Raw genomic sequence first — 114,271 nt, 5'->3', positions numbered from 1 at the left:
GGCTGCAGTGAAGCATCGGGGAACTGGCTGACGCGGCGCGTCACCCCCATCAGGCCCATGATATACAACGGCGTGAAGGCGACCCAGAAACCGATCAGCCAGCACCAGAAGGACACCTTGCCCCAGAAGTCGTTGAGTTTGAAACCAAACATCTTCGGGAACCAGAACACGATACCGGCGAAGATGCCGAACACCACACCGCCAATGATGGTGTTGTGGAAGTGCGCAACCAGGAACAGCGTGTTGTGCAACACGAAGTCAGCCGCAGGAATGGCCAACATGACGCCCGTCATGCCACCGATGACGAAGGTAAACATGAAGCCCAGCGTCCAGTACATCGGCACTTCGAACTTGATGCGGCCGCGGTACATGGTGAACAACCAGTTGAACACCTTGGCGCCCGTAGGAATCGAGATGATCATGGTCGCAATGCCAAAGAAGGCATTGACATTCGCCCCCGCACCCATGGTGAAGAAGTGGTGCAGCCAAACCAGATATGACAGCACCGTGATCGCCATCGTCGCGAACACCATCGACTTGTAGCCAAACAGGCGCTTCTTCGTAAAGACGGGCACGATTTCCGAAAAGATTCCGAAGGCAGGCAGAACCAGGATGTAGACCTCGGGGTGACCCCAGATCCAGATCAGGTTCACGTACATCATCGGGTTGCCCCCGAGCTGGTTCGTGAAGAAGTTCGTACCCAGATAGCGATCAAGGGTCAGCAGAATCAGCGTAGCCGTCAGGATCGGGAACGTCGCGACAATCAGCATGTTGGCGCCAAAGGCCGTCCATGTGAACACCGGCAGGCGCATCCAGGTCATGCCGGGCGCGCGCATGCGGATGATGGTCACCAACATGTTGATGCCCGACAACGTCGTGCCCACGCCGGCGATGTTGAGCGCCCAGAGGTAATAGTCAACCCCTGTGCCCGGGCTATAGTCAATCCCCGAAAGCGGCGGATACGCCAGCCAACCGGTCTGCGCAAACTCCCCGACAAAGAGGGAGATCATCACCAGCACCGCGCCAGCCGTAGTCATCCAGAAGCTGAAGTTGTTCAGGAACGGGAATGCCACATCTCGCGCACCGATCTGCAGCGGCACCAGATAGTTGAAGAAGGCCGTCACGAACGGCATCGCTACGAAGAAGATCATGATGACCGCGTGCACGGTAAACACCTGATCGTAGTGGTGGGCGTTCAGATAGCCCTCACTGCCGCCGGAAGCCATCGCCTGCTGCAGGCGCATCATCAGCGCGTCGGCAAAGCCACGCAGCAGCATGACCAGCCCCAGGACGCCGTACATGATGCCGATCTTCTTATGGTCAATGGTTGTGAACCATTCTCTCCACAGGTAACCCCAGAGCTTGTACTTGGTCAGCAGACCAACAAACACCAAGGCACCGAGCATGACGGCAATGAAAGTCACCATGATCACCGGCTCCTTGAGCATCGGGAAGGTGACATGATCAAACGTGAAGCGCCCGAGCACTGGGTGCACGGCGTCGTTGAAAAATGCTGCAGACATCTTGTTGTATTCCTGAAATTACAGTGCGAGAGGCGCAGCCGTATCCGCACTGCTGACACGTTGCGGGGCAACCTCTTGCAGGCGCTGCACATCATCTCGTAGCGTGACGCGCGCCGGCGTAGTCAAATCGCGCGCGACCGTCTCGGTCGTGCAGAGATCTCCTGGAATGATGCCGGAGTACTTCACCAGATCCAGCTGCGTCTGCATGGAACGACGGCTGTCGTAACGCAGGCGTTTGTAGTTATCGAGGCTGTCGATGCCACCACCTCCGGCCACGTCGATATGCATCATCTCATCCATGCACATCATGCCGGGACGAGTGCAACGATTGAGAATGGCATGAAAGAGGTCAGGCTCAACACTGGCGTAGTAGCGCGTGCCGAAGTACTCCATGAAGCCGCGCTCATTCGGCTGATCGGGCTGATCGAGCTCCACAAACGTGGCGCGATCAAGCGTCTGGGACGCACTGCGCACGCCGTTGATCCACTCTTCGAACCCGGCGTCGGTCAACGCCTTGAACTCGAAGTGCATCTGGCTAAACCCCCAGCCTGTGTAGTTGGCAGAGAAGCCACGATACGTGCCGGGCTCATTGATAACCGCATGCAGCTGCGTCTGCATGCCCGGCATCGCATAAATCTGCCCAGCAAGCGCTGGCACGGAGAAGGAGTTCATCGTCGACACCGACGTCAGGCGAAACTCGATTGGCACATTCACCGGCGCAGCCAGCTCATTGATCGTCGCGATGCCGTAATCGGGATAGATGAACAGCCACTTCCAGTCCAGCGCCGCCACTTCCACACGCAGCGGCTTGACATCCACTGCCTGCGCGTCATCGGCACGATCAGGATCGAGCACAACAGCGGTCAAGCGCTTGACCGCGCCCAGATTCTCTTCGACGCCAGCAATGCGCGTATCGCTGTCGATGCGCGTCAAAGGACGATAAGGATCCAGCAAATGCGAGGACCCCCATGTCACCGTGGCCAGCACGATGATGATGGCCACGGGCGCGCCCCAAATCAGCAACTCCAGCTTGTTGGAGTGATGGAAGTCAGGGTCATACTCGGCATTCGCACTTTCCCGATACTTCCATGCGTAGTAGAAGGTGGCACAAATCACCGGCACGATGATCAGCAGCATGATTGCCACCGAAAAAATCACCAGACGACTCTGCTGACTGGCCACGTAGCCGGACGGATTGATCACTGTCCAGTCACACCCTGTCAGCAGCAAGGATGCCATCACCGTCAGGGCAAAGGGGGTCGCTTTTCTCATGCACACCTCAATGAATTGAACCCGAAGCGCCGCGCACTACGGTTGCTCCGCCTTTTCATGACGCCAAATCCGGCGCGATACCGCAGCAGCGCCATCGACGCGCGCAGCCCAGATTGACCATTGAAAAATCAACGCGCATTCTATCCCTTTTTGGGTGCGCGCCTTGTAGCGTAACTGCCGCCAGGGCTTCCCGCGGGGCGAATCGCCGCCGCGCGCCCTCCGACTGCCACGCGCGTTCAAGTTCAGACCTGCCGCCGCACAAGCTATCAAGGGAAACGCCGGCGCAAACAAGCGGCGTCCGAGGCACACGCGTATGCGCCCAACATCGCATCCATGACGGCTTGCTATCAACGGGACAGACGATATACCCCCTGGGGAGGCCTGTGACTCGCGCCCCAGTTAAACCGACCTAAAGCCTGCCGCCGCGCCGCGCAATGGCAGCGAGACCGACAGCGTGACGGGCACAGACAACCTTTGCAGCCACACACTGTCGTAACTGACCGGGTCGCCGCTGAACGATTCATCTCCGCGCCTGCGGGGAACGCCCAGCATGACAGACACACAACAACCCGAGGTGCGGTTCATCCCCGCGCCTGCGGGGAACGCGGGCCGGTCTGGCTTCTGAATCGCCGTTCCGTACTTTCCTGGAATGCCTCGCCCAGCTGGCGCATCAGCGGTGCGGTCTGGCCTTCAATGGCCAGGCGCTGCAGGGCCTCGCGCGCCTCGCGGTCGTCGATGACGATGCCGGCCTTGAGCTGGATGTTGCTGCCTGCCATTGCGGTTTGCCCTTTGCGATGTCAAAATTGCCACAGTTCATCGGGTGAGAAGGCCGCGCCAGGTCCACCGACCCTACACCCGGAATGACCCCGCATGTGGCGCCGTGCGGGGTCTTCGTTTGTCTACTCTTCGCTTGCTCTGCGGTACAGGCGCACGCCCACGCGCCAGCTATCCGGCGACTGATCAGCTGCCCTGAAGGCGGTCACACCCACCCAGCCGCTGGGGCCACGCTCAAACACCAGCAACACCGGCGCATCTTCCCCATCAATGATGTAACGCGCCACATAGCGCCTGCGCACTTCTGCACGCGCGGCGGATTCAATCCATTCAATGCGTACCCAGATTTCGTCAGGGTCTTGCAGGGCCTCTGCCAGCAATGGCAGGTAACGCTCACGGCCACGCTTGCGTACCGGTTCATCCCCGCGCCTGCGGGGAACGCTGCTCGATCCACTGCGGCAGATTGTTGGCGCGCGGTTCATCCCCGCGCCTGCGGGGAACGCCACACGGCATCAGGCCCATACCTGTCCCCGCGCGGTTCATCCCCGCGCCTGCGGGGAACGCTTCGCGCAGCTGATTACCGGCTCACGCCCGGGCGGTTCATCCCCGCGCCTGCGGGGAACGCATGAAAAAACCCGCCGAAGCGGGTTTGGCTGCCGGTTCATCCCCGCGCCTGCGGGGAACGCAGCAGCGGCCACGCCGACCGCACCTGGGCGTGCGGTTCATCCCCGCGCCTGCGGGGAACGCTCCGCCGGTGCGCGGGCGGGCGGTGCGGCGCTCGGCGTTCATCCCCGCGCCTGCGGGGAACGCGCGCAAGAGCGCGCAGGAAAAAATCCTGTGGCCGGTTCATCCCCGCGCCTGCGGGGAACGCCGCGGATTTTCGCAAGGTGCAAAAAACCACGACGGTTCATCCCCGCGCCTGCGGGGAACGCGAACAGCTCAGCCTGCACAATGCCCGTCAATGCGGTTCATCCCCGCGCCTGCGGGGAACGCAGCTGTGTCATGGTTGTGATCGGGTTTTACGGCGGTTCATCCCCGCGCCTGCGGGGAACGCTATTCGGCCACGTCCACGCCATGGCGGGTGAGCGGTTCATCCCCGCGCCTGCGGGGAACGCGCCGGTCCGGTTGTGATGGGGCTGTGCCCCATCGGTTCATCCCCGCGCCTGCGGGGAACGCAGTGCCAGCGGCAATGCAATACGTGCTCCGGTCGGTTCATCCCCGCGCCTGCGGGGAACGCGTCCAGCCGGTCAGACAGCAGGCTTTGCATCTGCGGTTCATCCCCGCGCCTGCGGGGAACGCGTGGGCAGAGCATCAACGATTTCCTGCGTGCGCGGTTCATCCCCGCGCCTGCGGGGAACGCCACGAGGAGCTCCACGCCCTCGTGACACGCGCCGGTTCATCCCCGCGCCTGCGGGGAACGCTTGGAGAAGACCTCAACGCCCTGCACAACGCGCGGTTCATCCCCGCGCCTGCGGGGAACGCGCATCCTCCAAGGGTGTTCGTGGTGAAGCAGCCGGTTCATCCCCGCGCCTGCGGGGAACGCTCGTAAAACGGGTGCCACGTCTGCTCCTCCATCGGTTCATCCCCGCGCCTGCGGGGAACGCGTCCTCGTCGGCCTTCGTCCTGCGCCTCCTGGCGGTTCATCCCCGCGCCTGCGGGGAACGCCTGCTTCGCCTGCTGGCGGTTGTGGAGGATGACGGTTCATCCCCGCGCCTGCGGGGAACGCGGAAGTGGGATATCGAGAGCTGGAAACGTCTACGGTTCATCCCCGCGCCTGCGGGGAACGCTGGAATGGCCCGTACTTCGGTATCGACTGGGGCGGTTCATCCCCGCGCCTGCGGGGAACGCTTGACCGAATTTGCGAACGCTGCAGGCCAGTCCGGTTCATCCCCGCGCCTGCGGGGAACGCCTGGATGAACGTCAAGCCGCTCTGCCAAGCGGCGGTTCATCCCCGCGCCTGCGGGGAACGCTTTTGGGCGTCAGTTTGCGCCATTGGATCTGTGCGGTTCATCCCCGCGCCTGCGGGGAACGCGGTGTCTGCCGGGAAGATGGACATCTTGATACGCGGTTCATCCCCGCGCCTGCGGGGAACGCTGGCAATAGGGTTCTCACGCTCCCACTGCCTCTGGTTCATCCCCGCGCCTGCGGGGAACGCGCGTCCATTTCCTCGGCCTCGCGTGGTGTCAGCGGTTCATCCCCGCGCCTGCGGGGAACGCGGCTTTTTTGCGCCCTACCACTACAGAGCGAACGGTTCATCCCCGCGCCTGCGGGGAACGCGTCATGGACACCGGCCAGGCGCTTACTCGGTTCGGTTCATCCCCGCGCCTGCGGGGAACGCGAGCTGCGGGGCCGGGATGCAGATATTGCGATCGGTTCATCCCCGCGCCTGCGGGGAACGCCAGCGCCAGCAGCTTGGGAATATCGCGGTCGGCGGTTCATCCCCGCGCCTGCGGGGAACGCTGCGTCCATGACAGCGGCGAACAGCGCCACGACTGGTTCATCCCCGCGCCTGCGGGGAACGCTTTGGCAGCACGGCCTAAAGCTACAAGCATGCCGGTTCATCCCCGCGCCTGCGGGGAACGCGACAAAAGGGGTTAGCACATGAGCGCTAACCCCGGTTCATCCCCGCGCCTGCGGGGAACGCGTTCCACGGCCATCCCTTGAGTCGGTAAAGCTCGGTTCATCCCCGCGCCTGCGGGGAACGCTACGCGGTATGACGGGAGGGTGTAATCAAGGCCGGTTCATCCCCGCGCCTGCGGGGAACGCGTGACGATGATGCGTCTCGATGGGCGGTGTTTCGGTTCATCCCCGCGCCTGCGGGGAACGCTCATCAACTCATCGATAGTTATGCCGCGCTCTCGGTTCATCCCCGCGCCTGCGGGGAACGCTGTGGCAAAGCCCTAAACCATCCAGCCGTGACCGGTTCATCCCCGCGCCTGCGGGGAACGCCGCTGATACCGGCCCTCGAAATGCAGCGCAAACGGTTCATCCCCGCGCCTGCGGGGAACGCGGCGTTGACCGCATTGAGGTTACCGGCGAGCGCGGTTCATCCCCGCGCCTGCGGGGAACGCGCGGTCATCGCAAGCTCGCGCAGAAGCACGGACGGTTCATCCCCGCGCCTGCGGGGAACGCATTTGCCCACCTGCAAACGGTGAGAGTCCGGTACGGTTCATCCCCGCGCCTGCGGGGAACGCCCCGGTGAGCCGATTTGATCCTGGCAATGAGCGCGGTTCATCCCCGCGCCTGCGGGGAACGCTCGCCCTCGCTGTAGCGCGTCTCGCCGCTGTACGGTTCATCCCCGCGCCTGCGGGGAACGCGCGCGCCAGCAACACAGCCACCCAAGCGGTGGCGGTTCATCCCCGCGCCTGCGGGGAACGCATCAGGTCGTGACCGGCGCGCCTGAGAACTACCGGTTCATCCCCGCGCCTGCGGGGAACGCGGCGGGATGTACCACAGCCGATACCATCCGGCCGGTTCATCCCCGCGCCTGCGGGGAACGCCCCTCTTGGCGGTTCGTCGGTGCAAAGTCGATCGGTTCATCCCCGCGCCTGCGGGGAACGCCAACGCCGGAAAAAACTGACCGCCGCCGATGTCGGTTCATCCCCGCGCCTGCGGGGAACGCCACCAATGGTCCAGAGAGGAAGAAGCGGCAAACGGTTCATCCCCGCGCCTGCGGGGAACGCGCGCGCACCGTGGAAGCCGATGTGTACGCGCTCGGTTCATCCCCGCGCCTGCGGGGAACGCGACCTCTACGACGCGCTGGATTCATGCGTTGCCGGTTCATCCCCGCGCCTGCGGGGAACGCCACCAATGGTCCAGAGAGGAAGAAGCGGCAAACGGTTCATCCCCGCGCCTGCGGGGAACGCGCGCGCACCGTGGAAGCCGATGTGTACGCGCTCGGTTCATCCCCGCGCCTGCGGGGAACGCGACCTCTACGACGCGCTGGATTCATGCGTTGCCGGTTCATCCCCGCGCCTGCGGGGAACGCTCGAAACGCTGGCAGAAAGCGGCGTGATCCGGCGGTTCATCCCCGCGCCTGCGGGGAACGCTACTGGCACCGTTGAGCATCAATGCAGAAGGTCGGTTCATCCCCGCGCCTGCGGGGAACGCAAGTGCCGCGCACCGGCACGCGGTTGGTTGAACGGTTCATCCCCGCGCCTGCGGGGAACGCCGGGGTAGTAGTCCCGCAACAGGTATTCATCGCGGTTCATCCCCGCGCCTGCGGGGAACGCGAACTCCTTCTCCAGCTGGCCTTCGCGTCTGGTCGGTTCATCCCCGCGCCTGCGGGGAACGCCATGCGCTTGTCCTTGCGGCGGCCGCCATAGGCGGTTCATCCCCGCGCCTGCGGGGAACGCGCACGCCCTGCACATGCATTTAAAATCAATGACGGTTCATCCCCGCGCCTGCGGGGAACGCGCGCAGCTCCCAGCTACAACAACATCGAGGCGCGGTTCATCCCCGCGCCTGCGGGGAACGCCTGCGGATTGCGGCTAAGCATCACCGTGAACGCGGTTCATCCCCGCGCCTGCGGGGAACGCGGCAGCCGTTTGGGACGCGCTCGCGCCAATCACGGTTCATCCCCGCGCCTGCGGGGAACGCTGATGGCACGGTGCCCGCTATTGGCGCACCAGCGGTTCATCCCCGCGCCTGCGGGGAACGCCTCTGCATCTGGCTCTGGCACCTGCACGGAGGCGGTTCATCCCCGCGCCTGCGGGGAACGCGACGTTGGTCTCCAGCTGCTGCAGCGCCTGGGCGGTTCATCCCCGCGCCTGCGGGGAACGCAGGCGGCAGTACATCAGGCCATTGCGATATGGCGGTTCATCCCCGCGCCTGCGGGGAACGCCTCTGCATCTGGCTCTGGCACCTGCACGGAGGCGGTTCATCCCCGCGCCTGCGGGGAACGCCATGCGCTTGTCCTTGCGGCGGCCGCCATAGGCGGTTCATCCCCGCGCCTGCGGGGAACGCGGACATGGGTGCGTTCCTTTCATGTGCTGGGTTCGGTTCATCCCCGCGCCTGCGGGGAACGCGAGCGCATCCGCTGCAATTGCGGTGCTGGATGCGGTTCATCCCCGCGCCTGCGGGGAACGCCACGCCTGGCGCGGGGCCTGCCAGCTGCGGCCCGGTTCATCCCCGCGCCTGCGGGGAACGCCGCACCTGCTCGCGCTGGCTGATCGACATCTCCGGTTCATCCCCGCGCCTGCGGGGAACGCTGCAGGTTTTCAGCGCGCTCGACCAGCACGTCCGGTTCATCCCCGCGCCTGCGGGGAACGCATCGAACCGCGCGAACTTGTGGCGCAGGTAGTCGGTTCATCCCCGCGCCTGCGGGGAACGCTGATGCCGGTGTAGGTCAGCATGGGTTGCTACCGGTTCATCCCCGCGCCTGCGGGGAACGCCATTACGCTGCCTCCTGCGCGTCAGCCCAGCGCGGTTCATCCCCGCGCCTGCGGGGAACGCCCTGGTTGAAGGTGCTCAACAACCAATACCGGCGGTTCATCCCCGCGCCTGCGGGGAACGCGGGCTGCAATCGTGTCGCTCCGCTCCCCTGCACGGTTCATCCCCGCGCCTGCGGGGAACGCGCCCGCCGGCTCTCGCTGGCCGCAGCGCACGTCGGTTCATCCCCGCGCCTGCGGGGAACGCAGCTATGCGGGAGTGGTGAGGATGAGCGAAGGCGGTTCATCCCCGCGCCTGCGGGGAACGCTCCTCCAGCACGCCCTCGACCGTCGCGCCCTTCGGTTCATCCCCGCGCCTGCGGGGAACGCTCTTGCTCAGCGGCACCGGCAGGGCCTGGCAACTTCGGTCCAAGGACCTTGTTGATGAGCATGGCGCCGCCGAGGAACAGCGCACCGTTGATCGCGCCAACTGCCAGCGCAGTGCCGGTTGCGCCCAACGCCGCCGCGCCATTGATCCCGATCAGCGATGATCCGATAGACCCGGCTCCGAACGTGAAATAGCTCAACGCCGCGATAGCAACGAGCTGCAGCACTTGCCGCTGCACCACGGCGCGTACGGCGATCAGCGTGCCGTGCTTGGGATACACCCGCACCCACATCTCGCGCGGAATCTGCACGCCGCCGATGTAGACGGACCATGCGCCAGAGTCGATGCTGTCAACGTGACGGCGCAGGAAGGCGTGCAGGCTCTCGCCCGGCAGCAGATCAGCGGGGACGTTGGTCTGCCCCTCCAGCGTCAGCGCGTGCGGCGTGATGACCAGGCGCCCGGCAGCATCGAGCACGTCAGCCGGTTGCCCGCCCACGGTTGCTGTCAGTCGATCCATCGGTAAAACCCCTCAACACGGATGCCGTAGCGCGGCAATTCATCAAGCCGGGTCAGCCCGGCATATCCCATGGCCAGCGATGTGTGCAGCACATGCGGCGAGTAATTGACGTGCAGCCATGTGCCCACATGCCCAGCGATCTCGCAGCCCTTGAGGGCCATCAGCACCAGGTCGCCGTCCTGCGGCTCGGCTACAGGCCGGGCCAGCTCGCCCATGGCGCGCAGCAGCGCCGTGGCCTGGCTGCGCGTGCCCTGCGGGCGCGGGCGGGCCGATGGCAGCACAATCTCGCGGCCAAACAGCTCGCGTGCGGCATCCATGGCAAGGTCGGCGCAGTCGTACTGCGGGCCATGGGCGCGGCCCACCAGCGCATCGAGTTTGCGGATGTCCACACTCATGCGAATATCCCCGGCGAGGTGGCTGGGTCATGCCGCAGCAGCACGGCAGAGCGGCGCAGCAGGTAGTCGAGGCCGATCGAGCAGGTCACGGTTGCTGCGTCTGCACTGACGACGTTGAGCGGCTCCGTGATCGTGATCTCGTGCACGTCTGGGGATGAGCGGTCGGTCACGATGAGCTTGCACATGATGGGCTCACCGGGCTGCCACGACTCCAACTCGGCGAGCATGTCGCCGCCAAGGTTGTCGATGACGATGCGGGCCTGTGGCGTCTCGCCCTGCGCATCGTTGGGCAACTGGACCTCGAACGGGTAGCCGACGTACGTAATGCCGCGGCTGACCCAGTTTTGCGTGTCATTGGCCAGCCGCAGCGGCTCCGAAAACTGCGGGTGCGTGATCTCGACGAGCACAAGCACGCCGGACGTGTCGGTAACGCGCTGGCGGTTGGCGCGGAATGTCGTCGATAGCGTCATGCGTAGAACTCCATCGTCACGTCGCGCTGGCTCATGAAAAACCGCCCCACGTGCGGCACCAGCGTGCCAATGTCACCGCCGACAAATCGCGCTTGAACGGTCTGCCCCGTGCGCGGGTACACCCAGCCGAAATAGCCGATGCGCTTGATATCGTTGAGATACCAGTCCTCAAACGCATTGGCGTCATCGCGCGTGCGGAAGAAAAGCGTGGCCTGAAGTTCGTGGCGCACTTGGCTGTTGAGCAGCGTTTGCTTGGCCGGGCCGCGCGCCATTTCCGTGCGCTGCACAGACGGGTCAATGCGGTCGCCAAACCCGGCGAGCAGCACAGTCACGTAATCAGGGAGGGTTGCCATAGCTCACAAACAAAGAAGCCCCGGCGAAAGGCCGAGGCTTGGTGAAAACCGAAACTTTTTCAGTCAGCGAACAAATAATCTATTGTGTATTCTTGTGTAGTGTGTATAATTACACACATGGACAGCAAGGCACTCATCAAACAAATCAAGGCGGACGGTTGGTATCTCGTCCACACTGTTGGCTCACACCATCAGTTCAAGCACCCAACCAAGCCCGGCAAGGTCACAGTGCCCCATCCCAAAAAGGATTTGCCATTGCAAACAGTCCGCAGCATTCTCAAACAAGCAGGCCTCCGCTAAGGCGGGGCCTTTTTAAAGGAGGCGATATGCTCTACCCCGTTTACGTTCATAAAGATCAGGAGAGCGCCTACGGCGCGATCTTCCCCGACATCCCCGGCTGCTTTGCTGCAGCGGATACGCTCGATGATCTACCCCGTGCCGCCCAAGAGGCATTCGAGGCGCACTTCGGAGCAGATGACGACCCTATTCCCGCGCCGTCGTCACCCGAGCGTTGGCGCAATGCCCCCGACTACCAGGGCGGGTTTTGGCTACTCGTTGATCTCGACCCCAGCAAGATCCGTTCTCGTGCGGTGCGTCTCAACATCAGCCTGCCCGAGAATCTCGTGGCTCGCATTGATGCAACTGCGCGCGAGTTGGGCCAGTCCCGCTCTGCGTTTCTCGCGCAGGCGGCTGAAAAGGCGATCCAGCAACGTATTTGACTATCTGCGCGGCTGCATCGCATAGCGGCTGTTGAGCGCCTGGTGCGGTCCGCCCTGGCCCGACGCAATGGAGTTGGTCACGGCAGCGACTGCGCGTTGCGTGGCCTGCTCGACCACCACGCGCAGCACCTGCCCCATCCCGTCTGTTTCCAACCTGGCGCTGGTGGCTTGCAGCGGCTGGCCCATGTTCTCGATGACTACCCGCACATCGCTAGCGCCAGACCATCCACCACCACCGCCAGACGACCCACGGCCCATCGCAGTCACATTGCCAGACTGATTACCCATCAGCAGGTACTGCCTCCCTGATACGTTCAACACCTCCGGCTGACCCCTCTCATTGACGCGGTACAACTTGTTGGCCCCCACAGGCCCACCGTTTGCTCTACCTGGAGCCGGAGGGAGGTTGGTAGTGGTGATACTCCCCCCTGCAATTCCCGTTGTGACTGCACCAGATGTTTGGACGCCTGCAGCCTGCCATCCGCCTGCAAAGCTGCCAAAGATGTTTCCGATCAGCCCGGTAATCATTTGCTTGGCCGCGATACGCGCTAGATCTGCAATGATGCTGTTCGCCAAATCCCTGAAGCTGAGCTTGCCGGTCTGCACAAAATTCACCAGTGCGTCTTCCGTGCCCTGCAGCCAGTTGGACATTGCGTTGTCAGCTTGTGATGCTGCATTCTGGGATTGCTCGACGTAGTTTTCCCACGCCCTCTTTGCGCCGGTTGACCAGTCAGTGTCTGCCTCACGCTTGCGCTGGATGTATTCGTCATACGCAGCCAGCGACTTCCCTTGATAGTCCTGCTCGATCTTGAGCACATCGTCGTACATCTTGCGGATGCGCTCATGCTCGGATTCGTCGGCCTGGGCCAGTGCCTGCCTGCGCTGATCCTCGATCTGCTGCATTCGCTGGGCAAACTGCTGCTGCAGTTGCAGGCGCGCTTCCATGTCCGCTCTAGCTTGGTCGCCCATGCTCATTCCGGCAATATCGGCGTCGTAGCCTGCTATTTCGGACATGAGTTGGCGTTGGGCCGATAGCTCTGCGTTCAGTATGTTGAGAACATCAGCTTCCGCTTTGCGTGATTTCTCCCGCTCATCCAAAACCCTCGCCAATTCTCTTGCTTGTTCAAGCTCTTTGGCTGTCAATGTCATAGTGCCTGCGGCAATGTCGTAGTACAGGCGCTCACTGTGCGAGAGTTTGTCAACTTCTCCGACACGCTCTTGCAAATTCAGAAGATAGCTGGCTCCTGCTTTTGCAAGCTGCTCTTGCAATCGGATTGTCTCGCGCAGCTCTTTGTTTGCCGGGCTATTTTTCGGATTTCTGGGCTTTCCTGGCGCCTCTGCCGATACGATTCGCGGGGCCGTGGGATTACTGGGTACTGTCGACGGAGCAGCAGAGCTCCTGGGAGCATAGGCAGCAGCTATTTCACGTGTCGCTCTTTGATTGCTGAGGTTTTTGTCCAGCCTGCGTTGCAGCTCCTCTCGATCCAAAGCAAATGAGTACCAGGAATTAAGGCGTTTGCGTAGTACACGCTCTTCCTCTTCGAGACGCACGATATCGCCAATTGCAGCGCCGTGCAAACGTGCTGCCAGCTCCTCACCAAACCATTTAGCAATCCTGACGGTATTCCGCATCCCCTTGATGATGGTATTCAGCGCGGTGACGATGCCATTCGCCATGTCCACTGCAGCATTGATCGTCGCCGGGTCTTGCAGAGTGCGCGCCATCTCACCAACTGTCTCCGTGAAGATGTTTGATGCGCCACTGGCCTCGTTCACCTTGCCTGCAAAGACCGTCAACGCATTGCGCATCTGCACTGTTGCATCGCGCGTGGACACGCTCATGGCATCCGCTGCGGCCTTGTTTTCCGCCAGTGATTGGCGAAGCCCTTCGTTCAGAGCCTCAATCGACAGCTTGCCTTCTGCGCCTAGCCGCTGGATTTCAAGCGTCGTCCTTCCGGTAGCATTTGCAACGCTTTGGATGATCGAATCTGACGCAGCAATGATTGATGCCCATGCATCCGCGTCGATTTTCCCCTTCGCCAATGCCTTTGAATAGGCATCCATGGCGCTCGTGGCCTGATCTGCTCTAGCTGCATCTCGCACAAACGCATAACTCAGAGAGTCGGAAATATCTAGGACCTCGTCCAGCGAGTACCCAAGGTCTTGCAGCACTCGGCTTGTGGACAGGAATACTTCTTGAGCTTCTGCCAGTGACCGATATGTTCCGTTCGCGGTCTGCAGCAGCCTCGCTTGGACTTTTTCGTAATCTTCGGTGTTTTTCGTTGCGTTGCGGATCCGATCTGCGTTCTGCCCGTACACATCGGCAAGCTCTGCAAGGTAAGACAGAGTACGCATCGACAAGTATGCCGCAACCACTTTGGAAAAGGTAGACCACGCCTTTGATGCCTGATCCGCGCCAATTGCAACCTCACGCGCAGCTTTGGCGGTTTCGCGCATGCGCATTGACGCCTTCGAGGACGCCTTATCTGTCTTGCCAAGTGTCTTGTTCAAGTCATCCAAAGACGCATCGACTTTCTTAGATCCAGACAACAGTTTTTCGGTGTCTGCCTCCACCGTGTAGTAGATCGCGCCGACTTGCTCCGACATTACAGCCTCCAGAAACAACAATACCCACATAAGCGGGCAAAAAAAACCGCCAAATGGCGGATTGAAAGAGCTATTTATTTTCTATTGGCTGAGTAGCACTCCATGAATATTTCATTCTGAAAGTCTCGTACAACCTCGTCCACCATTGATTCAGGGAATCTTGGCATCTTGTACGCTCTTTCAACGAGCAAGTTGTGTATTTCCTCAACGGGAGAGCCTCCGTCGCCAAGCACTTCATTCATCAAAGCCCCCATTTGCCGAAGCTCCATCACGCTGGCGGCAATGTCCGAAACTGCCGCGCACTTCTCTCTGTTCTCATCAGAAACAGAAGCATTTGCATGATTGATCTGGCAAACCAGCAGAAAGGCGAGAGATGAAATTGACAGGAGCTTATACACGCGATTCACTTTGACCATTCATACCCTCGCTTCTTCATAGTTTCGTAGGCTTTCAATGCCCTCTTTTGTATGCTTGGGACGATGGGTTTCCCAAGCTCATCGACCATCACTTCCGTGATACTGCACTTGCAGCCTTTGATGTTCTCCGGGTCTGACCAGAACTCACGAACCTCGGCTGCTGTGAACAGCTGCCCGTGCCTATCTGCGTGTGACTTTCGAGTGGTTGGCGACAGTGCCGATAGGTGCATGTACTTTACCCTTAAACCTTCGGCCCTCAGTTTAGACATACGCGAGTGATGGCGACGAATGTCGAGATCATCAGTCATGCCCGCCTCCAAGTACAACCTGCAGGCTAATTGTCACACATTGCCGCCTCGCATAGCCTCCACCTGCTCAAACCACGCCATGGTCTGCTCGTGTTCCTCCAGCGTAGGCGCCCGGGAGCCAGGATTGGTCTTGGCATCTGGCGGGAATTTCGACCGGAACGCACCCACTAGCTCGGTCATGGTCGACTGCCACGCCTCTTGGCTGGACAGCCCAAGGTGCGCCATTGCCGCCGCTACCATCGCTCTGGCGTCAAATTCGTCGGAGTATTCGGCGTCGGCGGCCTTTGGCAATTGTTTGAGTGCGCCAGTGACGCCGTGCTTGAGCAGGCATCTGGCGATGGCCACAACATCCTCAGCCGGAGCCAGTCCTGGCTGGTATTCCAGCTTGCCATCCTTGTCCACCACGCAGCCAAAAGCCCGGCTCACATCCGCAACAGTGCAGGCATTGATGACGCCAATGCAGTCGATCAGCCGCGGGCCTGCATCCATGACAGCGGCGTACAGCGCCACGATTTCCTTCGGGCTGCCCAGCTGCGTCATGGCATAGAGGGATGGACGCAGGATGTGCGTCTGCCCATCTATGTGCACGCCGATCTCGCCGATCTCCGTCAGGATCATGGCTCAGTGACAGTTACGCTCACAGTTGCGGTCACATTTGGCGCCGTAGCACTGCGCACGGTGATCGTCGTGGTTCCTGCAGCAACGCCCGTCACAACCCCTGCCGCGCTGACTGTCGCAACAGCATTACTCGCGCTGGTGTAGGTTACCGCCTGCGGTGCGCCAGCAGGGCCAACGGTCGCCGTGAGGGCTTGCGTGGCACCTTCGGTGATGCTCACCGTTGCGGGCGTGACGGTCACAGACGTTGGTGTGACAACGGACGGGGTGTCCTCGACGATCAAGCCGTAGTCCGAAGCGGTGGCAGATGCCTCGAACGAGTAGGTCACTACGTCGTCGAATGGCGCGCTGCGGCTCAGGTTGGAGAGGATGGCAAAGAACGTGAACGTCAGGTCTGGGAACGTCATGCGCACCCACACGACCGGCTGTCCGCCCGTTGCGATTGGATTGGCGACGTGCTTGGTCAGCTCAATCAGGTTTGCCGCTCCAGCGCCGCTTGCCTTGAGCGTGCCGTCCCCTGATACGCTCAGAGTCTGGAATGTGGCCAGGTTCTCGCGCAATGCGCCGATGGAATCATCTGCAGTGGCGTCGGTGGTTTCCCATTCCAGGGTGAATTCCGGTTCATCCCCGCGCCTGCGGGGAACGCGACCCCAACGAAGCGGCCGCCATCGAAGTGGCCGGTTCATCCCCGCGCCTGCGGGGAACGCGTGCTGGGCGCCGCATTGATCGGCGGTGCATTCGGTTCATCCCCGCGCCTGCGGGGAACGCGATAGAGAGGCTCACACGATAACAGTTGTCAACGGTTCATCCCCGCGCCTGCGGGGAACGCTGCCGCGCAGGAGGTGCTGCTGTGATTACTGTCGGTTCATCCCCGCGCCTGCGGGGAACGCGTGCCATTGAGCTGCACAGCTACTGCGGGCAGGCGGTTCATCCCCGCGCCTGCGGGGAACGCGTCGACAGTGAAATCTCTAGTGGAATCAATGGCGGTTCATCCCCGCGCCTGCGGGGAACGCTTCCACGGTCTGAGATTCAATGATCCGGTCGGCGGTTCATCCCCGCGCCTGCGGGGAACGCTGCCTACCGATGTTCAGCCCAAGCAGGAACCGCGGTTCATCCCCGCGCCTGCGGGGAACGCGATGCTGAGCCACCGGATGACGAATACGCGGACGGTTCATCCCCGCGCCTGCGGGGAACGCAGTACCGGATTGAGCAACCCGACGAAATGTTGCGGTTCATCCCCGCGCCTGCGGGGAACGCTAGACCCGTACATGGCATGTGGCAGATTCTTACGGTTCATCCCCGCGCCTGCGGGGAACGCGGCAATGACAACAGCGGAACACCAAGATCGGACGGTTCATCCCCGCGCCTGCGGGGAACGCATCGACGAGGCCATCAGCAACCTGGAGGCGCAGGGTTCATCCCCGCGCCTGCGGGGAACGCAGTGGGCATGACCGGGCGCTCGGGCTCTGGCTCGGTTCATCCCCGCGCCTGCGGGGAACGCGGCTGCCTGCGGCTCGCGGTAGATCTCGCCTTCGGTTCATCCCCGCGCCTGCGGGGAACGCGCCACCTGTTCTCCGTATGTTGGCAGTGCCGACGGTTCATCCCCGCGCCTGCGGGGAACGCGATGCTGAGCCACCGGATGACGAATACGCGGACGGTTCATCCCCGCGCCTGCGGGGAACGCGTGAAGCTGGCAGGTCGCATTGCCAACATTGACGGTTCATCCCCGCGCCTGCGGGGAACGCTTACGGCGGCATGACACTGCGGGATGCGATGGCGGTTCATCCCCGCGCCTGCGGGGAACGCGTCCCGGTAAACGAAGGAGAATTTATCGGTGCCGGTTCATCCCCGCGCCTGCGGGGAACGCGAAGGGGCATTGGTCCACACCGCGTGGAATCCGCGGTTCATCCCCGCGCCTGCGGGGAACGCGAGGTCGGGGGCGTGCGCATGGACGAAGAGTTCGGTTCATCCCCGCGCCTGCGGGGAACGCAAGAGCAATGACCTGATAACCGGCGAGTGCGACGGTTCATCCCCGCGCCTGCGGGGAACGCGCATTGGCCGTCATCAGGAAACTGGCATGGTGCGGTTCATCCCCGCGCCTGCGGGGAACGCTCATCAGGCAGGTGCCGGACAGCAGCCGCAAACGGTTCATCCCCGCGCCTGCGGGGAACGCGACGTTGGTCTCCAGCTGCTGCAGCGCCTGGGCGGTTCATCCCCGCGCCTGCGGGGAACGCGGTCATGTTGTCGCTCCAGCCTGCGCCGAACACGGTTCATCCCCGCGCCTGCGGGGAACGCGGGATGCGCTGGATGCGTTCAGACGCTGGTGGCGGTTCATCCCCGCGCCTGCGGGGAACGCCTCTGTGAGTTTGTCAGTCGCCTCGGCGTAGGCGGTTCATCCCCGCGCCTGCGGGGAACGCGGTCATGTTGTCGCTCCAGCCTGCGCCGAACACGGTTCATCCCCGCGCCTGCGGGGAACGCAGCGATGCTAACAGTGGGAGCGTTTAGCATGGCGGTTCATCCCCGCGCCTGCGGGGAACGCGCCCTGGCCGCCATCAAAAGTGAGGTAAATGCCGGTTCATCCCCGCGCCTGCGGGGAACGCAGGCTATAGGCCGGGGCGGTGCTGCGGGGGTGCGGTTCATCCCCGCGCCTGCGGGGAACGCGGGATGCGCTGGATGCGTTCAGACGCTGGTGGCGGTTCATCCCCGCGCCTGCGGGGAACGCCGCCTGCGCAGGCCGCGCGCGTGTTTGCGCAACGGTTCATCCCCGCGCCTGCGGGGAACGCGCAGCACCCGGCGCGACCATCCAGAAGCCCGCCGGTTCATCCCCGCGCCTGCGGGGAACGCTCGGCCAGCTCCCCTTTGACGGGGAACGTGACCGGTTCATCCCCGCGCCTGCGGGGAACGCGCCCTGGCCGCCTTCAAACGTGAGGTAAATGCCGGTTCATCCCCGCGCCTGCGGGGAACGCACGGTCTCCCATGTCTCAACCATCCCGCCAGTCGGTTCATCCCCGCGCCTGCGGGGAACGCGCCCTGGCGGTGGCCGTCAACTGCCACCGCAACGGTTCATCCCCGCGCCTGCGGGGAACGCGCAGCACTGCACCTAGGCGATTCAGTACGCCTCCGGTTCATCCCCGCGCCTGCGGGGAACGCTGCTTGAAAGTGGCTTCGGTGTCGTTAGCGCGCGGTTCATCCCCGCGCCTGCGGGGAACGCAGAAAAGCCCACGCACACATGCAATCGAGGTCCGGTTCATCCCCGCGCCTGCGGGGAACGCCGCAGGCAGACGTTGCGATCCTGCAAGAGCAGCGGTTCATCCCCGCGCCTGCGGGGAACGCCTTGACCGCCAGTCGCAGCGCATCGGCGTCGTCGGTTCATCCCCGCGCCTGCGGGGAACGCCTGCTCCAGCCCTAGCCGGTATCGATGAAGTGCGGTTCATCCCCGCGCCTGCGGGGAACGCGATTGAGATCACCTTCGCAAGGTCCACCACGCCGGTTCATCCCCGCGCCTGCGGGGAACGCCTACGCCGAGGCCGTCCACGACGCGCCGGGAACCGGTTCATCCCCGCGCCTGCGGGGAACGCGCCCTGGCGGTGGCCGTCAACTGCCACCGCAACGGTTCATCCCCGCGCCTGCGGGGAACGCGCCTTGGTTTTCTGCACCAGAAAGGCCCACTCCGGTTCATCCCCGCGCCTGCGGGGAACGCAATGTGTCGGGGTCGCGCTCGATGCCGGTGGCCGGTTCATCCCCGCGCCTGCGGGGAACGCTTTATGGCGTGGCCCGCAATGATGCCAACATCCGGTTCATCCCCGCGCCTGCGGGGAACGCAGGCAGGCGCCGACAAGGCAGCCATGGCAGACCGGTTCATCCCCGCGCCTGCGGGGAACGCTGCGCCTGCTGCTGCAGCTGCTGCAATTGCGCCGGTTCATCCCCGCGCCTGCGGGGAACGCGCGTGCGCGCCGCGCAGGCCGAGGGGATGAAACGGTTCATCCCCGCGCCTGCGGGGAACGCAACTGATATTCCGCCGGCCCACGGTCGGCGCGCGGTTCATCCCCGCGCCTGCGGGGAACGCAGTGCGGTCACGTCCGGCACGTTGTCCAGGCGCGGTTCATCCCCGCGCCTGCGGGGAACGCCGCACGCGTTTCCAAGTGTCGAGATTGAATCCCGGTTCATCCCCGCGCCTGCGGGGAACGCGGCCTCGCGGATCAGCTCCCGCGCGATTGGCACGGTTCATCCCCGCGCCTGCGGGGAACGCATCCTGAGAAGTATGAAGACGGCGTCTCGAAACGGTTCATCCCCGCGCCTGCGGGGAACGCCGCCCCGCTCCCACTGCTGCCATGCGCGGCGACGGTTCATCCCCGCGCCTGCGGGGAACGCATCGAGGGGTCTCGCAACCGGCAGCCGATGAGCGGTTCATCCCCGCGCCTGCGGGGAACGCTAGTGTTGTACAAAGCACAACATTCGGATGGGCGGTTCATCCCCGCGCCTGCGGGGAACGCCGTTGCGCAGCGACTGCAGTATGACATTGCTGCGGTTCATCCCCGCGCCTGCGGGGAACGCCCGCATGTTTCGCCGGAGGTTGGTGCTGGGGACGGTTCATCCCCGCGCCTGCGGGGAACGCTCGCGAACAGCCCACAGTGCTACGCCCAAAACCGGTTCATCCCCGCGCCTGCGGGGAACGCGCATTTGCTGGTGTTGCTCCCAAAACTGTTTCGCGGTTCATCCCCGCGCCTGCGGGGAACGCACTTCCTGTATGTCATTGATTTACCAATGAAAACAGAGAGTCCGTGATTCTACCGAATGGATAGGTTGTTAAAGAGGCTCATTTCCAAGTGGCTGAAAAGCCACCAATCGAAGCCCATCGAACTCGACGGGCACCCGCCGGTTCTTGCCTAGCGTTTGAAACTCGTAGCCGGACTCATGGCTGCTCGCCCAGGCCATGACGACGTTACCGTCTTCATGGCCTTCCTGCAATTGTTGCCAGATCATTTCCCGGGTGCGACGCGAGACATCACCGATGTACACGCCTGCTCGCACTTCCAGCAACCAGATTGCCATGCGCCCACGCAAGCGCAGTGGCACGTTTTCGGTGACGACAACCAGAAAACTCACGGTGCATCTCCTCACCCTATTATTGCGTGCGATGTCCGGCGTCACCGATGCTTTCCGCATTCGGTATCGCTGGCGGTACCGACTCGGGCGGCGCTTCTGGCGGCTGTATTTCTCCAGCGGCCAATATCTCTTCAATGGTTGGAATGATGCGCCCAAGCAACTTGCTGCTGCGAAACAGGTCGCGGCACGCTACACGTACTTCGCGTTCGGGTTGCGGTGGCGATTTTGCAGCGACACGAAACGCAAGCGGCACCACGGTCTCAAACTTGAACAGGTCCGCGATGTCGTAAACGAACGACAACGGTTTGCCGGTGTGAATGAAGCCAACGGCTGGTGCATATCCAGCCGCCAGCACGGCCGCTTCGGTGATGCCGTAGAGGCACGACGTGGCAGCCGACAAGCAGCGGTTGGGGATATCGGCCGCATCCCACTGATGCCGGTCGTAATTGCGCGCGCGCCAGTTCACCTTGTATTGCTGGGCCAGCAGTTTGTAGGTCTCACGCACCCGCACGCCTTCAATACCGCGCAACTGCTCCACACTACGACGTTGGGGAGCAGGCTCGCCAAAGCGGAATTCATACATTTTCCGCACGACCTTCAGCCGCAAGTCGTCATCCAGTGCCAACTTGGCCTGATACAGCAAGCGATCCGCCCGTGCTCCGCCTGGCTGGCCGCTGGCATACAAGCGCACGCCCGACTCTCCAACCCACACCAACAGGGTTCCTACAGTGGAAGCCAGGTGCACGGCCGCATGCGAGACACGCGTGCCCGGCTCCAGCATGATGCATGCCACCGACCCCACAGGAATGTGCATGCGCACGCCGTTCTGGTCGATCACGACAAAGGCGCCATCCTGTACATCAATCTGACCGTACTGGATGAACACCATCGAAACACGGTCTTTCATCGGCAGAGGTTTGATGGGTGGGAGCATGGTGTAGGCGCCCCTATCTTCCCAACCGAGCCAAGCTCAACAAGCCGCAGCCAAATGCCTTTCCGGGACCAATCCCGTTCTGGATGGCATTGGCAAACGATGCGACATCGGTCGCGACGAGGTTGCCTTCATAACAAGCGCGTTGCAGGCTGATCACGTGTGTTTGCTTGCGCGCCTTGAGAACATCACTGGCGATCACCACGGCAGACTCGATCGAGAAGCCCTGTCGCTGACCCTGTTTACTCAGCCATTCCAGTTGCGCCTCTTGGGAAGCGATGCCATAGCGCTTTCTTTCACGCGCGACGGTTGGATTGGCCAACAACCGGAACCGGTAACGCTGCTGCGGCAGCAGCCAAGCGTGCAAGGTGAATGCCTTTTCCTCCGGCTCTCTTTTCAGATAGTTGGGCACGGCCTTCAAATGGCTCCAGTCCGCCGCCTCGCTGGATTGCACCAACAGCACCGGCAGTGCCTGCCAGTTGATCTGGGGTTCAAGGCGCCACAGGAAGCGTGGAGGTGTTTGCTCCTCGTTTTGCACAAAGGCGCGCACCAGGCTGCGATGCATGTCATAGGGATTCGCAAGATCACGCCGAACCTGCGCATTGCGGGGATCAAGCGTCAGCCGGGTCAGGTACATGCTTGACCTCCACAGTCAAAGTCACGGATTTCACAAAGCGGGGGCCAAAGCGGCGTTGCGCAAACGGTGCAACTGGCTGATCCAGCCGCACGGCCCCTTCGGTCGGGTGCTCAAGCACTACACGCAGAGTCACGGTGAGCGCATTTGCCTTTGGGTCAACCAGCAAGGGCCACTGCGCCAGAGCTTGCTCCAGTGGTGCTTGCACGACGGCATCGGGCAAATGCACGGGCAGCGACGGAACAAAACTTTTGCGGCCCAGCGCCAGGGGCCAGCACGGTTGCCTCAATGCGGTGTGAATGCGTTCGAGCAAGGCTTGCTCACCCTCTAAGCCGACAAGAAAAACCGCGTCAGACAGGTAAAAGCGCGGGCTGACTATCGGGTCCTTACGGAAGTCTCCACTCGCCGTGCGAACGGCTTGTCTCTGCCTCTTTAGATCTCGATCTCCGCCAATGGTCTGATAATCCCGCATCGGCACGCCTTCCCGGTCCACGCGCACGCCCATACGCAATGCGGCCAGATCATCTACGGGCTCGGCGCGATCACGCCCCAAGGCCGCGCAGACAAGGCCAAGTACACCGGATTTGGAAGGCTCCAGCTGGGTGTCGCGCTCATCGAAGCGACTGGTCGTGCCCCAGGCCTGCATGGGCCCTTGCAGGCGCAGCAGCAATGTGGCCATGCCTTATTCCCCCAGCTGCTGGTCGATCCGTTGACGCACCTTTTGTGTCAACTCCGCCAAGCTCGCGGCCTTGTCGCCCTTGTCATTCGGCCACTGTCCGGTGAGATCCAGATACAGCCATTGGTCGGCAGCGTCGGCATAGACGCTGGCCAGCTTGGTTTCGTAGGCGGCAAGCGCGGCCACTGATTGCTCGGTCAGTGCCTGGTCCTGCCTTGCGAAAACAGGCTTTTCGAACGCATTGGCCAGATTCAACGGCGTGGCATGTCGCACACTGACGCCAATGAACGCAGGCGGATTGTGTGCGGCGAAGCTGTTTTGTTTACCCGTTGGAATCGCCCGTGCCATGGCCTGGGTAAACGCAGCCACGGCGGAGAGTGCCAGCTCGCGGTCACCTTGCAGATTGCTGCGCAGCTTGTTCACGTCCAGCACGGCATAGCGGTAAAAAGTGGCGGAGTTGAATTCAACCTGGCCAATCATGCCGGCGCCGGTTTCGTCTTCATCGCCTTTGTCATCCACTGCTGTGAAGTAATCAAATTCGCGCTCCACGCGGTGGGTGCTGATGGCGTGGGCCACCTGGCAAGCGGCATCCTGGTTGACTGCGGGCAGGTCGGCCAGCATGCGCCCAAACAGCGCCACATCCACTGCCTTGCCGCCATTGAGCAGCGCTTTGGCCTGCTTGACGATCTCCGGCGGAATGGCCGCTTTGCTGTCTTTCTTGCTCTTCTTGTCGCCGCCTACGGGCAGGGCATCCCAATGCTGCTGAATCAGCTCGGCAAAGGCTGTTACCTCGTTTTCGCCGAGGAACAGCAGGTATTCGGTCTTGCCATCGTCCTTGAGTTTCAGGCCTGCGGCAGACAATGCTGCTTCAACTTTTGCCCTGGCTTCCTGCTGATCGCGCTCGGCGAGTTTTTCCAGCAGGAGGGTTTGCAGCTTCTTGGTACGAATGCCCCGGTTTTCGTGTGGCAACAAATCAAGCTCTGCCGCCGCAAGGCGGATGGCGCGCTTGAAACACTGGCTACTGACGCGCGCGCGGCGTTGGCCACCGAAGATGGCGTCCTTGGGCGCGCCGGTGTCATCGCGGTTGAGGTTGGAGGGCGCAAAGTTCTGGATCAGATGGAATTCTAGAAAAAGGCTCATGGTGTTTTCCTTTATGCCGCATTGGCGTGGTCAGTGGCTGCGTCGGGATCCGGGGAGGCTTCTTCATCCTGCGCGGCGCGATAGAAGTCACGCGCCCAGCGCTGGCGTAACGGGTCTGGATTGCGATTGGGGTTCATCCATACCGACAGGTCCTTCAACAAAGTGGCGTAATTCAACCCCATATCGTCCACGGCCAGCAAGCTGATGGCCTGGCGCAGGTAGTCGAAAATGTTTTCAGCATCGGCCTCCAGCAGCGCCACGAAGCGGTTTTCGATACTGGCGCTCCCGCGCTTGCGAAAGAGCTGCCCGAACGCACTGGCGAAACTTTGCGCCTGCTGCTTGGGGTGCCGCGCAAACAACGCGGCCACCGCATACAGTGCCAACCGCCGTGCGTCGCGCTCGTGCGCGGCTGCGCCAGCAAAACGTTCCACATAGGGGAAAGCCCTGGGATACGCCCCCGGCGCAAACGCGAGGCTGTGGCGCAAGGTTGCCAGCGCACCCCGGTCACGCTCGGCAAGCGTCGTCAAATACTGGATGAATCGTTCCGCAGGATCAGTCACGCAATGCTCTCCTCTGCGCTGACAGCGCGCTCAACCTTGGGCACCTGCTTGTTCAGCAGGCCATGAAAACGTGGCAGGAATTTGGCGTCCGCCCGCAAGGCGCGTGGCGATCGGCCCAATCCGACTACAACTCGGTCCCAGGCCTGCAAGGCGCTTTGGCGCAGTGCCACATTCCAGGCTAGGTCGGCGTCATCAAACATGCCTTGCCCCAGCCTATTCAGTACAGGCGACAAAGCCCGCTCAGCCGTTGAAAAATAGACGGATGCCAAGGGCCCACGTGCCAGCAAATCACGGGCTCGGCTGCGCGTATCTTTGCTGTCGGGATCGGGCAGCGTCTCGGCCAGCATGCGTGCGGCCAAGCCGCTCACATCCTTGAAGAGGCCTTCGGCACGATCGAGCAGAACGCGCAAATACCCAGCTCGATCGGTATCCTCCAGCAACGCCACTGGCAAACTGACCTGCTCGGCGCGCCAACGCAACAACTTGGCCTGATCGCTGGCCAAGCCGGCAACCAACAGTGGCTGGTAGGGGTGTTCATCGCTAATTTGCCGATGCCCGTCCATTGCATATCCCAGAACGGCCGGAGGTTGGCTTTGCTTGTCGGGATTGGGCAAAAGCGCAGGCAAATCACGCCAAAGCGCGCGCCCGTCCACAAAGGTCAGCCGCACCAATCCATTGCTTCCCGCTCGGAAAGCGGCCATGGGATCGGGCGCATTCGGATCCTCCCCCAACGCCCAACCTGCAGCAAACCGCAACCAGCGAATGCGGCCATCCTCGTCGTCAGGCAACAGCAGCACTGCCCTGCTTTGCCGTGTGTACCGGTCATTGGCACCGGTGGCCAGCACTGGTGCTCCGCGAAGCTGCGCAATCGTCAACGGTTCTCGCTCCCAGGCAGGCAAATCCTCCTCCGCACCCTGCCTCGGCGAAGGATGCAATGCCAATGCCAATGTCTGCGCCAGCGTTTGCCCAACCGGGATAACTGCGGCGGTATTGACCAACGCGCCGGCCTTGTCGGCATCCCGCAAGGTTTTGACCAAGCCACCAGGCGTGAACTGCAAAAAACCCAGCAGAGTACGTATGGCAGCTGCCGGATCAATCGCCTCCGGCGCATTGTCCAGCGCATGGTCGAACACCACCGGGGTGTTGCCGCTGGCACTGGCCAGTGCTATTTGCGTCCATGGCTTGCGCTTTTCGCGCGTTTCCTCCGCCGTGGCCAATGCCGCCACTTGCAGAAAAGGGTGCTCTGGGTGGAAGAGCCAGAAACGTTCCCGCCAGTGCTCCAGGTAGTCCTGTATGGCAGGCACTGGCAACCCTTCCAGATACCACTGGGCCCGCTGCTTGTTGTTCCAGTGCCCGAACGCGCGGGTCATGGCGCGATGCACGATGGCCAGCAGCAAGCGGTACTGTGCAACCAGACTGGGGGGTGAGGTTTCTGCCAGCGCCGATATTTCCCCGCTGCGTCGGAATACCTCAAGCAGCCCAAGGTCCACCACACTGCCATCGGTCAACCTTGCGGGCAACCATGGCTTGTCCAGCACATTGAACGCTTTGCTCATTGCTTTCCTCCATCCGTCAAACTGACTGGCTCCAAGACAAGCCCCAGTTCCTTATCCAACTTGATGCACAACTTGTCCAGCGTGTAACAACCATCATTCAAAACCAGCGGGTAGAAGTAGCGCAGCAAGCCGTTCTCGGCAAACGAGGCGGGCAACGCCCCGCAACCACCTGTCTGGAAGTGCCTGACGATGGCGGGCTTGGAAACACTGACCTGCCGGTTGTACAGCTGCCGCGCGGTCGCGTTATCCAGCATCTGATCGGGCTGGAAGATGCAGTCGCCGACCTTCCACCCCTCAGCGGTTTTCTCCACAGGGATCAGCGTGACGGAATCACGCCCCAGACGGGTCTTGTTGCGAATATCGTCGCCTTCCTCGTTGCCACGCGGTTTCCCGTTGTAGGCCTCGCCCAAATCAACCGAGCTGTCCAGCGTGGCGTTCAGGGCTTGTTGTCGTTGCCTTTTTTCGTTGGCCAGATGTTCGCCATAGGCTGCAAGTTCGATGCTGTCCTGCACACTCTGCGCCAACCCTTCCGGTAGCGGGTCGCTTCCATACACCCATTGCACAAGCCGGTCGATATCCTCAGGAAGTTGAAGAAGGGTCTCGTGCTGCAATTTGGCCCAGGTGCGGCCAAGAATGTAGGGGTCGTATACAAAGCCCCAAGCCGTTTCTTCAAGGTCAGGAAATTCCGGCATCAAGCCCGCCACCCACAGCTGCGCGCGCGCATGGGATGGCGGACGTACTCGATCGGCGTGGCGGTGCAGCCTGCCGGCCCGCTGCAGCAACAAATCCACCGGCGCCAAATCGCTGAGCATGAAGTCGAAATCGATATCCAGAGACTGCTCGGCCACCTGGGTAGCAACCAACAATGCGCGTTGAGGACGGGTTTCCGTGGCGCCGAATTTTTCGAGCACCCGCTGCTCAAGCCTGCGCCGATCATCGGCGGGAAAGCGCGCGTGAAACAGCAGCAATTCTGTGGCCGTACCCTGCAACCGCTCACGCAGCATGCGGTACAAGGCCTGCGCCCGATCTACGGTGTTGACGATCAAGGCGCCGCAACCGCCGCCAGCCAATTGCTCCACGGCCGTATCTGCCATGTCTTCGAGCTGCGTGCCCAATCCATGCAGGTGGATTGGAGGCAATGTCCGTGCGGAAAATGTGTCTCCACGCACACCCACATCATCGGCCAGCAGCACGCGGGGATACGGCAGTTCTGGCACATCATTGGCAGCCACGTTCCATGCAGCCAACAACTCATCTCTGCGCGCACGCGGCAAGGTGGCGCTCATCAGCACCACCGAACTGCCCGCTGCCTTGAGCCACTGCAGCAAGACAACGATCAGCCCGCTGGTGTAGGTGTCATAGGCGTGCACTTCGTCGAGCACCACCACGCGATTGGACAGGCCCCACAGCCGCACAAAATGGTGTTTGACGTTCAACGTACAAAGCAATGCCTGATCCACCGTCCCAACGCCGTAGGGCGAAAGCAGCGGTCGCCTGCGCTGCGCAAACCATGCCGACGCCGACAGCGCCGCTTCGCAGGAGTGATCGATGCCTCTCAGGCGCACCACATCTTCGTTCATTGCCGCGCCACCATGCACCAGCTGAATATCGGTCGGCTTTTCGACGAAGCGCTGGAGAAACCTTTGCACCCGCCGAAACATCGCGTTGCCCGTTGCCTGGGTAGGCAGCGCCACATACAGGCCGCGATGCGCGTTGATCGCCTGCAGTCGCAGATGGGCCAGAAACGCCAGCTCGGTCTTGCCTTCTCCCATGGGCGCTTCGACTAACAACAGCGCTGGGCCTTGCGCTGCTTTCAGCAACGCATCGCCGACTGATTGCAAAGGGCGTGCAGACAAGGACTCCTGCCCTGCAACACGGGCCAATAAGTCACTTGTCGGAGCATCCTGTCTGAGCAGAACCTGCATGGCACGCCAGCCGATATGCGCAAGCGCTGCGCGCGCGAGTTGCCTGGCATGCAGGAAGTAGTCCGACAGCGCATCATGGCCGCGCTCGCCCAGCGGAAACCATTCCGGATTCGAGGCAATCCAGTCGGCAGCGCTGGTCAATCCCGCCAGCCAATTCACGGTTGTCAGATTCAAGGTCTCACTGTGCGGCACACCTTGTGGCGACAGAGTCCGCCAATACGCATCAAACAGCGCCTGGCGCGCCTGTGCCCACGGTTTGGGCTCGTTGAAAGGCCTGCCGCCATCCACTTCGGAAGAAAGGAAGTGGTAACCGTGATGCGCGCTGATCGCCTGCACCACCTTCGTGCACCAATCGCGTTCAGCACCGCTGGCTTTGCGAAGCAGCGGCCCCAGGATGGCCGCCGTGGCACAGGCGTGGTTATCGACTGTGCAGGCAGAAGGAGGGAAGGCCAGGCCCTGCGCGATGTCCGCCAGTTTTCCTGCTTCCCATTTCGCCTGGAATCCGGGGATGGCCTTGCCAAAATCATGCAGGCCAACGATGGTCGCTACCCAGCGAGGGACAAGATCGGCGGGCAACCCCATTTGTGACGCCGCCCAACGCATGCCAGCCGAAGACTCCAGCTCCAGAATGCATTCCGCAACGGCGGCCACATCCAACAAGTGCGACAACAGACCATGCCGCCCTCCCGCTTCACCACTTTTGGCCCATAAAACACGTGTCTGCGGCGGAAGGCTGGAGTAACGCATGGATGCATTTTTTAACACATATTGCTGCGAATTTTCATAAAAAAAGGCAGAACCACGTTCTGCCTTCATGCTGTTTTCCAGCCCCACTTTCCAAGCGGCGTGGAGGCCTGCTCCCTTACGCCAGCGCCGAGTTCTTGGCGCGCTTGCGCTCGTGTTCCTTGAGATGCTTCTTGCGCAGGCGGATGGATTTCGGGGTGATCTCCACCAGCTCGTCGTCGTCGATGAATTCCACCGCGTATTCGAGCGTCAGCTCAATGGGAGGCGTGATCTTGATGGCATCTTCCTTGCCGCTGACACGGAAGTTGGTCAGCTGCTTGGTCCGCGTGGCATTGACGACGAGGTCGTTGTCGCGGCTGTGGATGCCCACGATCATACCCTCATAGACCGGGTCACCCGGCTTGACGAACATGCGGCCGCGGTCGTCGAGCTTGCCCAGGGCATAGGTGATGATTTCGCCATCGTCCATCGAGATCAGCACGCCGTTCTTGCGCCCGCCAATCTCACCCGCATGCGGCTCGTAGCTGTCGAAGATGTTGGAGATCAGGCCCGAGCCACGTGTCAGGTTCAGAAACTCGTTGGTGAAACCGATCAACCCCCGAGCCGGAATGCGGTATTCCAGGCGCACCCGGCCGCGGCCGTCGGATTCCATGTTGACCAGCTCGCCCTTGCGCTCGCCCAGTGCCTGCATCACGCCGCCCTGGTGGCCTTCCTCGATGTCGGCCGTCACCAGCTCATAGGGCTCGTAGATCTGGCCATCGATTTCGCGGAACACCACACGCGGCTTGGACACCGCCAGCTCATAGCCTTCGCGGCGCATTTCCTCTAGCAGGATGGTCAAGTGCAGTTCACCGCGACCGGAGACTTCGAAGACGCCGTCTTCGTCGGTTTCCTTCACGCGCAGTGCGACATTGGAGCGCAACTCCTTCTGCAACCGGTCCCAGATCTGACGGCTGGTGACAAACTTGCCTTCGCGGCCCGCCAGCGGGCTGGTGTTGACGCAAAAGTTCATCGTCAGCGTGGGCTCGTCGATCTTGAGCATCGGCAGCGGCTGCGGCTTGGCCGGATCGGTGATCGTCTCGCCAATGCCGATGTTCTCGATGCCGTTGATGAGCACGATCTCGCTGGGGCCGGCTTCGCTGGCTTGCACGCGATCAAGCCCCTGGAAGGTCAGCACCTGATTGATTCTGCCCTTGTACGTCTCGCCGTCCAGACCCTTGGCAACCAGCACTTCCTGCCCCGGGCGGATAGTGCCCTGGGTGATGCGCCCCACGCCGATGCGGCCAACAAAGGTCGAATAATCCAGCGCGGAGATCTGCAGCTGCAGCGGTGCCTCGGCATCGCCACGCACCGATGGCACGTGCTTGAGAATGGTGTCAAACAGCGGTGCCATGCTGTCGCCCCAAGGCTGGCCAGGCTCGCCCTCTTCCAGCGAGGCCCAGCCGTTGATGCCGGAGGCATAGACGACCGGAAAATCCAGCTGCTCGTCGGTCGCGCCGAGCTTGTCGAACAGATCGAACGCGGCGTTGATCACCTTGTCGGGGTCGGCGCCGGGCTTGTCGACCTTGTTGACGACGACGATGGGCTTGAGGCCCAGTGCCAGCGCCTTCTTGGTCACGAAGCGCGTCTGCGGCATCGGCCCTTCCTGCGCGTCAATCAGCAGCACCACGCCATCGACCATGGACAGCGCGCGTTCGACCTCGCCGCCAAAGTCCGCGTGGCCAGGAGTGTCGAGGATGTTGATGTGCGTGCCCTGCCAGCTCACGGCGCAGTTCTTGGCGAGGATGGTGATGCCGCGCTCACGCTCAATGGCATGGCTGTCCATCACGGTGTCAACGACTTTCTCGTGCTCTGCAAAGGTGCCGCTTTGGCGCAGCAGTTGGTCGACCATGGTGGTCTTGCCATGGTCGACGTGGGCGATGATGGCAATGTTGCGAATTTCTTTGGTCATACGGTTGTCAAAATGGAAAAAGTGGATTCAATCAGCAGCCCGTGACAGCCTGGCGACTGCCGCACCCGCGTAGGGTGCTATCGCCTGCTGCTGCAGGATTTGCTGGATTTCCGGCACACTGAGCAGCCGGTCAGGGATGAGTTCACCTGCCTGCACATGCCCCATGCCCAGCAGGGCACGAGGCTGATCGCCAAACACGGCCACGGCCTTGGTATCGGCCCAGGCGCCGCGACGGCGCACGCCACTCAGGAAACGGCCCGCATCGTCCGGCGGCAATACGAGCTGTGGAAATGCCTGCAGCAGTGTCTCCACTGGCTGCACCAATTGCAGGCGCTGTTCCTCGGGCATGGCCTCAAGCTGCTCCAGACTCACGGCATCAGCAACATTCAGGCCACCGGTGGCCACGCGCCGCAGCATGGCGAGGTGCCCCCCACAACCCAACGCGTTGCCAATGTCCTCGCCCAGCGTGCGGATATAGGTGCCTTTGGAGCACACGACCCGCAGATGCAGGTGCGGTGCGTCCCCCTCCAACTGCATGGAGAGCAGTTCCAGCGCATGAATCTGCACGCGGCGCACCTCCCGCTCAACGGTTTCGCCCTCGCGGGCGTACTCGTACAAGGCCTTGCCGTCCTTCTTCAGGGCACTGTGCATGGGCGGCAGCTGCGCGATGGTGCCCATGAAATCATCCAGCACCTGCACCACCTGGCCAACCGAGCACTGCACGGGCCGTTGCTGCACCACTTCGCCCTCGGCGTCGGCAGTCGTGGTGTTCACGCCAAGCCGGACGATGGTTTCATAAGTTTTGTCGGCCTCCAGCTGCAGCTGGCTGAACTTGGTCGCCGCACCAAAGCACAGCGGCAGGATGCCGCTGGCCAGTGGATCCAACGTGCCGGTATGGCCCGCTTTCTCGGCACGCAGCAGCCATTTGGCCTTCTGCAGGGCCTGGTTGCTGGAAATTCCCAGGGGTTTGTCGAGCAGCAGGACCCCGTGCACAGGGCGCCGCTGCACCCTGACACGGGCAGGCGCGGTCATGCTTACTCCGTCTCGTCCTTGCCACGCGACTCGACCGCCTTGGCGATCAAGGCGTTCATGTCGGCGGCGCGCTCTGGCGTGCGGTCAAAAATGAAATGCAGGGTCGGCACTGTATGGATGTGCAGGCGCTTGAACAGGCCGTTGCGCAGAAAGCCTGCGGCCTGGTTGAGCGCTTCCACGGTTTCCTCGGCGCTGCCCACGAGCACACTGACAAAGACCTTGGCATGGGCGTAGTCAGGCGTGACCTCCACGCTCTGGATGGTCACCATGCCCACGCGCGGGTCCTTGAGCTCGCGCGCGATCAGCGCGCTCAGATCCCGCTGGATCTGATCGGCCACGCGGTAGCCGCGGTTGATGGTGGGATTTTTGCGCCTTGTTGCCATGGTGTCTGCCAGATCGCTTACAGCGTGCGTGCGATTTCCTTGATGTCAAAGAATTCGAGCTGGTCGCCTTCCTTGATGTCGTTGTAGTTGCGCAGCTTGATACCGCACTCGAAACCTTCGCGCACTTCCTTGACGTCCTCCTTGACGCGGCGCAGCGACTCCACCTCGCCGGTATACACCACGACATTGTCGCGCAACAGACGGAAGCGTGAATTGCGTGTGACGAAGCCGGAAGTGACGTAAGAGCCTGCAACTGTGCCGATCTTGGAGGCCACGAACACCGTGCGGATCTCGGCCGTGCCGGTGACTTCCTCGCGCTGCTCGGGCGCCAACATGCCGGACATCGCCGTCTTGAGCTCGTCCACCGCATCGTAAATGATGCTGTAGTAGCGAATGTCCACATCGTTGGCCTCGGCCAGCTTGCGCGCGCCGGCATCGGCACGCACGTTGAAACCGATGATGATGCCGCCGGAGGCAATGGCCAGGTTCACGTCCGATTCGCTGATGCCGCCCACGCCGGAGTAGACGATCTGCACCTTGACCTCGTCGGTCGAGAGCTTGAGCAGCGACTGCGACAGTGCCTCCTGTGAGCCCTGCACGTCAGCCTTGATGAGAATCGGCAGCGTCTTGACCTCACCGGCGGCCATGTCGGCAAACATGTTCTCCAGCTTGGCCGCCTGCTGCTTGGCCAGCTTGGTGTTGCGGAACTTGCCGGCGCGGTAGGTCGCCACCTCGCGGGCACGGCGCTCATCGGCCATGACCATGAACTCGTCACCGGCTTGCGGCACTTCCGTCAGACCCTGGATTTCCACCGGAATGGATGGACCAGCCGAGTCGGTGCGCTGGCCGTTCTCGTCGGTCATCGCACGCACACGGCCATAGGTCTGCCCGGCCAGCACGATATCACCCACCTTGAGCGTGCCGGACTGCACCAGCACCGTGGCCACCGGACCACGCCCCTTGTCGAGCTGGGCCTCGATCACCAGGCCCTTGGCCATGGCGTCGACCGGTGCTTTGAGCTCCAGGATTTCGGCCTGCAGCAGCACGTTCTCAAGCAGCTCGTCAATGCCCATGCCGGTCTTGGAGGAGACCGCAATGAAGGGCGAGTCACCGCCATACTCTTCCGGTACGACTTCTTCATTGACCAGCTCGCCCTTGACCTTCTCGATATTGGCCTCGGGCTTGTCGGCCTTGGTGATGGCAACCACGATGGGCACGCCGGCGGCCTTGGCATGCTTGATGGCCTCGCGCGTTTGCGGCATCACGCCGTCATCGGCGGCAACAACCAGAATAACGATATCGGTCGCCTGCGCCCCACGCGCACGCATGGCCGTGAATGCTTCGTGGCCCGGGGTGTCAAGGAAGGAGACGATGCCGCGCGGCGTCTTGACGTGGTAGGCGCCAATGTGCTGCGTAATGCCGCCCGCTTCGCCTGAAGCAACCTTGGAGCGGCGGATGTAGTCCAGCAGCGAGGTCTTGCCATGGTCGACGTGGCCCATCACGGTCACCACGGGTGCGCGCGGCAGCAGCTCGGCCTGGTATTGCGTGGCCTCGTCCTCGGTGAAGGCTTCGGGGTCGTCCAGCTGCGCCTGGATGGCGCGGTGGCCCATTTCCTCCACGATGATCATGGCCGTGTCCTGATCGAGCGGCTGGTTGATGGTGACCATCTGGCCCATCTTCATCAGCGTCTTGATCACTTCCGAGGCCTTGATCGCCATCTTGTGCGCCAACTCGGCAACCGTGATCGTCTCGGGCACGTACACATCCAGCACGCGCGTTTCGACCGGCTGCTGCGACTCGCTGCGACGGTGATCGTTGCCTCGGCCGTTGCGATCACCGCGACGGCCCTTCGATCCAGCGGCACGCCAGTTGTTACCACCGCGCCCGGTGATGCCGGTATCGCCTCGGGTCTTGATTTCCTTGCGCTTGGCGTCGTCGGATGCCCAGCTGGAAGCCAGTTCGGTGGACTTGACCTCCTTGACCCTGCGTCCGGCGGCTGCGCCTGCGGTTTTCTTGTCGCCCGTTTCGGGCTTGCTTAGCGTGCCCTTCTTGCTCTCGGGCTCTTCCGGCTTCTTGGCCACCAGCACCTTGCGGGGCGAAGCCACCATGGAGCGGATGGCTGCAGCTTCGGCCTCGGCCTTACGGCGGCGCTCCTGCAAGTCAGCGGCGCGCTTGGCCTCTTCTTCCTGGCGGCGGCGCGACTCTTCCTCGGCGGCGCGACGTGCTTCCTCCTGCTGACGCTGGCGCTGCTCGGCATCGCTCTTGTGTTCCTGCAGCACCTGCTGCTTCTCGGCCGCTTCGCGTGCCTTTTTCTCTGCCTCCTGGCGCAGGTATTCGGCAGCGCGCGCCTCCGCTTCACGCTCTTTCTGCTCGCGCGCTTCGCGCTCGCTGCGCTGACGCGCCAGATCCTCTTCCTGGCGGCGAATCAGCTCGGCATTGCGCAAGGCTTCGGCTTCACGACGCTGCAGCTCCTCCTGACTGACTTGGAGCTGCTGCGCCGGTTGCGCGCCAGTCTCGGCCGCCGGGGATGCAGCCACCGCTGGCGTCTCGGGCTCGTCGCGCTTGATGAACGTGCGCTTCTTTTTGGTCACCACGCTGATGGTGCGCGCCTTGCCGGTGGCATCGGACTGCTTGATGGCGCTGGTCGAGCGCTTGGTCAGCGTAATCTTCTTGCGGTCATCGGCGTGGCCAGTGACCGCCTGCAGGTGCGCCAACAGCTGCTGCTTATCGGCCTCGGTGACGGTATCGGTCACGGCATTCTTGGGCACGCCAGCCTCGCGCAGCTGCTGCAGCACGGTCTCCGCACTTTTGCCAAGCTCCACGGCCCACTCTTTAACGGTATTTGTCGACATAAATCTGCTTTGCCCTCCCTGTGCGTCAGGCCTGCTGCTCGGACTGCCCATCGCCCGTGAACCAGTGCTCACGCGCCTTCATGATCAATGCGGTGGCCGACTCCGCGTCCAGGCCACTGATCTCCACCAGTTCATCGGTAGCCAGATCGGCCAGGTCGTCGCGGGTAAAAACCTCGTGGTCGGCCAGCTTGGCCAGCAGGTCGGCATCCACGCCTTCCAGCTCACGCAAATCCTGCGCCACCTGCGACACGCGCTGCTCGCGCGCAATTTCCATCGTCAGCAGTGCATCCTTGGCGCGGGCACGCAGCTCGTTGACGGTTTCCTCGTCGAACTCCTCGATCTCCAGCATCTCCTGCAGCGGCACGTAGGCAATTTCCTCAAGCGTCGTAAAGCCTTCGGCAATCAACGTATCGGCAATCTCCTGGTCCACGTCGAGCTTGCTGGTGAACAACTCGCGAATTTGCTGGTTCTCGCTGGCCTGCTTCTCGGCAGACTCGTTCGGATCCATGATGTTGATCTTCCAGCCGGTCAGATCGGAGGCCAGGCGCACGTTCTGCCCGCCGCGTCCGATGGCGTTGGCCAGATTTTCCTCATCCACGACGACGTCCATCGCATGAGTTTCCTCGTCCACGTAGATGGACTGGACCTGCGCAGGCGAAAGCGCGCCGATGACGAATTCGGCCGGATCCTCGGACCAGAGCACCACATCGATCTTCTCGCCCGCCAGCTCATTGGTGACCGCCGTCACGCGCGAGGCGCGCATACCCACGCTGGTGCCGATCGGATCAACACGGGGATCGTGCGAGACCACGGCAATCTTGGCGCGCGATCCGGGATCGCGTGCGCAGGACTTGATCTCCACCACACCCTGGCCGATTTCCGGCACCTCGTTGCGAAACAACTCAACCATGAACTCCGGGGCCGTGCGCGAGAGCAAGATGGCCGGCCCCCGTAGCTCGGGATTGACTTCCATGATCATCGCCCGCACGCGATCGCCCGTGCGCAGATTCTCCTTCGGGATCATCTGCGAGCGGCGCAGGCGCGCTTCGATGCGCCCACTTTCCACAATCGCGTCGCCGCTCTTGTCGATGCGCTTGATGGTGCCAGTGAAGATCTTGTCGCCATGCGAGAGGAAGTCATTGAGCAGCATCTCGCGCTCGGCTTCCCGGATCTTCTGCAGGATGACCTGCTTGGCGGCCATGGCGCCGATGCGGCCGATCGGAATCGATTCAACCGGCTCTTCAATGTAATCACCCACCTGCAGCGAGGGGTCACGCTCCTGCGCATCCATCAGCAGCTCTTCGGCATCCGGATTCTGCAGGCCAGCCTCGTCGGGCACGACCAGCCAGCGGCGAAACGTCTCGTAGTCGCCGCTGTCGCGATCGATCACCACACGCAAATCGACATCTTCCTTGTAGAGCTTCTTGGTGGCCTGCGCCAGCGCAGATTCGATGGCGCCAAACACCACATCGCGCTCGACGTTCTTCTCCAGCGAGATGGCATCCACCAACAACAACAATTCGCGATTCATGCAACACTCCTGCGGCCCAAGGCCCATCTAGCTATTTGTTATTCACCCACATCAGCGCCTGCGCGCCTGGCCCTTGAAGTCCACGATGGGCGCAAGCCGCACTTCCTTGACTTCTTCCAGCGTAAAGCCCAGCGACTGCGCCGGCGGGGGCACGTAATTCTTGCTGACCTTCTGACCAGGCTTGCGCTGGGGCGCATCCACCCAGACCACCTGCCAGCCCTCGCCTTCGCCAGGCTGCAGCTCACCGCGAAACCGCTTGCGACTGGCGCTGACCTGGCCCTGCGCAGCAGCGCCTATGGGCTGCTTGAGCACGACGTCAACCACATGCCCGGTAAAACGCCTCAGATCGCGCGCATCGCGCAACAGGCGATCAATACCGGGCGACGAGACCTCCAGGCGGGTGTAATCCACCCCTTCCACTTCCAGCGCAAACTGCAGCTGGCGCGTGACGGTCTCGCAGTCCTCCACCGTGATCGACGCTGCAGGCTGCAGCTGCGGCGACGCCGCATCACCGGCCTGAGGCTCCTGCCAGGGCACATCAATGGTCACGCGCAGCAGCCCCCCGGCAGAGCGCTCAACCTCCACCAAATCAAATCCCAGACCCACAACGGTCTGCTCGATCACCTGCTGCAATGCCAAACTGCTCATCCTTTTTTTGTGAACCGCCAAACCATCCGTTGCCCAATAGCGGCGTCCCATAAAACAAAACCCGAAGGTGGCAAAACCCCGGGTCAGTCAGTGCTCTTTTGCACTCCATGAAATCGCGCCTGCCAGCGCAGCAAGCTGCTGCGCAGACCGGAACGCCCCATGGCCAATCCCTTCGCTTCCAACCTTTGCCTGCGCCACTCGGTCTCAGACAGCGCGGCCAAAAAACAAAAATGGGCGGAAAGCCACCTTGCCGCCCAATCGTCTACCTACTTGTTCTTTTGGTCGAAAGCAAAACAGCGCGCATTCTACGCCCAAATCAGCCCGCTGCCAAGCCATTGTATTGCGCCAGTAAATGGCGCACTGATGTCTACTGCGCCAATAGGTGACGCCCCCAAGTCGACCAAAGCGACATGCGGCAGAATGGTTCGCAGCAGCCAACCCGCGCTGCAGCAACCCTCTCTGCATGGAGTGCTTTCCTATGTCCTCGCACGACCTCAACGTTGGCAGCGTTCTGCCTCCTCTGGATCTGACACGTCGCGGCTTTATCGTCACCTCCCTGGTCAGCGGTTTTGCCGCGTCGGCTGGCGCCGCAAACACCCAGACGGCCATCCAGACATCCACTGAAGGGTTGACTGCCGGTGAAGTGAAGATTCCCGCCGCCGGCGGGCAAATGCCCGCCTACCGGGCCGCGCCAGCGGGCCAGCATAACCTTCCCGTCGTTCTGGTGATCCAGGAGATCTTTGGCGTGCACGAGCACATCAAGGATGTCTGCCGGCGCCTGGCCAAGGCCAGCTATCTGGCGATCGCACCCGAGCTGTTCGCCCGCCAGGGCGATCCATCCGCCTACCAGGACATCCCGTCGCTGATCCGCGAGCTGGTCAGCCAGGTGCCTGACGCACAGGTCATGCAGGATCTGGACGCCACCGTCGCCTGGGCAGCCTCGCAGGGCGGGAATACGAGTCGCCTGGGCATCACCGGCTTCTGCTGGGGCGGCCGAATCACCTGGCTTTACGCTGCGCACAATCCGGGCGTGAAAGCGGGGGTGGCCTGGTATGGACGCCTACAGGGCGAGTCCAGCGCATTGCAACCCCACCATCCCATCGATGTCGTGGACCGACTCCATGCGCCCGTGCTGGGACTGTACGGCGGCCAGGATACCGGCATTCCACTGGAATCCGTCGCCGCCATGCAAACGGCCCTGGCCAGCGGATCACCGGCGGCCCAGGCATCCCGGTTCGTGGTCTACCAGGATGCGCCGCATGCCTTCCATGCCGACTATCGGTCCAGTTACCGCAAGCAGGCCGCCGAAGATGGCTGGAAGCAATGCCTGGCATGGTTTGACGCGCACCTGAACTGAACGCACGAGCAACCGCGCCGCCGGACGCGCTGTGAAGGGCTCGGCGCGGTCCGCAGCCGATGCGCAATGGCGCGTCGCACATATCGGACAAAAATGTCCGATAATTCGGGCCATGCGAAACAAACGCCCCGATGCCGCCACGCGCCGCAGCCAGTTGCTGGATGCGGCCGATGCCGTATTCAGCGCGCACGGCGTGCATGCGCCGCTGGAATTGATTGTGGAAAAGGCAGGCGTGGGGCGAGCCACGCTTTACCGGCAGTTTCCGGACCGCGAGGCCATCTTGCTGGCGCTGATGGAGCGCATGGTCGAGCGCTTGCACGAGAAAGCGCGCAGCGTGCAGGACCACGACGACGCGTTCTTTGTGCTGCTGCAGTATCTGGCCAACCGGATCGTGGAGTCGCCCGTACTGTCCGATTACTGGCGCACCGTGGGTTTGCGGGACCCCCGCTTCATGCCGGCACGTCAGCGCGCCTGGGACGCCTTTGCGCCGGCACTCACACGCGCCAAGGCCGCAGGCCTGCTGCGTGATGATGTGCAGCCAAGCGACCTGAGCCTGCTCTCTGGCATGCTGGGGGCGGCGCTACGCGGCGCCGATGAGGCGCAGCGCAGGCAGTACGCCCAGCGCGCACTGGACTTTCTGATGCATGGCCTGCGCCCGCGCCCGCCTGCCGACAAGGACGGTGCGCACGGATGAATGCCCCGGTCTACCTGCGGCGCCCGCCCGATTGGGAGGAGCACGAAAAGCCCGCCCTGCCCGGCTCGCCTGCCATGCCGTGGCATGCCCCGTGGGAGCGCGCCTGCTACGCGCTGGTGGCCATTCTCGTCGGCCTCACGGGCGGCCTGGGCAACGCGCTGTTCACGGCCAACATGCCTACCATCCAGGGCCAGCTAAGCCTCGCGCCCACCGAGGCCCTGTGGCTGCAGGGCGCCTACGTCACCTTCAACGCCACGGCCAATCTGCTGGTCTACAAGTTCCGCCAGCAATATGGCATGCGGCTGTTCACCGAGATCGGACTGGGTGTCTATGCACTGCTGTCGGTGCTGCATCTGGTCTGGGGCAGCCCCCACAGCTTGCTATGGCTGCGCGCAGCCAGCGGGATGGTCGCGGCCACCTGCACCACCCTGGCGCTGCTATACATGCTGCAGGCATTGCCCAGAAAGCACGTGGCCAGGATGGTGATCGTCGGCGTTGGCATCTCGCAGCTGGCCACGCCACTGGCATGGGTGCTCTCACCCAGTCTGCTCGCGCACGGCAACTGGCAGAACCTCTACCTGTTCGAGGCAGGGCTGGCGTTGGTGGCGTTCGCGGCGGTGGTGGTGCTCAAGCTGCCCACCGGCCTGTACATCCAGAGTTTCGAGCCGCTGGACTTTCTGACCATGGCGCTGCTGATTCCCGGCGTCGGGCTGCTGGTGGCGGTACTGCTGCAGGGCACGACGCGCTGGTGGTTGAGCGACCCGTTGCTCGGCTGGATGCTTGCCGGCGCGATCGGGCTGCTGGGGGCCGGGTTCTGCTTGGAGCATCACCGCCGCAATCCCCTGCTGCAAACGCGCTGGTATCTCCAGGCAGGGACCGTGCGGTTCATCGTCGGGGCACTCATCCTGCGCTTTCTGACCTCGGAACAGAATTACGGCGTGGTGGGAATGATGCGCATGCTCGGCATGAGCGTGGAGCAGATGCAACCGCTCTTCCTCGTGATTCTGTCGGGAATGGTGCTTGGCATCGCCGTATCGGCGCTGACCTTCAAGCTTGACAACATGCGCCTGCAACTGGTCGCAGCGGCAGCGTTGCTGGGCATCGCCGCTTTTCTTGATGCGGGCCGCAGCAGCCTGGATCGCCCCGCCGACCTGTTTCTCAGCCAGTTCCTTGCGGCGCTGGGCGCTGGCGTATTCATGGGCCCCATGCTGCTTCAGGGCATATTGATGGCCCTGCGGCATGGCCCAAACCACATGGTGACGGTGATCGTCACCATTTCGTTGACGCAGTCGCTGGGGGGGCTGGCAGGCGCGGCCGCGCTGGGCACCTATCAGGCGCACCGCGAGCAGGTGTACTCCAGCCTGATCACTGCGCACATGGTGCCGACCGATCCGCAGGTGAGCGCGCGCCTGCAACTGCAGCAGCAGGCGATGACCAGCCAGTTGACCGACCCGGTGCTGCGCGCCGCTCGGGCCCGTGCACAACTGGCACAGGTGGCCAGGCGCGAGGCCAACGTGCGGGCCTACGCCGACGTGTTCCGTGCGCTTGCCACCATTGCTGTCGGCTACCTGATCTGGTCCTTGCTGATGGTGCCCAGCCTGGAACGTCTTGCCGCCAGGATTCAGGCCGGCTCCGAGGCTGGAGGGCCGTCGGCACGTGCCAGCGCGCCCTCTGCATGAGCCCGTCTGGCCCGCATTGCTTATTTTTCCTTGTAAGAACCATGACCACTTCTTCCACGCCTTCGGCACCTGCCCCGGCCGCCTCTAACGGCCCGACCGCGCCCATGCCCAAGAAGATCCGCCCGTCCTTGCCCAGTGTGCTAGCAATGCTCGGAGTGGCGTTGCTGGGGATGATGCTGGTGCTGCGTGCCTGGCAGATCGGGCCATTTCACGATCCAGTCGTCGCGACGGACAATGCCTATGTGCATGGGCAGATCACGGTCCTTGCGCCACAGGTCAGCGGCTATGTGACAGAGGTTCTGGTGCAGGACTACGCACCCGTGCACGCGGGCCAGCCGCTGGTACGCATTGATGCCCGCAGCTATGCCGCCAAGCTCGCCCAGGCCCAGGCGCAGCTGGCCAGCGCACAAGCCCAACTCGCCAACTCGGCGCAGGCCATGGAACAGGATCGCGCGGCCCTGCAGGCCAACCGCGCCAGCCTGGCGGCCGTGACCGCCGAAGCCGAGCGCGCGCAGGCCGAACTGCATCGCGTGCAGCAATTGGCCGAGCGCGGCTCGGTCTCGCTCAACGAGCGGGACCGTGTGCGTGCCGCCGCGCGGCTGGCCACGGCAAACGTGGAAAAGGCCCACGCCGAAATCGCCATCGGCGAACAGAAGATCAAGGCCACCACGATCAACCGCAGCGCACTTGAGGCATCGGTGCAGATGGCTCAGGCGCAGCTGCAGCAGGCCCGCATCGACCTGGACAACACCACCGTTTATGCGCCCAGTGATGGCCAGGTCAGCGAGGTTGGCGTGCGCACGGGTCAATATGTCACAGCAGGCAGCCAGCTGCTGTTTGTCGTGCCACCGCACACGTGGGTGGTTGCCAACTTCAAGGAGACGCAGACCGCGCGCATCGCCCTAGGGCAGCGCGCCTACTTCACCGTCGATGCGCTCGAGGGCGCACGCCTGAACGGCCACGTTGTGGAGATCGCACCCGCAACCGGATCGGAATTCAGCGTACTCAAGGCCGACAACGTCACGGGCAACTTCACCAAGGTGGTACAGCGGCTGCCGGTCAAGATCGCCATCGATCCCGGACAACCGTTGGCCGCGCGCCTGCGGCCAGGCATGTCGGTAGTGGCGCATGTCGATACCGCCGACACGCCGCATACCGCCCAGCCACACGCGCAGCAGCTATGAAGATGCCATCGCCCCGCATTCGCCACACCTGCGCCGCAGCAATCGCGGTCGGCCTGCTCAGCGCCTGCGCACCGCTGCCTCGCCCGCTGCCGCAGGACGCCGAAGTATCCCTGCCGGCACGCTGGACACGCACCGCACAGGAGGCCAGCCGCTCGCAGCCGCCCAGTGCCGCCATCGAAACTGGCTGGTGGCGGCAACTCGGGGATACCGAGCTCGACGCACTGGTTGCGCAGGCACTGGCGCACAACAGCGACCTAGGCGCTGCCATGGCGCGGGTGGAGCAGGCCCGCGCCAACTTCGCCAGCGCCGAGGCGGCAGCATGGCCCAGCCTGAACGCCAGTGCCGGCGTGCAAGCGGGCCGCAACGCCGGCGCCGCTGGCATGGCGCTGACGCGCTCGACCCAGGCTGGTCTGCAGGCCAGCTGGGAGCCTGATCTTTGGCAGCGCATCACGCAGCAGAGCCAGGCTGCCGCGCAGCGTCTGCAGGCCAGCCAGGCGGACCGCGACGCCGTCGCACTGGCCGTCACTGCCAGCACCGTGCGAGGCTACATTGACCTGCGTGCACTGCAGGCGCAGCGGGAAATCGCCGTCCGTACCGTGCAGTCACGCCGGCAGTCCTTGGCACTGGCGCAGGAGCAGCGCCGTGTGGGCTACATCTCACAATGGCAACTCACGCAGGCAGAGGCCGAACTGGAAGGCGTGCAGCAGCAGGTCGCACAGCTGGACGGGGCGATCCAACAGCAGCTCAGCGCACTGGGCGTTCTGCTGGGGCAACCCGGGTTACAGCTGCCACCGGCCGGCGGTGGCGAGGGCCTGCAGGCGCTGCAATTGCTGCCGGTGCCTGACAGTCTGCCTTCTCAGTTGCTGGAGCGCCGTGCCGATATCGCCAGTGCACGGCACTTGCTACTGGCTGCAGACCACAGCCTTGAAGCGCAACGCGCCGCATTCTTGCCCCAGGTACAGCTCAGCGCCAGCGCAGGCAGCCTGCTGGTCAATTCGCTGGACTACAACCCGGCAACCCTGTGGAGCCTGGGCGGCAGCCTGCTGGCACCGCTGTTTGACGCGGGGCGCCGCCAGGCCCAGTTTGATGCTGCCACTGCGCAACGCGACCAGGCCGCCTGGGCCTATCGCCACGCCGTGCTGTCGGCCTTCGCCGATGTCGAGACGGCACTGACGGGCTCGGTGCAGCTGGCGCGGCAGATGGACCATGCCCTGCGCCGCCGCGACGTGCTGCAGCGCTCGCTGGCCCACGCGCACGAGCGCTATCTGGCCGGCTACGCTTCCTACCTGGAAGAGCTGGATGCCCAGCGCAACCTGTTTCAGGCCGAGCTGGCCGTTGTCCAGCTGTATCAGGCGCAATTGAGCAACCGCGTCGCGCTGTACCAGGCTCTGGGAGGCGGCTGGAGCGCCCAGCCTTGACAGCTACCGCTGCCGCCACCACCCCTGCCAGAGCGGATTGACGGGTTCAGGTCCTGGCTTTGCGCAGCGGCCAGTCCCAATGGGAACTGCCCTCTGCGGAGAGCTTGTTGAAGTGGCGGGTGATGCGCTGCAGCAGCTCTGCATCCGCACTGGCATCGAGGCAGGCGTAGGGCTGGCCATGGTAGAGGCCATCCTGACACAGCACATCACGCACGCTGTTGCGCCGCGCGTACAGCACCCTGATGCGCTGCGCCTCCTTGTCGGACTCTGGCGCACAGCGCAGCGCATACAGCAGTGCCAGCGCCACGCCATACTCCAGCAGCGGCGTGGCAATACCGAGACTGTGCGCCTGCAATATCGTGCCGATGACGCGTTCGTCACGCTGCAGCTTGCGCAGCGGATCTCGCCCCACACGGGCACAGGTATCTCGAAAGGAATTGCGGCAGCGCTTGATGAAGATGCTCATGAAGGCGTCGGCCAGCTTGGCGAACTCGGAAGAGCCATGCGCCAGCGCCGGCAGGATCTCCTCATTGGCCAGCCGTCGCACCAGCGTGCTGACACGCTCGTCGGCCATACCCTGCGCGACCGTGCGGTGGCCAAGCAGCGCCGCATACCAGGCCAGGATGGCGTGGGTGCCGTTGAGCAGGCGATTCTTGAGCGCCTGCACCATGCGGATGTCCTCCACGGTCTGCATCTGGCACAACCGCTCCAGCAGCGGCTCGCCTGCCTGCACGTACAGGGCCATGTCCTGGCTGCTGTGAAACAGCGTCAGGCTGATCTGCTGCGCGGCATCGCCCAGCTGCGCCACGGTCGCGAGCTTGTCAAACAGCATGGGCAGCATCTGCTGCGCCGGCAATGCTCGCCCGTGCAGCAGCTGCTGGAAGGTCGGGCCCGGATCGATGGCGCGGCTTCCCAACGCCACGTCAAACGCCCGGCCGCTGACGCGCAAGGTTTTCAGCACCGTCTCCCGCGGCACCTTGGTGACGATGCGATTGACCACCGTCTCGACGAACCGCGCCTGCCGCAGCACCTGCGCGGCAACGGCCGTACCATGGCGCCGTTGCAGTGCGTCGGCCACCAGCTCGCGCACCCAAGCCGCCGCCTGCACCTTGTTCATCAGCACCGGCAGCACCAGTGGCTGCGCGCAACCTTGCTCAAAACGGCGGTACAGTCCCTGCGCGATAACGCCAGCCTGGGTCGCCAGGGCCGATTCGGCCAGACAGATGCCAACGATCTCCGCCTGCGCATACAGGTCCGCCACAGCGTCATGATCCTGCGCGTCGATGAGCGTGATCCCATCAATGGTCTGATCGATGGCCGCATGGGGATAGCGCACCCGGTACTTGCCGAAGTGATTGACCAGCCCCCGATACAGCGCGTTGGAGGTCACGCCGACAATGCGCGCCGGGCGCACATAGCCATCCCAGTGGGAAAAGACCTGCGCCAGATAGCCGCCACCAATGGCGCCAAAACCGTGAATGCCGACAACGGCGTTGCTGCGCGCCATGGGAAATGCGTCGATCACCCGCGGCACCGGCCGAGCCGGCGTACAGGCGCGCACATCGTCGAGCAACTCGGCCATGCCGCCCTGGTAGGCAGCAAAGGCCTTCTTGCGCAGCACCGCCGGCGGATGCTTGAGATCGTGGACGTACACCGCGGCGCCACCTGCCGCGAGGGCCGCACGAAGGCCATTTTCGGAATCCTCCACCATCAGGCATTCCTGCGGTGCACAGCCCAGCTGCCGGGCCGCCGCCTGGAATATCTCCGGATCCGGCTTGCCCCGTGTGACCTCATCGCCGCAGACGGTCACGTCGAAGTAGCGCAGCACGCGCGCGCTCATCAGGTATTCCTCGGCGATGGCCCGACGGCTGGAGGTCGCCACGGCCAGCCGCATGTCCGCTTTCCGCAGGCGCTCCAGCACTTCGTGCAGCCCCAGCTTGACCGGCACGCCGTACTTGCGGATGTACGTCAGCTCGAGCTCGTCCGCCCGCGCCCGAATGGCGGCATACGGGTAGTCCGCGCCGAAATGCTGCTGTGCCAACGCTTGCGCCTTCTTGGCCGACAGGCCCAGCGAGCCATACAGCACCGCGTCTGAAATCTCCTGACCGAAAAGCTGCTGTGACGCCTGTTTGAGGGTGCTGAACCGCAGCCGTTCGGTATCGAACATGGTGCCGTCCATATCGAATACGGCAGCGCGAAAAACCTGATGCTTGAACTCCAAAACCATCCTCTCTGTGTGATTGATGAGGCGTAGTAAAGCGACACCGAAACAGGGTTACGGCGCCACCGCAGCAGGGCTGCGCCACGCAGTGAAAGCAAGCACGCAAACGGCTTGCAGGGACGGGCCTACTCTAACAGGCACCTTCGAATGGCAGGCGGCCGGCATGGCCGCACAATGGGCCGACCGGATACAGCCGCACAGCAAGGAATGCTGCAGGCCGCTGGCAGCGCACGCATGCAAGAAACGTGCCCTTGCATGCCGGAAACCGATGGTCTCGGCGCGCTGCGGGCACCTGCAAAACGCACAACCTGCTGCCGCTCAATCGCGCAGCAGCGGTTGCAGCGCCCGCCATGCGCGCTGGTAGGCGGCTGGCGTCGCGGGGGCGCTTGCCAGCGGATCGCGCAAGTCGGCAACCAGCCGCTCCAGCACCCGGAGATGGGGCAACACATCGCCCCAAAACAGCAAGGTATCGCCGCGTCCGATGGCAATGGTCGGAAACGTCTCCACATCGACATCGTCGAGCGCCGCGCTGATCGCAGGCTCCTCCACGTCCAGCCAGACGGTCGTCACGTCCGGCGCCTGCGCGGCAAACTGGGCGAACAGCGGCGCGTACTCGCGACAGACGCCGCACCAGGCCGCGCACAGGCCGACCACCCGCAGCGGCGCCACACTCTTGCCGTCTGTTGCAGCGGCAGTGTCACTCGCCACGGTGCGGCACCAGAATGTCACGCTGGCCACTGCTGGTCAGCGGGCTGACGAGACCGGCCTTTTCCATGTCCTCAAGCAGGCGCGCCGAGCGGTTGTAGCCGATGCGCAACTTGCGCTGCACGTAGGAGATGCTGGCCTTGCGGTCCTTGAGCACGATTTCCACGGCCTGGTCGTACATCGGATCCTTTTCGCCGCCGCCGCTGCCGGCAGGCGTGCCCTCGAAATCCACCGCCCAGTCGCTCTCATTCTCGCTGCCCACACCATCGAGCACACCGTCGATGTAGTCGGCCTCGCCCATGCTCTGCTTGATGAACTCGACCACGCGGTGCACCTCGTCGTCACTGACAAAGGCGCCGTGCACACGCACCGGCAAGCCCGTGCCGCCCTTCATGTACAGCATGTCCCCCATGCCCAGCAGGGCTTCGGCGCCCATCTGGTCGAGGATGGTGCGGCTGTCGATCTTGCTCGAGACCTGAAAGGCGATGCGCGTGGGCACGTTGGCCTTGATCAGGCCGGTGATCACGTCCACGCTGGGGCGCTGCGTGGCCAGAATCAGGTGAATGCCGGCGGCGCGCGCCTTCTGCGCCAGGCGTGCGATCAATTCCTCGATCTTCTTGCCCACAACCATCATCAGGTCGGCCAACTCGTCGATGACGATGACGATGTGCGGCAGCGGCTCCAGCGGCTCCGGATCCTCCGGCGTGAGGCTGAAGGGATTGCCGAGGGGCTGGCCACGCTCCTGCGCTTCCCGGAGCTTGCTGTTAAAGCCTGCCAGATTGCGCACGCCAAGCTTGCTCATGAGCTTGTAGCGGCGCTCCATCTCGGCCACGCACCAGTTCAGGCCGTGCGCGGCCTGCTTCATGTCCGTCACGACCGGGCACAGCAGGTGCGGGATGCCTTCGTAGACGGACATCTCCAGCATCTTCGGGTCGATCATCAGCAGGCGGACTTCGCTGGGCTCGGCCTTGAAGAGGATGGAGAGAATCATCGCGTTGATGCCCACCGACTTACCTGAGCCGGTCGTTCCGGCCACCAGGCAATGCGGCATCTTGGCCAGATCGGCCACGACCGGGTTGCCGATGATGTCCTTGCCCAGACCCAGCGCCAGCTTGGACTGCTCGTCCTGGTACACCGGCGAGGACAGGATTTCCTTGAGCTGGATGGACTGGCGCCGCGCGTTGGGCAACTCCAGCGCCATGAAGTTCTTGCCGGGAATGGTCTCGATCACGCGGATCGACATCAGCGACAGCGACCGCGCCAGATCCTTGGAGAGATTGACGATCTGCTGGCCCTTGACGCCGGTGGCAGGCTCAATCTCGTAGCGCGTGACCACCGGGCCGGGCTGGGCGTCCACCACGCGCACCTGCACGCCGAAATCCTTGAGCTTCTTCTCGATCAGCCGGCTGGTCATCTCCAGCGTCTCGGGCGTGACCGTCTCCTGCTTGGTTGCCACGGGATCGAGCAGATTCACCGATGGCAATGCACCGCTGCGCGCATCATCGAACAGATGCTTCTGGCGCTTGGCCGGCGTGGTAACCAGGGCAGTCTCGTTGGGCGCCACCGGCGTGGGATCATCCCACAGCGGCTCGGCACGCTCATCGGGCAATGTGGTGGCGTAGGTCTTGCCAGGCGGCGGCTCTTCGTCCCAGGGCAGATCGGCATTGTCCACATAGGTTGGCGGCGTACGTTCCGCTGCGTCATCGGCCGGCGTCAGCACCGGCTCCGCGGGCGCGTCCCACATCTGTGGCAAACGCTCCTCCGGTACCTCGACGACCGGCACATCGCGCGTGCGCAGGGCCTCACGATCGAGCACCACGTCGTTGGCTACCTGCGCCTCGCGCTGGCGTTGCGCCAGCCGGCCTGCCCGTGCGTCGCGGCGGTGCTCCAGCGCCAGTGATGCCCGCACCAGCCACTTCTCGATCCATGCGCCGGTCCGCTCGGCGAGCATGCCCCATGAAAAGCCCAGCACCCAGGACAGTGCCAGCAGCGCCAGCACCAGCGACACCACCGTGGAGCCGTTGTAGCCCAGCCAGCCTACCACGCGCGGCCCCATCAGATGCCCCAACACCCCGCCCGCATGATCGGGCAGACTGGCCTCAAAGCGGTACAGCCGCGACCATTCCAGCACCGCGCAGCTGCACAACAGCAGCAGCAGACTCAGACACCACAACCCCCTGCGTGTCCACATCCGCAGCATCATCAGCCGCCCCTCGGGGCGCGCCAGCGGCTTGCCGCGCAGCCAATTGCGAAAGGCGCGCCACCACAGCAGCACGAGTGCGCCCACCAGCACCCAAGTGGTATAGCCCAGCAAAAAGTAGCAGATGTCGGACCAATAGGCACCAATGTTTCCCAGCCAGTTGTGCGTCTGCACCGCCAGTGCACCGCCCTGTCCCGACGAAGACCACGCCGCATCCTGCGGCGAATGGCTGATCAGTGCCGCAACCCAGGCCGCACCGAACACCAGCGCGAGAAACAGCAGCAGATCCTGCCCGAAGCGGCTGAAAAAGCCCAGCTGTGCATCAGTGTTGGAGGAGTTGAAGGTATTCGAGGAAGATCGCATGTGAACCACGTCCCAACCGGCGGGACAGTCGCGGAGATTGACGCCTGGATGGCAAATCCTGCCAGAGCGCACCACTATGGAGGGCAAATCGGCGGCACAATTCAGGGCAAGGGGAAATCCCTACAATGCAGCAAGGCTGTCAAAGGACAGATTATCGCAAAGACCTGCGCCGAACGCGTAGCCAACACTTTTTTGACGATAAAAACATGAGCAACAGCAACACATTACACGCAAAAGTTCTGATACTCGGATCCGGCCCTGCAGGCTACACCGCTGCAGTCTACGCGGCACGCGCCAATCTGGCGCCCGTGCTGATCACCGGCATGGCGCAGGGCGGGCAATTGACCACCACCACCGAAGTGGACAACTGGCCCGCCGACCCCGAGGGTGTGCAGGGCCCGGAGCTGATGGAGCGCTTTCTCAAGCACGCCCAGCGCTTCAACACCAACATCGTGTTTGACCACATCAATGCGGTGGACCTTTCCAGCCGGCCCTTCACCCTCAAGGGCGACAGCGGCACCTATACCTGCGACAGCCTCATCATCGCCACCGGTGCCTCGGCCAGGTATCTGGGCCTGCCCTCGGAGCAGGCCTTCATGGGCAGGGGCGTTTCCGCGTGCGCGACCTGCGACGGCTTCTTCTACCGGAACAAGCCCGTGGCGGTCGTCGGCGGCGGCAATACGGCCGTGGAGGAGGCGTTGTACCTCTCCAACATCGCCAGCAAGGTCACGCTGATCCACCGCCGCGACAAGTTCCGCGCCGAACCCATCATGATCGACAAACTGATGGAAAAGGTGCGCTCGGGCAAGATTGAACTCAAGCTCTTCAGCGTGCTCGACGAGGTGCTGGGCGATCAGAGCGGCGTTACCGGCGTGCGCATCAAGAACGTGCAGGACGGCTCCACCGAGGAAATTGCCCTTGATGGCACGTTCATTGCCATTGGCCATTCGCCCAATACCGAGATCTTCCAGGGCCAGCTGGAGATGAAGGATGGCTACATCCTCACCAAGGGCGGTCACGACGGTTTTGCGACCCAGACCAGCGTGCCTGGCGTATTTGCCGCCGGTGATGTGCAGGACCACGTCTATCGCCAGGCCATCACCAGCGCCGGCACCGGCTGCATGGCGGCGCTGGACGCGCAACGCTTTCTGGAGCAGCACGAAAGCTGAGCACCGCAGCGCGGCTCGGCCTGGTGTGTAAGAACCTGTTCACGATCTTTTTATGCACCGCGTTGGCTCACCAGACACGCGATGCAAGGCGCAAACCGCAGTCGGGCTGGTGGCCCAACGAGGATTTGCAACGCCGCCGCGCGCGTCTGGCGAGCCAACGCGGTGCATAAAAAGATCGTGAACAGGTTCTAAGAAAGCGGCCCGACGGGCCGCTTTCTGCATGACGAGGCGAAGTCAGAAGAAGGCCGTCAACTACTGCGCGGTCGGCCGCAGCAGAGCGCCCTGACGGGGGAACTTCTTCAAATAGTCGTGCTGGAAGAGATACATGCGCACGACGTTGCGGTACTCGCCGTTGACGAAAAACTCGTGGATGAGCTCGCCCTCGACCTTGAAACCCAACTTGCTGTAAATGTGCGAGGCCTTCTTGTTGTCCTTGTCGACGATGAGATACAGCTTGTACAGGTTGAGAACGCTGAATGCATAGTCCATCGCCAGCCGCGTGGCCTGCGTCGCCAGCCCACGGCCCTGGAAATCTGGCGCGATGATGATCTGGAACTCGGCGCGGCGATGCACCAGATCGATCTCGACCAACTCAACCAGCCCAGCCTTCTGGCCCTGATACTCGACGACGAAGCGGCGCTCGCCCTGGTCGTGAATATGCTCCTCGTAAAGCGCTGCCAGTTCCGCGAATGTCTCGAACGGCTCCTCAAACCAGTAACGCATCACACTGGCATTGTTGTCGATCTGATGCACGAAATGCAGATCTTCCCGCTCCAGCGGGCGCAGCCGCACTTCAGGGTTCACCTGAACGGGCTGCACACTGCGCGAGGTCTTTGCATTTTTTCTTGCTGCCGCCATGACTGCTCTTTGAATTTGGAACGGCAAGTTTACGTGGCAACGTCCGGCTGCGCGACTTCGCTGGCCACCCACGCGGCAAAGGTCGGCGCGACCTCGCTTGGCTGCAAGGCATACAGTGCAGGCTCCTCGTACGGATGGTGCGCCTTGAGCAAGGCCTGCAGGCGCGCGCTGGCTGCTGCGGTCGTCTTGAACAGCAGGCGCAGCTCGCGCTCCTGCACCACCTCACCTTTCCAGCGGTAGCGACTCTCGATGGATTCCGTCTGCACGCAAGCGGCCAGCCGCGCATCCAGCGCCAGTTGGGCAAGCTTGGCCGCATCCTCTTGCCGCGCAACGGTGGTCACGATCCATGTCAGCATCATCACTAGCCTCCCGAAAAAGTAGAACGCACTTGTGCGGCGCCATCATAAGGCGCGCCAGTCAGGCCTGTGCAGCAGAAGCGGCCCGAAAAACCAGAGGCCCTGCGCTCAGCGATCCAGTCTGCGCACGCTGCCAGCGAGCGACTGGAGATCGAACAGAGCGCGCGCGCGGCGCACCAGCTGCAGCACGCCAATCATTCCCACTGGCACCAGCGCCGCCAGCAAAAATGCCTCCAGCAGGGTGTCCATCGGTTGACCGGGCCGCGGGAACATCCACAGACCGGCCGCCAGCCCCGACAGCGTTGCCAGTACCGCGTCCAGCCCGTCATGACGTCGGTTATAGAGCCCGAAGAAGACCGGAAACGCCGCAGCCGCACACAACAGGTCAGCCAGCAGGAAGAGGTAGAGCACGCTGTAGCCCTGCGCCGCGACAATCAGCACCGGAATGGCCAGCAGCAGAATCAACCAGCGCGCCAGCCGCAGCAAGACTGCCGTGGAGACGCGCGGATACAGCTTGCCAATGTCCACCGCCACGATGCTGGACACCGCATTGATGACAGTGTCGGCACTGCTCATGACCAGTGCCAGGCCCAGAGGAATCAGCGCAACAGCCAGCCACAGTGGCAGCGCAGGCATGATGACGCTGAACAGCGCCACCGAGCTGTCCCCCTGCGGCGAGCGGGCCATGAAGGCCAGGCCGAACAGCCCCATGGCCAGGATAAATGGCCCAACCAGTACCCCGCCCAGCAGGAAGCCGCGACGCATGTCCCGCGTGTTGCGAGCGGCGTAGACGCGCTGCCAGTTCCCCTGATGGAAGATCTCCGTCAGCAGGATGGCCACGAAAAAGGTCAGTCCTGCCTTGATGCCAGTCGCGCTGGTGATGTCCAGCAGCTGCGGCGCCGTCTCCCGCAGGCTGCGCACCACCGGCGCCGGCCCGCCGGTGACCCACCATCCCAACGCCACCAGCGCCAGCAACAGCGGCACGATGAGAACGATCTGGATCTGATCGGTGAAGATCGAAGCGCGCAGCCCACCGTAGGACGTATAGAGCAGCGTGAACCCCATGACGATCGCAGCCGTCACCCAGAGCGGCACGGGCGCAATCAGGGTAACCAGCAGCGCGATGGCGGTGATCTCGGCCGTCATCGCAATGAACATGTAAAACAGCATGATCAGCAGGGCCGTCAAGTACATGCCGCGGCCATAGCGCGCCATCAGGAACTCCGTCAGCGAGTGGCCGCGCGGGATCAGCGCGCGCATGCGCTGGCCCAGAGGAATCATGGCCAGGCGCGGCGCCATCGCCCCCAGCGCATAGCCGATGACCGCGGCGATTCCGCCCCAGGTCGCGGCCTGTGGCGGCGAAAACAGAATCCACGCCCCCAGCGCCGACGCCATCAGCGTCAGCGAAGTCGCCAGCGAGCCCTGCGAGCCACGCGCGGTGATGAATTCCTCCAGACTGTCGCGCCGCCTGCGCGCATAGAGCATGCCGGCAATGGCGAACAGCGCGGCAAAAAACACCAGCCAGACAATGGCGGCAGCACTGGAGAGAAACGACGTCTGTGCCATGGCACACCCCTTCCATACGGTATTGGCAGAAACCAGAACATGGAAGGCCGCGCACCAGCGCGCCCGTTGCAGGCGCTCGCAGTGGCAATCGTCCTTCCCTTCGCCGGCATGACCCGGATCAGGTTCAAAGGGTTATCGCGCACCGCGTGCGCAAACTCTCAGCCCGTCAGAAGCTATTCCGATCTCCCCGCACCTATGCCACGTGTGTGACACCGCTTGAAGGGTCGATGAACCGCGCCTCAGGACACCCCTAGGAACGGCGCCATTATAGGCAGCTGCCCGCGCGCGGCCCCTGCAGCCAAGCTGCGCGGATATGGGTATGATCTGCGCGGCCCTGCGCAAGCAGGCCGCGCATTTGCCCCCCTGCTGTAAATCCGCCGCGTTCGCAGTGCGCTGCGACGGCAATCCCCAACCGCCCCTTGCTCCCGCACTTGATGACAACGTCCACCTTTCGCCTCACCCCCTTGCTCATAGCAGCCCTGCTGGGAACGATGGCGATGATGGCCTACGTTGCGATCATCGGACCCGTCGTGCGCCAGCTGGGAGTGCCCGAACTGGTTGCCGGCGTCTCCATGGCCATTGGGGGGGTGTTCTGGATGCTGCTGGCACGCCCCTGGGGGCGCCTGAGCGACCGCATGGGGCGCAAGCCGATTTTGCTGGCCGGCCTGTCCGCCTTCGCGCTGGCATACGCAGTGCTGGCACTGTATGTCGACATGGCGTTGCGCACCGCCCTGCCGGCGCTTCTCACCATGGGCATGCTGGTTGGCACACGGGCATTGATTGGCGCGTTCTATGCGGCAGTACCGCCAACGGCCGCAGCGGCCATCGCGGACAATATCGCGCCACTGGAGCGACAGCAGGCCATGGCCAAGCTCGGCTCCGCCACGGCACTGGGCATGGTGGCGGGCCCTGCCATCGTCAGCACGGTCAGTGCGCATGGCCTGCAATGGGGCTTTTACGCGACCGCCCTGCTGCCAATGCTGGGCAGCCTGATCCTGCTGCTGTGGCTGCCGTGGCAGCCAGCGCCACGCCATGGCACCACCAGCGCAAGCACACAGCGCCCGGCTGCGCTGAAGCTTTTCGATCCGCGCCTGCGCCTGGCCATGGCTACGGCCCTGACGGCCATGATGACCGTCTCGATCGCGCAGGTCTCCATCGGCTTTTTCGCCATGGATAGGCTGAGCCTGGATGCGGACACCGGCGCGCGGGTGGCGGGACATGTGCTCACGAGCGTCGGCGTGGCGCTGATCCTGGCGCAGCAATGCGTGATACGGCTGCCCGGAATCGCGCTGGAGCGCTGGATCGTCGCGGGGGCCTCCATCGCGGCCCTGGGCTACGCCGGCACGTACTTCGTGGGCTCTGCGCTGATGCTTACGCTGACCAACAGCATCGGTGCCTTCGGCATGGGATTCGTTTTCCCCTCCTTCCAGGCCATGGCTGCCAACGCCGTCGAGCCACATGAACAGGGCGCGGCCGCGGGCAGCGCCTCGGCGGCGCAGGGGCTTGGCATGGTCATCGGCCCCATCGTCGGCACGCTGCTCTACACCATTGCACCCGGCATCCCTTACGCATTCATGGCCCTGACCATGACTGCGCTGGCCATTGCCGTGCCGCTGCACAGCCGACGACCGGCACACTGATCCATCTGCCACCTTTTTTCCATCACCGCAGACTTGCATGTCATGACAGAAATGAATCGCATTCCAACTCGTCACCGCCATCCTCTCGCGCAGATCTGGCCCTCCGAGTTCGCCGCACGCTACCGGCAGGCCGGATATTGGCGGGGCGAGACGCTGGCCGGCTTCTTGCGCGAGCGTGCAATGCAATTTGGCGAGCGTACCGCCATCGTGGGTTACTCGAACGGTGAGCTTATACGCTGGAGCTATGCCCAGCTCTGGGAGCAGGTGGAGACCGCGGCCGCTGGTTTTCTAGCCCTGGGCCTGCAGCCGGGCGATCGCGTCGTCGTGCAACTTGGCAACATGCCGCAGTTCTACAGCGTGGTCTTCGGGCTGTTCCGCGCTGGCCTGATTCCCGTCTACGCGCTGCCCGCGCACCGCTTGACGGAAATCACCCATTTCGCCACCAAGGCGGAGGCCAGCGCCTACGTTGTCGCGGCACGCTACGAGCAGTTTGACTACCTGGCGCTGGCACGCGAGGTCAAGGCTGCGCAGCCTGCCCTGGAGCACGTGATCGTGGTGGATGGCGACGCTGGCGAGTTCACAAGCCTTTCCAGCTTTCGCCCCGAGCCCGCGCGCCTGCCCACTGCCGACGCCGATCCGCAATCGGTCGCCTTCCTGCAGATCTCGGGCGGCAGCACAGGGCTGTCGAAACTGATACCGCGCACGCACGATGACTACATCTACAGCTTTCGCGCCAGCAACGCCATCTGCAACATCACGCCCGAGAGTGTCTACATGGTGGCGCTGCCTGCCGCACATAACTTTCCGATGAGCTCGCCAGGCGCGTTCGGTGCGCTGTATGCCGGTGCCACGGTAGTGGTCAGCCCCAACCCATCACCCGAGACGGCCTTTCCGCTGATCGCCGCCGAGCGCGTCACCGCCGTGGGGCTGGTACCGCCGCTGGCGCTGCTGTGGGCGCAGGCCGCTGCCACAACGCCGCACGACCTGTCCAGCCTGCAGGTACTGCAGGTGGGCGGCGCCAAGCTCACGCCGGAGGCAGCGCGGCGCGTCATTGCCGGGCTGGGCTGCCAGCTGCAGCAGGTGTTCGGCATGGCCGAGGGCCTGGTCAACTACACGCGCCTGGACGATCCGATCGAGACAATCATCGAAACCCAGGGCCGCCCCATCAGCCCGGATGACGAGGTGCTGGTAGTCGACGACCAGGGCCACGCGCTGGAACCTGGCCAGACCGGCTATCTGCTCACCCGCGGGCCCTACACCATCCGGGCTTATCACAATGACGACGCCGCCAACGCGCGCAGCTTTACCGAGGACGGCTTCTACCGCACCGGCGATGTCGTCACGCGCACGCCACAGGGTTACCTGATCGTGCAGGGGCGCGCCACCGACCACATCAACCGTGCCGGCGAGAAGATTTCCGCCGAGGAGGTCGAGGACCACCTGTTAGCCCACCCACAGGTGTTCGATGCCGCCGTGGTATCGGTGCCGGATACCTATCTGGGCGAGCGCATCTGCGCCTTCATCATCCCGCAACAAGGAGAAAAGCCGCGCGCGCCGGAACTGAAGAAATGGTTCAAGCAGCGCAACGTCGCCGCTTTCAAGGTGCCTGACCAGATCGTTTTCGTGGACGCGTTTGATACCACCGCCGTAGGCAAAACCAGCCGCAAGGAGCTGCGCGCCAGGCTGCGTGCACAGCTGCTGGCGCAGGAAGCAGCCGAAAACGGCACTGGCGACAAACAATAACGAATAACGGCAGCTACTGATCCTGCAGTGCGGAAAAGCGCTGGGCCAGATCATCCACCAGCGCACGCACCGCGGGCAACAGATAGCGCCTGCTGGGCAACACCGCGTGCACGATCTCCGCAGGTGGCTCCCAGCCAGGCATCACCTGCACCAGCGCGCCGCGTGCCAGCGCATCGTGCATCATCATGCGCGGCAGCTGCACCACGCCTACGCCAGCTTCCGCAGCCACCAGCAGCGCTGGCATGCTGCGGGTAACCAGGCGAGGCTGGTGCGCAATCTGGTGATGCTGGCCATCAGGGCCAATCAGATGCCAGTGGTAATCAAACTGGGGTTGCCCCAGCGCCAGGCTGGGCAAGGCTGCCAGATCCGCTGGCTGCATAGGCGTGCCGTGCGTAGCCAAAAGCTGGGGACTGGCCACCAGACACTGGCTGCGCTGCCCCAGTACGCGCAACACCAGATCGCTGTCCTCCAACGGAGCGGGTCGCACGCGCAACGCCACGTCGATTCCTTCCCCCACCACATCCACACGGCGGTTGGTATCTTCCAAATGCACCTGTACCGCGGGATAGGCGACCATGAAATCCGCCACCATATGCGCGACCTGCGCCTGCAGTAGCGCGGTCGGGCAGCTCATGCGCACCACGCCAGCCGGCTCGGCTCGGCTGCTGAGCACCGCCGCCTCGGCAGCCTCTGCCTCGACCAGCATCGCCTTGCAGTGCGCATGAAAGCGCTGTCCCACATCGGTGACGACAAAGCGCCGGGTGGAGCGCTGGATCAGCCGCACCCCCAGGCGCGCTTCCAGCGCCGCAACACGGCGGCTCAGCTTGGATTTGGGAAGCCCCAACGCGCGACCCGCGGCAGCGAAACCGCCGTGTTCGATCACCTGTGCATAGTAGTAAAAGTCGTTGAGATCGTGCATGAGCAGGCCGCCGCATTGCGGCTTGGCGAATGTAGAAGGGATGCGCCGGTGATGATAGCGAAGGGTGGCTCTCGCTCAGAACCTGTTCACCACAGGCACACCGGCAGGTGGGTCGCAGAGCCACTGCCTGACTCGTCAGCCCACTGCTCAAAAAATAAGCATTGAACCCACCCTCACTTTGCCATCCCACCCGTTCCCGCAAGATATCCACAACGTTTTCCACCGCAGGTGGGGATGAATGGTTCAGGTCGCCGCCATCTGGGGCATAGTTTCAAAAACCATCGAACGAATGGAGACCACGCATGTCCTGCCTCGAATCCTCTGACGTCTCACGCTACTTTGCCCACTCCTCGCCTGACCCCGTAAAGGCTGGCCACCAGAGCATGGCCGAGCATGCGAACGCGGTGGCGGCGTTGGCGCAAGCGCACGCTGTGCATTTCGGCGCGGCGCAGCTGGCCCGGGCAGCCGGGTTGCTGCACGACCTCGGCAAGTACTGCAAGCCATTTCAGCGCAAGCTGCAAGGACAGGCACTGCAGATCAACCACTCAACCTGGGGCGCGAAGATTGCGCTTGAGCGCTATCCACAGATTGGCTGGCTGCTGGCGTATGGCATTGCCGGGCACCAAGCCGCTCTGGCCAATGGCGCTAGCTTTGATGGTGAACGACCAGTTGGAGGTGCCAGCTAACCAGCGGGTGCCGGCGCGTCAGCAAGCCGCGCGGGAACCAGATCTGTTCTCGCAGGCCGTGCCAACGGGCGGGGCAGATGGCACCGAATGCAAGGGCAATCTCCCGCCACTGTCAATCCCTTGCGTCCCCACTTGGCCCTAGCCGCGGTCAAATGCTGCTGAATACCCAAGCGTTACATCCCTGTCTCACATTTGACGGCATAGCGGCACCTTCCCACGCATGAGGCCATTAGACTGCCCCATGCCCTCACCAAGGAGACAACCATGAAGAACGTCACGTTCTACCTCGATTTCGTATCGCCCTATGCCTATCTGGCATTTCACGCACTGCCGCAGGCGCTGGAAGGCTGCAGCTACCGGATGGAGTACCGCCCCATCGTGCTCGGTGCAGTTTTTAAGGCCAATGCCGTACCCTCGCCCGCCCAGCAGCCCGCCAAGCGCGACTGGATCAGACGCCACACCACGTGGCTCGCCGAGCAGGCAGGGCTAACGTCGTTTGCCCCTGCAGTCAACCATCCCTTCTCGAGCATTCCTCTATCACGCATGGCGTTGGCGTGTAGCGAAGACGGTGCCATCAACCGCTATGTTGCCAACGCGGTATTCGCTCATTGCTGGGAGGCTGGTGGCGCGGACCCGCTGGATCTGCAGCGGTTGGAAGCGCTGCGCGCCGTTCTGCACAAGCAATGGCAGCCCACCATCCAGTCGGTCGACGATGAGGCAATCAAACAGCGCCTGCGCGCCAACACCGATGCAGCGCTGGCAACCGGGCTGTTTGGGGTACCGAGTTTCGTGGTGGACGGGGAATTGCTGTGGGGCCTGGATGCCCTGCCCATGCTGCGCGCACGCCTGCTCGGCTGAAGCGCTCTTGGTCGCGTTACTGCTTGGCCATCGGCGCTGGTGCGCTGGTTGGGTTGGCCGTGAAGCGGTAGCCTACGCCACGCACCGTTTCGACCATGTTGCCAGCGGTAGTCAGGGCTTCGCGCAGGCGTTTGATGTGAACGTCTACGGTGCGCTCCTCAATGAAGACGTGGTCGCCCCAGACCTTGTCCAGCAAGGACGAGCGCGTATGCACACGCTCGGGGTTCTGCATCAGGAAGTTCAGCAGCTTGAACTCGGTGGGGCCCATCTTCAGTGGCTGACCTGACAGCAGTACCCGGTGGGAGGCATTGTCCAGATGCAGGTTGCCGATCTGCACCGCCTCGCCAGCCTGATCAGGTGCGCGCCGGCGCAGCACGGCCCGGATGCGCGCCAGCATTTCCTGAATGGAAAAAGGCTTGGTCAGGTAGTCATCCGCCCCCGCATCCAGCCCCGCCACCTTGTCGGGCTCATCGCCACGCGCCGTCAACATCAGGATGGGCACGGCCCTGGTGCGCGGGTGGCTGCGCCAGCGCCGCGCCAGCACGAGGCCGCTGTGGCCGGGCAACATCCAGTCCAGCAAGATGACGTCCGGCAGCACGGCATCCAGTTCACGCTGTGCGGCTTCGCCATCCTCGACGCACACGGGCGCATATCCATAATGGCGGAGGTTGATGGCGATCAGCTCGCTGATGTCGCGCTCATCTTCCACCACCAAGACGCGGGGTCCACTCATAGTTCGCTGCCTGCCCTGCTTATTGCAATACGTTCTCGACGTTCTCGACCGACGTGTGGCGCACGTCCTTGCCCTTGACCATGAACACGATCAGCTCGGCCAGGTTCTTGGAGTGATCGCCGATGCGTTCGATCGACTTGGCAAGAAACAGCAGTTCCATGCTGACCGAGATCTTGCGCGGATCCTCCATCATGTAGGTCACCAGCTTGCGCGTATACCCCTCGAACTCGCGGTCGATGGCGTCATCCTGCTTGAGGATGTCCACGACATTGCTGACATCTCGGCGCGCAAAGGCATCCAGCGCGCGTCGCAGCTGCGCGGCGGCGAGCTCGCCGGAGTACTTCAAGTCATAGATCGGAATGCTGCGGGAATGCTGCGTATCGATGATGGTCTTGATCATCCGCCCCATCTTGTTGGCCTCGTCGCCGATGCGCTCCAGGTTGGCCGTAGCCTTGGAGATGGCCAACAGCATGCGCAGATCCTTGGCGGTCGGCTGGCGCGTGGCGATGATGGTGGAGAGATCGGCATCAAGCTCGACATCCAGGGCGTTGACACGATCTTCCAGCCGCTCGATCAACGAGACGGCGTGCGCATCGTAATTGGCAATGGCGTCGATCGCGTACTTGATCTGCGACTCGACCAGCCCGCCCATCTCCATGATGCGTGCAGAGATGTTGTTGAGCTCAGCCTCAAATTGTGACGAAGAATGTTGATCAGGCACGGAAACCTCCAGATGGTTCAATCAGGACAAAGCCCTTGGACAAGCGGGGACGTACTCGCAGACACGCGCCATCAGCCGAAGCGGCCCGTGATGTAGTCTTCCGTTTCCTTGCGCTGCGGCTTGACGAACAGCTCCTTGGTCGGGCCGAACTCCATCAGATCGCCCAGATACATGTACGCCGTGTAATCGCTGCAGCGCGCAGCCTGCTGCATGTTGTGGGTCACGATCACGACGGTGTACTCGTCCTTGAGCTCCTCGATCAGCTCCTCGATCTTGCTGGTCGAGAGCGGATCGAGCGCCGAGCAGGGTTCATCGAGCAGCAGCACTTCCGGCATCAGCGCGATGCCGCGGGCAATGCACAGGCGCTGCTGCTGGCCGCCGGAGAGGCCGGAGCCAGTTTGCTGCAACTTGTCCTTGACCTCATTCCACAACGCGGCCTTGCGCAGGGCGCTTTCCACGCGATCATCCATTTCGGACTTGGAGAGCTTCTCGAACAGGCGCACGCCAAAGGCCACGTTGTCATAGACCGACATCGGAAATGGCGTGGGCTTCTGGAACACCATGCCCACGCGCGCGCGCACCAATGCCACGTCCAGATCCTTGGACAGCAGGTTCTGCCCGTCGAGCATGATCTCGCCTTCGGCGCGCTGCTCCGGATACAGCTCGAACATGCGGTTGAAGGTGCGCAGCAGTGTCGACTTGCCACAGCCCGATGGCCCGATGAACGCCGTGACCTTCTTCTCGGGAATGGTCATAGTGATGTTCTTGAGCGCATGGAACTTGCCGTAGTAGAAGTTCAGATTGTTGACCGCGATCTTGGCGGGCTCCTGAGGAGCGATCATTGCAGTGGCCATGATGGAAATCCTTGAGTACGAATTACGTGGGAGTACGGGGCAGCGCTGCCTGTGCTGGCGCGCCCCCGCCTCTGGAAATCAGACTTTCTGCCGTGTGAAGTAACGCGCCAGGATGTTCAAACCCAGCACGGCGACGGTAATGATGAACACCCCTGCCCAGGCCAGTTCCTGCCAGTTCTGGTAAGGGCTCATGGCAAACTGGAAGATCACGACGGGCAGGCTGGACATCGGCTGCGACATGTCTGTGCTCCAGAACTGGTTGTTCAGTGCGGTAAACAGCAGCGGCGCTGTTTCGCCGGAAATACGCGCCACCGCCAGCAAAATGCCGGTAATCACGCCCGACTTGGCTGCGCGCATGGTCACCATGGCAATGACCTTCCACTTGGGCGTGCCCAGCGCATAGGCGGCCTCGCGCAGGCTGTTGGGCACCAGCATCAGCATGTTCTCGGTCGTGCGCAGCACCACCGGAATCACGATCAGCCCCAGTGCTGCCGCACCGGCATAACCGGAAAAGCTCTTGAACTGCGCGACGATGATGGCGTAGATGAACAGACCAATGACGATACTGGGAGCCGACAGCAGGATGTCATTGACAAAACGCGTGACAGAAGCCAGCCATCCCTTCGGGTTGAACTCGGCAAGACTGATGCCCGCAAGGATGCCGATGGGCGTAGCAACCAATGTTGCCAGCAGCACCATCATGAACGAACCATACAGCGCATTGGCCAGCCCGCCGACGGCGTTGGGCGCGGGCGTGGACTGCGTGAAAATCGCGCCGCTGAGCCCGCCTACGCCCAGGCGAATCGTCTCCCACAGAATCCACAGCAGCCAGAACACACCGAAGGCCATGGCCGCCAGCGCCAGCGAGATCGCAACCACATTGACACGCTTGCGGCTGCGGAACATGGCCAGCCGGTCGGCTTCACTACCCTTGCGTACGAAAGGCTTGGCAGCATTGGCAGATGGCTGACTCATGATTTCTTCCCTTCACCCTTTTGCAGCTGCAGCAGCATCAGTTTCGACAAGGCCAGCACCACGAAGGTGATGAAAAACAGCAGCAGCCCCAGATAGAACAACGACGCCTGATGCAGGCCCGGGCCTGCCTCAGCGAACTCGTTGGCGAGCGTAGCGGTAATACTCGTAGCAGGGTCAAACAGCGAGGTGGACAGCTGGGCCACGTTGCCGATGACGAACGTCACGGCCATGGTCTCTCCCAGCGCGCGCCCCAGCCCCAGCATGATGCCGCCGACCACACCCGCCTTGGTATAGGGCAGCACCACTTTCCACATCACCTCCCAAGTCGTCGAGCCCAGTCCATAGGCCGACTCCTTCAGCAGTGGCGGTGTGACGTCAAACACGTCGCGCATGACCGAAGCGATGTACGGGATGATCATGATCGCCAGGATGATGCCTGCTGGCAGCACGCCAATGCCCATGGGCACGCCGCTGACCAGCGCCCCCAGCACCGGCACATCGCCGAACACGGCCTGCAACGGCCGTTGGAAGTACTGAACCAGAATCGGGCCGAACACCATCAGCCCCCACATGCCATAGACGATCGAAGGCACTGCCGCCAGCAGCTCAATGGCCGTACCCAACGGACGCTTGAGCCAGGCTGGCGAGAGCTCCGTCAGGAAAAGGGCGATACCAAAGCTCACGGGCACTGCGATCAGCAGCGCAATGAGCGAGGTCGCCAGCGTGCCGTACACCATTGGCAAACCGCCGTACAGATCCATCACCGGATCCCACTGCGAATTGAAGATGAAGCCAACGCCAAACTCCCGAATGGAAGGCCAGGCGGAGATGAACAGCGAGATCATGATTCCGACCAGCAGCCCCAGCGTCAGCACGGCGGCTCCGCGCGCCAGCACACCAAAGATGATGTCGGGAATCTTGTTGAACTTGCGCTCGGGCGGGCCGTTGGGACTGGGCTTGTCAGTCACCACGCGCGGCCTCGCCGGCGGCTTGATGGGAGATTGAACGGTCATTGCGTCAGACACGACATTTCCTTCGAAGTTTGCAATGCTAGGCGGTTTCGAGACGCTTCCAGGCGATTTGAAGGCATTTGTTCCGTAAAAAAAGCCAAGACAGCACCTTCATCCGCAATACTGCGGCCATTGCATCGCCACAGCATGGGCCAATATCGGTGCTTCTCGGCCTTATCAGCGTTGCCACATTCCCGCCGTGCAGGAAAGTCAGCGCAGCATTGCTGTCGTTCGCCGTTATGCTGCACGCCAGCAAACTGGCAGAGTACTTCGTGCGGCGCGCCGACCGCTTGCCTGTAAGCAGAAGCCGTCGGAGCGCCGCAGCTGCGAATGACCGCCGGTTACTTCCAGATAGGATTGCCGGAAGCATCCTTGATGGCGCTTGCCCACATGGCGCGAATGCTGTCCTTGACCCCGGCGGGCAGCGCCACGTAGTCCAGATCGGAAGCTGCCTGGTCCCCATTGGTGTAGGCCCAGTCAAAGAACTTCAGCACGGCAGCACCCTTTTGCGGATTGTCCTGCTTGGCATGCATCAGGATGTAGGTTGCGGACGATATCGGCCAGGCCTGCGCACCGGGCTTGTTGTTCAGGATCTGATAGAAGGTGTTCTGCCAATCGGCGCCTGCGGCGGCTGCCTTGAAGGCCTCCTCGCTCGGATGCACGAACTGGCCATCGCGGTTTTGCATCTGCGCGTAGGCGATGTTGTTTTGCTTCGCATAGGCGTATTCCACATAGCCGATCGACGAAGGCAGACGGCTCACGAACGCAGCCACGCCTTCGTTGCCCTTGCCGCCGGCGCCCGTCGGCCACTTGACAGCGGTACCCTCCCCGACCTCGCTCTTCCACTCTGCGCTGATCTGGCTCAGGTAATTGGTAAAGCCAAAGGTCGTGCCCGAACCATCGGCGCGGCGCACCACAGCAATCAGATCCGAAGGCAGGTTCAGGTCAGGATTGAGGGCCTTGATGGCCTCGTCATCCCAGTTGGTGATCTTGCCCAGGTAAATGTTTGCCAGCACCTCGCCGGACAGACGCAGCTCACCAGGCTTGATGCCCTGGATGTTGACCACAGGCACAATACCGCCCACCACGGTGGGGAACTGCACCAGGCCCTTTTCCTTGAGGACTTCATCCGTGAGCGGCATATCCGAAGCGCCGAAATCGACGGTCTCGGCCTCAATCTGGCGCAGACCAGCGCCCGATCCCACGGACTGGTAGTTGATGCGGATGTTGGTGGCAGCGTTATAGTCAGCAGCCCACTTGGAATAGATGGGAGCGGGGAAGCTCGCGCCAGCGCCGTTGATGTCCTGCGCCGTTGCAGCGGTGACAGCCGAGAACGCCAGCACAGAAGCGGCAACAGCACGGAAAACAAACTTGTTCATCGAGATCCTCTTTTCAGGTTGGTGGAACGAACATGCTGCAATGTATGAGGCTTTTATGACAGTCCTATGACATAAACATGCCCTGTCGGCAGAAATTCGACGCGATGCCATTGCAGCCGTTACGCGCGCGCCGCACACTCCATCCAAAACGGCGACAATTCTGCCTGCCCTGGCCGCTCGAGAGCGCAGCCCCCGTTCCGCCACCTTAGCCTCACCTCCGTTTCTTCCATGGCCTCCTTTCGCCTGCGCCGCTTCATCGACCCTTTTCTCTTCATCCTGCTCGGCACGGTGCTGCTGGCGACGCTGCTGCCCGCGCGCGAGCGCGCGGCAGACTTCTTCCAATGGTTGACCTATCTGGCCATTGCATTGCTTTTCTTCATGCATGGCGCCAAGCTGTCGCGCCAGCAGGTCATCGCCGGCATCAGCCACTGGCGCCTGCACCTGTTGATCTTCAGCTGCACCTTCATCCTGTTTCCGCTGCTGGGGCTGCTGCTGCGGCCACTGATCACCCCCCTTGTTGGACCCCAGCTATACCTAGGCGTGCTCTACCTGTGCGCACTGCCGGCCACGGTGCAGTCGGCCATCGCCTTCACCTCGCTGGCGCGCGGCAACATTCCTGCGGCCATCTGCAGCGCAGCGGCTTCCAGTCTCATCGGCATTTTTCTCACACCGCTACTGGTGCTATGGCTGATGGGAGCAAGCAGCGACCAGGCCACCAACACTACCGAGGCGATCCAGAAAATCGTCGTGCAACTGCTCATCCCGTTCATCGCAGGGCAGCTTGCCCGTCGCTGGATTGGCGAGTGGGTAGCTCGTAACCGCGCATGGCTCAAGAACGTCGATCAGACATCTATTGTGCTGGTGGTCTACACGGCGTTCAGCCAAGCCGTCAACGAAGGGCTCTGGACACAGGTGCCACTGGCCAATCTGGTGGGGCTGGTCTTCGTGTGCTGCCTGATCCTGGCCATCGTGCTGGCTGTCGTATGGTTTGTCGCCAAAGTCCTGGGCTTTAACCTCGAAGACCGCATCACGATTCTTTTTGGCGCCTCCAAGAAGAGTCTGGCCACGGGCGTGCCTATGGCACAGGTGCTTTTTGCCGGTGGCGCCATTGGCATCATGCTGCTTCCCATCATGCTGTTTCACCAGATCCAGCTCATGGTGTGTGCGGTCATGGCACAGCGTTTTTCCCAGCGGGAACACGATTAAGGCCACAAACGTTGTTTGTTTCGTTTATATCTGGCGCCGGTTGGCCAGAACGCGCACATGGTTTCACTTCAAGCCGTGCTTGGCAGAGACAATGTGCGGTCTCGCGGCGATTGGGAAGGTTGACGCCGCGGCGCGCACTGACACCGCATGACAGTGCCGCGCCCGATTCGCAAGGGCGCTGAAAGGCATGGATTTGATGCCGCTCCTTCCGCCCCCGACGCATTCCAGCCATTTCTTGCATCGCAACCCAGTGCTGACAGCGCCAGGGAACTTCGTGCGCGCACGCCGGTCAACCCGTCGCCGACATGCAAAAGTGCCTGAAAAATCAAGCAGTTATTACCCGACAATTTTGATAAGGATTGTGCTATACTTCGGGGTAAATACTGTATCTCAACGGCATGGAAACGATGGCGTCAGACTTGGTCTGCCCAGATTGTTCCAATAGCCTGTGATGCAAGGTGAGGTCGGCGCCCGTGCAGTCGACCACTGGTCGGCAGGGCTTCTGTCAAACCAACGGAAAGGAACCACGCCATGCGATTGACGACAAAAGGACGTTTTGCGGTCACTGCAATGATTGATCTGGCGCTGCGCGAAGGCAGCGGCCCGGTCACGCTTGCGGCCATCAGCCAGCGGCAGCAGATCTCGCTGTCCTACCTGGAGCAGCTCTTTGGCAAGCTGCGTCGCCATCAGCTGGTCGAGTCCACCCGAGGTCCAGGCGGTGGCTACACGCTGGCGCGCAAGGCCGAGGACATCACGGTTGCCGACATCATCGTCTCCGTGGACGAGCCGATTGATGCCACCCATTGCGGCGGCAAGGAAAACTGCCTTGGCGAAGGCCAGCGCTGCATGACGCACGACCTCTGGACTGCCCTGAACCAGCGTATGGTGGAGTTTCTGGACTCCGTCACGCTCAAGAAACTAGTTGATGAGCAGATTGCCAAGGGCGTTCAGATCGAGGAGCGCTCACCCGCGCGCCGCACGATCTCGTCCGCACCCGTGGTCAAGCCCATTCGCGTCAATGCCCCCAATTCGGTGTTCGCACTTGGCGGCGCCCTGGTCAAGTCCTGATCCCCTGCAACCGCGTCTCGCATCGAGACACTTGACGGCGGCAGTTTTCTAATAACGAAATCCCACCATGACTCCACATTTTCCGATTTACCTCGATTACGGCGCCACCACGCCAGTTGACCCCCGCGTGGTGGATGCCATGATCCCATGGTTGCGTGAGCATTTTGGCAATCCCGCTTCGCGCAGTCACGCATGGGGCTGGGAGGCAGAAGAAGCTGTCGAGAAAGCGCGCAAGCAGGTGGCCGATCTGGTCGGTGCGGACCCACGGGAGATTGTCTGGACCAGCGGTGCAACCGAGTCCGACAACCTCGCCATCAAGGGCGCTGGCCACTTCTACAAGGGCAAGGGCAAGCATCTAATTACCGTCAAGACCGAGCACAAGGCGGTGCTTGACACCATGCGCGAAATGGAGCGTCAGGGCTTTGAAGTCACGTATCTCGACGTGATGGAGAACGGTCTGCTGGACCTGAATGTGCTGGAAGCGGCCATCCGTCCGGATACCACGTTGATTTCTGTCATGGCGGTCAACAACGAAATCGGCGTTATCCAGGATCTGGAATCCATTGGCCGTATGTGCCGTGAACGTGGCATCGTTTTTCACGTCGATGCCGCGCAGGCCACCGGGAAGATTCACATTGACCTCAGCACGCTGCCGGTCGACCTGATGAGCCTGGCCTCGCACAAGACCTACGGCCCCAAGGGCATTGGTGCGCTGTATGTGCGCCGCAAGCCGCGCGTGCGCATTGAGGCACAGATGCACGGCGGCGGTCACGAGCGCGGCATGCGCTCGGGCACCCTGCCTACGCACCAGATCGTTGGCATGGGCGAAGCCTACCGCATCGCCCGTGAGGAGATGGACAAGGACTACGCCCATGCCGCACGCCTGCAAAAGCGCCTGCTGGACGGCCTCAGCGACATCGAACAGGTCTTCATCAATGGCGACCTGGAGCGGCGCGTGCCGCACAACTTGAACATCAGCTTCAACTATGTCGAGGGCGAATCGCTGATCATGGGGATCAAGGGCATTGCGGTGTCCTCCGGTTCTGCCTGCACCTCCGCCAGCCTGGAGCCCAGCTACGTGCTGCGAGCACTGGGCCGCAGCGACGAGCTGGCGCACAGCAGTCTGCGCATGACGCTGGGCCGATTTACGACCGATGAGGAAGTGGATTACGCGATCAAGACCATTCGCGAGAACGTTGCGCGCCTGCGCGAGTTGAGCCCGCTTTGGGAGATGTACAAGGATGGCATCGACATCAGCACCATTCAATGGGCGGCGCACTGATCGGTGCGTGGTCTTGTACCTGCCGCGGCAGGCCCCGTTCTTCTGGTGTGCGCCAGCCGTTGAAAATAGCTGCTTCGCGCATAGATAATCCGTTAAAAGGAGTGCATCATGGCTTACTCTGAAAAAGTAATCGACCATTACGAGAACCCCCGCAATGTTGGCTCGTTCGACAAAGGCGACACCACGGTTGGCACTGGCATGGTCGGCGCGCCGGCCTGCGGCGACGTGATGAAGCTGCAGATCAAAGTCAATCCACAGACCGGCATCATTGAGGACGCCCGGTTCAAGACCTACGGCTGTGGTTCGGCCATTGCCTCGTCGTCGCTGGTGACCGAATGGGTCAAGGGCAAAACGCTGGATGAAGCGGCCGCGCTCAAGAACAGCGTTATTGCCGAGGAACTGGCACTGCCCCCCGTGAAGGTTCACTGCTCCATCCTGGCCGAAGACGCCATCAAGGCAGCGGTCGAGGATTATCGCAGCAAGCAGCAGGCCCAGGCTGCCTGAGGCACCTGCTCCATGACTTCTGTTTCGCCAAGCAATCGCGCAACCATGGCCATTACCCTGACTGAAGCTGCGGCACGCCACGTCAACCGCTACCTCACCCGTCGCGGCAAAGGCATTGGCGTGCGGCTGGGCGTCAAGACCACGGGCTGTTCCGGGCTTGCCTACAAGCTCGAATACGTCGATGCGCCGCAGGAAGGTGACATCACCTTTGAGAATCACGGCGTCAAGCTGATGGTCGATCCCAAGAGCCTTGCCTACCTGGACGGCACGGAGCTCGACTTCGTGCGTGAAGGCCTCAACGAGGGCTTCCGATTCAATAATCCCAACGAACGCGATCGCTGCGGCTGCGGCGAAAGCTTTCGCGTCTGAGCGGGCCGGCATTGCGCCGGCCGGCGCCCTTGCCGTTAACGCCGCCTTCTGAACTGAACTGTTTCAGGGCGGCTTTGTCTTGCCATGCAGCTTCAATCCGATGACTTTGAACTTCTGGGCCTGCCCCGGCAGTTTGCGCAGGATCCTGACGTTCTAACTTCCCAGTGGAAGACCTTGCAGCGGCAGGTGCACCCGGACCGCTTTGCCAATGGCACCCAGGCCGAGAAGCGCCTGGCCATGCAATGGTCGGCACGCATCAACGAGGCCTACCGTCGCCTGCTGCAGCCGCTGAGCCGCGCCACATATCTGTGCGAGCTGGCCGGCCATCCCATCGGGGCGGAAGACAATACCGCCATGCCCCGGCAGTTTTTGATGCAGCAGATGCAGTGGCTGGAAGCACTGGACGACGCCGAGGACGAAGCCGCAATCGCGCCCATTGAGCAGGAGGTGATGCAGGCACTGGCAGCCACCATCGAGGCGACCGCGGCCGCGTTGGATCGTGATCACGACTATCCCGCCGCCGTATCCCATGTGCGCGCATGGATGTTCCTTGAGCGGTTCATGCAGCGCGTGAAGGCGCGGCGCCAGCAGTTGTCTGCCGGCCTCTGAGGGCGGCGACGGCCTCTGTCAATCTGAATACGTTGGCCTGTCAAGGTCCAACCTGGAGAGTTTTTCCCATGGCCCTGATGCAAATCGCTGAACCCGACCAGAGTCTGGATCCGCACCAGTTCAAGCTGGCTGTCGGTATCGACCTGGGCACCACGCATTCTCTGGTGGCCGCCTTGCGCAATGGCGTGCCGGAGTGCCTGCCGGATGCACACGGCCGCGTGCTGCTGCCCTCTGCCGTCCACTACCGGGCATCCGGCAGTCCCGCGATCGGCTATGCTGCACTGGAAGCGGCCGCCGTCGATCCGGCCAATACCATCGTGTCAGCCAAGCGCCTGATCGGGCGTGGCTTGAGCGACATCGCGCACAGCGCCCAGCTGCCCTACTCCATCGTTGAACAACAGGGCGAGGACGGCCGCATTCACCTGGCCGTGCAGACGGCAGCCGGCGCCAAGACGCCCGTGGAGGTCAGCGCCGAGATTCTCGCCACCCTGCGCCAGCGCGCCGAAGACAGTTTCAATGCCGACCTTTACGGGGCGGTAGTGACAGTGCCCGCCTATTTCGATGACGCGCAGCGCCAGGCCACCAAGGACGCCATCCGGCTGGCAGGCATCAACCTGCTGCGCCTGATCAACGAACCCACCGCGGCCGCCATCGCCTACGGACTGGATCAGGGCGCAGAAGGCATCTACGTCGTCTATGACCTTGGGGGAGGCACGTTCGACGCGTCGATCCTGCGGCTGACCAAGGGCGTTTTCGAGGTCATTGCCACGGGCGGTGATTCCGCGCTGGGGGGTGACGACATTGATGCCCTGCTGGTGCAGTGGGCCTGCGTGCAGGTGAACGCCACACCCGCCTCGAGTCAGGAGAAATCGCAGGCGCGCAACGCCGCGCGCAGCGCCAAGGAGCAGCTCAGTAGCCAGGAGCAGGCGGAGTTTCCCGTCACCTGGGGCGCTCAGGCCCGCACGCTGATCCTTACCCGCACGGAATTGGCTCGCGTGGCCAAGCCGCTGATTGACCGCACGCTGCAGTCGGTGGCGCGCACCCTGGCGGATGCGGCGCTGACAGTCGACCAGGTACAAGGCGTGGTCATGGTGGGCGGCTCCACGCGCCTGCTGGCCGTGCAGCAGTCCGTTGAGGCCTTCTTCGGGCGCAAGCCACTGACCAACGTCCACCCGGACGAGGTGGTTGCGCTGGGGGCAGCCATCCAGGCCAACCAACTGGCCGGCAACAGCCGCCGTGAGGACGATGTGCTGCTGCTGGATGTGGTGCCGCTATCGCTAGGCATTGAAATCATGGGTGGGATGACCGAGCGCATCATCCACCGCAACGAGACCATTCCCACCGCCAAGGCGCAGGACTTCACGACCTACCAGGATGGGCAGACCGCGCTGGCCATCCACGTCGTGCAGGGCGAACGCGACATGGTTGCCGACAACCGCAGTCTGGCGCGCTTCGAACTGCGCGGCATTCCGCCCATGGCAGCCGGCGCGGCGCGCATCCGCGTGACCTTCACCGTCGATGCAGATGGTCTGCTCAGCGTATCCGCCCGCGAGCTCACCTCGGGCGTCGAGGCCAGCGTGCAGGTCAAACCCACCTACGGACTGCCCGACGCGGAAATCGAACGGATGTTGCGCGAGAGCTTCTCGACAGCCGAGGCGGACATGCAGGCGCGCGCGCTGGCGGAGGCCCGCGTCGATGCGGAGCGGCTGGTGCTCGCTACCCGCTCGGCTATGGCACAGGATGCCGACCTGCTCGACGCTGACGAGCGCGCAACAATCGAAGCGGCCATCGCCGAGGTACTGGCCCGGGTTGCCGATGGTACGCCCGCCCAGATCGAAGCCGCAGCGCACGCACTGGCCCACGCCACGGAGAGATTTGCCGCCGCGCGCATGAACCGCAGCATCCAGCAGGCACTGGCCGGCAAGGATATCCATTCCGTCTGAGAATCCGTTCAGGGGCTGACACTCCGCCCCTCTTCCCCACGAATAATCGCCCGTCACCATGCCAAAAATCACCGTTCTTCCCCATGCCGAGCTCGCCCCCGAAGGTGTCGAGATCGAGGTGCCTGCCGGCACGTCAGTCTGTGAAGCCCTGCTGGAGAACGGCATCCCCATTGAACACGCCTGCGAGATGGTATGCGCCTGCACCACCTGCCACGTCATCGTGCGCAAGGGCTATGCCTCGCTCAACGAGCCCGAGGAGCAAGAGGAGGACATGCTGGACAAGGCTTGGGGGCTGGAGCCGCAGTCGCGCCTGAGCTGTCAGGCCATCGTCGCGCAGGAAGACCTGACAGTGGAAATTCCGAAGTACTCGATCAACCACGCCAAGGAAAACCATTGACCGCACTCATTGGCCAGGCCAGAAACGTCAGCGCCACGTTGCTAGGCAGTCTGCCAGCCACGCAGGCAGATCATCGGCCACCAGGCATGGCCCGCCGGCACGTGCCGCCGCGCCATGCAGCCACACACCGGCGCAGGCTGCCTCGAACGCAGGCATGCCCTGCGCCAGCAGGCCTGTGATGAGGCCAGCGAGCACGTCACCGCTGCCTGCCGTCGCCAACGATGGCGGTGCATTGGTGTTGATGGCAATGCGCCCATCCGGCGCAGCAATTACCGTATCGGCGCCCTTGAGCACGACGACCGCAGCCGCCTGATGCGCCGCCCGGCTCGCGCGCGCCAGTTTGCTGCCTTCTGTGCTGAACAGCCGCGCAAATTCGCCGTCATGCGGTGTCAACACTGTCTGGCCTCCTTGCGCGTGGCTGGCCGCAATGGCCGCAAACAGCGTCCGGGCCTGAGACGCGCTGGCCGTCAGCGCATCGGCATCAAGCACCAGATGGCGATGCTGTGCCAGTACGTCCAGCGCGGCATCGACCACCGTCTGTGACACCCCCGCACCTGGCCCGATCAACCAGGCATTGCGGCGCGCATCCTGCAGCAGTGCCTGCCAGTCCGTCCTGCGCGCCAAACGCTGCACCATGATGGATTCAAGCGCAGGCGCTACCGCCGGCCATGCAGCTGGCGGCGCGGCCACAGTGACAAGCCCTGCACCCACCCGCTGCGCCGCGCGCGCCGCCAGGCGCGCCGCACCTGTCATCTGCGCGCCCGCCAATATGGTTGCATGGCCACGGGTGTACTTGTGTCCCTGCAGGTGCGCGCGCGGCATGTGCGGCCACCACAGTCCGGGCGCGTTTTCCCAGGTCTGCACGCCAGTGGCACTCAGCACCTCGTCGGGGATGCCAATGTCAGCAACGACCAGTTCGCCGCACAGACTGCGCCCTGGCAGCAACCAGTGTCCGGGCTTGGCCCGGGCAAACGTCACCGTCACTGCTGCCGGCACCACCTTGCCAAGCGTCTGCCCCGTTGCGCCATCCAGTCCGCTTGGCACATCCACCGCACAGATCGGCATCCCCGCCTGCGCCGCCGCGTTCAGCCACTGCGCAGCCAGGCCTTCCAGGGCGCGCGTCAGGCCCGCGCCAAACAAGGCATCGATCACGAGGTCATGCGCCGGCACATCCAGCGGCACGCCCTGGCGCACCGGCCCTGGCCACTGACTGGCCGCCCAGCGGGCATCGCCTCGCAGTTGCGCTGGGCTGCCCAGCGCATACACCGTGACCGACCAGCCGTGCCTGGCCAGCCAAGCGGCCGCTATCCAGCCATCTCCGCCATTGTTGCCAGGCCCGCACAACACGGCAACGCGACAGGGCTGCCAGCGCCTGGCAACGACGCGCGCGACGGCTTCACCAGCGCGCTGCATCAAGCGGCTACCAGGAATGCCGGCCGCCATGGCGGCGCGATCAGCCTGCGCCATCTGCTGCGGCGTCAGCAGCAGCAACTTCTGTGGATTCGTTGGAAAATCGCGCCTGGCCGGCTGGCCGGCGCATGACGCATAGGTGGTGGTATTCACGACAATGCCTTGTCTACTCAGTTAATATGGCCGCACGATGTTCTATGAGATTTTCGCCTTCTTGCTGACGACACTGGTCGGTGTTCTGGTCAGCGCATGCCTGCTGCGGGTCTATCTGCAGGCCCAGCGGTTCAGCTTTGCCAATCCGCTGGGCCAGATGGTCATTTCGCTGACAGACTGGCTGGTACGGCCTGTGCGCCAGCGCGTACGTGCCAGCGGCCGCTGGGACTGGGTCACGCTGATGCTGGCCTACCTCCTGCTGCTGGCACAGTTCATCTTGCTGGCGCTTGCGGCACGCGCCACACACCTACTAGCGATCGCGCCGTTGCAGGCGCTGTTTGGCCTGCTCGCTGCCGCCCTCTGGCTCGCACTCATTGTGCTGCTGGTCGGCGTGGCACTGTCCTGGCTGATGCCGGGCCACTGGCTCCACGAGCTGTGCATGCGTCTGTGCCTGCCGCTGCTCGATCCCGTGCGGCGCATGCTGCCGGCCACCGGAGCCATCGATTTCGCGCCACTGATCGCCTCCCTGGTGCTGTACGTGCTGCTGATGATTTTGCGCCGCATCGAGGCGCAGCTGCTGATGTCGGCACTGGGGTAGCTTTTCGCCATTTCCCATCATTCGATACAACGATACACCCACTCCTATGCAATTTCTTCACACCATGATTCGCGTTGGCAACCTGCAGCGCTCCATCGACTTCTACACCAAGGTCCTCGGCATGGAGCTGCTGCGCACTTCAGAGAATCCCGAGTACCGGTATTCGCTGGCGTTTCTCGGCTATGGTGGTGGCAACCCGCATCAGGCCGAGCTGGAGCTGACCTACAACTGGGACACCGACCACTACGACCTGGGTTCTGGCTACGGCCATATCGCGCTTGGCGTACCCGACGTGTACGCTGCCTGTGAGCAAATCCGCCAGGCCGGCGGCAAGATCACGCGCGAGCCCGGCCCGGTCAAGGGGGGAACGACGGAGATCGCCTTCGTCGAAGACCCAGACGGCTACAAGATCGAGCTCATCCAGCGCGAAGACCTCTCGGCCCCCGGAGGTGGCCTGCGATGAGCGGTGATGCGCATGCACAAGGTCTGACCCTTGCTGCGATGCGGCGCAACTACACCCGTGGTGCGTTACTGGAGCAGGAGCTTCCCGCTTCGCCGGACATGCTGTTCGACGCGTGGCTGCAACAGGCGATGGATGAAAACCTGCCTGAACCGAACGCCATGACGCTGGCGACCGTCGGCAGCGACCTACGGCCCAGCACCCGCATCGTGCTGCTCAAGGGGCATGATGCAAACGGTCTTGTGTGGTTCACGAACTACCAGAGCCGCAAGGGTGTGGAGCTGGAGGGCAACCCGCACGCGGCGCTGCAGTTCCATTGGGTCACGCTGGAGCGCGTTGTGCGCGTTGAAGGGCTGGTGCACAAGGTCAGCGACGCCGAGAGCGACGCGTATTTCGCCCTGCGGCCACACGCTTCGCAGCTGGGCGCTTGGGCCAGCCCGCAAAGCCGCCCCGTCGCCAGCCGCGAAGCGCTTGATGCAGCATTTGCCGAGTTGGAGCGCCAGCACAATGATGGCCGCGCCCCGGCCCGCCCCCCGCACTGGGGAGGGTACCGTCTGGTGCCGCAGTACTGGGAGTTCTGGCAGGGGCGCACAGGTCGCCTGCATGACCGCATCACCTACCAGCGCCGCGACGACGGTAGCTGGCAGATCCAGCGCCTGGCGCCCTGAACGGTTGCTTCACAACATCGGCGAGAACAACCGTGCCGTGGCCTCGGCAATGCGGCTGTGAAAACGCAGCTGCCGCCGCTGCGGTACCTTGCGGGCCTCGCGCAAATCCACGGCAAATTGCTCAGCCAGATCTGCCGTGAATTCGGCGCCGTAATAGGCTACCCCCACCTCGAAGTTGAGGCGAAAGCTTCGCTGGTCGAAGTTAGCGGTGCCGATGAAGCCCAGGCTGTCGTCCACCACCAGCGTCTTCGAATGCAGCATGCGTGCCTTGTATTCCCAGACTGTCACGCCGGCCTCGCTGAGCTCCTCGAAATAGGACCGTGCGGCCAGCGTCACCAGCTTCGAATCCGACTCGCGCGGCACCAGCACCTGCACATCGACGCCGCGCAACGCTGCATTGGTCAGGGCCATCATGGCTGCCTCGCTGGGCACGAAGTAAGGCGTGGTCAGCAGCACGCGTCGCTCGGCCTGGTTGATGGCCTCGATATAGGCACGGTGGATCGGCTCATTGGGATTGTCCGGCCCCGAGGTGAAGATCTGCACTTCGTGCGGTCCGGCCTCGCTCACCAGCAGGTAACGCGCCAGATCCGGCACGCACTGCGCCATCGGGAGATTGTTGGCGTACGCCCAATCCTGCAGAAAGACGAACTGCATCCAGAACGCCGGGTTGCCCTGCAGCCGCACGTGCACGTCGTGGTAACCGTCCGGCGTCAGCCGCAAGTCCTCCTCGTCGGTGATGTTGACACCGCCGGTAAATCCCACTACACCGTCACAGATGACCAGCTTACGGTGCGTGCGATAGTTGATCACCGGTCGCCAGCGACGCCCCAGCTCGGCATCGTGAAACCGCGCGAAGTGTCCACCTGCCTCGATCAACGGCTGCACGAATGCGTTGCGCAGCCGCTTGGAGCCCAGCGCATCCACCAGCAGGCGTACCTCCACGCCCTGCCTGGCCTTTTCGATCAGCAGATCGCGCAGACGGGTGCCGGTGTGATCGGGCTCGAAGATGTAGTACTCCAGATGGATGTGGCGCTCTGCCGCGGCAACATCGGCCATGATGGCGTCGAACGTTGCCGCGCCACTGCGCAACAGCGTGGCCGATTGCGCAGTGCAAGGCAGGATGCCGGTCGCGGCAACCCCAAGCCTGGCCATCTGGCGCAGATGCACGGGCAGGTTGCGCGTGCGCTGCTTGAGCGCCTCCAGATCGGCGCTCACGTGATTGGCCAGATGGTCGCTCAGACGCCGCAGACGCTGCTTGTGCAGGCGTTTGGGCCCGAAAAAATAGAAGATGACAAAGCCGATGTAGGGCAGAAAGGCCAGCGTCAGGATCCAGCTGAGGGTGGCTTCCGGCGCGCGCTTTTGCAGCAGCACCCAGATCGCCAGCAATGCCACATACACGGCCCAGGCCACGGCCAGGAAGACGGCCAGCGGGCCAGACAGGTCAAAGGGCATCACGACTTTCGGTGATTTGCAAAAAGTGCTGCCGCAGTGCTGCGGCATACGCTTCGGGATGGGTAACGGCCTGCGTGGTATGGAGTGCCAAGGTAGTGACCGGCACCATAGTCGAGGCGAACCTCTGCCTGGCTGCGCGCAGCTCTGCCGCCAGGCCCTCCGCGGCCCAGCAGGCCGCGTGCCCCGCATCCGGAAATGGCGCTACCGCGTCGGCAAGCGCCTGCGCCAGCGCAGGGAAACGGTCCGGCTGGCCCGATGCATCGCCCCTCAACGGGTGCAAATGCTGCAGCAGCGCATCCGGCCAAGCCTTGCGCTGCAACAGACCTGCAGGTGCGGGCCATTGCGGCGCATCGCCATCGGCCAGCGCAATCACTCCGGCGACCTTGCCAGTGCTGGCTTCCCCCAACGCAAGCGCCAGGCCCATGGCGTGCTGCGGCACGACCACGACCGCCTCGCCAACCTCAAGCGCTTGCGTCACCCCGTGCAGGATGGCCACATGGCGCGCCACGGTGTGCCACCTGGCCTTCTTGGGCTTGTCACTGCGCCCCCAACCTGGCAGGTCTGGCGCCGCCACCGGCACCCCAAGCCGATGCAGCTGCTCCAGCACGGGCTGCCACCACGCTGACCAGTGCCACAGCGGATGCAGCAGCAACAACGCGTGCCTGCTCGACAGCCTTGCCGCCGCACCCGTTTGCACGTGGACACGCAATCCCTGGGCAGCTGACAGCCGGGAGAAATAGGCGCCCGCTGCAGGACAGCCCTGCAGCGACCGCTCAGGCGTTCGCAACGCCGTATCGACCAATGGTTGATGGACTGCGGCCTGCTCCACGCGCCGGCTTTGAAAGAACTCGGCCAGCAGCTGCGCGCACTCCTGTGCGAGCACGCCAGCGCACACCTGCGTGTGATGGTTGAGGACGTGATTGGCAAACAGGTCGACCACCGATCCTGCCGCACCAGTCTTGGGCTCGCGGGCGCCGTAGACCACGCGGGCCAGCCGGGCCTGAAAAATTGCACCGCTGCACATGGCACACGGCTCCAGCGTGACATACAGCGTGGCACCGCACAGTCGGTGATTGCCCAGCAGCGCTGCGCCTTCACGCAAGACGAGCATTTCGGCATGCGCCGTCGGATCGCCCAGCGTGCGGGTGCGATTGCCCGCGCGTGCGACCACCTGCCCATCGGCCACCAGCACGGCACCCACGGGCACCTCGCCGAGTGCCGCAGCGTGGCGCGCCTGCGACTGCGCTTCGCGCATCCAGCGGACATCTTCGGGGTGGTCTGCAACGAGCATACAGGCAAATGTGGCAAGCAGCGTGCATTATTCAATGCCCTGCCCTGGGACTTTGTGTCAGCTTGCCATAGAAACTGAGGCATGCGCCTAGAATCAGCCGCATTTTTCCGTGAACCGGGCAGCGCATCCTGCCCAAGCAACAAGGAAAGACATGGATTGGCTGAGTCATTATTTCAACGATCAGAGTGAATTCATCCAGATGGCCATCGGCCTGGCGGTGCTGGCGGTGCTGGCATTTGTGGCTCGCTACCTCGTGGCCACCATGCTCCAGCGTCTGCTGGGCAGAGTGCGCGACCATGTCGGCAACCGCTTCACTCGCACGCTGCTGGACCCGCGCGTGCTCGAACGCGCCGCACGCATTGTGCCGTCGCTGGTGGTTCAGCTGGGCATTGGCCTGGTGCCATTCCTGCCGACCACGCCAATGCTGGTCATCCGCAATGTCGCATTTGCGCTGACCATCCTGCATGGGGTGCGCACGGTCACCATGCTGTTTTCGGTGATGGTCGAGCGCAGTCTGGAGCATGACGCGCAGCATCGCGCGATGGCACTGAAGAGTGTCACGCAACTGCTGGCCATCTTGCTGTATTGCGGCGCTGCCATCGTCATCATCGCCACGCTAATCGGCCGCTCGCCCGTCGTCGTGCTCTCCAGCCTCGGAGCGCTGTCGGCCGTGCTGATGCTGGTGTTCAAGGACACGATTCTCTCCTTCACCGCAGGAATTCTGATCTCGTCCAACGACATGCTGCGCCCGGGCGACTGGATCACCATGCCGCAGGCGGGCGCCGATGGTGACGTCGTTGACATTTCGCTGCACACCATCAAGGTCCAGAACTTCGACCACACCATCACCACCATTCCGACCTGGAAGCTGGTCTCCGAGAGCTACAAAAACTGGCGCGGCATGACCGAATCCGGCGGCCGTCGCATCAAGCGCGCCATCCTCATCGACGCCAGCACCGTGCGGTTTCTCACGCCCGCAGAGATCGACAAGCTCAGCCATATCGCACTGATTCGCGACTACCTGCAGCACAAGGCGCAGGATGTTGCGCAGACCAACGCCCAGGTGGCCCAGCGGCTCGGCCCGCTCGGCAGCGAGCCGGTCAACCAGCGTCGCCTGACCAACCTGGGCACGCTGCGCGCATATGCGCAGGCCTATCTGGAGACACACCCTGCCATCCACAAGCAGATGACCATCATGGCCAGGCTGATGGATCCCTCGCCAACAGGCATTCCACTGGAGCTCTACTGCTTCACCAATACCACGGCCTGGGCAGCCTACGAAGGCATTCAGGGCGACATCTTCGAGCATTTGCTGGCATTTCTGCCGGAGCTGGGGCTGCGCACGTTCCAGGCCCCCGCTGGGGCCGACATGCGCGCCTTACTCGAAAATCTCCAGCACGGCGGTAGCCCCGCTTCACTGCCCGCCCCCCACTCTGCGCAGGCGGCCGGGCATTAGGGCCCTGTTCAGCCCGGACGCTTCATCGCACAGGTGCTAGGCATATTGGTCTGCGTCCGCGAGTAGTACTTGACGGGCTGAAAGGAATACCCCGTGTTCTCCGACGAATACGGGAACTCTTCATTGGCCTTGCTCCAGCGGGAAATGAATAGCCCCTGCTGCAGCTGATGGTCCTGCGCGCGCATTTCCACTTCCTCGTGAAGCCCGGGTACGCGCAGCCCCTCCAGCGCCTGCGCGACCAGTCTGGGTTCGGTGGAGCCGGCTTTTTGCATGGCATGCGACAGCAACTGGTAGCCGTTGAAGATGGCGCCGGTATACATGTCATCGTTCATGCGGGCCTTGAAGCCCTGGACCACATCGCCGATCGGCCCCGGCAGGTCCATGTGCGCGTAGCCCACCATGTAGACATTGCCTTCGGCGCGCGCGCCCAGTGCGGTCGGGGTACCAGACACCGTGCCGTAGTAGGTGAAGAACTTGACGTTGTCCAGCCCCGCATCGCCAGCGGCCTTGACCAGCAGCGCCAGGTCCGAACCCCAGTTGCCGGTGATGACGGCATCGGCACCGCTGGCGCGGATCTTTGCAATATAAGGTGCAAAGTCGCGTACCTGCGCCAGTGGCGCCAAATCCTCGCCAACGATTTCGATGTCCGGGCGTTTCTGCGCCAGAAACTCCCTGGCGTACTTAGCCACCTGATGACCATGCGCGTAGTTCTGATTGATCAGAAAGACCTTCTTCACATCGGGCTGCTCCTTGATGTATTCGGTCAGAGCATGCATCTTCATCGTGGTGTCGGCGTCCAGGCGGAAGTGCCAGTAGCTGCACTTGTCGTTGGTCAGGTCGGGATCAACGCCCGCATAGTTGAGAAACAGCACTTCCTTGCCGGGGTTGCGGCTGTTGTGCCGCTCCAGCGCCTCGATGATTGCCAGCGACGCGCCCGAACCATTGCCCTGTACGACATAGCGGATGCCCTGATCAATCACGCCCCGCAGCAGACTGGCCGTCTCCTGCGGGCTGAGCTTGTTGTCAAAGCCCACCACCTCGAACGTCACGCCCGCAGGGTTGAGCTCTGGGTGGGTATTGAAGTATTCGGCCAAGTACTGAAAGCTCTTGAGCTGGTTGCTGCCCACGGCGGCCATCAGGCCCGAGAGCGGATCGAGCCAGGCGATGCGCACAGTCTCGCCCTGCTGGGCAAATGCCGAGGCAGAGATGGCCAGCATGGCAGCCACGGCCGCGCTGCGAAAAGTACGTTGCATAGTGTGTCTCCTGATGTAGTTGGGGGCCGTGGTCCGGCACCGCGCCGCTTCCTCCCGGCAGGCGCAGCGCCGCCACCACCGCAGCGTAGAGGCCATTGCGCCGCGCCCATACGGGACAAGCCCCTATTCGGTGTCCTTCACGTGCCACCTACCCATCACAGCCGCGGCCAGCCAACCTCGGGATGGCGATGCTTTCCCGTTACAGTTCGTCCTCATCCACACCAACAAGCCACAAGGAGCTGCCATGGCCCTCAAGTTTTCCCGCGAACACGAATGGATCGATGCGACCGACCCGCATGCGGCCATTGTCGGCATCACCATGCATGCGCAAGAGGCACTCGGTGACGTGGTCTTCGTCGACTTGCCGGCCGTCGGTACGGTGCTGCGGCAGGGCGAGGTCGCTGGCGTGGTCGAGTCGGTCAAGGCCGCGGCCGACATCTACATGCCCGTCGATGGAGAAATCGTGGAGGTCAATGAGGCCCTGCGCAACGACCCGAGTCTTGCCAACACCGCAGCACTGACCGAGGGTTGGTTCTTCAAGGTCCGGCTGGCCAATCCAGCGCAGCTCGAATCGCTGCTGGACCAGGCTGCCTACGACGTCTTCGCCGCCAACAGCTGACCTGCCCCGTTTTTGCCCAAGCAGCGTGCCAACCATGTTGATTGCCAACGCCCTTGCCTACCTGCACCTGCTCGGCGTAATCGGCGTATTTGCATGCCTGTCGATGGAAATCGTGCTGTGCCGCACGGAGTGGCTCAATAGCGCCGCGCTGCGCAAGCTTGCTGCCATCGATCTGGCTTACGGTGCCAGCGCAGCGCTGGTACTTGCCACCGGCCTGGCCCGCATCTATGGCCTGGGCAAGGACCCTGAGTGGTACTGGGCCAATGGGCTGCTGCACGCTAAGCTGGGGCTTTTTGTGGGGGTGGCATTACTGTCATTGCTGCCGACACTGCGCTTTTTGCGATGGCGCAGGCAGTGGTTGTGCCAACAGCGCCTGCCCGCCACTGCGGAAATCAACACGACCCGGCGGCTGATAATGGTGGAAGTGCATGTGCTTGCCGTGATTCCCTTACTGGCAGTCTTGCTAGCGCGCGGCTGGGGCGGCTGACGGCGCTTTGCCTGGCAGTTGCCTCCCCTCCCTTACCGCGCAGCTATACGGTATGAGCGCGCTTTGCGTTCGAGTTAACGGTCCCTATCGTTTTTCTGAGAACAAACGCTATGTCCTATCTTTTTGACCCCGCCACACCTGCCGCCGTTGGCATTGCCGAAAGCGCGTCGCTGTTTCCCATCCATCGCATTTATTGCGTGGGCCGCAATTACGCCAAACATGCGCAGGAAATGGGCGCAACCGGCCGCGAGGCGCCATTTTTCTTTCTCAAGCCAGCCGACAGCGCCGTCTACGTGCCGGCCGGGCAGACCGGAACCGTGCACTACCCGCCGCTGACGCAGGATCTGCACCATGAAGTCGAACTGGTGGTTGCGCTCGACAAGGGCGGGCGCGACATTGCCGTCGACGCGGTCATGGATCATGTCTTTGGCTATGCCGTGGGCATCGACCTGACGCGCCGCGACCTGCAGGCCGAGATGAAAAAGGCCGGACGGGCCTGGTCCATCGCCAAGGGCTTTGACGAGAGTGCCCCTGTTGGCCCGATCGTGCCCAAGGCCGCAGCGGGAGATGTCGAGAACGCCGCCATACGCTTGAGTGTCAACGATCAGCTGCGTCAGGAAGGCAACACGGATGAGCTGATCTGGAAGATCGCGGAGGTCATTGCCACGCTTTCCCGTGCATGGACGCTGCAGCCTGGCGATCTGATCTTCACCGGCACGCCTGCGGGTGTAGGCGCTCTGCAGCGCGGCGACACCGTCAGCGCCAGCGTGGCTGGCCTGCCAGAGTTGCGCCTGACAATCGCCTGAGGTGGTACTTCGTGTCTCAAGCGGCATCATTGCGCGCTGCGCACAATGATGCTCAAGCCACCTGGGCATCCCAACTGCGAAGCGGCGTGCCCCGCCATAACGGCCAAAAAAAAAGGAGCCTAGGCTCCTTTTTTGCAATCCAATCTGGAGCGGGAAACGAGACAGGCACTAGGGCGCTAAATCCTTGTTTCCCAATCACATTCTTCGCCGCCGTGAGCAGCGAAGGCCTGAATTATAGCCTTGTTCTTCGCCCTCGGCAACAAAACTCATCCAACAACTTCCATCAGCGTCCAAGGACTGCCATTTCATCCCCTGACAACCGACGCAGAATACACGGCTACCAGAGGCCCGCCCCTGCAACGCCGCTCGACACTCAGGTCTCCTTGCGTCAGGAATGGCATCAGCATCGAACGTTGAGACCGCGCTTGGTTTGATGCCGTGCGCACCACAGCCCAAGGCTGTTCGTGATGAAGGCCAAGCGGCGAGCAAGGAAAGATGGGGCGCATGTTCACATCACCTGGTCAGCTGGCGACCGTGTGGGAGCGGCGCGCAACAGCCTCAAACTGGCCACAGCCCAGGATCGCTGGATGCTATGTCGATATATCAGGATGCCAGAACAAGCATCACACGCGCGGTTTTCTCTGCGTCCCTCTGGACGTTGAGCAACGACTGCGCCCCAGCGCGACTTGTGAAACCGTAGGGATATCAGACCATAGCGAATCGGTCTTGATACGCCTGACGCACCCCATGACGCTGGCACCGTGAGCGCCATTGTCGAGCGTGCTTCTTCCTTGTTACTCGACGGGCCGGCAACTGGTCGATTCTTGCACATTGAGCAAGAGAGGGCCACCTGTGGCGGATGCCATGATCTCGTCCGCCCACGTTCCGGGGCATTCGTCCCTGGCATCCGCCACAGGCATAACGACACAACAGCCCTTGGCAGGGCGAGAAAGGAGCCGGTGATGTAGCGCTTCCGAAAGGAGACGAAAACATGCACAAGGAGCCACCATTATCAAAGGTGTTCTATCGTCCCATCGAAGCTGCCATACGGTGGGCTGGGTTGTTGCGGTACAAGGCGTCGATCCTCGCCTCGATCGCATCACCGCGGTGCCTGCCGCAGACATTGGACTGCCCGCGATGGAACGAGTGTCGGCTGTACTCGGAACGCATCTACGACGGCATCCTCAACTCGGAACTGCCCTTTGGCAAGAACGGGATCACGCTCAATGACCCAGAGTTGGTGAGTTCACCCGATCTGACCATCCGCCACGTCGATCTGAAACGCTGGATGCGCACTCACTATCCTGAGCATCGACCCGGATTCCTGTTCAGCCGCAGCGAGCGCATGGCGCATCCCTCCATCACCCTGGAAACAGGACAGGCAATCCTGCTGGAACGGCAGGCTCTGCAGGCCGCGCTGGACCATAGCCGGCGTGAGATGCGCAAACTTCAAGCGCAACACGAAGCCTTGCTCAAGCAGTCCGCGGTGCTGTTGGCATCCAAGCAGTGCGCGATCAGTGATCGAGCGGAGACCACGTACCTGAACATCATCGGTGGCATGCTGACGCTGATGCTGGGTCAATCCCCATCGGGTGTGCCGTACTCCAGCTTCAAGACGCAGGAGGCAATCGTCACCGCATTGCTCGCCCACTATGGCGGCACCATGGGCATCACGGAGCGAACCTTGAACGGCAAGTTCGCCAACGCCAGGAAGAATGTGCGTAGCGCAGCCGCGTGAATTCTTCCATCTTGTATGTGCAGTCTCGGAGATTGCATTTGCAATGTCTTTTTGCAGCCATGTCTATTGAATAGAGGTCACGCCAACAAACGCCACTGAGCGTTCAGGAGTGACCGCCATGTCGCAAGTACCTGTACTGCCACCGCACGAGCGCCGCATCCTGCGGCTCGATGAAGTTGAAGCGAAGTCCGGCTTCAAACGCGCCCACATCTACAACCTGATGAAGAAGCGCCAGTTTCCACAGGCGTTGCGCCTTGGCGTGCGCGCGGTGGGCTGGGATTCGGTCGAGATCGATCAGTGGATCGCCGAACGCCTTAACAACCGCACCTGACTCGCTCCCCCTCGGACTTCCCATCGCCAAACGGAGAGCGCCATGCAGGTCGTATCCATCATTTCAACGAAAGGTGGCGTCGGCAAGACGACCACGGCCGCCAACCTCGGCGGGCTCGCCGCGGACGCGGGGCTGCGCGTGCTGCTGCTCGATCTCGACGTGCAGCCCACCTTGTCCTCCTACTACGATCTGGCTCACCGCGCGCCCGGCGGCATCTATGAGCTGCTGGCGTTCAACGAGCGCGGTCTCGACCAGCTCGTGTCCCGCACCATCATCGCGGGCCTGGACCTGGTGCTCTCGAACGACCACCGGGGTGAACTGAACACCTTGCTGCTGCACGCGCCAGACGGGCGCCTGCGGTTGCGCCACCTGCTGCCGGCGCTGGCGCCGCTCTATGACCTGGTGCTAATCGACACCTAAGGCGCGCGCTCGGTGCTGTTGGAGATGGCGGTGCTCGCCTCCGGCCTGGCGCTGTCACCCGTGACCCCGGAAATCCTTGCGGCCCGCGAACTGCGGCGCGGCACCATGCAGTTGCTGGAGGACATCGCGCCGTATCGGCACCTTGGCATCGAACCGCCACCGCTGCACCTACTCATCAATCGTGTCCACCCCGTGTCCGCCAACGCACGCATGATCCAGCAGGCGCTGCACGACCTATTTCAGGATCACACGGGCATCCGCGTGCTGGGCACCGACGTGCCGGCCATCGAAGCCTATCCGCGCGCTGCAACCCGCGGCATGCCGGTGCATCGCGTCGAGTATCGACAGCCACCAGGCAGAGTTGCGCCCGCTGCGCTCGACACCATGCGCACGCTCGCCGGCGAACTGTTCCCGCAGTGGCAAGACAGATTCGCCCGCGTGTCCGGCCGTCCTCCACGTTCTATTGAAACCGGGAGGTCCCGTGGCGAGCGCACATGAACTGTCCCGTGGCCACAAGCGACTGCGCGCCCTGATCGAGTTTGCGGTGAGCGAAGGCTGGCACGTCAAACGTACTCGGGGTGGACACCTCAAATTCACCAAGACCGGCTGCGCCGCCATCTACACCAGCTCGACAGCGAGCGATTACCGGGCAGACCTCAATGCCCGTGCGCAGATCCGCCGAGCCGAGCGCGAGGCCCGCATGGCCCGGCCCGCCAACGCCGAGGGATGCGGCCATGGCTGAGATGACCTCCCAGGACATGGCCGGCAAGCTGCTTGCCGCCGGGTTCGAGCGCAGTGGGCCATCGGCCACGGCTTTGAGTGACCCCATCGCCGACACGCCGATGGTCGTGACGCTGGACCAGTTGCGGCCCTACGACCACGATCCCCGCAAAAAGCGCAACTCGGCCTACGATGAAATCAAGGCCTCCATCCGCGAGCGCGGCCTGGATGCGGCGCCAGCCATCACACGCCGTCCTGGCGAGGCGCACTACATCATCCGCAACGGCGGCAACACCAGGCTGGCGATCCTGCGCGAACTCTGGACAGAAAAGAAGGACGAGCGCTTCTTCCGCATATCGTGCCTGTTCCGGCCGTGGCCTGCGCGCGGGGAGATCGTCGCGCTGACCGGGCACCTCGCCGAGAACGAACTGCGTGGCGGCTTGACGTTCATCGAGCGCGCCCTCGGCGTCGAGAAGGCGCGCGAGTTCTATGAAGCGGAAAGCAGCACGACCTTGAGCCAGTCCGAGCTGGCCCGTCGCTTGGGCGCCGACGGCTTCCCCGTGCAGCAGTCACACATCAGCCGCATGGCCGATGCGGTGCGCTACCTGCTGCCTGCGATCCCGACCGTGCTGTATGGTGGCCTCGGTCGCCACCAGGTCGAGCGGCTGTCGGTCATGCGCAAGGCCAGTGAGCGCACGTGGGAGCACTATGCCAAGGGCCGCTCCCTGCCGCTCGACTTCGACAGTTTCTTCCAAGAAGTGCTGTCGCAGTTCGATACCCAGGCCGACGAGTTCTCGCCGCAGCGTGTGCAGGACGAGTTGATCGGTCAGATGTCCGAGCTGCTGGGCATCGACTACGACGTGCTTGCCCTGGACCTGACCGAATCCGAGAGCCGCCACCGCGCCCTGGTCAGCGACCCAACCCCGCCATCGGCGCCGCCGGCATTGCCTGAGCCTGGGGCCATCGCACGGCCGCCGATTGAACCGGCACCGTCCCCCGCCACAGCAGCACATTCTGCAGGCCACTCTGCCGCCGCGCCGACAAGGCCCCAGGACGATGCGGCCCCGCGTGAGGCATCCGCAGCCACCCCTGCGGCAGCGGCTGGCGATCTACTTGACGAGCACATCGTCTCTCCGGCACCCACGACGCAGCGGCTCCAGTCCATCCAGCGCATGGTCGCCGACCAGTTGGGCGATGCGCTTCCGCCCGACTTCTCGGCCAACGTGCTGCAGTCGATTCCCGTGCAGGCCGGTGGCCTCTATCCCATCTCGGACATCTGGCATATCGACCCAGGTCTCGACGCACCCGGCCGCCTGCGCGTCCACATCGCGCAGTTCGCGCGCGAGATCGCGGGCGAGGTCGACCTGGACGCGTGTGTCGAGGATCGTTCAGATGGCATCGGGTTCGCGTGTCGTGCCCCGACCCAGGTTTCGTCGCCGCTCGCACGTGCCGTGCTCGCGCTGCTGGTTTCCCTGGCCGGTCAGCAGTCGGCCGACGTGGGCTTGGACGGCGGGCACTTCGTCACCGACCTGCCAGCGCTGTTGCACGGCCAAGGCCAACGTCATGCCGACGGGGCCCGGCGATTGAGCGACACCGCGCTGGTCAAGCTGTTTCGTCTGCTGCGGCTGGCCCGGCGCCTGCTGGATCTGGAAGCCGGCGCTCTCGGTCCTGGGACCTGAGCGAGGGAGGCCCGCATGTCCGCACCTAACCCACTCAACCAGGCCGTCATCGCGCAGGCGCTCTACGATCTGCGCAACGGGCAACTGCGCCGCTGCAAGGCGATGGGATTCGGTGAGGAAGAATTGGATGCGCTCAAGCATCCGGCGCTGATCAGCGTACTGGCCAATGCCAGCGTCTCGTGGTGCTCTGTCTCGGTGAACCGGGAAGTGCTCCGGCGATTGCTCAAACAGGCGCAGGACGTGGAGAAGGAGATCGCCACCGTCGATCGCATGTTGCGCCTGGGGGCCAGTACGGAAATGGCGAGCCGTTTTTATGGGCTGACGCACCAGGAAGTCGCGCTACGGCGTGAAGTTCTCGGCCTGCCCAAACGCAAGGGGCGCCATCCGGTTCTGGACGAGGAGCAGGACACCGAGCTGTGGCGACGCTGGAAGGCCGTGACCAGCAGCAGGAATGTCGAGCTGGAGGATGAGACCTCGGTTCTTGATGCGGCAATGGACCTCGCCGAAGGCATGGAACTGCCGCTGTCGGTGGTCTGGGCTGCGATCAAGAACTGGATCGATCAGGGATTGGGTTGAGTCATGGCCGTGGACGACGCTGCACCACGAGCACCACGCCAAGGCCCGGTCGCCCTCGCTGATCTGTTCGACAGCGCGCTGAAAGACCTTGCACCGAAACCTCGCCCGCCCGCGTCCGCGCCAGCTCCCGCATCCGCAACATCTCCTGTCTCCGCAACCGGCGACGGTTTTCTGTTCAGCGGCAATCGGCACGAGAGCGTGCCGCGACGGCTGTTCCTGGACCGACGCCTGACGCCGCTGGAACGCAATGCCTGGCAAGTCTTTCGGATGATGCTCAACGAGGATGGGGTCACGGCGTTTCCGACGTATGAGCAACTTCGCCCGTGGCTCGCGTCAATGCCCTGCGCCGGACAGGCCTCTCACGAGACCGTGGCACGGGCGCTGACGCTGTTGCGCCTGACTCGCTGGTTGAGTCTCGTGCGCCGCAGGCGTGACCCCAAGACCGGGCGCATCCTCGGCAACCTCTACGTCCTGCACGATGAGCCCCTGACGCCTTTCGAGGCGATGCAGCTCGACCCGGACTACTTGGAGCTCGTCAGCCAAGCCCTGGGCCATTCGGCCAAGGCCGTCCAGGTCGTGGGCTTGCACACCCTCAAGGAAATCGCCGAAGACCCGTTGTTGTCTGGCCGCACGTTGCCCTCGCGGCTGCAGGTCCTTGCCGAACGCCTCGCGAGCCAGGGCATTGGGTCGCAGGAGAGTTATCCACAGAAGGATAGGGTTCACGATTCCGAAGAAGGGGCGCCGAGCCTTCTTCGGAATTCTGATGACCCCTCTTCGGATTCCGAAGCAGGGCCGAAACCCGCGTCAGACGGCGCTCTTCGGAATCCGAAGCAGGACCGTACTGTACGTAGTAGTCGTATGAATGAAGTACGTACTACCGCGCGTGAGCGTGGGCAGGCGCGTGCGATGCCAGGAGTTCGCCTGCCTGATCGCTTTCTCGGCTTGAAGGAAGAGCAGCAGGCCGCCGCCATCGTGGCATTGCAGCAGGTCGATGCTCCGCTACGCCAGGCCGTGCTGGACGAATGGGCGGATCGCTGTCGCGGCAGCACCATCCGCAACCCGGCAGGCTACCTGTTCGGCATCATCCAGCGCGCCATCCGTGGCGAGTTCAACGCCTGGGCCAAGCAAGCCGGGTCAGCACCGCCACCTGCCCCTGCACGAGATGCACCGCCTGAACCACCGCGCAATGTGGTTCCACCCGAGGTGGCCCGGCAGCACATTGACCGGCTGCGCGACCTTCTGCGCAGTAGCTGAGCGCGACGAGCGACAAGGGCGTGAAGCAGACGTCGATGGCCGTCAGTAGAGCTATCCCCAGGGGATAGATGTACTACAAGCTGTAACGCCGACAGGCACGGCATGGCACTTCGGTCCAGGGGGGCCGTAATGGCGTCGGTTGCATGAGCGCACGCACCATTTGCGCGAGCAGCGCTCCATGGCTTTCGATGGAGCTATCCCCTGGGGATAGCTCGTGTCACAGGCCACCGCTGCCACGACAACCGGGTCCCGGTTCATTTCGGTTTGTTGACTGACTGCCTTCCGTTGCGTGCCGATCCTGACCGCTCCTTTTCCCAAGCGAGCGGACGCCATGGCAACCAACGAACCTCTGCAACTCAATCTCGGCTCTTTGCGCAGCGCGATGTCGCTGACGCTTCACACCCACCACGCCTCGCGCATCTGGCATGGCCGCGCCGCCGCCGAGGGGCGACCCGGCATCGTCGGCCTGAACGGCTACATCGCCGTGATGAACAAGATGAAGCGCGGCTCGGAGCAGGACGACCCGTACAGCGACTGGTGGATGTTGCGCATCGAGGAAAAGCTCGACCAGACCAGGACCACGTTGCAATCGCTGCGCGAGCAGGTTGACCAGGCACTGGCCGGCGTGCCTGCGGCGTTGAGCCTGGGTGAGAACCTCAACGTGCAGCCGGTGAAGCTCCCCTTGTTCGTGAACGCGCAGCTCGGCTTTGCCGCCGTCTATCTGCTGGCCGACTACGACGACATCGCCCGCAAGCTGATCCTCGCCCACCACACCGCGCTGATCGATCGCTCGACGTTGGAGCGCTGGCTCAACGAAGGTGCCCACGCGCTGCGCAGCCTGTTCAGCCTGGCCCAGCAATACCGCTACTCGGGCTGCACCCGCGACGACTTCGCGGCCAAGAACGCCGCAGCTCGGGCAGCATTGGAGAAGTTCGGCGAACTGCCGCAGGACGTGCTCGAAGGCATGCGCCGCTCGAAGTTTGCGCCGCCCGTCGTGCGCCGTGGTCTGCAACAGCGTGGTGATAGCGCTGCCGCAGCCGCATCTCCCACCGACGAAGGCGCTGCCGCCGATTCGGCCGAGGCCAAGTCCACAGCCGCCGGCGAGGACGAACCGGCATGAGCGACCCGAACCGCGAACCGCGCTACTTCCGTCGTCTGGAACAGCCAGCCTTCATGCGGCTGGAACACGCGGCCTCTCTAAAAGGCCTTTTAAAGCCTTTTAAAGGTAAAGGGGACTTCGAGGCCTGGGCCAGCCAGTGCTTCGCCATGCGCGACGAGTTGATTGCCCTGGCGCAGCGACAGGTGCTGCCACAGGCGTGCGGGCATCCCTTCCACCTGCTTCCCGTCGAGCTGGCCCAGCAGACCACTGGCGCAGGCACGACCTTTCTTCGCTGGCGCAAGCACGATCGATCGGCCATGGGCGTGGCGTTGTGGCAGGAGCTGATGGCGAGCCCCAGCACGCCGGTCAACCTGCTGCACGACCTGCACGAGATCGAACTGCAGCGCGTCATGCTGAACATGCAGATCAGCCTGCTGCACACCCTGGGCAGGCAAGCACAGGAATGCGCCAGCAAGGCCGCGCAGGCGGACAACACCTACCTGCGCCGGCTCGCGTCCGTTCCTGCCGCAGTGCGCGATCGGTGATTGCGCCTGCCATCCGAGCACGCGCCCGAGCCCAACGAGGCACGGGTATTTCAACCACCACGGAGATTCCAACATGAGCACACAATTCATCGGCGAGGGCAACATCGGATCGCCTCCCGAGTACCGCGAATTCCCCAATGGCAACGACGATCCTCGCCGGTTGCTCCGGCTGAACGTGTACTTCGACAACCCCGTCCCCACCAAGGGCGGCGAGTTCGAGGACCGCGGCGGCTTCTGGGCGCCGGTGGAACTCTGGCACCACGACGCCGACCGCTGGCAGCAGCTCTACCAGAAGGGCATGCGGGTGCTGGTCGTCGGCCGCATGGAGCGCGACCCCTGGACGGACAACGAAGATCAGCCGCGTGAGACTTGGCAGGTCAACGCGCGCAGTGTCGGCATCCTGCCGTACCGCATCGAGTCTGTGGCCCTCAGCCCGAAGCCACAGGAGGCAGAGCCGAAGCCCCAGGCCACCCAGGAATCGACGGCGCCGAAAGAGACCAAGCGCAGGAAGTGATCGGGCATGGAGGGCGGCTGCCGCAGTGCTTCGCCGCCCTCCATGCGCTGCGAATTATCCCCAGGGGATAGCTCCACCAACGTCCACCGAGTTCCACGCGCGCTCCCGGAAATCGCGGCTCTCGGCCCGCACACTTCCGGCCACGCACCTTCCCCGCACTCGCCATTTCATCGGCGTGAAAGCGGTCGCTGCCGCATGCGGCTTGTTTGCTGCTGCCAGGGGCTGCGCTCGGCATCCTCGATCCCAGCAACTCCATGAACAACAGGAATCGGGATGGACGGATATGCGGCTGTTCTTGTGCGAGAAGCCCTCCCAGGGCAAAGACATTGGCCGGATTCTCGGCGCCACGCAGCGCGGTGAAGGCTGCCTCAACGGTTCCGGCGTCACGGTCACCTGGTGCATCGGCCATCTCGTGGAGGCGGCGCCGCCCGAGGCCTACGACGAGCAGCTCAAACGATGGTCCGTTGAGCAGTTGCCCATCATTCCCCAGCACTGGCGGGTCGAGGTCAAACCGAAGACCGCCACGCAATTCAAGGTCGTCAAGGCGCTCTTGGCGAAGGCGACTCACCTGGTTATCGCCACCGATGCCGACCGCGAGGGCGAATTGATCGCCCGCGAGATCGTGGAGCTTTGCGGCTACCGCGGCCCCATCGAACGCCTGTGGCTGTCGGCGCTCAACGATGCGTCCATTCGGGCGGCACTGGGCAAGCTGCGGCCTTCGGCCGAGACGCTTTCGATGTACCACTCGGCGCTGGCGCGCTCCCGTGCGGATTGGCTCGTGGGCATGAACCTGAGCCGGCTGTTCACGGTGCTGGGGCGACAGGCGGGTTACGACGGCGTGCTGTCGGTCGGCCGCGTACAGACCCCGACGCTCAAGCTCGTTGTGGACCGCGACCGCGAGATCGCGCGCTTCGTGTCCGTACCATACTGGGCCATCGCCGTGTCCCTGTTCGCAGGCGGTTCGACTTTCGCCGCGCAATGGGTTCCACCCGATGCGTGCACCGACGACGCAGGCCGCTGCCTGCGGCAGCCGGTCGCACAGCAGACCATGCAGCAGATCCGCGCTGCGGGCAGTGCCCACGTCGTGTCGGTGGAGACTGAGCGTGTCCGCGAAGGCCCGCCGCTGCCGTTCGACCTGGGCACCTTGCAGGAAGTGTGTTCCAAGCAGCTTGGGCTGGACGTGCAGGAAACCTTGGAGATTGCCCAAGCCCTGTACGAGACGCACAAGGCCACGACGTACCCCCGCTCGGACTCCGGCTACCTGCCCGAGAGCATGTTTGCCGAAGTGCCCACCGTTCTCGACAGCCTGCTCAAGACCGATCCCTCGCTGCGCTCGATCATGGGCCAGCTCGACCGCTCGCAGCGCTCGCGCGCCTGGAACGATGGCAAGGTCACGGCGCACCACGGCATCATCCCGACGCTCGAACCGGCGAAGCTCTCCGCCATGAGCGAGAAGGAACTGGCCGTGTACAGGCTCATCCGGTCGCATTACCTGGCGCAGTTCCTCCCTCACCACGAGTTCGACCGCACTGTGGCCAAGTTTTCGTGCGGGGGGCAGAACCTGGCGGCCACGGGCAAGCAGGTTGTCATCCCGGGTTGGCGCCAGGTGCTCGCCGAGCCGCAGGCCGAAGACGGTGATGGCGAGGGCGATACTGCGGTCCGCGCCCAGGTGCTGCCCGCGCTGCCGAAACTGTATGAGGGCCTGGCATGCCAGGTGGCCGACGTCGATCTCAAGGCACTCAAGACGCTGCCGCCCAAACCGTACACGCAAGGCGAGTTGGTCAAGTCCATGAAAGGCGTCGCCAAGCTGGTGTCCGATCCCCGCCTGAAGCAGAAGCTCAAGGATACGGTTGGCATCGGCACCGAAGCGACGCGGGCCAACATCATCGGCGGCCTGATCGCTCGCGGCTACCTCGTGAAGAAGGGGCGCGCCATCCGCGCCTCGGATGCGGCTTTCACTTTGATCGATGCCGTGCCTGCGGCGATTGCCGACCCTGGCACCACCGCCGTCTGGGAACAGGCGCTCGACATGATCGAGGCCGGACAGCTCACCCTGGACGTGTTCATCGGCAAGCAGGCCGCGTGGATTTCGCAGTTGATTGCGCAGTACGGCAGCGCCTCCCTGTCCATCAAGGTTCCCCAAGGGCCGGCATGCCCGCAGTGCGGCGCACCCACGCGCCAGCGCAGCGGCAAGAGCGGCCCGTTCTGGTCGTGCAGCCGCTACCCGGACTGCAAAGGCACGCTGCCAGTCGAATCCGGCAGCTCCAAGCGCGGCGCCTCGCGCCCGCGCCGTAGCGGCCGCAAAGGCTCCTGACCGCCCCCGTTCCCCGTGAGCCGTGCCCGCCTTCGGCGGCGTGGCCCCTGTCCCGCACTCCGCCGCATGCCCTGCGGGACGCCCAGCGCGCAACGCCTTCTTGATCCGTGTGCGCGTCCCGCCCAGCCGTCCCCGGCCGCGGGACCTGAAGGTAGCTTCTCTGCGAGCCGCACCACGCGCGTTCTGTTGATCTGCGTTTCTTCCGCCCTCTGCGAAGGGTCTCCCGGTGGCTTGCCAGGCTGCACGAGCCACCGGGAGACCCTTCGTGGTCAGCGGTAATCGGTGCCGGTGCCCGCCGGTGCAAAAACGGGCTCCCTTTGTGCGCGGATGTGCGCCAGACGATGCCGGCCCCAGCCACGACATGGGCCGGGTGTGATTGCTTGATGAGCAGACGGTTCTAGCGACGACCGGGCCTGCCAATCAGCCCACGGGTGGTTCCTCTTTTCTCCCGAGCCGAAGGCCGTTGGGCCTTCGGCGCCATTCTCCTGCCCATCAACGTCCCGGCCCGGCCATTGGCCTGGGCCACACGAACAGGAGAGACGACATGCACCCTCAACCTTGCGCACCGCTGCTGTACGGCAGACGGAGGTCGAGAACGGCATGCCCGCCTATCGCGCGGCCATCGCCAATGGTACGCTCGGCTGCAGCCGAGGCCGTAGCCCAAAGGCTGGACTACCTCTTTTGCAGAGGTAAACCTCGGGATGAACTGGGCGAAAACATGCCTTATGTGCCCGCCTTACGGCGAGCTGTTTCCGATGCTTCGCGCAGGATTTCCCGCCCCCCATTCGCTGCGATTGCGGCCACGATGACGCCCAGCACCAGATCCGGGATGTTCGACCCGAACCCCATCACCAGCACCCCGGACAGCACAATCGCACCATTGACGATGGAGTCGTTGCTGGTAAAGATCGCTGACGCCTTGAAGTTCACATCTTCCCCGCGATGGCGGCGCAGTAGTCTGAGGCACACTAGGTTCAAAGCCGCGTTCAGCGCGGCCATGGCCATCATGGCTGGGCCGACAGGCTCTTCCCCTCCAGCGAAGCGGCGTAGGACTTCCAACAGCAGCAGCGCGGCCAGGCCGATTAGCAAGAAACCCGACAAGCGGGCCGCGCCCACCTTGACCGTTGCCGCACGACCGACGGCATACAGGCTAACCGCATAGACCGACGCATCGGCGAGGTTGTCCAACCCGGCGCCCATCAGCGCCGTAGAGCCAGCCCAGATGCCAAGGGCAATGCCGGCGGCGGACTGCGTCAGGTTGATCAGCAACACAGTCAGAAGAATCTTTCGGTCCTTCGCATCGCTCGCATCTAGGCGGCCCAACTCGTCGTTTTCGTGATCTCTGTGGTTTTCAGCCATGCATTGTTCCTTCCAAATCGATGGATGCTGAAGCCTGTAGCGGCTGGAGAGTCAAGGCGCAGATGCAACGAACTTGCCACAGGGTCTTCCCGGACGCCCTTGACTCTACCGTAGCTAGAAGGTTTTCCAATCCAGTCAGAGCTTTAGGACAGAACAGATGAGCACCAATGCGCCCCCTTCATTGCGACTGTCATCCGGTATGGCTGCTATCCACTGATCCGTGGCGCCACTGCGGTTGTGCTCTTCGGCGAGCTCGCGACCGGCCGGCCGTCTTTTCCGACGGAGCTACTCACAGTGATCGTCGCGCTCGCTTGTGCCGCCTTGCTAGAGGGCGGGCGGCCTTTCCACTCCCCGTTGAGCCAGTAGCGGCGTTCCAAGCTGTGGTTGGCCGTCGGCGCATGGCTCGGCTTCTTGGTCGTGCATCTGGCCTTCCAGCACTCCAATCTGGGATACCGGGTCGGGCCGTTGGGATTGTTGATCGGGGTGGCTGAAGCCCATCGCTGGCATCACAAGCGTGAGCACGAAGACGCCCAAGTCAACTACGGCGATTTCTGGATGCCCGGGGGCCACTTGTTCAGCGCTTTCCGGTCGCAAAAGCACACGCTGGGCGCCAAAGAGTGACACTCAAGAAAGATGGACTTTCCAATGGACTACGGCCCGCAGCTTGTCTATCCCTTCCGGAGCCGGCCAGCAGCGGCAAACGCTTGCGCTGCTGGCTATACGATCTTGCCCACGTCGCATTCTTGCGCGAGTCGGGCCTTGCGGCTTCTTGCGAAGCGATCGCGAGTTGCGTGGCGTGCCCATGAGTCGGGCCGCGTCGTGGCGCACTGCTACCTTGGCCTGCACCTGCACCTGCGCAGCCACGCCGCGATGCTCGGTCTGGCCTGGAGAACCCGTAAGGTGGCGGAGATTGCGGCGCGCAGGTCGTCCGGCTCGCGCTGGCTCCTGTGGGCCACGCCCTCGGTCGCACGCCGTCTCAAAACGTCAGAATCGCGCGCTTTCGCATGATGGAGCGCGGCACGTGGCTCTCAGAACTGGACCCGATCACTTCCAGCACCGATGACACGCTCGAGCTTCAGGCGGGCTCGGCCAAGCTGTTGAGAATGCCGCACTCGCGCGAGGTTCGGGCGCTATCGCAGGAGCGTCGCAGATCCATTAACTCGCGCTCCAAGGCGCGCAATTCCTTCATCTTGGTCCGCACTTGCGCGATATGAGCGTCGACCAGCGCGTTCACCTCGCCGCAGCCCAACTCTGGCCGATCCCGTAAGTTCAGCAGTTGACGGATCTCATCCAGCGTCATGTCCTTCGCCCGGCAGCGGCGGATGAACAGCAAGCGCTGCAAATGGACTTCGTCATAGAGCCTGAAGTTGCCCTCGCTACGTGCAGGCTCGGGCAGCAAGCCTTCTGACTCGTAAAAGCGCACGGTCTGCACCAAGCAATCTGCCTTCTTGCCCAGTTCACCGATCCGCATCATGGTTGCTTCCTATAAAAAACTTGACTCTATATCTACTAGAGGTTTTCTAATGATGGCATCCGGGGAAAACCTTGTCAATGAAGAGCGATCTATGAACAAAGAACCTTCCAGCCCATGCGCCTGCTCCGGCGGCAATGGCCAACAGACGGCGTGCGCCAGTGAGCAGGCCAGCACTGAAACCACCGTTTTCCACGTGAGCAACATGGATTGCCGCAATGAGGAAGCACTGGTGCGGCGAACGCTGGAGGGCATGCCCGGTGTCGAGCGGCTCCTGTTCGATCTTCCGCAGCGTTTGTTGACCATTTCGCACCGCGAAGTCTCGGCCGATGCCTTGGAGCAAGCGCTGAATTCGGTGGGCATGAAGGCTCAGGCTGTCCGAGACGCCGCCGTGTCGACCACCTACCGCATCGAGAACATGGACTGCCCGAGCGAGGAGAAACTCATCCGCTCGCACCTCGGGGCAGTCGAGGGAATTCAGGACCTCGACTTCGACCTCGCTGAGCGCACCCTGTCGGTGAAACACCTCGCTCAGGCACGCGCGCAGATGGAGCAGGTCCTGGCCTCGATCGGCATGCGCGCCAAGGAGCAGACCTTCGGCCACACGGGGCCGATCGAAGCCGCGGCTGTGATCCCATCCTCGGCCCTGCAGCAGCAACCAACCGCTGCCGTTTCCGCGCCGCCGATCGGCGAGCGGGTGACGTACCGGATCGAGAACATGGATTGCCCGACGGAAGAAGCGCTGATCCGCGACCGGCTGGGCAAGCTGCCGGGTGTGACCGCGCTCGACTTCAATCTGATGCAGCGTGTGCTGGGAGTCCAGCACACGCTGGCGACCTCAGCGCCGATCGAGAAGGCGCTTGCTTCCATTGGAATGCAGGCTGCGCGGCAGGACATGCAGACAGCCACCACGGTACTTCGCATCGCGAAGATGGACTGTCCGACCGAGGAAAGTCTGATCCGCGGCAAGCTGCAAGGCATGCCGGGCGTGCAGGGAATGGATTTCAACCTGATGCAGCGCACGCTCACGGTTCGGCACACACCCGACGCGATCAAGCCGGCAGTCGAAGCCATCGAATCGCTGGGCATGGAAGCCGAGGTCCAGAGGACTGATGAGCCGCGCGATGCCCCGGTGGCCGCGCACAAGACCAATTGGTGGCCGATGGCGGTTTCGGGCGTTGCGGCGGTGGCCGCCGAAGGCGTGTACTGGGTCAACGACGGCAATCATTGGGCCGTGATCGTGCTGGCACTGGTTTCGATCTTCACCGGCGGCCTCAGCACCTACAAGAAGGGCTGGATCGCGCTGAAGAACCTCAACCTGAACATGAACGCCCTGATGGCCATCGCGGTCACCGGCGGCATGGCGATCGGCCACTGGCCGGAGGCCGCCATGGTCATGTTCCTGTTCGCGTTGGCGGAAGTGATCGAGGCGAAGTCGCTGGACCGCGCCCGCAACGCCATTCGGGGGCTGATGGACTTGGCGCCCGAGACCGCGACCGTGCGGCAGGCCGATGGCTCATGGACAGAGCTGCCGGCCAAGGAGGTCGCAAAGGGCGCGGTGGTCCGCGTGCGTCCTGGCGAGCGCATCGCACTGGACGGCCTGATCACCTCGGGTCGATCGGCCATCAACCAGGCGCCCATCACCGGCGAGAGCCTGCCCGTCGAGAAGGCCGAAGGTGACCAGGTCTTCGCCGGAACCATCAATGAGACCGGCTCTTTCGAATACAAGGTGACCGCAGGCGCCAGCGACTCGACGCTCGCGCGCATCATCCATGCCGTGGAGTCCGCGCAGGGCAGCCGTGCGCCCACGCAGCGCTTCGTCGACCAGTTCGCCCGCGTCTACACGCCGGCGGTGTTCGCGGTGTCCGTGCTGGTTGCCGTCGTGCCGCCGCTCGCCTTCGGCGGCGCATGGTTTGACTGGGTCTACAAGGCCCTGGTACTGCTGGTGATCGCCTGCCCCTGCGCTCTGGTCATCTCCACGCCGGTCACCATCGTCAGCGGCTTGGCCGCTGCCGCCCGACGCGGCATCCTGATCAAGGGTGGCGTCTACCTGGAGGGCGGGCGCAAGCTCAAGGCGTTGGCCCTGGACAAGACCGGCACACTCACACATGGCAAGCCCGAGCAGACCGACTTCGTGCCGCTGATCGGCGAGGCGCAGGAAGTTGCCGCCTGGGCCGCAAGCCTCGCGGCACGCTCGGACCATCCTGTGTCTCAGGCCATCGCCCGCAAGGCGAACCGTGACGGCATCGCGCTGCACGAGGTCGACGACTTCGCGGCGCTGCCTGGCCGCGGCGTGCGCGGCCGCGTCGCCGGGCGCATGTTGCACATGGGCAACCACAGGCTCGCCCAGGAGCTGGGCCTGAGCGAAGCGACGCTCCAGGCTCGGCTGGAGACCCTGGAGCGCCAAGGCAAGACAGCGATCCTGCTGATGGACGATGCGACCGTGCTCGGCATTTTTGCAGTGGCCGACACCGTGAAGGAAACCAGCCGTGAGGCGGTGGCCGACCTGCAGGCGCTGGGTGTGCGCACGCTGATGCTGACGGGGGACAACCAGCACACGGCCGCGGCCATCGCTGCCCAGGTCGGAATCTCTGAAGCCCGTGGTGACCAACTGCCCGAAGACAAGCTCAAGACCATCGAAAGCCTGGTCGGCGGCGAGGGCCAGGTGGGCATGGTGGGCGACGGCATCAACGATTCGCCCGCGCTCGCCCGTGCCGACATCGGCTTCGCCATGGGCGCGGCCGGCACCGACACCGCGATCGAAACAGCCGACGTCGCCCTGATGGACGACGACCTGCGCAAGATCCCCGCCTTCATCCGGCTGTCGCGTAGCACTGCGGCGATCCTCACGCAGAACATCGTTCTGGCCCTTGGCATCAAGGCGGTGTTCCTTGCGTTGACGTTCACAGGGCATGCCACCATGTGGATGGCTGTGTTCGCTGACATGGGGGCAAGTCTTTTGGTTGTCGTCAATGGGCTGCGCCTCCTGAAGTTCAAGGCGGCATGAACAATGGATGAACCATCTCTTCGCAAGACGCAGTGGTACTCACTCGCGATCGTTATATTCGCCGGCGATCAGGCAGCTAAGAGCTACATTGACGCGACAACTCCCTTGGGTTGGTCGCACGAGGTGGCGTCATTCTTCAACCTAGTTCACGCTCTCAATCCCGGCGCGGCGTTCAGCTTCCTTGCTGGCGCGGGCGGCTGGCAGCGGTGGTTTTTTCTGGCGATCGCGTTCGCAATATCGGCATGGCTCGCATGGCTGCTCTCCCGGCCGCTGCGCAAAACGGAAGGCCTTTCGTACAGCCTCATTCTGGGCGGCGCATTGGGCAACGCGTTCGACCGCGCCACGCGCGGGCACGTTATCGACTACATCGACTTTCACCTGCACGGCTGGCACTGGCCCGCCTTCAACATCGCTGACATGGCCATCGTGGGCGGGGCGATCGCGCTGGTGGCCCAGTCGTTCATGAGCGTGGAGAACCCGGCCGCCACAAAGGAGTCCCAGTGACATTGGGACGATCCGGAAATTCGCAATGCACACGGTGCAGGACACCAATCTGAAGAGAACGGCCCCCAGCATGAGCGGCCGCGGCTTGGCCCTCATGCTAGCGCCCACCGCCGCTTTTGCTGCAACGCCCTGTTGCGATGGCGGCGATTGCTGCAACGACGTCGCAATGCCTTGCTGTGAATAAACAGCACGCAAGCCAGTTGACCTGGCAATTATGAAAGTCCATCACGGCGATGCTGGCCTTTTTCGTTCCAATGAGCCGTCACGGAGAGGTGATGATGAAGCTATGCCGGGATCCTGCAAGCTTTAGGACGGTCTTCTTTACCGCATAGCGATATGCTGATGTCACCCGTTCGCCTCGCCTGGCAAGTACAAGTAGTTCGTCGCGGTTTTCTGGCCGTGTCCGCCCGCTTCGCTGGCCCTTTTGCCCCAAACAAGCGCAATCATGCCTGCGTTACCACCAAAGTTCGCCCCCGCCAGTTGCTGTTCCTAAAGGGCATCAAGCTCAACGCCATCGCCGACCGGCCAGCGTATTTCGCATCGCTGCGTGCCCGTCGGGGCCAGCCCATCGTCATCCTCGCAGAGCTGGGACCGGACGAGGCATTCGCCCTGTGGAAGCAGCATGTACTGGGCGACAGGCCTCGCTGACCCAGTTTCGCCTCATCCTCCTGACAGCCCCGCACTTATTGCGGGGCTTTCTTTTTTCCGCGTTCGCCAATCGGGGCTGTTGCAAATGCCGATTTCCGGCTGACGCGGCTCGCCTCGCGCATGAAGCTGCCCGCATGTGTCGCTGATTCGTCAGCACCATGCCAGCAGCCAGAGTTTCCAGGCTGCCGCGGATTCTTTCCGCGCTACCCGCCAGTCCGCCATCGCATCGAGTCTGCGGACGCGCGTCACCCGTGACGCCGATGCTTTTTTCTCAACCGCGTGCGGGAGCTGCCATCCCGTGAGGGACGAGGCCCCGCTTTTTCCAAGGAGCCCGTCCATGTCCCAGCAAGCCTCTTTCGGCCAGTTGGCCTTGATCCATTGCGGCAAGTTCCTGCCGCTCGAAATCCTGCATAGCGCCGCCGGCCACTACATCGGCACGCGCGATACAGAAGGTCCCGTTTCGCGGGAATCCTGCCAGTACTTCCGCAGCTATGCCGCGGCTCAACGTGCCCTCGAAAGAGGCGGCTGGTCCCAGCTCGCCACACCCTGATCCAACTGGAGGAACCACGTCATGAACCAGCTTTTGCCCCAGGAAGTCGTCGATCAGATCATGCGGGAAGAGCAGCATTTCGCCGCCGCGCCCCAAGCCTTCTTCGAGGTCTGGAAGCGCGGCGTCGAGATCGCAGGCCCGCAATGGTTTGGCGACGGCACGCGCGAAGGCCTGAACCAGGCAAAGAGCAAGTGGGATCTGCGTCCCGACATGCTGCGTGCCAACGACGCACTCGGCGTCCTGAGCAGCGGGGAACGCATGTTCCTGTCCGCCATGTTCAGCTTCTACAACGCGCGCGAGGGCGGTGCCATGCTCAAGCGCTGCCACTTCCAAGGACTGTCGGACTTCGATGGTCTCGATCTGCAACGTCGCCAGGTGATCGCCGACCTGCTGCTGAACTACAGCGGTTGGTGAGCCGGTCCCTGGCACACCTTCATCACTGCGTTCACGGGACCCCATGAGGGACATGCGCCTCGTTCGAGGCCATGTCCCTCGCGTTTTCTCCCCGCCCAGCGCCATCCGGCATCAGGCGGTTTCCCCTGCGGATGCCATCGTCCGCAAGGGCTGGCTCCGTTCATTCATCGAAAGGAGCCTTCATGGCCAACAACTACTACGAAGCCACCGGCGTTCTCGTGCTCGACCGTGTGACGCCCGTCATCCAGGCGCTGTTCGGCGCCTTCGCGCTGGACGAGAGCCACCCCGGCAACGGGCAGGCCTACATCGCCCAGATCGCCGAGACCACCAATCCGCAATGGCCGGACGTGCTCGATGGCCTGGAAGACCTGGCCACGCAACTCGGTATTCCGATGCCGGACGACGAAGGGCTGTCGATCCCGCCGCTGCTCGAACTGCTCGCCGTGCACTTCCGTGCCGATGAGGACGAAGAGCTGGGGAACTTGATCGACCGTCATTCGTTCGAGGACACCGCCGATCTCGACGCATTGTTTCTGATCGCCACCCGGTTCGATGACGGGCACCACCTGACCGCCATCCAGTTCGAGGGCTGCTGGTACTGCAGCAAGCCGCGGCTGTTCGAGTTCGGCGGCAACGGCTGCTACCTGAGCCGCGAGGTCCGCTTCATCAGCTCCTCCTCCCAGGCCCTCCAGCTCGGCGACCAATTGCGCAAGACCATTGTGGCCGCCGACATCGAAGAGGCTTCGGCCCTGATCGCGCTGGAGACCATCAATCTGCTGGCGGGCGTCAGCGACGAGCCATTCCGCATGAATTTGCGCCGGCGCGTCGCCGAGCGATTGGCCCAAACGCCAACGATCAGCGTCACCTGACGCTGTTTCCTTTCTTTCCACCCACCGGGGTCAATTCCCGGTGGCGGGGATTTGCTCCATCATTATTCTGTTGGAGAAATCCCATGTCCCAGAATCCCAATCCCTTTCTACGCGGCTACTGGAATCTGAAAATCGTCCGCACGCTGTCCATCAGCTACGAGGACGGAAGCCCGCATGTTTGGCGAAACATCCACCCGAGCCAGCAGCACCTCTGCGACGCGGCGCTGGTTTCTTCTCCTTGCATCATCACCAGCGACTTCGCGGTGGTCAGGACTGGCACCGAACCTGTCGGCGCCGCACTGATCGCCGAATGCGACGCGGCTGAAGGGGGCAGCGGCGAAGGCATGGTGGGTGCCGTGGTGTACGCGATCCACGGCGACGACTTCGACGGCCGCCCCGTCCACATTGGCGACACCTATTCGGCCGAGGCCGCACGGGAAGTCGTGCAGCGGTTGAGCTTCGAGACCGGCTACTACAGCCGGTGCTGGGAAATCAGCAGCGCGCACATCAGCCGCGAAACCGGCCAGTACCTGGCCAACCTGGCTGACCTCGCGACGCCGGAGGCCTTTTTGTTCATCGCGTTCCGGATTCCCTACAGCCCGGCGATCGGCGTCAAGCTGATCTCCACGCCCTGGACGGACCAGCACCTGCAGGACGTCGAGGGGATCGCCGCCGAGCAGCTTCGGCAGGAGCACCGCAGCAAGGGCATGCCGGACGAGCTGGCACAGATCCTTGAACTGGCCGGCCAGGCCGACGTGCGCATCCTCATCCTCGATGCCGACGCACCCGTGTTGCCGGGCCTATCGCTGGCCGGCGAATAGCTGCCACACACATCCCCGGCCTTCCTTGTCCTCACCGCATGCCGGCCCGGTCTCCCGCCAGAGAGCCGGGCCGGCGCACTTTCACAGGAGCGATCCCATGTTCCCCGACCTCATCACACCCGCATCCGACTTCGAGCACCAACTCGGAGCCTGCGTCAACGCCATGAGCCAGGAAGATGCCATCGGCCAGATCCTGGTATTCGAGCGCATGAGCGGCACGCTGCACATGCGCCATATCGCCAGCGCCGACCTGGTGGACACCGACGTGGACGACTACGAAATGGTCGTCTTCGACGGTGGCAACACAAGCGGCGACACGTGGAAACACGTGTTCTTTCCGCGTCAGCGCGAGCACTACTTCGTGTACCAAGCCTGATTCCTCCAGCCCCTTTCGAGGGGCTTTTTCTTGCCCGCAGCACAGGAAAACGGTTGTGGTGCGGTGCCGTTTCCTGCGGGCAGGCAGACCGCCCCAGGGCCATGCTTGCCCCATGTTCGTCGGCGTTGCCGGCACATGCCCAGGCAGTCGAGACCTTCGAGGCTGCAAGCGCGGGAAACCGTGCTGGTCGTTTCTTCCTACGGACCTACCGCGTCCATCCACGCCACCCACAAGGGACCTCTCCCTTGCGGGCGGGGAATCCCTTGTTTTTCCTCAAGGAGTTTCCCCATGGATCGTTCCCTCATCAAATCCATGATGCCTTCGCTGGTCGCAGGCCATGTGCCCCGCAACGTGCGGTCGTTCAAGTACCGCGTGTTCGATGATCAGCCGCTGTCCTCAACGCTGGGCTTCGCCATCGACCCCCAACCCTTCGACGGCAAGGTGGTCGCCGCGACCGACGATGCCATCGTCGTCAAGCTCAAGCCTTCCGAGTTCGCGGTGCTCGATCCCAGCCTGGTGACCACGGTTCCTGCCGAAGGCGCCAAGGTGCATGTCCAACCCTATGCCCGTCGTCGCTTCGACGGACTGCGCGCGGACACGCCGGAGGTCATCACCGAGGAGACTTCGGACGGCACGCCGTACACCATCACGAGGCACATCCTCGGCTCGGCGCCGGCCAAGCTGCCCATTCCCACGCCGCAGTGCATGGAGTTGGGCCAGCTCATCGAGCAGTTGGAGGAGATGCCGGCCCCCGATCGCTTCCGGCGCATCACCCACATGCTGGTGGATGCCGGTGCCCGCGACTTCACCTGGGTCGATCCCACGCCCTCCAAGATCATCGAGACCCCGCCGGCGATCAGCTTCACGGTCTCGACCGCGAAGTTCGAGGGCCGGGTGACGATCCTCTACGACCGCGGCGGAGACACCTACGTGGTGGAACTGCACCGTCAGAACGGTGAATCGGTCGAACTGGTCGATCGGCACGACGAGGTGTATTTCGACATGCTCGGCGAAGTGCTGGAGAGGCTCATCGACGACGGGCGCTGGCGCCAGATCGACGTGAGCATCCTCGACGCGAAAGCGGCCCGCAAGCGCCAGGCCGTCCCGGCATGACGCCCCGCAGCGAAACCGGGCGGTCCTGCGGCTGACCCGAGGCATCCGCCACGGCGTTCCAGCCGTTCCGGCCGCGTGCACTACAGGCCCTTCATCCCATCGGATGGAGGCCTTTCTCATTCTTCCACACAGGAGATTTCATCCATGTCACTGCGATTCAAAGGCGCTGACCTGCGCCCCGTGCTGACCGAAGCCATCGCCAATCAGGGGTCGTCTCAGAAAACGGAAAAAAATCGTACGCTAAGAGCCGAAGTGGGCCCTTTAGCAGCAATGCAAAGCTGCGATCAACGGGCAGGAAACATTGCCATGGTGCGCGTTGCACTCTCTCACTAGCGTCGACAGGGCCTCTTCCATCCGCGTGAGGTCCGCCATGCGTGCGCGCACATCGGCCAGCCGGTGAGCAGCCAGTTCGGCCGCCTCGCTGCAATGGGTGCCGTCCTCCAGTTTCAGGAGCTGGCCGACTTCATCCAGGCTGAATCCCAGGCGCTGGGCTGACTTCACGAACTTCACCCGCGCCACGTCCGCCTGCCCGTAGCGGCGGATGCGACCGTAGGGCCGCTCCGGCTGGGGTAGCAAGCCCTTGAGCTGATAGAAGCGGATCGTCTCCACGTTGACCCGGGCTGCCTTGGCGAAGGCCCCGATGGTCAGATTCTCTTGAGCGTTCTCCATGGCGCTTGACTCCGTAGTTGACTACGGAAGTAACGTTACAGCATCAAGCGAAGTCCCGGAAGGAGAACCTTATGTCGGAACCCAAGAACGGCTGCGGCGCACTGGCGACCGGCGGCGTCGCGGCCGTCCTCGCCTCGGCCTGCTGCCTCGGCCCCCTTGTCCTGGTCGCGCTCGGCTTCTCTGGCGCGTGGATCGGCAACCTGACCGTGCTGGAGCCGTATCGGCCGATCTTCATCGGCGCAGCGCTCATCGCGCTGTTCTTCGCCTGGCGCAGCATCTTCCGACCAGCCCATGCCTGCAAGCCCGGCGACGTTTGCGCCGTGCCCCAAGTGCGGACTGCCTACAAGGTGATCTTCTGGATCGTGGCCGCCCTGGTTCTGGTTGCCCTCGCGTTTCCCTACGTCCTGCCGCTGTTCTACTGAAAGGAGATCACCATGAAGAAACTCACCACCCTCACCACCCTCATCGCCCTGGCCGCCGCTCTAAGCGCGCCCGCCTGGGCTGCCACCAAGACCGTCACCCTGTCGGTGCCCGGCATGACCTGCGCCGCGTGCCCGATCACGGTCAAGACGGCTCTGTCCAAGGTCGCCGGCGTCGAGAAGGCCGAAGTCAGCTTCGAGAAGCGGGAGGCCGTCGTCACCTTCGACGAGGCCAAGACCAATGCCGACGCCTTGACCAAGGCCACCGCAAACGCGGGTTACCCGTCCAGCGTCAAGCAGTGAGGGCGTAATCATGGCCGAGGCGATCACCCTCCACATCGAAGGCATGACCTGCACGTCGTGCGCCGAGCACGTCCAGCAGGCTTTGACGAACGTGCCCGGCGTGCGCGCGGCCTCGGTGTCCTATCCGCAGCGGCAGGCCGAAATCGAGGCGGATGCAGGCGTGAGCGTGGCCCCGCTGGTTGCCGCAGTGGCCACGCTCGGCTATCGCGCACGGCTTACCGACACGCCGAACAAGCCTGCCGGCCTGCTAGACAAGGCGCTGGGCTGGCTCGGTGGCGAAACGAAGCATGTTGGCGGTGAACAAGCGCTGCACGTGGCTGTGATAGGCAGCGGCGGCGCGGCGATGGCAGCTGCCTTGAAGGCCGTGGAGCAAGGCGCCCGCGTCACGCTGATCGAGCGCGGCACCATCGGCGGCACCTGCGTCAATGTCGGCTGCGTGCCGTCCAAGATCATGATCCGCGCCGCGCACATCGTCCACCTGCGCCGCGAAAGCCCGTTCGATGCTGGCCTGCCGGCCGCAGCGCCCGCTGTACTGCGCGAGCGGCTGCTGGCCCAGCAACAAGGCCGCGTCGAGGAGCTGCGCCATGCCAAGTACGAAGGCATCCTGGCAAGCACTCCGGCCATCACCGTGCTGCGCGGCGAGGCCCGGTTCAGGGACACGCGCACGCTGACCGTGGCGACCGCTGACGGCGGCACGCACGAGGTGAACTTCGACCGCTGCCTGATTGCCACCGGCGCGAGCCCGGCGCTTCCGCCAATCCCGGGCCTTGCGGACACACCCCACTGGACCTCCACCGAGGCGCTGGAAAGCAGCTCGCTCCCCGAGCGGCTGGCCGTGATTGGTTCCTCCGTGGTGGCGGTCGAGTTGGCGCAAGCCTTCGCCCGGCTGGGCAGCCAGGTCACGATCCTGGCGCGCAGCACGCTGTTCTTCCGAGAAGACCCGGCCATCGGGGAAGCCGTAACAGACGCCTTCCGCGCCGAGGGCATCGAGGTGCTGGACCACACCCAGGCGAGCCACGTTGCCTATGCGGGCGGGGAATTCGTGCTCACCACCGGGCAGGGGGAAGTGCGCGCCGACAAGCTGCTGGTCGCCACCGGTCGCGCGCCGAACACGCGCAGCCTGAACCTTGAAGCGGCAGGCGTCGAAGTCAATGCGCAGGGAGCCATCGTCATCGACCGCGCCATGCGCACGAGCGCACCGCACATCTTTGCTGCCGGCGACTGCACCGACCAGCCGCAGTTCGTCTATGTGGCGGCGGCGGCCGGCACGCGCGCCGCGATCAACATGACCGGCGGCGACGCGGCGCTGGACCTGACGGCGATGCCGGCGGTGGTGTTCACCGATCCGCAGGTGGCGACCGTGGGCTACAGCGAGGCGGAAGCGCACCACGACGGCATCGAGACCGACAGCCGGCTGCTGACGCTCGACAACGTGCCGAGGGCGCTCGCCAACTTCGACACGCGCGGCTTCATCAAGCTGGTGGCGGAAGCTGGCTCAGGGCGGCTGATCGGCGTACAGGCGGTCGCGCCGGAAGCGGGCGAACTGATCCAGACGGCCGCGCTGGCGATCCGCCACCGGATGACCGTGCAGGAGCTGGCCGACCAGTTGTTCCCCTACCTGACCATGGTCGAGGGACTGAAGCTCGCGGCGCAGACCTTCAACAAGGACGTGAAGCAACTGTCCTGTTGCGCCGGATGAGGAAAAGGGAGGTGTTCGATGAACGCCTACAGCCGCGCCAACCGCCGCATCTACGCGGCCTTGTCCGATCCCCTGTCGGCCACCCACCGGCACCGCCTCGACGATCTGCTCAAGCGCCACGACAACGGCAAGACGACCTGGCTGGCCTGGCTGCGCCAGTCGCCCGTCAAGCCGAACTCGCGCCACATACTCGAACACATCGAGCGCCTCAAAGCCTGGCAGGCGCTCGACCTGCCTTCCGGCATCGAGCGGTCGGTGCACCAGAACCGCCTGCTCAAGATCGCCCGCGAAGGCGGCCAGATGACGCCCGCCGATCTGGCCAAGTTCGAGGCACAGCGCCGCTACGCGACCCTGGTGCGCTCGCCATCGAGGGCATGGCCACCGTCACCGACGAAATCATCGACCTGCACGACCGCATCCTGGGCAAGCTGTTCAACGCTGCCAAGCACAAGCATCAGCAGCAGTTCCAGGCGTCCGGCAAGGCGATCAACGCCAAGGTGCGGCTGGCCACCTCGATCAAGCAGGGCACGGTGACGGCCTCGCTGATGCTCAGGAAACTCGGCAGCTACCCGCGCCAGAACGGCCTGGCCGTGGCGCTGCGCGAGCTGGGCCGCATCGAGCGAACGCTGTTCATCCTGGATTGGCTGCAAAGCGTCGAGCTGCGCCGCCGCGTGCATGCCGGACTGAACAAGGGCGAAGCCCGCAACGCGCTAGCCCGCGCCGTGTTCTTCAACCGGCTGGGCGAAATCCGCGACCGCAGTTTCGAGCAGCAGCGCTACCGGGCCAGCGGCCTCAACCTGGTGACGGCGGCCATAGTGTTGTGGAACACGGTCTATCTGGAACGGGCCTCAAACGCCTTACGCGGTCACGGCCAGACTGTCGATGACGCCCTGTTGCAGTACCTGTCGCCGCTGGGCTGGGAGCACATCAACCTGACCGGCGATTACCTCTGGCGCAGCAGCGCCAAGATCGGCGCGGGCAAGTTCAGGCCGCTACGACCGCTGCAACCGGCTTAGCGTACGATTTTTTCCGTTTTCTGAGACGTCCCCAATCAGTGCCGCATTGTCCTGGTCAAGGATCAGGGCGTGTACTTCCTCGCCGAGCGTGGGGAGCGTCGCCCGGATGGGCGCCAGGCACTGCTCGCCTACGCCGTCGGATGCAACCCGGACACCGACCCGTTCGATGACTGGTGGCACCTCGCCGGCCGCGAGCTGGGCGGCGATGACTTCGCGGAGTATTTCGACCCGAAGGACGGCCTGTTCACGCGCCTCCAGCACTCGGCGGACGATCTCGTGCTTTCCGCCACCGCCACGCACCTGTCCTTAGCAGTGGTGCCTCCCGCCTGACGCGGCAACCGCCTCGCAGCCCCCGCATCGGGGGCCTTCTTTTGTTCGCACCGCCGCCATCGCCGCGCGTGCGCGTTTGTCTCCAGCCGCCGAGGCACGCCCCGCCGGCCACAACGCCGGCATGCCACCGGAGACAACCGCATGAACACGCCATCGACCTCGCCGAGGCTGCACCTCCTACCGGTGTCGCTGCGCACGGCCAATGCATTCGTTCTGTCGCACCATCGCCACCACCGCCCGGTCCAGGGCGCGAAGTTCGCCCTGGCCGTCACGCTGAGCGACAGCGACCTGATCCACGGCGTGGCCATTGTCGGCCGCCCGGTCGCGCGGCACCTGGACGCTGGAAGTCACGCGGCTGTGCACCGACGGCACACCCAGCGCCTGCAGCAAGCTCTACGGCGCGGCCTGGCAGGCGGCAAGGGCGCTGGGCTACATACGCCTGCTCACCTACACCATGCCCGACGAAGGTGGCGCCAGCCTGCGCGCCGCCGGCTGGCGGCTGATCGGCGCGCGCGGTGGCGGCGCCTGGAGCCGTCCCGGCCGTCCGCGCGCCGATACCCCCGAGCACCTGCGCGGCGCCAAGTGCCTGTGACAGGCGCCGGGTGGCGCGGACAAAGGGAAGCGCCCGGGTGCCGATTGATTGCTGCCGCGCGCGCGAGGCCCCGCCATGCTGGCCCCATGCCTGCTGACGTCGTCAGCGACATGCCAGGCAACCATCGGTCTTCGAGGTTGCGGCGCAGTTCCCACTGCGTGACCGAGCCAGCTCGCACCGCATCCTTCCGCGAGCGGCCACCAGCCTCTGGTGGCGGATGCTTTCGCCTTATCAACCCACCGCGGGGTCACGCACCTTCCCCGCATGCGTGGGCCGGTGTGTCTCCGCTTCATCCCAATGGAGATTCACCATGAACACCACGTCCAACGAGAAATCGTATTTCGACCTCCACACCTCGGGCATCGGCTACATCCAGCGTGTCCGTGAAGTGCCCGTCCGGGGCGGCCGCCGTGCGCAGCCTTTCCTGGCATGCACCATCGCCGCGCTGGTCGGCCCCGCCCGGGACCCCAGCTACCGCTACTTCGACGTCAAGGTCTCGGGTGCCGAGGCCAAGAAGCTCGTTCAGCGCTACATCGGCGTTGACGATCCCAAGCAGCGCCCGCTGGTGCGCTTTCGCCTCGGTGACCTGTGGGGCGATGTGTACATCCGCGACAAGGGTGAGCAGAAGGGTCAGGCCGCCGCGTCCCTCAAGGCGCGACTGCTCAAGGCCGAACTGATCGACCGGGCCGAACTGGCTTCGATCGAGCAGCACGAGTTGATCACCCGCGGCATCGGCTATCTCAATCGTGTGAAGGACGTCACCCCAAAAGCTGGCGACTCGTTCCTCTCTTGCACCGTCGCGGCACTGGCCGGGCCTGTCGATGAACCGGAGTATCGGTACTTCGACACCATCGTCGCCACCCCGGAAGCCGAGCACCTGGTTCGCCGGTGCGTTCAGGCCGTCGAGGGTGACCGCAAGGTGCTGATCGCCTTCCGTCTGAACGACATGAAGATCGATCCGTACATCCGCACCAAGGGTGAGCACGCCGGGGAACCGGCCGCCAGCCTGGAATCGACGCTGGTCCACATCGGTCTCATCAAGATCGACGGCACCCAGGTCTATCCGACGAGCCAGGCGCAAGCCGAGGCGCCGCCGGCCGAAGACGCATCCGCGTCCGAAGCCGACGATGCCATCGACACGGCCACCGAGCCCGCCGAGCGCGAGCCCGAGGCGCAAGTCCAGGAGCAGGAGCCGGCATTGGCTGCTTCGTTCTGATCCGGCACGGCCTCTCACGGGGCCTTGTCGCTTTTCCTCCCCACGTACGCCGCGTCCCCAGGACGCGTGCTTGCGCATTTCATCCCCCGAGTTCCGCGTGGTCTCACGGCCACGCGGTTGTCGAATTTCTCAAAGGAGATCAGCCATGTCTCTGGTATCCCGCTTTGCTCCGCAATCCCCGATCCTGCGCTCTGATCGCCCACTCTCGGACGACCGCATTCGTGCCGTCGTTCCGTCGATCTTCGCCGACGCTCCACATGGGAGCCGGTCCGATCGGTATGCCTACATACCGACCTCGACCGTGCTGACCAAGCTGCGCCAGGAGGGCTTCGAGCCCTTCATGGTGTGTCAGACGCGCGTGCGCAACGAAGACCGGCGCGAGTACACGAAGCACCTCATCCGACTTCGCCATGCAAGCCAGATCAACGGCGACGAGGCGAACGAGATCATCCTGCTCAACAGCCATGACGGCACGAGCAGCTATCAGATGCTCGCCGGCATGTTCCGGTTCGTCTGCCACAACGGCCTGGTTTGCGGTGACACCACCGCAGACATCCGCGTTCCCCACAAGGGCGACGTGGCCAGCCAGGTGATCGAAGGTGCCTACGGAGTCCTCGAAGGTTTCGAGCGCGTGCAGAACGCGCGCGATGCGATGCGCACCATCACCCTCGATGAGGGCGAAGCGGAGGTCTTTGCGAACTCTGCGCTCGCACTCAAGTACGACGATCCGGCCAAGTCCACGCCTGTCACCGAGAGCCAACTGCTGGCCCCTCGGCGATGGGACGACCGCAAGAACGACCTGTGGGCCGTCTTCAACCGCGTCCAGGAGAACCTAGTCAAAGAGGGCCTGAACGGACGCACGGCCAACGGCCGCAATCAGCGCACCCGTCCGGTGCAAGGCATCGACCAGAACCTGCGCCTGAACCGGGCGTTGTGGCTGCTGGCCGAAGGCATGCGCCAGCTCAAGGCGTGATGCCACGCGGACCTCGCCCACCTCGGGCGAGGCCATTTCCTCTCATCCACCGGGTGCCGTCGGCGGCCCGTCATTCATCATCAGGAGAACCATCATGGCAACCCCATCGGCTTCCGAGAAATCTGTTGCGCCCATCGTCGTCCCCGGCCAGCTCACGCTGCGTACCATCCGCGGCAAGAACGGCCCGTTCACGGTTGGCCGCCTCGCGACGCACCTCGGTACTTTCGAGGTCAAAGACCCGGAGCTGGAGCAGTACCCCGAAGGCAAGTACGACGGGGAATTCATCATCAGGTACATCTTCCCGAAGTCCTATCCGGTCGGCGGCGGCATGCGGTTCGAGATCCGTGCCAGCCTCGACGGCATGACGCTCAACGGCATCGACAAACTCAGCCGCGACGAAGCCCGCAGCTTCGCCACCCAGGACGTCGATCCGCTCGATGAAGAGCAAGGGGCGCAGCCTGCGGCAACGCCGGCCAAGCCCACCAAAGCGTCCAGGCCCGCCAAGCCCGCACCCGTGCAGGCGTCCGCGGACCCGCTGGTCGATACCACGCCCTTCGGCGTGGATGCGCCACCGCCTGCTACGGCCGCTGCCCCCGGCAGCACCGAAGACGGTGACGCCGCGCTCTTCGGCCTGCTGTGGCCGCTGGGCGAGTCCGTGAAACTGGATTCGACCATCGACCGCCGCACCCTGCGCGCGCAGATCGCCCGCCTGGGCGAGCTGGGCTACGCGCTGGACTTCAAGACGCAGGAGTGGAGCCGCCAGGCCGAACCAAAACCTGCGTGATCGCAGACGCCGCATGCGCGGTGTTCTTCATCCACCCGCCGGGGTTCCTTTCCCATGCGGGGGAGGCCCTGGCCATTTTCTGGAGGTCTCCATCATGTCCACCATCGCTTGCGATACCCCGCGTTCAACGCTGGATGAACCCGCGTGGCGGGACCTTTGCAAAGCGGCCGCCGCACACGCCCAGCGCGGTTGCGGCTTGTCCTACGACCACTACGTGACGCTCTTCAGTTCGGCGATCGACGCACAGGCCAATCGTTTGCCGGATGAGCAACGTGCTCAGGCTCTCGAAATCGCGGCCCAGGAATGGGACTACGCAACACCTGCCGAACGGCAGGAAACCCAGGACTGGAATGCGGAGCATGGCTATTGCTCGCACGGGATCGAGTTCGGCTACTGCCCGGCCGGTTGTGATCGAGACGATGACGACTGGGATTGAGGGCGACGCATAGGTTCCTTCGCCGCAGATGCGGCATTCCATCACCCGCTGGGGGTTCTTCCCCACGGGGAGGCCTTCAGCTCAACTTTTCGAGGAGGCCTCTCATGGGCTGGTGTTTCTCAAACCAATCGCGGTCCGAACTGATCGCGGAACTGATCGCACCGCAAGAGACCGAGCGCGCCAGCGTCAAGGTCATCGCTCACACCCTGCGCGGCAACGTGCTGTGGTCCGTCGCCGAAGTGACCGCCAAGGTCGAAGGCGTGCATCGTGATCTCGCACCGGGCCAGTCCCTGCGCTACATCCGCTGCGATCTGCTTGAACGAAGCGGCGGCCAGTGGGGCTACAAGTCCTTGGACGAGTCCATGCACCCGTACTACTACACGTGCCCGCTGTCCTATCTGGACCTCGCACCGGAGCAGTCCGCCGACTGGCGTGCAGGCGTTCGCGCCTACCACGCCCGGCGGCGCACACCCACGGCATCCGCGGCATCCGCCGCGGCGTCGATGGCCTGAGCCAGGAGGAACCGACATGGACCCGATCCTGGCAACGCTTCCGCCCTCGTTGCTGGCACTCGTTGAAGGGAGTTTGTCCAACGACGAAGTGTCCTCCGACGAGGAAATGCTGGCGTACTTCATCGACAACGGCCTCACCGAGGACCAGGCACGGCAGGCACTGACCTACCGCGACCAGTACCTCAACAACATCTACCTGGAAGGCTTCACGCCGATCACTTCGGCGGACGAGCCGCTTCACTTCAACCCGCACACCCGGCAGTTCGAGCCGGACTGAGCGGTTTTC

At 63.4% G+C, this 114,271-nt stretch carries 103 protein-coding genes, 5 pseudogenes, 2 CRISPR repeat arrays and 1 riboswitch (1 of these 111 only partly in view); of the genes and pseudogenes, 62 read left to right on the top strand and 46 right to left on the bottom strand.

Annotated features, from left to right (window positions below; genetic code table 11):
- From cyoB to AAV94_RS11165, 7 genes and pseudogenes are all read right to left on the bottom strand, one after another.
- Positions 1-1,523 carry the 5' portion of a cytochrome o ubiquinol oxidase subunit I gene (gene cyoB / locus AAV94_RS11195; protein ID WP_046742323.1) on the bottom strand. 511 nt of this gene lie to the left of the window's left edge, so 1,523 of the gene's 2,034 nt are visible here — the first part of the coding sequence; its start codon is at positions 1,521-1,523; its stop codon lies off the left edge, out of view.
- 18 nt (positions 1,524-1,541) lie between these two features.
- Positions 1,542-2,795, bottom strand: coding sequence for a ubiquinol oxidase subunit II (locus tag AAV94_RS11190; protein ID WP_084824880.1), 1,254 nt, complete (start codon positions 2,793-2,795; stop codon positions 1,542-1,544).
- A gap of 581 nt (positions 2,796-3,376) precedes the next feature.
- The gene (locus AAV94_RS11185; protein ID WP_046742322.1) at positions 3,377-3,571 is read right to left on the bottom strand and encodes a phage virion morphogenesis protein; all 195 of its coding nucleotides are present in this window, start codon (positions 3,569-3,571) and stop codon (positions 3,377-3,379) included.
- Between the two features lie 123 nt (positions 3,572-3,694).
- A pseudogene (locus tag AAV94_RS14925) lies at positions 3,695-3,979 on the bottom strand (PBECR2 nuclease fold domain-containing protein); the annotation flags it as partial.
- Between the two features lie 3 nt (positions 3,980-3,982).
- Positions 3,983-9,328: direct repeats of the CRISPR family, unit length 29 nt; unit sequence CGGTTCATCCCCGCGCCTGCGGGGAACGC.
- A gap of 502 nt (positions 9,329-9,830) precedes the next feature.
- Positions 9,831-10,238: a hypothetical protein gene (locus AAV94_RS11175; RefSeq protein WP_046742320.1), complete on the bottom strand. Its 408-nt coding sequence runs from the start codon at positions 10,236-10,238 to the stop codon at positions 9,831-9,833.
- The gene (locus AAV94_RS11170) at positions 10,235-10,708 is read right to left on the bottom strand and encodes a DUF1833 family protein (RefSeq protein WP_046742319.1); all 474 of its coding nucleotides are present in this window, start codon (positions 10,706-10,708) and stop codon (positions 10,235-10,237) included. The genes AAV94_RS11175 and AAV94_RS11170 overlap by 4 nt, the downstream gene beginning before the upstream one ends.
- Positions 10,705-11,061, bottom strand: a complete 357-nt coding sequence (locus tag AAV94_RS11165) for a hypothetical protein (RefSeq protein WP_046742318.1) — start codon at positions 11,059-11,061, stop codon at positions 10,705-10,707. Before AAV94_RS11165 ends, AAV94_RS11170 begins: the two co-directional genes overlap by 4 nt.
- Before the next feature lie 117 nt (positions 11,062-11,178).
- Here AAV94_RS11165 and AAV94_RS11160 point away from each other — a divergent pair, with 117 nt between their 5' ends.
- Positions 11,179-11,361 carry a type II toxin-antitoxin system HicA family toxin gene (locus AAV94_RS11160; RefSeq protein ID WP_046742317.1) on the top strand — a complete coding sequence of 61 codons (183 nt, stop codon included), beginning with the start codon at positions 11,179-11,181 and terminating at the stop codon, positions 11,359-11,361.
- Positions 11,362-11,387: 26 nt separating this feature from the next.
- Positions 11,388-11,780 (top strand): type II toxin-antitoxin system HicB family antitoxin, encoded by a 393-nt coding sequence (locus AAV94_RS11155; protein WP_046742316.1) that lies wholly within the window; start codon positions 11,388-11,390, stop codon positions 11,778-11,780.
- On the opposite strand, the gene AAV94_RS11150 is transcribed toward AAV94_RS11155, so the two are convergent.
- From AAV94_RS11150 to rimP, 19 genes are all read right to left on the bottom strand, one after another.
- A complete protein-coding gene (locus AAV94_RS11150; RefSeq protein ID WP_197408063.1) occupies positions 11,781-14,387 on the bottom strand; it encodes a tape measure protein in 2,607 nt (868 codons plus the stop codon). It lies immediately after the preceding gene.
- A gap of 74 nt (positions 14,388-14,461) precedes the next feature.
- The gene (locus AAV94_RS11145) at positions 14,462-14,803 is read right to left on the bottom strand and encodes a hypothetical protein (protein WP_046742314.1); all 342 of its coding nucleotides are present in this window, start codon (positions 14,801-14,803) and stop codon (positions 14,462-14,464) included.
- Positions 14,791-15,111 (bottom strand): hypothetical protein, encoded by a 321-nt coding sequence (locus AAV94_RS11140; RefSeq protein ID WP_156454416.1) that lies wholly within the window; start codon positions 15,109-15,111, stop codon positions 14,791-14,793. The genes AAV94_RS11145 and AAV94_RS11140 overlap by 13 nt, the downstream gene beginning before the upstream one ends.
- A gap of 33 nt (positions 15,112-15,144) precedes the next feature.
- Positions 15,145-15,729, bottom strand: a complete 585-nt coding sequence (locus AAV94_RS11135) for a DUF6246 family protein (RefSeq protein WP_046742312.1) — start codon at positions 15,727-15,729, stop codon at positions 15,145-15,147.
- Entirely contained in the window at positions 15,726-16,286 is a 561-nt protein-coding gene (locus AAV94_RS14710; RefSeq protein WP_197408062.1) for a phage tail protein, read from the bottom strand. The genes AAV94_RS11135 and AAV94_RS14710 overlap by 4 nt, the downstream gene beginning before the upstream one ends.
- A gap of 57 nt (positions 16,287-16,343) precedes the next feature.
- Positions 16,344-20,464: a CRISPR direct-repeat array (repeat unit 29 nt; unit sequence CGGTTCATCCCCGCGCCTGCGGGGAACGC).
- A 68-nt stretch (positions 20,465-20,532) separates the two neighbouring features.
- The gene (cas2e, locus tag AAV94_RS11125) at positions 20,533-20,832 is read right to left on the bottom strand and encodes a type I-E CRISPR-associated endoribonuclease Cas2e (RefSeq protein WP_046742311.1); all 300 of its coding nucleotides are present in this window, start codon (positions 20,830-20,832) and stop codon (positions 20,533-20,535) included.
- A gap of 19 nt (positions 20,833-20,851) precedes the next feature.
- The gene (gene cas1e, locus AAV94_RS11120; RefSeq protein ID WP_197408061.1) at positions 20,852-21,766 is read right to left on the bottom strand and encodes a type I-E CRISPR-associated endonuclease Cas1e; all 915 of its coding nucleotides are present in this window, start codon (positions 21,764-21,766) and stop codon (positions 20,852-20,854) included.
- A gap of 13 nt (positions 21,767-21,779) precedes the next feature.
- Complete coding sequence (gene cas6e / locus AAV94_RS11115; protein WP_046742309.1) at positions 21,780-22,400, bottom strand: type I-E CRISPR-associated protein Cas6/Cse3/CasE; 621 nt, start codon at positions 22,398-22,400, stop codon at positions 21,780-21,782.
- Positions 22,375-23,076 (bottom strand): type I-E CRISPR-associated protein Cas5/CasD, encoded by a 702-nt coding sequence (cas5e, locus tag AAV94_RS11110; RefSeq protein WP_046742308.1) that lies wholly within the window; start codon positions 23,074-23,076, stop codon positions 22,375-22,377. Before cas5e ends, cas6e begins: the two co-directional genes overlap by 26 nt.
- A gap of 3 nt (positions 23,077-23,079) precedes the next feature.
- The gene (cas7e, locus tag AAV94_RS11105; protein WP_046742307.1) at positions 23,080-24,213 is read right to left on the bottom strand and encodes a type I-E CRISPR-associated protein Cas7/Cse4/CasC; all 1,134 of its coding nucleotides are present in this window, start codon (positions 24,211-24,213) and stop codon (positions 23,080-23,082) included.
- 11 nt (positions 24,214-24,224) lie between these two features.
- Entirely contained in the window at positions 24,225-24,773 is a 549-nt protein-coding gene (gene casB, locus AAV94_RS11100) for a type I-E CRISPR-associated protein Cse2/CasB (RefSeq protein ID WP_046742306.1), read from the bottom strand.
- A complete protein-coding gene (casA, locus tag AAV94_RS11095; protein WP_046742305.1) occupies positions 24,770-26,329 on the bottom strand; it encodes a type I-E CRISPR-associated protein Cse1/CasA in 1,560 nt (519 codons plus the stop codon). The genes casB and casA overlap by 4 nt, the downstream gene beginning before the upstream one ends.
- A complete protein-coding gene (cas3, locus tag AAV94_RS11090) occupies positions 26,326-29,088 on the bottom strand; it encodes a CRISPR-associated helicase Cas3' (RefSeq protein ID WP_231731366.1) in 2,763 nt (920 codons plus the stop codon). Before cas3 ends, casA begins: the two co-directional genes overlap by 4 nt.
- A gap of 28 nt (positions 29,089-29,116) precedes the next feature.
- Positions 29,117-30,949, bottom strand: a complete 1,833-nt coding sequence (typA, locus tag AAV94_RS11085) for a translational GTPase TypA (RefSeq protein WP_046742303.1) — start codon at positions 30,947-30,949, stop codon at positions 29,117-29,119.
- A 27-nt stretch (positions 30,950-30,976) separates the two neighbouring features.
- Positions 30,977-31,981 (bottom strand): tRNA pseudouridine(55) synthase TruB, encoded by a 1,005-nt coding sequence (gene truB, locus AAV94_RS11080; protein WP_046742302.1) that lies wholly within the window; start codon positions 31,979-31,981, stop codon positions 30,977-30,979.
- A 2-nt stretch (positions 31,982-31,983) separates the two neighbouring features.
- Positions 31,984-32,364 carry a 30S ribosome-binding factor RbfA gene (gene rbfA, locus AAV94_RS11075; RefSeq protein WP_046742301.1) on the bottom strand — a complete coding sequence of 127 codons (381 nt, stop codon included), beginning with the start codon at positions 32,362-32,364 and terminating at the stop codon, positions 31,984-31,986.
- A gap of 17 nt (positions 32,365-32,381) precedes the next feature.
- Positions 32,382-35,216, bottom strand: a complete 2,835-nt coding sequence (gene infB / locus AAV94_RS11070) for a translation initiation factor IF-2 (RefSeq protein ID WP_046742300.1) — start codon at positions 35,214-35,216, stop codon at positions 32,382-32,384.
- 25 nt (positions 35,217-35,241) lie between these two features.
- Complete coding sequence (nusA, locus tag AAV94_RS11065; protein ID WP_046742299.1) at positions 35,242-36,747, bottom strand: transcription termination factor NusA; 1,506 nt, start codon at positions 36,745-36,747, stop codon at positions 35,242-35,244.
- Between the two features lie 51 nt (positions 36,748-36,798).
- The gene (gene rimP, locus AAV94_RS11060; protein WP_046742389.1) at positions 36,799-37,386 is read right to left on the bottom strand and encodes a ribosome maturation factor RimP; all 588 of its coding nucleotides are present in this window, start codon (positions 37,384-37,386) and stop codon (positions 36,799-36,801) included.
- Between the two features lie 487 nt (positions 37,387-37,873).
- On the opposite strand from rimP, the gene AAV94_RS11055 reads away from it, so the two are divergent.
- The 5 genes from AAV94_RS11055 (at position 37,874) to AAV94_RS11035 (ending at position 43,727) form a co-directional block, all read left to right on the top strand.
- On the top strand, positions 37,874-38,752 hold the full coding sequence (locus AAV94_RS11055; RefSeq protein ID WP_046742298.1) for a dienelactone hydrolase family protein: 879 nt from the start codon (positions 37,874-37,876) through the stop codon (positions 38,750-38,752).
- Positions 38,753-38,864: 112 nt separating this feature from the next.
- Positions 38,865-39,446: a TetR/AcrR family transcriptional regulator gene (locus tag AAV94_RS11050; protein ID WP_046742297.1), complete on the top strand. Its 582-nt coding sequence runs from the start codon at positions 38,865-38,867 to the stop codon at positions 39,444-39,446.
- Positions 39,443-41,125: an MFS transporter gene (locus AAV94_RS11045; RefSeq protein ID WP_046742296.1), complete on the top strand. Its 1,683-nt coding sequence runs from the start codon at positions 39,443-39,445 to the stop codon at positions 41,123-41,125. Before AAV94_RS11050 ends, AAV94_RS11045 begins: the two co-directional genes overlap by 4 nt.
- A gap of 41 nt (positions 41,126-41,166) precedes the next feature.
- A complete protein-coding gene (locus AAV94_RS11040; RefSeq protein ID WP_156454414.1) occupies positions 41,167-42,309 on the top strand; it encodes an HlyD family secretion protein in 1,143 nt (380 codons plus the stop codon).
- A gap of 2 nt (positions 42,310-42,311) precedes the next feature.
- Positions 42,312-43,727, top strand: a complete 1,416-nt coding sequence (locus AAV94_RS11035; RefSeq protein WP_156454413.1) for an efflux transporter outer membrane subunit — start codon at positions 42,312-42,314, stop codon at positions 43,725-43,727.
- Between the two features lie 46 nt (positions 43,728-43,773).
- Here the strand turns inward: AAV94_RS11035 and mtlD are convergent, their stop codons facing one another.
- The 3 genes from mtlD to AAV94_RS15310 all read right to left on the bottom strand — a co-directional run bounded on the left by mtlD (position 43,774) and on the right by AAV94_RS15310 (position 49,216).
- Positions 43,774-45,954 carry a bifunctional mannitol-1-phosphate dehydrogenase/phosphatase gene (gene mtlD, locus AAV94_RS11030; RefSeq protein WP_046742294.1) on the bottom strand — a complete coding sequence of 727 codons (2,181 nt, stop codon included), beginning with the start codon at positions 45,952-45,954 and terminating at the stop codon, positions 43,774-43,776.
- 312 nt (positions 45,955-46,266) lie between these two features.
- Positions 46,267-46,656, bottom strand: a complete 390-nt coding sequence (locus AAV94_RS11025) for a thioredoxin family protein (RefSeq protein WP_046742293.1) — start codon at positions 46,654-46,656, stop codon at positions 46,267-46,269.
- On the bottom strand, positions 46,646-49,216 hold the full coding sequence (locus AAV94_RS15310; protein ID WP_046742292.1) for a DNA translocase FtsK: 2,571 nt from the start codon (positions 49,214-49,216) through the stop codon (positions 46,646-46,648). The genes AAV94_RS11025 and AAV94_RS15310 overlap by 11 nt, the downstream gene beginning before the upstream one ends.
- A 206-nt stretch (positions 49,217-49,422) precedes the next feature.
- Here AAV94_RS15310 and trxB point away from each other — a divergent pair, with 206 nt between their 5' ends.
- Positions 49,423-50,385 carry a thioredoxin-disulfide reductase gene (gene trxB, locus AAV94_RS11015; protein WP_046742291.1) on the top strand — a complete coding sequence of 321 codons (963 nt, stop codon included), beginning with the start codon at positions 49,423-49,425 and terminating at the stop codon, positions 50,383-50,385.
- Positions 50,386-50,637: 252 nt separating this feature from the next.
- Here the strand turns inward: trxB and speG are convergent, their stop codons facing one another.
- From speG to AAV94_RS11000, 3 genes are all read right to left on the bottom strand, one after another.
- Positions 50,638-51,243 carry a spermidine N1-acetyltransferase gene (gene speG, locus AAV94_RS11010; RefSeq protein ID WP_084824878.1) on the bottom strand — a complete coding sequence of 202 codons (606 nt, stop codon included), beginning with the start codon at positions 51,241-51,243 and terminating at the stop codon, positions 50,638-50,640.
- A gap of 29 nt (positions 51,244-51,272) precedes the next feature.
- Entirely contained in the window at positions 51,273-51,602 is a 330-nt protein-coding gene (gene cutA, locus AAV94_RS11005; RefSeq protein WP_046742290.1) for a divalent-cation tolerance protein CutA, read from the bottom strand.
- 105 nt (positions 51,603-51,707) lie between these two features.
- The gene (locus AAV94_RS11000; RefSeq protein WP_046742289.1) at positions 51,708-53,165 is read right to left on the bottom strand and encodes a sodium:solute symporter family transporter; all 1,458 of its coding nucleotides are present in this window, start codon (positions 53,163-53,165) and stop codon (positions 51,708-51,710) included.
- Positions 53,166-53,243: 78 nt separating this feature from the next.
- Positions 53,244-53,427, bottom strand: a riboswitch (TPP riboswitch).
- 157 nt (positions 53,428-53,584) lie between these two features.
- Here AAV94_RS11000 and AAV94_RS10995 point away from each other — a divergent pair.
- Together AAV94_RS10995 and AAV94_RS10990 are read left to right on the top strand one after the other, a co-directional pair.
- Positions 53,585-54,805, top strand: coding sequence for an MFS transporter (locus AAV94_RS10995; protein WP_331396815.1), 1,221 nt, complete (start codon positions 53,585-53,587; stop codon positions 54,803-54,805).
- Between the two features lie 51 nt (positions 54,806-54,856).
- Positions 54,857-56,548, top strand: a complete 1,692-nt coding sequence (locus tag AAV94_RS10990) for a (2,3-dihydroxybenzoyl)adenylate synthase (RefSeq protein WP_046742287.1) — start codon at positions 54,857-54,859, stop codon at positions 56,546-56,548.
- A gap of 13 nt (positions 56,549-56,561) precedes the next feature.
- Here AAV94_RS10990 and AAV94_RS10985 read toward each other — a convergent pair whose 3' ends face one another.
- A complete protein-coding gene (locus AAV94_RS10985; RefSeq protein ID WP_046742286.1) occupies positions 56,562-57,467 on the bottom strand; it encodes a LysR family transcriptional regulator in 906 nt (301 codons plus the stop codon).
- 302 nt (positions 57,468-57,769) lie between these two features.
- Here AAV94_RS10985 and AAV94_RS10980 point away from each other — a divergent pair, with 302 nt between their 5' ends.
- Positions 57,770-58,153: a CRISPR-associated endonuclease Cas3'' gene (locus tag AAV94_RS10980; RefSeq protein ID WP_046742285.1), complete on the top strand. Its 384-nt coding sequence runs from the start codon at positions 57,770-57,772 to the stop codon at positions 58,151-58,153.
- A 264-nt stretch (positions 58,154-58,417) separates the two neighbouring features.
- Positions 58,418-59,011, top strand: coding sequence for a 2-hydroxychromene-2-carboxylate isomerase (locus tag AAV94_RS10975; protein WP_046742284.1), 594 nt, complete (start codon positions 58,418-58,420; stop codon positions 59,009-59,011).
- Between the two features lie 16 nt (positions 59,012-59,027).
- Here AAV94_RS10975 and phoB read toward each other — a convergent pair whose 3' ends face one another.
- The 6 genes from phoB to pstS form a co-directional block, all read right to left on the bottom strand.
- Entirely contained in the window at positions 59,028-59,744 is a 717-nt protein-coding gene (gene phoB / locus AAV94_RS10970) for a phosphate regulon transcriptional regulator PhoB (RefSeq protein ID WP_046742283.1), read from the bottom strand.
- A 19-nt stretch (positions 59,745-59,763) separates the two neighbouring features.
- A complete protein-coding gene (phoU, locus tag AAV94_RS10965; RefSeq protein WP_046742386.1) occupies positions 59,764-60,465 on the bottom strand; it encodes a phosphate signaling complex protein PhoU in 702 nt (233 codons plus the stop codon).
- Between the two features lie 71 nt (positions 60,466-60,536).
- Positions 60,537-61,319: a phosphate ABC transporter ATP-binding protein PstB gene (gene pstB, locus AAV94_RS10960; RefSeq protein ID WP_046742282.1), complete on the bottom strand. Its 783-nt coding sequence runs from the start codon at positions 61,317-61,319 to the stop codon at positions 60,537-60,539.
- Positions 61,320-61,397: 78 nt separating this feature from the next.
- Positions 61,398-62,294 (bottom strand): phosphate ABC transporter permease PstA, encoded by an 897-nt coding sequence (pstA, locus tag AAV94_RS10955; protein WP_046742281.1) that lies wholly within the window; start codon positions 62,292-62,294, stop codon positions 61,398-61,400.
- On the bottom strand, positions 62,291-63,307 hold the full coding sequence (gene pstC / locus AAV94_RS10950; protein WP_084824877.1) for a phosphate ABC transporter permease subunit PstC: 1,017 nt from the start codon (positions 63,305-63,307) through the stop codon (positions 62,291-62,293). Before pstC ends, pstA begins: the two co-directional genes overlap by 4 nt.
- Positions 63,308-63,645: 338 nt before the next feature.
- Positions 63,646-64,683, bottom strand: coding sequence for a phosphate ABC transporter substrate-binding protein PstS (pstS, locus tag AAV94_RS10945; protein ID WP_046742280.1), 1,038 nt, complete (start codon positions 64,681-64,683; stop codon positions 63,646-63,648).
- A gap of 228 nt (positions 64,684-64,911) precedes the next feature.
- Here pstS and AAV94_RS10940 point away from each other — a divergent pair, with 228 nt between their 5' ends.
- The 8 genes from AAV94_RS10940 to fdx all read left to right on the top strand — a co-directional run bounded on the left by AAV94_RS10940 (position 64,912) and on the right by fdx (position 72,061).
- Positions 64,912-65,889, top strand: coding sequence for a bile acid:sodium symporter family protein (locus AAV94_RS10940; RefSeq protein ID WP_046742279.1), 978 nt, complete (start codon positions 64,912-64,914; stop codon positions 65,887-65,889).
- Positions 65,890-66,420: 531 nt separating this feature from the next.
- Positions 66,421-66,957 (top strand): Fe-S cluster assembly transcriptional regulator IscR, encoded by a 537-nt coding sequence (iscR, locus tag AAV94_RS10935; RefSeq protein ID WP_046742278.1) that lies wholly within the window; start codon positions 66,421-66,423, stop codon positions 66,955-66,957.
- Positions 66,958-67,024: 67 nt separating this feature from the next.
- Complete coding sequence (locus AAV94_RS10930) at positions 67,025-68,239, top strand: IscS subfamily cysteine desulfurase (protein WP_046742277.1); 1,215 nt, start codon at positions 67,025-67,027, stop codon at positions 68,237-68,239.
- A gap of 108 nt (positions 68,240-68,347) precedes the next feature.
- On the top strand, positions 68,348-68,743 hold the full coding sequence (gene iscU / locus AAV94_RS10925) for a Fe-S cluster assembly scaffold IscU (RefSeq protein WP_046742276.1): 396 nt from the start codon (positions 68,348-68,350) through the stop codon (positions 68,741-68,743).
- Between the two features lie 45 nt (positions 68,744-68,788).
- Entirely contained in the window at positions 68,789-69,112 is a 324-nt protein-coding gene (iscA, locus tag AAV94_RS10920; RefSeq protein ID WP_046742275.1) for an iron-sulfur cluster assembly protein IscA, read from the top strand.
- An 84-nt stretch (positions 69,113-69,196) separates the two neighbouring features.
- A complete protein-coding gene (gene hscB / locus AAV94_RS10915; RefSeq protein WP_046742274.1) occupies positions 69,197-69,721 on the top strand; it encodes a Fe-S protein assembly co-chaperone HscB in 525 nt (174 codons plus the stop codon).
- Between the two features lie 68 nt (positions 69,722-69,789).
- Entirely contained in the window at positions 69,790-71,664 is a 1,875-nt protein-coding gene (gene hscA, locus AAV94_RS10910; protein ID WP_046742273.1) for a Fe-S protein assembly chaperone HscA, read from the top strand.
- 58 nt (positions 71,665-71,722) lie between these two features.
- Entirely contained in the window at positions 71,723-72,061 is a 339-nt protein-coding gene (gene fdx / locus AAV94_RS10905) for an ISC system 2Fe-2S type ferredoxin (RefSeq protein WP_046742272.1), read from the top strand.
- 27 nt (positions 72,062-72,088) lie between these two features.
- On the opposite strand, the gene AAV94_RS10900 is transcribed toward fdx, so the two are convergent.
- On the bottom strand, positions 72,089-73,624 hold the full coding sequence (locus tag AAV94_RS10900; RefSeq protein WP_231731363.1) for an NAD(P)H-hydrate dehydratase: 1,536 nt from the start codon (positions 73,622-73,624) through the stop codon (positions 72,089-72,091).
- A 37-nt stretch (positions 73,625-73,661) separates the two neighbouring features.
- Between AAV94_RS10900 and AAV94_RS10895 the strand changes: the two genes are divergently transcribed.
- Genes AAV94_RS10895 through pdxH form a run of 3 tightly spaced genes read left to right on the top strand, consistent with a single transcriptional unit; the run spans position 73,662 to position 75,350 of the window.
- Complete coding sequence (locus tag AAV94_RS10895; RefSeq protein ID WP_046742271.1) at positions 73,662-74,222, top strand: YggT family protein; 561 nt, start codon at positions 73,662-73,664, stop codon at positions 74,220-74,222.
- Positions 74,223-74,268: 46 nt separating this feature from the next.
- Positions 74,269-74,685 (top strand): lactoylglutathione lyase, encoded by a 417-nt coding sequence (gloA, locus tag AAV94_RS10890; protein WP_046742270.1) that lies wholly within the window; start codon positions 74,269-74,271, stop codon positions 74,683-74,685.
- Positions 74,682-75,350, top strand: a complete 669-nt coding sequence (pdxH, locus tag AAV94_RS10885; protein WP_046742269.1) for a pyridoxamine 5'-phosphate oxidase — start codon at positions 74,682-74,684, stop codon at positions 75,348-75,350. Before gloA ends, pdxH begins: the two co-directional genes overlap by 4 nt.
- A gap of 9 nt (positions 75,351-75,359) precedes the next feature.
- On the opposite strand, the gene cls is transcribed toward pdxH, so the two are convergent.
- Together cls and tadA are read right to left on the bottom strand one after the other, a co-directional pair.
- Positions 75,360-76,802: a cardiolipin synthase gene (gene cls / locus AAV94_RS10880; RefSeq protein ID WP_046742268.1), complete on the bottom strand. Its 1,443-nt coding sequence runs from the start codon at positions 76,800-76,802 to the stop codon at positions 75,360-75,362.
- Positions 76,792-78,093: a tRNA adenosine(34) deaminase TadA gene (gene tadA, locus AAV94_RS14415; RefSeq protein WP_052755015.1), complete on the bottom strand. Its 1,302-nt coding sequence runs from the start codon at positions 78,091-78,093 to the stop codon at positions 76,792-76,794. The genes cls and tadA overlap by 11 nt, the downstream gene beginning before the upstream one ends.
- A 151-nt stretch (positions 78,094-78,244) precedes the next feature.
- Between tadA and AAV94_RS10870 the strand changes: the two genes are divergently transcribed.
- Entirely contained in the window at positions 78,245-79,549 is a 1,305-nt protein-coding gene (locus tag AAV94_RS10870; protein ID WP_046742267.1) for a mechanosensitive ion channel family protein, read from the top strand.
- 8 nt (positions 79,550-79,557) lie between these two features.
- On the opposite strand, the gene AAV94_RS10865 is transcribed toward AAV94_RS10870, so the two are convergent.
- Entirely contained in the window at positions 79,558-80,802 is a 1,245-nt protein-coding gene (locus AAV94_RS10865; protein ID WP_046742266.1) for a branched-chain amino acid ABC transporter substrate-binding protein, read from the bottom strand.
- Between the two features lie 244 nt (positions 80,803-81,046).
- Between AAV94_RS10865 and gcvH the strand changes: the two genes are divergently transcribed.
- The 14 genes and pseudogenes from gcvH to AAV94_RS10795 all read left to right on the top strand — a co-directional run bounded on the left by gcvH (position 81,047) and on the right by AAV94_RS10795 (position 93,904).
- Positions 81,047-81,421 (top strand): glycine cleavage system protein GcvH, encoded by a 375-nt coding sequence (gene gcvH, locus AAV94_RS10860; RefSeq protein ID WP_046742265.1) that lies wholly within the window; start codon positions 81,047-81,049, stop codon positions 81,419-81,421.
- A 34-nt stretch (positions 81,422-81,455) separates the two neighbouring features.
- On the top strand, positions 81,456-81,908 hold the full coding sequence (locus AAV94_RS10855; protein ID WP_046742264.1) for a DUF2214 family protein: 453 nt from the start codon (positions 81,456-81,458) through the stop codon (positions 81,906-81,908).
- A gap of 110 nt (positions 81,909-82,018) precedes the next feature.
- Positions 82,019-82,714, top strand: a complete 696-nt coding sequence (locus AAV94_RS10850; protein WP_046742263.1) for a fumarylacetoacetate hydrolase family protein — start codon at positions 82,019-82,021, stop codon at positions 82,712-82,714.
- Positions 82,715-83,705: 991 nt separating this feature from the next.
- Positions 83,706-84,452, top strand: coding sequence for a hypothetical protein (locus tag AAV94_RS10845; protein WP_012112309.1), 747 nt, complete (start codon positions 83,706-83,708; stop codon positions 84,450-84,452).
- A gap of 118 nt (positions 84,453-84,570) precedes the next feature.
- Positions 84,571-84,783 carry an AlpA family transcriptional regulator gene (locus AAV94_RS10840; RefSeq protein WP_012112310.1) on the top strand — a complete coding sequence of 71 codons (213 nt, stop codon included), beginning with the start codon at positions 84,571-84,573 and terminating at the stop codon, positions 84,781-84,783.
- 42 nt (positions 84,784-84,825) lie between these two features.
- Positions 84,826-85,701, top strand: a pseudogene (locus AAV94_RS10835) (ParA family protein).
- Entirely contained in the window at positions 85,685-85,945 is a 261-nt protein-coding gene (locus tag AAV94_RS10830; protein ID WP_012112312.1) for a hypothetical protein, read from the top strand. Before AAV94_RS10835 ends, AAV94_RS10830 begins: the two are co-directional and overlap by 17 nt.
- A complete protein-coding gene (locus tag AAV94_RS10825; protein ID WP_046742262.1) occupies positions 85,938-87,602 on the top strand; it encodes a ParB family protein in 1,665 nt (554 codons plus the stop codon). The genes AAV94_RS10830 and AAV94_RS10825 overlap by 8 nt, the downstream gene beginning before the upstream one ends.
- A 15-nt stretch (positions 87,603-87,617) precedes the next feature.
- Complete coding sequence (locus AAV94_RS10820) at positions 87,618-88,178, top strand: DUF2857 domain-containing protein (protein WP_012112314.1); 561 nt, start codon at positions 87,618-87,620, stop codon at positions 88,176-88,178.
- 3 nt (positions 88,179-88,181) lie between these two features.
- Positions 88,182-89,432 (top strand): STY4528 family pathogenicity island replication protein, encoded by a 1,251-nt coding sequence (locus AAV94_RS10815; RefSeq protein WP_012112315.1) that lies wholly within the window; start codon positions 88,182-88,184, stop codon positions 89,430-89,432.
- A 331-nt stretch (positions 89,433-89,763) separates the two neighbouring features.
- Positions 89,764-90,552: a PFL_4669 family integrating conjugative element protein gene (locus tag AAV94_RS10810; protein WP_012112316.1), complete on the top strand. Its 789-nt coding sequence runs from the start codon at positions 89,764-89,766 to the stop codon at positions 90,550-90,552.
- Positions 90,549-91,076: a DUF3158 family protein gene (locus AAV94_RS10805; protein ID WP_003098978.1), complete on the top strand. Its 528-nt coding sequence runs from the start codon at positions 90,549-90,551 to the stop codon at positions 91,074-91,076. The genes AAV94_RS10810 and AAV94_RS10805 overlap by 4 nt, the downstream gene beginning before the upstream one ends.
- 73 nt (positions 91,077-91,149) lie before the next feature.
- Entirely contained in the window at positions 91,150-91,590 is a 441-nt protein-coding gene (locus tag AAV94_RS10800) for a single-stranded DNA-binding protein (RefSeq protein ID WP_003098976.1), read from the top strand.
- A gap of 283 nt (positions 91,591-91,873) precedes the next feature.
- Positions 91,874-93,904: a DNA topoisomerase III gene (locus tag AAV94_RS10795; RefSeq protein WP_003116834.1), complete on the top strand. Its 2,031-nt coding sequence runs from the start codon at positions 91,874-91,876 to the stop codon at positions 93,902-93,904.
- A 723-nt stretch (positions 93,905-94,627) separates the two neighbouring features.
- On the opposite strand, the gene AAV94_RS10790 is transcribed toward AAV94_RS10795, so the two are convergent.
- Entirely contained in the window at positions 94,628-95,263 is a 636-nt protein-coding gene (locus AAV94_RS10790; RefSeq protein ID WP_046742261.1) for a cation transporter, read from the bottom strand.
- Positions 95,264-95,674: 411 nt separating this feature from the next.
- On the opposite strand from AAV94_RS10790, the gene AAV94_RS15230 reads away from it, so the two are divergent.
- Positions 95,675-95,884 (top strand): hypothetical protein, encoded by a 210-nt coding sequence (locus AAV94_RS15230; protein ID WP_014747696.1) that lies wholly within the window; start codon positions 95,675-95,677, stop codon positions 95,882-95,884.
- Between the two features lie 12 nt (positions 95,885-95,896).
- On the top strand, positions 95,897-96,271 hold the full coding sequence (locus AAV94_RS15225) for a DUF3703 domain-containing protein (protein ID WP_011516992.1): 375 nt from the start codon (positions 95,897-95,899) through the stop codon (positions 96,269-96,271).
- Between the two features lie 67 nt (positions 96,272-96,338).
- Here AAV94_RS15225 and cadR read toward each other — a convergent pair whose 3' ends face one another.
- A complete protein-coding gene (cadR, locus tag AAV94_RS10780) occupies positions 96,339-96,737 on the bottom strand; it encodes a Cd(II)/Pb(II)-responsive transcriptional regulator (protein ID WP_003098965.1) in 399 nt (132 codons plus the stop codon).
- Between the two features lie 91 nt (positions 96,738-96,828).
- Here cadR and AAV94_RS10775 point away from each other — a divergent pair, with 91 nt between their 5' ends.
- The 9 genes from AAV94_RS10775 to AAV94_RS10735 all read left to right on the top strand — a co-directional run bounded on the left by AAV94_RS10775 (position 96,829) and on the right by AAV94_RS10735 (position 105,036).
- Positions 96,829-99,741: a heavy metal translocating P-type ATPase gene (locus AAV94_RS10775; protein WP_003098961.1), complete on the top strand. Its 2,913-nt coding sequence runs from the start codon at positions 96,829-96,831 to the stop codon at positions 99,739-99,741.
- A 3-nt stretch (positions 99,742-99,744) separates the two neighbouring features.
- A complete protein-coding gene (gene lspA, locus AAV94_RS10770) occupies positions 99,745-100,245 on the top strand; it encodes a signal peptidase II (protein WP_003098955.1) in 501 nt (166 codons plus the stop codon).
- A 480-nt stretch (positions 100,246-100,725) separates the two neighbouring features.
- Positions 100,726-100,893, top strand: a complete 168-nt coding sequence (locus AAV94_RS15220; protein ID WP_003098953.1) for a hypothetical protein — start codon at positions 100,726-100,728, stop codon at positions 100,891-100,893.
- Between the two features lie 337 nt (positions 100,894-101,230).
- Positions 101,231-101,443 carry a hypothetical protein gene (locus tag AAV94_RS10760; protein ID WP_003116833.1) on the top strand — a complete coding sequence of 71 codons (213 nt, stop codon included), beginning with the start codon at positions 101,231-101,233 and terminating at the stop codon, positions 101,441-101,443.
- Between the two features lie 21 nt (positions 101,444-101,464).
- The gene (locus AAV94_RS10755) at positions 101,465-101,857 is read left to right on the top strand and encodes a hypothetical protein (protein WP_003116832.1); all 393 of its coding nucleotides are present in this window, start codon (positions 101,465-101,467) and stop codon (positions 101,855-101,857) included.
- A 182-nt stretch (positions 101,858-102,039) separates the two neighbouring features.
- Complete coding sequence (locus tag AAV94_RS10750) at positions 102,040-102,726, top strand: hypothetical protein (RefSeq protein ID WP_003116830.1); 687 nt, start codon at positions 102,040-102,042, stop codon at positions 102,724-102,726.
- Positions 102,727-102,809: 83 nt separating this feature from the next.
- On the top strand, positions 102,810-103,547 hold the full coding sequence (locus tag AAV94_RS10745) for a DUF5983 family protein (protein ID WP_003116829.1): 738 nt from the start codon (positions 102,810-102,812) through the stop codon (positions 103,545-103,547).
- 97 nt (positions 103,548-103,644) lie between these two features.
- Positions 103,645-103,923, top strand: coding sequence for a hypothetical protein (locus tag AAV94_RS10740; protein WP_003116828.1), 279 nt, complete (start codon positions 103,645-103,647; stop codon positions 103,921-103,923).
- A 288-nt stretch (positions 103,924-104,211) separates the two neighbouring features.
- A complete protein-coding gene (locus AAV94_RS10735) occupies positions 104,212-105,036 on the top strand; it encodes a hypothetical protein (protein WP_003098941.1) in 825 nt (274 codons plus the stop codon).
- A 261-nt stretch (positions 105,037-105,297) separates the two neighbouring features.
- Here AAV94_RS10735 and merR read toward each other — a convergent pair whose 3' ends face one another.
- Positions 105,298-105,705: an Hg(II)-responsive transcriptional regulator gene (gene merR, locus AAV94_RS10730; RefSeq protein WP_003098939.1), complete on the bottom strand. Its 408-nt coding sequence runs from the start codon at positions 105,703-105,705 to the stop codon at positions 105,298-105,300.
- Positions 105,706-105,776: 71 nt separating this feature from the next.
- Between merR and merT the strand changes: the two genes are divergently transcribed.
- The 13 genes and pseudogenes from merT to AAV94_RS10670 all read left to right on the top strand — a co-directional run bounded on the left by merT (position 105,777) and on the right by AAV94_RS10670 (position 114,262).
- Complete coding sequence (gene merT, locus AAV94_RS10725; RefSeq protein WP_003116827.1) at positions 105,777-106,127, top strand: mercuric ion transporter MerT; 351 nt, start codon at positions 105,777-105,779, stop codon at positions 106,125-106,127.
- 12 nt (positions 106,128-106,139) lie between these two features.
- Positions 106,140-106,427, top strand: coding sequence for a mercury resistance system periplasmic binding protein MerP (gene merP, locus AAV94_RS10720; protein ID WP_003116826.1), 288 nt, complete (start codon positions 106,140-106,142; stop codon positions 106,425-106,427).
- A 10-nt stretch (positions 106,428-106,437) separates the two neighbouring features.
- Positions 106,438-108,126 carry a mercury(II) reductase gene (merA, locus tag AAV94_RS10715; RefSeq protein WP_003098932.1) on the top strand — a complete coding sequence of 563 codons (1,689 nt, stop codon included), beginning with the start codon at positions 106,438-106,440 and terminating at the stop codon, positions 108,124-108,126.
- 18 nt (positions 108,127-108,144) lie between these two features.
- The gene (locus AAV94_RS15370; RefSeq protein ID WP_003098931.1) at positions 108,145-108,660 is read left to right on the top strand and encodes a Tn3 family transposase; all 516 of its coding nucleotides are present in this window, start codon (positions 108,145-108,147) and stop codon (positions 108,658-108,660) included.
- Positions 108,624-109,142, top strand: a pseudogene (locus tag AAV94_RS15365) (Tn3 family transposase); the annotation flags it as partial. The gene AAV94_RS15370 and the pseudogene AAV94_RS15365, both read left to right, overlap by 37 nt.
- 33 nt (positions 109,143-109,175) lie before the next feature.
- Positions 109,176-109,472, top strand: a pseudogene (locus AAV94_RS10705) (DUF3085 domain-containing protein); the annotation flags it as partial.
- A gap of 141 nt (positions 109,473-109,613) precedes the next feature.
- Positions 109,614-110,064, top strand: a pseudogene (locus AAV94_RS15215) (XF1762 family protein).
- A gap of 310 nt (positions 110,065-110,374) precedes the next feature.
- Positions 110,375-111,280 carry a DUF3577 domain-containing protein gene (locus AAV94_RS10695; RefSeq protein WP_003116825.1) on the top strand — a complete coding sequence of 302 codons (906 nt, stop codon included), beginning with the start codon at positions 110,375-110,377 and terminating at the stop codon, positions 111,278-111,280.
- 145 nt (positions 111,281-111,425) lie between these two features.
- The gene (locus AAV94_RS10690; RefSeq protein ID WP_046742260.1) at positions 111,426-112,253 is read left to right on the top strand and encodes a DUF932 domain-containing protein; all 828 of its coding nucleotides are present in this window, start codon (positions 111,426-111,428) and stop codon (positions 112,251-112,253) included.
- Between the two features lie 94 nt (positions 112,254-112,347).
- The gene (locus tag AAV94_RS10685; RefSeq protein ID WP_003116823.1) at positions 112,348-113,037 is read left to right on the top strand and encodes a DUF3275 family protein; all 690 of its coding nucleotides are present in this window, start codon (positions 112,348-112,350) and stop codon (positions 113,035-113,037) included.
- Positions 113,038-113,131: 94 nt separating this feature from the next.
- Complete coding sequence (locus tag AAV94_RS10680; RefSeq protein WP_003116822.1) at positions 113,132-113,473, top strand: hypothetical protein; 342 nt, start codon at positions 113,132-113,134, stop codon at positions 113,471-113,473.
- A 104-nt stretch (positions 113,474-113,577) separates the two neighbouring features.
- Positions 113,578-113,985, top strand: coding sequence for a hypothetical protein (locus tag AAV94_RS10675; RefSeq protein WP_046742259.1), 408 nt, complete (start codon positions 113,578-113,580; stop codon positions 113,983-113,985).
- 16 nt (positions 113,986-114,001) lie between these two features.
- Positions 114,002-114,262 carry a hypothetical protein gene (locus AAV94_RS10670; protein ID WP_003090124.1) on the top strand — a complete coding sequence of 87 codons (261 nt, stop codon included), beginning with the start codon at positions 114,002-114,004 and terminating at the stop codon, positions 114,260-114,262.
- Positions 114,263-114,271 lie beyond the last annotated feature (9 nt).

This window comes from Lampropedia cohaerens, from assembly GCF_001005215.1.
GTDB classification, from domain to species: domain Bacteria; phylum Pseudomonadota; class Gammaproteobacteria; order Burkholderiales; family Burkholderiaceae_C; genus Lampropedia; species Lampropedia cohaerens.
The sequence above is the reverse complement of the archived record's forward strand: the minus strand, read 5'-3'. Positions and strand labels throughout refer to the sequence as shown.

Bases quoted from the DNA above. Each gene is read 5' to 3' on its own strand.
- AAV94_RS10690 (WP_046742260.1), top strand. From the start codon at position 111,426: ATGTCTCTGGTATCCCGCTTTGCTCCGCAATCCCCGATCCTGCGCTCT.
- AAV94_RS10895 (WP_046742271.1), top strand. From the start codon at position 73,662: ATGTTCTATGAGATTTTCGCCTTCTTGCTGACGACACTGGTCGGTGTT.
- pstC (WP_084824877.1), bottom strand. From the start codon at position 63,307: ATGACCGTTCAATCTCCCATCAAGCCGCCGGCGAGGCCGCGCGTGGTG.
- AAV94_RS11175 (WP_046742320.1), bottom strand. From the start codon at position 10,238: ATGAGTGTGGACATCCGCAAACTCGATGCGCTGGTGGGCCGCGCCCAT.
- AAV94_RS10990 (WP_046742287.1), top strand. From the start codon at position 54,857: ATGAATCGCATTCCAACTCGTCACCGCCATCCTCTCGCGCAGATCTGG.
- infB (WP_046742300.1), bottom strand. From the start codon at position 35,216: ATGTCGACAAATACCGTTAAAGAGTGGGCCGTGGAGCTTGGCAAAAGT.
- AAV94_RS10685 (WP_003116823.1), top strand. From the start codon at position 112,348: ATGGCAACCCCATCGGCTTCCGAGAAATCTGTTGCGCCCATCGTCGTC.
- AAV94_RS10800 (WP_003098976.1), top strand. From the start codon at position 91,150: ATGAGCACACAATTCATCGGCGAGGGCAACATCGGATCGCCTCCCGAG.
- gcvH (WP_046742265.1), top strand. From the start codon at position 81,047: ATGGCCCTCAAGTTTTCCCGCGAACACGAATGGATCGATGCGACCGAC.
- cas5e (WP_046742308.1), bottom strand. From the start codon at position 23,076: ATGGCCACATTGCTGCTGCGCCTGCAAGGGCCCATGCAGGCCTGGGGC.
- AAV94_RS11160 (WP_046742317.1), top strand. From the start codon at position 11,179: ATGGACAGCAAGGCACTCATCAAACAAATCAAGGCGGACGGTTGGTAT.
- AAV94_RS10680 (WP_003116822.1), top strand. From the start codon at position 113,132: ATGTCCACCATCGCTTGCGATACCCCGCGTTCAACGCTGGATGAACCC.
- AAV94_RS11050 (WP_046742297.1), top strand. From the start codon at position 38,865: ATGCGAAACAAACGCCCCGATGCCGCCACGCGCCGCAGCCAGTTGCTG.
- AAV94_RS11045 (WP_046742296.1), top strand. From the start codon at position 39,443: ATGAATGCCCCGGTCTACCTGCGGCGCCCGCCCGATTGGGAGGAGCAC.
- AAV94_RS10775 (WP_003098961.1), top strand. From the start codon at position 96,829: ATGAACAAAGAACCTTCCAGCCCATGCGCCTGCTCCGGCGGCAATGGC.
- cas1e (WP_197408061.1), bottom strand. From the start codon at position 21,766: ATGCTCCCACCCATCAAACCTCTGCCGATGAAAGACCGTGTTTCGATG.
- AAV94_RS10760 (WP_003116833.1), top strand. From the start codon at position 101,231: ATGTCCCAGCAAGCCTCTTTCGGCCAGTTGGCCTTGATCCATTGCGGC.
- lspA (WP_003098955.1), top strand. From the start codon at position 99,745: ATGGATGAACCATCTCTTCGCAAGACGCAGTGGTACTCACTCGCGATC.
- AAV94_RS11145 (WP_046742314.1), bottom strand. From the start codon at position 14,803: ATGGTCAAAGTGAATCGCGTGTATAAGCTCCTGTCAATTTCATCTCTC.
- AAV94_RS10845 (WP_012112309.1), top strand. From the start codon at position 83,706: ATGCACAAGGAGCCACCATTATCAAAGGTGTTCTATCGTCCCATCGAA.
- AAV94_RS10980 (WP_046742285.1), top strand. From the start codon at position 57,770: ATGTCCTGCCTCGAATCCTCTGACGTCTCACGCTACTTTGCCCACTCC.
- AAV94_RS10820 (WP_012112314.1), top strand. From the start codon at position 87,618: ATGTCCGCACCTAACCCACTCAACCAGGCCGTCATCGCGCAGGCGCTC.
- AAV94_RS10805 (WP_003098978.1), top strand. From the start codon at position 90,549: ATGAGCGACCCGAACCGCGAACCGCGCTACTTCCGTCGTCTGGAACAG.
- mtlD (WP_046742294.1), bottom strand. From the start codon at position 45,954: ATGGTTTTGGAGTTCAAGCATCAGGTTTTTCGCGCTGCCGTATTCGAT.
- AAV94_RS10940 (WP_046742279.1), top strand. From the start codon at position 64,912: ATGGCCTCCTTTCGCCTGCGCCGCTTCATCGACCCTTTTCTCTTCATC.
- AAV94_RS10795 (WP_003116834.1), top strand. From the start codon at position 91,874: ATGCGGCTGTTCTTGTGCGAGAAGCCCTCCCAGGGCAAAGACATTGGC.
- AAV94_RS10735 (WP_003098941.1), top strand. From the start codon at position 104,212: ATGGATCGTTCCCTCATCAAATCCATGATGCCTTCGCTGGTCGCAGGC.
- AAV94_RS15370 (WP_003098931.1), top strand. From the start codon at position 108,145: ATGAACGCCTACAGCCGCGCCAACCGCCGCATCTACGCGGCCTTGTCC.
- rbfA (WP_046742301.1), bottom strand. From the start codon at position 32,364: ATGGCAACAAGGCGCAAAAATCCCACCATCAACCGCGGCTACCGCGTG.
- AAV94_RS15310 (WP_046742292.1), bottom strand. From the start codon at position 49,216: ATGCGATCTTCCTCGAATACCTTCAACTCCTCCAACACTGATGCACAG.
- AAV94_RS10855 (WP_046742264.1), top strand. From the start codon at position 81,456: ATGTTGATTGCCAACGCCCTTGCCTACCTGCACCTGCTCGGCGTAATC.
- hscA (WP_046742273.1), top strand. From the start codon at position 69,790: ATGGCCCTGATGCAAATCGCTGAACCCGACCAGAGTCTGGATCCGCAC.
- casA (WP_046742305.1), bottom strand. From the start codon at position 26,329: ATGAGCAAAGCGTTCAATGTGCTGGACAAGCCATGGTTGCCCGCAAGG.
- AAV94_RS10790 (WP_046742261.1), bottom strand. From the start codon at position 95,263: ATGGCTGAAAACCACAGAGATCACGAAAACGACGAGTTGGGCCGCCTA.
- AAV94_RS11040 (WP_156454414.1), top strand. From the start codon at position 41,167: ATGACCACTTCTTCCACGCCTTCGGCACCTGCCCCGGCCGCCTCTAAC.
- speG (WP_084824878.1), bottom strand. From the start codon at position 51,243: ATGGCGGCAGCAAGAAAAAATGCAAAGACCTCGCGCAGTGTGCAGCCC.
- merR (WP_003098939.1), bottom strand. From the start codon at position 105,705: ATGGAGAACGCTCAAGAGAATCTGACCATCGGGGCCTTCGCCAAGGCA.
- tadA (WP_052755015.1), bottom strand. From the start codon at position 78,093: ATGCTCGTTGCAGACCACCCCGAAGATGTCCGCTGGATGCGCGAAGCG.
- AAV94_RS11135 (WP_046742312.1), bottom strand. From the start codon at position 15,729: ATGATCCTGACGGAGATCGGCGAGATCGGCGTGCACATAGATGGGCAG.
- cls (WP_046742268.1), bottom strand. From the start codon at position 76,802: ATGCCCTTTGACCTGTCTGGCCCGCTGGCCGTCTTCCTGGCCGTGGCC.
- truB (WP_046742302.1), bottom strand. From the start codon at position 31,981: ATGACCGCGCCTGCCCGTGTCAGGGTGCAGCGGCGCCCTGTGCACGGG.
- pstA (WP_046742281.1), bottom strand. From the start codon at position 62,294: ATGAGTCAGCCATCTGCCAATGCTGCCAAGCCTTTCGTACGCAAGGGT.
- AAV94_RS10750 (WP_003116830.1), top strand. From the start codon at position 102,040: ATGGCCAACAACTACTACGAAGCCACCGGCGTTCTCGTGCTCGACCGT.
- AAV94_RS11150 (WP_197408063.1), bottom strand. From the start codon at position 14,387: ATGTCGGAGCAAGTCGGCGCGATCTACTACACGGTGGAGGCAGACACC.
- AAV94_RS11190 (WP_084824880.1), bottom strand. From the start codon at position 2,795: ATGAGAAAAGCGACCCCCTTTGCCCTGACGGTGATGGCATCCTTGCTG.
- iscR (WP_046742278.1), top strand. From the start codon at position 66,421: ATGCGATTGACGACAAAAGGACGTTTTGCGGTCACTGCAATGATTGAT.
- AAV94_RS15225 (WP_011516992.1), top strand. From the start codon at position 95,897: ATGGACTTTCCAATGGACTACGGCCCGCAGCTTGTCTATCCCTTCCGG.
- AAV94_RS10695 (WP_003116825.1), top strand. From the start codon at position 110,375: ATGAACACCACGTCCAACGAGAAATCGTATTTCGACCTCCACACCTCG.
- AAV94_RS10840 (WP_012112310.1), top strand. From the start codon at position 84,571: ATGTCGCAAGTACCTGTACTGCCACCGCACGAGCGCCGCATCCTGCGG.
- pstB (WP_046742282.1), bottom strand. From the start codon at position 61,319: ATGGCCACTGCAATGATCGCTCCTCAGGAGCCCGCCAAGATCGCGGTC.
- gloA (WP_046742270.1), top strand. From the start codon at position 74,269: ATGCAATTTCTTCACACCATGATTCGCGTTGGCAACCTGCAGCGCTCC.
- AAV94_RS10810 (WP_012112316.1), top strand. From the start codon at position 89,764: ATGGCAACCAACGAACCTCTGCAACTCAATCTCGGCTCTTTGCGCAGC.
- AAV94_RS10815 (WP_012112315.1), top strand. From the start codon at position 88,182: ATGGCCGTGGACGACGCTGCACCACGAGCACCACGCCAAGGCCCGGTC.
- AAV94_RS11155 (WP_046742316.1), top strand. From the start codon at position 11,388: ATGCTCTACCCCGTTTACGTTCATAAAGATCAGGAGAGCGCCTACGGC.
- AAV94_RS10865 (WP_046742266.1), bottom strand. From the start codon at position 80,802: ATGCAACGTACTTTTCGCAGCGCGGCCGTGGCTGCCATGCTGGCCATC.
- AAV94_RS11140 (WP_156454416.1), bottom strand. From the start codon at position 15,111: ATGACTGATGATCTCGACATTCGTCGCCATCACTCGCGTATGTCTAAA.
- AAV94_RS10850 (WP_046742263.1), top strand. From the start codon at position 82,019: ATGTCCTATCTTTTTGACCCCGCCACACCTGCCGCCGTTGGCATTGCC.
- hscB (WP_046742274.1), top strand. From the start codon at position 69,197: ATGCAGCTTCAATCCGATGACTTTGAACTTCTGGGCCTGCCCCGGCAG.
- cas7e (WP_046742307.1), bottom strand. From the start codon at position 24,213: ATGAGCCTTTTTCTAGAATTCCATCTGATCCAGAACTTTGCGCCCTCC.
- AAV94_RS11055 (WP_046742298.1), top strand. From the start codon at position 37,874: ATGTCCTCGCACGACCTCAACGTTGGCAGCGTTCTGCCTCCTCTGGAT.
- fdx (WP_046742272.1), top strand. From the start codon at position 71,723: ATGCCAAAAATCACCGTTCTTCCCCATGCCGAGCTCGCCCCCGAAGGT.
- AAV94_RS11170 (WP_046742319.1), bottom strand. From the start codon at position 10,708: ATGACGCTATCGACGACATTCCGCGCCAACCGCCAGCGCGTTACCGAC.
- AAV94_RS10975 (WP_046742284.1), top strand. From the start codon at position 58,418: ATGAAGAACGTCACGTTCTACCTCGATTTCGTATCGCCCTATGCCTAT.
- AAV94_RS10755 (WP_003116832.1), top strand. From the start codon at position 101,465: ATGAACCAGCTTTTGCCCCAGGAAGTCGTCGATCAGATCATGCGGGAA.
- pdxH (WP_046742269.1), top strand. From the start codon at position 74,682: ATGAGCGGTGATGCGCATGCACAAGGTCTGACCCTTGCTGCGATGCGG.
- AAV94_RS10675 (WP_046742259.1), top strand. From the start codon at position 113,578: ATGGGCTGGTGTTTCTCAAACCAATCGCGGTCCGAACTGATCGCGGAA.
- AAV94_RS11185 (WP_046742322.1), bottom strand. From the start codon at position 3,571: ATGGCAGGCAGCAACATCCAGCTCAAGGCCGGCATCGTCATCGACGAC.
- merA (WP_003098932.1), top strand. From the start codon at position 106,438: ATGGCCGAGGCGATCACCCTCCACATCGAAGGCATGACCTGCACGTCG.
- cas6e (WP_046742309.1), bottom strand. From the start codon at position 22,400: ATGTACCTGACCCGGCTGACGCTTGATCCCCGCAATGCGCAGGTTCGG.
- cadR (WP_003098965.1), bottom strand. From the start codon at position 96,737: ATGATGCGGATCGGTGAACTGGGCAAGAAGGCAGATTGCTTGGTGCAG.
- AAV94_RS10985 (WP_046742286.1), bottom strand. From the start codon at position 57,467: ATGCACGATCTCAACGACTTTTACTACTATGCACAGGTGATCGAACAC.
- merT (WP_003116827.1), top strand. From the start codon at position 105,777: ATGTCGGAACCCAAGAACGGCTGCGGCGCACTGGCGACCGGCGGCGTC.
- AAV94_RS10745 (WP_003116829.1), top strand. From the start codon at position 102,810: ATGTCCCAGAATCCCAATCCCTTTCTACGCGGCTACTGGAATCTGAAA.
- AAV94_RS10670 (WP_003090124.1), top strand. From the start codon at position 114,002: ATGGACCCGATCCTGGCAACGCTTCCGCCCTCGTTGCTGGCACTCGTT.
- AAV94_RS11000 (WP_046742289.1), bottom strand. From the start codon at position 53,165: ATGGCACAGACGTCGTTTCTCTCCAGTGCTGCCGCCATTGTCTGGCTG.
- pstS (WP_046742280.1), bottom strand. From the start codon at position 64,683: ATGAACAAGTTTGTTTTCCGTGCTGTTGCCGCTTCTGTGCTGGCGTTC.
- typA (WP_046742303.1), bottom strand. From the start codon at position 30,949: ATGACCAAAGAAATTCGCAACATTGCCATCATCGCCCACGTCGACCAT.
- iscA (WP_046742275.1), top strand. From the start codon at position 68,789: ATGGCCATTACCCTGACTGAAGCTGCGGCACGCCACGTCAACCGCTAC.
- AAV94_RS10740 (WP_003116828.1), top strand. From the start codon at position 103,645: ATGTTCCCCGACCTCATCACACCCGCATCCGACTTCGAGCACCAACTC.
- AAV94_RS11165 (WP_046742318.1), bottom strand. From the start codon at position 11,061: ATGGCAACCCTCCCTGATTACGTGACTGTGCTGCTCGCCGGGTTTGGC.
- AAV94_RS10930 (WP_046742277.1), top strand. From the start codon at position 67,025: ATGACTCCACATTTTCCGATTTACCTCGATTACGGCGCCACCACGCCA.
- merP (WP_003116826.1), top strand. From the start codon at position 106,140: ATGAAGAAACTCACCACCCTCACCACCCTCATCGCCCTGGCCGCCGCT.
- iscU (WP_046742276.1), top strand. From the start codon at position 68,348: ATGGCTTACTCTGAAAAAGTAATCGACCATTACGAGAACCCCCGCAAT.
- AAV94_RS10870 (WP_046742267.1), top strand. From the start codon at position 78,245: ATGGATTGGCTGAGTCATTATTTCAACGATCAGAGTGAATTCATCCAG.
- trxB (WP_046742291.1), top strand. From the start codon at position 49,423: ATGAGCAACAGCAACACATTACACGCAAAAGTTCTGATACTCGGATCC.
- nusA (WP_046742299.1), bottom strand. From the start codon at position 36,747: ATGAATCGCGAATTGTTGTTGTTGGTGGATGCCATCTCGCTGGAGAAG.
- AAV94_RS11035 (WP_156454413.1), top strand. From the start codon at position 42,312: ATGCCATCGCCCCGCATTCGCCACACCTGCGCCGCAGCAATCGCGGTC.
- cutA (WP_046742290.1), bottom strand. From the start codon at position 51,602: ATGATGCTGACATGGATCGTGACCACCGTTGCGCGGCAAGAGGATGCG.
- phoB (WP_046742283.1), bottom strand. From the start codon at position 59,744: ATGAGTGGACCCCGCGTCTTGGTGGTGGAAGATGAGCGCGACATCAGC.
- AAV94_RS10825 (WP_046742262.1), top strand. From the start codon at position 85,938: ATGGCTGAGATGACCTCCCAGGACATGGCCGGCAAGCTGCTTGCCGCC.